Source organism: Streptococcus ratti FA-1 = DSM 20564 (genome assembly GCF_000286075.1).
Lineage (GTDB): Bacteria > Bacillota > Bacilli > Lactobacillales > Streptococcaceae > Streptococcus > Streptococcus ratti.
In genome coordinates, this window is record NZ_AJTZ01000006.1 from 1 (window position 1) to 115343 (window position 115343).

104 protein-coding genes, 2 tRNA genes and 5 pseudogenes (1 of these 111 running past the window's edge) are annotated in these 115343 nt (G+C 40.7%); 21 read left to right on the forward strand and 90 right to left on the reverse strand.

The window, feature by feature from the left end; all coding sequences use genetic code 11:
• Positions 1 to 190 precede the first annotated feature (190 nt).
• The 6 genes from SRA_RS09220 to SRA_RS09245 all read right to left on the reverse strand — a co-directional run bounded on the left by SRA_RS09220 (position 191) and on the right by SRA_RS09245 (position 6293).
• The gene (locus SRA_RS09220) at positions 191 to 592 is read right to left on the reverse strand and encodes a bifunctional 4-hydroxy-2-oxoglutarate aldolase/2-dehydro-3-deoxy-phosphogluconate aldolase (RefSeq protein WP_003090174.1); all 402 of its coding nucleotides are present in this window, start codon (positions 590 to 592) and stop codon (positions 191 to 193) included.
• 2 nt (positions 593 to 594) lie between these two features.
• On the reverse strand, positions 595 to 1530 hold the full coding sequence (locus SRA_RS09225) for an ABC transporter ATP-binding protein (protein ID WP_003090175.1): 936 nt from the start codon (positions 1528 to 1530) through the stop codon (positions 595 to 597).
• Positions 1523 to 2575: an ABC transporter ATP-binding protein gene (locus tag SRA_RS09230; protein ID WP_003090176.1), complete on the reverse strand. Its 1053-nt coding sequence runs from the start codon at positions 2573 to 2575 to the stop codon at positions 1523 to 1525. The genes SRA_RS09225 and SRA_RS09230 overlap by 8 nt, the downstream gene beginning before the upstream one ends.
• Before the next feature lie 10 nt (positions 2576 to 2585).
• Positions 2586 to 3617: an ABC transporter permease gene (locus tag SRA_RS09235; protein WP_003090177.1), complete on the reverse strand. Its 1032-nt coding sequence runs from the start codon at positions 3615 to 3617 to the stop codon at positions 2586 to 2588.
• Positions 3618 to 3627: 10 nt separating this feature from the next.
• Positions 3628 to 4542, reverse strand: a complete 915-nt coding sequence (locus SRA_RS09240; RefSeq protein ID WP_003090178.1) for an ABC transporter permease — start codon at positions 4540 to 4542, stop codon at positions 3628 to 3630.
• 101 nt (positions 4543 to 4643) lie between these two features.
• A complete protein-coding gene (locus SRA_RS09245) occupies positions 4644 to 6293 on the reverse strand; it encodes a peptide ABC transporter substrate-binding protein (protein ID WP_003090179.1) in 1650 nt (549 codons plus the stop codon).
• 322 nt (positions 6294 to 6615) lie between these two features.
• Between SRA_RS09245 and pbp3 the strand changes: the two genes are divergently transcribed.
• On the forward strand, positions 6616 to 7854 hold the full coding sequence (gene pbp3, locus SRA_RS09250) for a D-alanyl-D-alanine carboxypeptidase PBP3 (RefSeq protein WP_003090180.1): 1239 nt from the start codon (positions 6616 to 6618) through the stop codon (positions 7852 to 7854).
• A gap of 103 nt (positions 7855 to 7957) precedes the next feature.
• Here the strand turns inward: pbp3 and SRA_RS09255 are convergent, their stop codons facing one another.
• Positions 7958 to 8761: a DUF6612 family protein gene (locus SRA_RS09255; RefSeq protein WP_037611240.1), complete on the reverse strand. Its 804-nt coding sequence runs from the start codon at positions 8759 to 8761 to the stop codon at positions 7958 to 7960.
• A 170-nt stretch (positions 8762 to 8931) separates the two neighbouring features.
• On the opposite strand from SRA_RS09255, the gene SRA_RS09260 reads away from it, so the two are divergent.
• Positions 8932 to 9837: a LysR family transcriptional regulator gene (locus SRA_RS09260; RefSeq protein ID WP_003090184.1), complete on the forward strand. Its 906-nt coding sequence runs from the start codon at positions 8932 to 8934 to the stop codon at positions 9835 to 9837.
• On the opposite strand, the gene SRA_RS09265 is transcribed toward SRA_RS09260, so the two are convergent.
• From SRA_RS09265 to SRA_RS09320, 12 genes are all read right to left on the reverse strand, one after another.
• Positions 9834 to 11192, reverse strand: coding sequence for a CitMHS family transporter (locus tag SRA_RS09265; protein WP_003090185.1), 1359 nt, complete (start codon positions 11190 to 11192; stop codon positions 9834 to 9836). The genes SRA_RS09260 and SRA_RS09265 overlap by 4 nt on opposite strands.
• Positions 11186 to 12334 (reverse strand): 2-methylaconitate cis-trans isomerase PrpF family protein, encoded by a 1149-nt coding sequence (locus SRA_RS09270; protein WP_003090186.1) that lies wholly within the window; start codon positions 12332 to 12334, stop codon positions 11186 to 11188. Before SRA_RS09270 ends, SRA_RS09265 begins: the two co-directional genes overlap by 7 nt.
• Positions 12335 to 12380: 46 nt before the next feature.
• Positions 12381 to 13745: an MmgE/PrpD family protein gene (locus tag SRA_RS09275; protein WP_003090188.1), complete on the reverse strand. Its 1365-nt coding sequence runs from the start codon at positions 13743 to 13745 to the stop codon at positions 12381 to 12383.
• 211 nt (positions 13746 to 13956) lie between these two features.
• Entirely contained in the window at positions 13957 to 15372 is a 1416-nt protein-coding gene (gene sufB / locus SRA_RS09280; protein ID WP_003090189.1) for a Fe-S cluster assembly protein SufB, read from the reverse strand.
• 14 nt (positions 15373 to 15386) lie between these two features.
• Positions 15387 to 15830, reverse strand: a complete 444-nt coding sequence (gene sufU, locus SRA_RS09285) for a Fe-S cluster assembly sulfur transfer protein SufU (RefSeq protein WP_003090190.1) — start codon at positions 15828 to 15830, stop codon at positions 15387 to 15389.
• Positions 15817 to 17049, reverse strand: a complete 1233-nt coding sequence (locus SRA_RS09290) for a cysteine desulfurase (protein WP_003090191.1) — start codon at positions 17047 to 17049, stop codon at positions 15817 to 15819. Before SRA_RS09290 ends, sufU begins: the two co-directional genes overlap by 14 nt.
• A gap of 1 nt (position 17050) precedes the next feature.
• Positions 17051 to 18313 carry a Fe-S cluster assembly protein SufD gene (sufD, locus tag SRA_RS09295; protein ID WP_003090192.1) on the reverse strand — a complete coding sequence of 421 codons (1263 nt, stop codon included), beginning with the start codon at positions 18311 to 18313 and terminating at the stop codon, positions 17051 to 17053.
• Between the two features lie 36 nt (positions 18314 to 18349).
• The gene (gene sufC / locus SRA_RS09300) at positions 18350 to 19120 is read right to left on the reverse strand and encodes a Fe-S cluster assembly ATPase SufC (protein ID WP_003090193.1); all 771 of its coding nucleotides are present in this window, start codon (positions 19118 to 19120) and stop codon (positions 18350 to 18352) included.
• 74 nt (positions 19121 to 19194) lie between these two features.
• Entirely contained in the window at positions 19195 to 20355 is a 1161-nt protein-coding gene (locus SRA_RS09305; RefSeq protein WP_003090195.1) for a glycosyltransferase family 4 protein, read from the reverse strand.
• 5 nt (positions 20356 to 20360) lie between these two features.
• Positions 20361 to 21077, reverse strand: a complete 717-nt coding sequence (gene mecA, locus SRA_RS09310; RefSeq protein ID WP_003090200.1) for an adaptor protein MecA — start codon at positions 21075 to 21077, stop codon at positions 20361 to 20363.
• A 91-nt stretch (positions 21078 to 21168) separates the two neighbouring features.
• Complete coding sequence (locus SRA_RS09315) at positions 21169 to 22014, reverse strand: undecaprenyl-diphosphate phosphatase (RefSeq protein WP_003090201.1); 846 nt, start codon at positions 22012 to 22014, stop codon at positions 21169 to 21171.
• A 50-nt stretch (positions 22015 to 22064) separates the two neighbouring features.
• Entirely contained in the window at positions 22065 to 23957 is a 1893-nt protein-coding gene (locus SRA_RS09320; RefSeq protein WP_003090205.1) for a DUF2207 domain-containing protein, read from the reverse strand.
• Between the two features lie 325 nt (positions 23958 to 24282).
• Between SRA_RS09320 and SRA_RS09325 the strand changes: the two genes are divergently transcribed.
• Positions 24283 to 25185 (forward strand): helix-turn-helix transcriptional regulator, encoded by a 903-nt coding sequence (locus SRA_RS09325; protein ID WP_003090206.1) that lies wholly within the window; start codon positions 24283 to 24285, stop codon positions 25183 to 25185.
• 969 nt (positions 25186 to 26154) lie between these two features.
• Here SRA_RS09325 and SRA_RS10370 read toward each other — a convergent pair.
• From SRA_RS10370 to SRA_RS09365, 11 genes are all read right to left on the reverse strand, one after another.
• Positions 26155 to 26301: a hypothetical protein gene (locus SRA_RS10370; RefSeq protein ID WP_003090209.1), complete on the reverse strand. Its 147-nt coding sequence runs from the start codon at positions 26299 to 26301 to the stop codon at positions 26155 to 26157.
• The gene (locus SRA_RS09330) at positions 26298 to 26489 is read right to left on the reverse strand and encodes a hypothetical protein (protein ID WP_003090211.1); all 192 of its coding nucleotides are present in this window, start codon (positions 26487 to 26489) and stop codon (positions 26298 to 26300) included. Before SRA_RS09330 ends, SRA_RS10370 begins: the two co-directional genes overlap by 4 nt.
• A gap of 10 nt (positions 26490 to 26499) precedes the next feature.
• Complete coding sequence (locus SRA_RS10375; protein ID WP_003090213.1) at positions 26500 to 26640, reverse strand: hypothetical protein; 141 nt, start codon at positions 26638 to 26640, stop codon at positions 26500 to 26502.
• Positions 26641 to 26671: 31 nt separating this feature from the next.
• Complete coding sequence (locus SRA_RS10255) at positions 26672 to 26824, reverse strand: hypothetical protein (RefSeq protein ID WP_155960967.1); 153 nt, start codon at positions 26822 to 26824, stop codon at positions 26672 to 26674.
• 165 nt (positions 26825 to 26989) lie between these two features.
• Entirely contained in the window at positions 26990 to 28228 is a 1239-nt protein-coding gene (locus SRA_RS09335; RefSeq protein WP_003090218.1) for an aminotransferase class III-fold pyridoxal phosphate-dependent enzyme, read from the reverse strand.
• Between the two features lie 22 nt (positions 28229 to 28250).
• Positions 28251 to 29159 (reverse strand): hypothetical protein, encoded by a 909-nt coding sequence (locus SRA_RS09340; RefSeq protein WP_003090220.1) that lies wholly within the window; start codon positions 29157 to 29159, stop codon positions 28251 to 28253.
• Between the two features lie 10 nt (positions 29160 to 29169).
• Positions 29170 to 29877, reverse strand: a complete 708-nt coding sequence (locus SRA_RS09345; protein ID WP_003090222.1) for an SDR family NAD(P)-dependent oxidoreductase — start codon at positions 29875 to 29877, stop codon at positions 29170 to 29172.
• Entirely contained in the window at positions 29867 to 30607 is a 741-nt protein-coding gene (locus SRA_RS09350; protein WP_003090224.1) for a methyltransferase domain-containing protein, read from the reverse strand. Before SRA_RS09350 ends, SRA_RS09345 begins: the two co-directional genes overlap by 11 nt.
• Positions 30600 to 31754 carry a hypothetical protein gene (locus SRA_RS09355; RefSeq protein ID WP_003090226.1) on the reverse strand — a complete coding sequence of 385 codons (1155 nt, stop codon included), beginning with the start codon at positions 31752 to 31754 and terminating at the stop codon, positions 30600 to 30602. The genes SRA_RS09350 and SRA_RS09355 overlap by 8 nt, the downstream gene beginning before the upstream one ends.
• 235 nt (positions 31755 to 31989) lie before the next feature.
• Entirely contained in the window at positions 31990 to 32703 is a 714-nt protein-coding gene (locus SRA_RS09360) for an ABC transporter permease (RefSeq protein ID WP_003090228.1), read from the reverse strand.
• A complete protein-coding gene (locus tag SRA_RS09365; RefSeq protein WP_003090229.1) occupies positions 32696 to 33541 on the reverse strand; it encodes an ABC transporter ATP-binding protein in 846 nt (281 codons plus the stop codon). The genes SRA_RS09360 and SRA_RS09365 overlap by 8 nt, the downstream gene beginning before the upstream one ends.
• Positions 33542 to 33910: 369 nt before the next feature.
• Here SRA_RS09365 and SRA_RS09370 point away from each other — a divergent pair, with 369 nt between their 5' ends.
• From SRA_RS09370 to SRA_RS09395, 6 genes are all read left to right on the forward strand, one after another.
• A complete protein-coding gene (locus tag SRA_RS09370) occupies positions 33911 to 35464 on the forward strand; it encodes an ABC transporter substrate-binding protein/permease (protein ID WP_003090231.1) in 1554 nt (517 codons plus the stop codon).
• Positions 35464 to 36204, forward strand: coding sequence for an amino acid ABC transporter ATP-binding protein (locus SRA_RS09375; RefSeq protein WP_003090232.1), 741 nt, complete (start codon positions 35464 to 35466; stop codon positions 36202 to 36204). Before SRA_RS09370 ends, SRA_RS09375 begins: the two co-directional genes overlap by 1 nt.
• 404 nt (positions 36205 to 36608) lie before the next feature.
• On the forward strand, positions 36609 to 37220 hold the full coding sequence (locus SRA_RS09380; RefSeq protein ID WP_003090988.1) for a VanZ family protein: 612 nt from the start codon (positions 36609 to 36611) through the stop codon (positions 37218 to 37220).
• Positions 37221 to 37412: 192 nt separating this feature from the next.
• Complete coding sequence (locus tag SRA_RS09385; protein WP_003090240.1) at positions 37413 to 38132, forward strand: ABC transporter ATP-binding protein; 720 nt, start codon at positions 37413 to 37415, stop codon at positions 38130 to 38132.
• The gene (locus SRA_RS09390; protein ID WP_003090241.1) at positions 38132 to 39280 is read left to right on the forward strand and encodes an ABC transporter permease; all 1149 of its coding nucleotides are present in this window, start codon (positions 38132 to 38134) and stop codon (positions 39278 to 39280) included. Before SRA_RS09385 ends, SRA_RS09390 begins: the two co-directional genes overlap by 1 nt.
• A 22-nt stretch (positions 39281 to 39302) precedes the next feature.
• Positions 39303 to 39938 (forward strand): TetR/AcrR family transcriptional regulator, encoded by a 636-nt coding sequence (locus tag SRA_RS09395; protein ID WP_003090244.1) that lies wholly within the window; start codon positions 39303 to 39305, stop codon positions 39936 to 39938.
• Positions 39939 to 40173: 235 nt separating this feature from the next.
• On the opposite strand, the gene SRA_RS09400 is transcribed toward SRA_RS09395, so the two are convergent.
• The 11 genes from SRA_RS09400 to SRA_RS09450 form a co-directional block, all read right to left on the reverse strand.
• The gene (locus SRA_RS09400) at positions 40174 to 41061 is read right to left on the reverse strand and encodes an SPFH domain-containing protein (RefSeq protein WP_003090246.1); all 888 of its coding nucleotides are present in this window, start codon (positions 41059 to 41061) and stop codon (positions 40174 to 40176) included.
• A 62-nt stretch (positions 41062 to 41123) separates the two neighbouring features.
• Positions 41124 to 42374 carry a threonine ammonia-lyase IlvA gene (gene ilvA / locus SRA_RS09405; RefSeq protein WP_003090247.1) on the reverse strand — a complete coding sequence of 417 codons (1251 nt, stop codon included), beginning with the start codon at positions 42372 to 42374 and terminating at the stop codon, positions 41124 to 41126.
• Positions 42375 to 42586: 212 nt separating this feature from the next.
• Positions 42587 to 43609 carry a ketol-acid reductoisomerase gene (gene ilvC / locus SRA_RS09410; RefSeq protein WP_003090249.1) on the reverse strand — a complete coding sequence of 341 codons (1023 nt, stop codon included), beginning with the start codon at positions 43607 to 43609 and terminating at the stop codon, positions 42587 to 42589.
• A 61-nt stretch (positions 43610 to 43670) separates the two neighbouring features.
• Positions 43671 to 44153, reverse strand: coding sequence for an acetolactate synthase small subunit (gene ilvN, locus SRA_RS09415; RefSeq protein ID WP_003090251.1), 483 nt, complete (start codon positions 44151 to 44153; stop codon positions 43671 to 43673).
• The gene (locus SRA_RS09420; protein WP_003090254.1) at positions 44146 to 45849 is read right to left on the reverse strand and encodes an acetolactate synthase large subunit; all 1704 of its coding nucleotides are present in this window, start codon (positions 45847 to 45849) and stop codon (positions 44146 to 44148) included. The genes ilvN and SRA_RS09420 overlap by 8 nt, the downstream gene beginning before the upstream one ends.
• A 345-nt stretch (positions 45850 to 46194) precedes the next feature.
• Positions 46195 to 47856 (reverse strand): DAK2 domain-containing protein, encoded by a 1662-nt coding sequence (locus SRA_RS09425; RefSeq protein WP_003090256.1) that lies wholly within the window; start codon positions 47854 to 47856, stop codon positions 46195 to 46197.
• Positions 47856 to 48221, reverse strand: coding sequence for an Asp23/Gls24 family envelope stress response protein (locus tag SRA_RS09430; protein WP_003090259.1), 366 nt, complete (start codon positions 48219 to 48221; stop codon positions 47856 to 47858). The genes SRA_RS09425 and SRA_RS09430 overlap by 1 nt, the downstream gene beginning before the upstream one ends.
• 98 nt (positions 48222 to 48319) lie before the next feature.
• Positions 48320 to 48508, reverse strand: a complete 189-nt coding sequence (gene rpmB / locus SRA_RS09435; RefSeq protein ID WP_003090262.1) for a 50S ribosomal protein L28 — start codon at positions 48506 to 48508, stop codon at positions 48320 to 48322.
• Positions 48509 to 48614: 106 nt separating this feature from the next.
• A tRNA-Thr gene (locus SRA_RS09440) sits at positions 48615 to 48687 on the reverse strand.
• Positions 48688 to 49153: 466 nt separating this feature from the next.
• A complete protein-coding gene (locus SRA_RS09445) occupies positions 49154 to 50035 on the reverse strand; it encodes a class II fructose-bisphosphate aldolase (protein WP_003090265.1) in 882 nt (293 codons plus the stop codon).
• Positions 50036 to 50173: 138 nt separating this feature from the next.
• Positions 50174 to 50259, reverse strand: a tRNA-Leu gene (locus tag SRA_RS09450).
• A 637-nt stretch (positions 50260 to 50896) separates the two neighbouring features.
• On the opposite strand from SRA_RS09450, the gene SRA_RS09455 reads away from it, so the two are divergent.
• On the forward strand, positions 50897 to 51079 hold the full coding sequence (locus SRA_RS09455) for a hypothetical protein (RefSeq protein WP_003090268.1): 183 nt from the start codon (positions 50897 to 50899) through the stop codon (positions 51077 to 51079).
• Between the two features lie 595 nt (positions 51080 to 51674).
• Here SRA_RS09455 and pyrG read toward each other — a convergent pair.
• The 4 genes from pyrG to tig all read right to left on the reverse strand — a co-directional run bounded on the left by pyrG (position 51675) and on the right by tig (position 56317).
• Positions 51675 to 53279, reverse strand: a complete 1605-nt coding sequence (gene pyrG / locus SRA_RS09460) for a CTP synthase (protein ID WP_003090286.1) — start codon at positions 53277 to 53279, stop codon at positions 51675 to 51677.
• A 144-nt stretch (positions 53280 to 53423) separates the two neighbouring features.
• Positions 53424 to 54014, reverse strand: a complete 591-nt coding sequence (gene rpoE / locus SRA_RS09465; protein WP_003090289.1) for a DNA-directed RNA polymerase subunit delta — start codon at positions 54012 to 54014, stop codon at positions 53424 to 53426.
• A gap of 119 nt (positions 54015 to 54133) precedes the next feature.
• The gene (locus SRA_RS09470) at positions 54134 to 54793 is read right to left on the reverse strand and encodes an HAD family hydrolase (protein WP_003090292.1); all 660 of its coding nucleotides are present in this window, start codon (positions 54791 to 54793) and stop codon (positions 54134 to 54136) included.
• 240 nt (positions 54794 to 55033) lie between these two features.
• Positions 55034 to 56317, reverse strand: coding sequence for a trigger factor (gene tig, locus SRA_RS09475; protein ID WP_003090293.1), 1284 nt, complete (start codon positions 56315 to 56317; stop codon positions 55034 to 55036).
• A gap of 236 nt (positions 56318 to 56553) precedes the next feature.
• Here tig and SRA_RS09480 point away from each other — a divergent pair, with 236 nt between their 5' ends.
• Positions 56554 to 57369: a formate/nitrite transporter family protein gene (locus SRA_RS09480; protein WP_003090294.1), complete on the forward strand. Its 816-nt coding sequence runs from the start codon at positions 56554 to 56556 to the stop codon at positions 57367 to 57369.
• Positions 57370 to 57474: 105 nt separating this feature from the next.
• Positions 57475 to 58338, forward strand: a complete 864-nt coding sequence (locus tag SRA_RS09485; protein ID WP_003090295.1) for a mechanosensitive ion channel family protein — start codon at positions 57475 to 57477, stop codon at positions 58336 to 58338.
• 29 nt (positions 58339 to 58367) lie between these two features.
• On the opposite strand, the gene SRA_RS09490 is transcribed toward SRA_RS09485, so the two are convergent.
• The 15 genes from SRA_RS09490 to SRA_RS09560 form a co-directional block, all read right to left on the reverse strand.
• Complete coding sequence (locus SRA_RS09490) at positions 58368 to 58931, reverse strand: TIGR01440 family protein (RefSeq protein WP_003090296.1); 564 nt, start codon at positions 58929 to 58931, stop codon at positions 58368 to 58370.
• 1 nt (position 58932) lies between these two features.
• Complete coding sequence (locus SRA_RS09495; RefSeq protein ID WP_003090297.1) at positions 58933 to 59400, reverse strand: ECF transporter S component; 468 nt, start codon at positions 59398 to 59400, stop codon at positions 58933 to 58935.
• On the reverse strand, positions 59390 to 60154 hold the full coding sequence (locus SRA_RS09500; RefSeq protein WP_003090298.1) for a bifunctional hydroxymethylpyrimidine kinase/phosphomethylpyrimidine kinase: 765 nt from the start codon (positions 60152 to 60154) through the stop codon (positions 59390 to 59392). Before SRA_RS09500 ends, SRA_RS09495 begins: the two co-directional genes overlap by 11 nt.
• Positions 60144 to 60893 carry a tRNA pseudouridine(38-40) synthase TruA gene (truA, locus tag SRA_RS09505; RefSeq protein WP_003090299.1) on the reverse strand — a complete coding sequence of 250 codons (750 nt, stop codon included), beginning with the start codon at positions 60891 to 60893 and terminating at the stop codon, positions 60144 to 60146. The genes SRA_RS09500 and truA overlap by 11 nt, the downstream gene beginning before the upstream one ends.
• 519 nt (positions 60894 to 61412) lie before the next feature.
• A complete protein-coding gene (gene dnaJ / locus SRA_RS09510) occupies positions 61413 to 62528 on the reverse strand; it encodes a molecular chaperone DnaJ (RefSeq protein ID WP_003090305.1) in 1116 nt (371 codons plus the stop codon).
• A gap of 614 nt (positions 62529 to 63142) precedes the next feature.
• Positions 63143 to 64975: a molecular chaperone DnaK gene (gene dnaK / locus SRA_RS09515; RefSeq protein ID WP_003090306.1), complete on the reverse strand. Its 1833-nt coding sequence runs from the start codon at positions 64973 to 64975 to the stop codon at positions 63143 to 63145.
• A gap of 401 nt (positions 64976 to 65376) precedes the next feature.
• The gene (gene grpE / locus SRA_RS09520; protein WP_003090308.1) at positions 65377 to 65919 is read right to left on the reverse strand and encodes a nucleotide exchange factor GrpE; all 543 of its coding nucleotides are present in this window, start codon (positions 65917 to 65919) and stop codon (positions 65377 to 65379) included.
• Between the two features lie 75 nt (positions 65920 to 65994).
• Complete coding sequence (gene hrcA / locus SRA_RS09525) at positions 65995 to 67029, reverse strand: heat-inducible transcriptional repressor HrcA (protein ID WP_003090309.1); 1035 nt, start codon at positions 67027 to 67029, stop codon at positions 65995 to 65997.
• 761 nt (positions 67030 to 67790) lie between these two features.
• The gene (locus tag SRA_RS10575; protein ID WP_225310763.1) at positions 67791 to 68021 is read right to left on the reverse strand and encodes a fructan hydrolase; all 231 of its coding nucleotides are present in this window, start codon (positions 68019 to 68021) and stop codon (positions 67791 to 67793) included.
• A gap of 107 nt (positions 68022 to 68128) precedes the next feature.
• The gene (locus SRA_RS09535) at positions 68129 to 71740 is read right to left on the reverse strand and encodes a GH32 C-terminal domain-containing protein (RefSeq protein WP_003090311.1); all 3612 of its coding nucleotides are present in this window, start codon (positions 71738 to 71740) and stop codon (positions 68129 to 68131) included.
• Between the two features lie 302 nt (positions 71741 to 72042).
• Positions 72043 to 72630 carry a glycoside hydrolase family 73 protein gene (locus SRA_RS09540; RefSeq protein ID WP_003090312.1) on the reverse strand — a complete coding sequence of 196 codons (588 nt, stop codon included), beginning with the start codon at positions 72628 to 72630 and terminating at the stop codon, positions 72043 to 72045.
• A 3-nt stretch (positions 72631 to 72633) separates the two neighbouring features.
• Positions 72634 to 73386: a M15 family metallopeptidase gene (locus tag SRA_RS09545; RefSeq protein ID WP_003090313.1), complete on the reverse strand. Its 753-nt coding sequence runs from the start codon at positions 73384 to 73386 to the stop codon at positions 72634 to 72636.
• Positions 73370 to 74080 (reverse strand): histidine phosphatase family protein, encoded by a 711-nt coding sequence (locus tag SRA_RS09550; RefSeq protein WP_003090315.1) that lies wholly within the window; start codon positions 74078 to 74080, stop codon positions 73370 to 73372. The genes SRA_RS09545 and SRA_RS09550 overlap by 17 nt, the downstream gene beginning before the upstream one ends.
• 71 nt (positions 74081 to 74151) lie before the next feature.
• A complete protein-coding gene (locus SRA_RS09555; protein WP_003090316.1) occupies positions 74152 to 75489 on the reverse strand; it encodes a PFL family protein in 1338 nt (445 codons plus the stop codon).
• 17 nt (positions 75490 to 75506) lie between these two features.
• On the reverse strand, positions 75507 to 75773 hold the full coding sequence (locus SRA_RS09560) for an ACT domain-containing protein (RefSeq protein WP_003090317.1): 267 nt from the start codon (positions 75771 to 75773) through the stop codon (positions 75507 to 75509).
• Between the two features lie 244 nt (positions 75774 to 76017).
• Here SRA_RS09560 and SRA_RS09565 point away from each other — a divergent pair, with 244 nt between their 5' ends.
• Positions 76018 to 76704, forward strand: coding sequence for a LexA family transcriptional regulator (locus SRA_RS09565; protein WP_003090318.1), 687 nt, complete (start codon positions 76018 to 76020; stop codon positions 76702 to 76704).
• A gap of 124 nt (positions 76705 to 76828) precedes the next feature.
• On the opposite strand, the gene SRA_RS09570 is transcribed toward SRA_RS09565, so the two are convergent.
• Both SRA_RS09570 and SRA_RS10310 read right to left on the reverse strand, forming a co-directional pair.
• Positions 76829 to 77479: a metal-dependent transcriptional regulator gene (locus tag SRA_RS09570; RefSeq protein ID WP_003090320.1), complete on the reverse strand. Its 651-nt coding sequence runs from the start codon at positions 77477 to 77479 to the stop codon at positions 76829 to 76831.
• A 451-nt stretch (positions 77480 to 77930) separates the two neighbouring features.
• A pseudogene (locus SRA_RS10310) lies at positions 77931 to 78121 on the reverse strand (metal ABC transporter solute-binding protein, Zn/Mn family); the annotation flags it as partial.
• A gap of 119 nt (positions 78122 to 78240) precedes the next feature.
• Between SRA_RS10310 and SRA_RS10380 the strand changes: the two are divergent.
• On the forward strand, positions 78241 to 78393 hold the full coding sequence (locus SRA_RS10380; protein WP_003090323.1) for a hypothetical protein: 153 nt from the start codon (positions 78241 to 78243) through the stop codon (positions 78391 to 78393).
• Between the two features lie 126 nt (positions 78394 to 78519).
• On the opposite strand, the gene mvk is transcribed toward SRA_RS10380, so the two are convergent.
• The 5 genes from mvk to SRA_RS09605 form a co-directional block, all read right to left on the reverse strand.
• Positions 78520 to 79530: a mevalonate kinase gene (gene mvk, locus SRA_RS09585; protein WP_003090324.1), complete on the reverse strand. Its 1011-nt coding sequence runs from the start codon at positions 79528 to 79530 to the stop codon at positions 78520 to 78522.
• 179 nt (positions 79531 to 79709) lie between these two features.
• Positions 79710 to 82124 carry a flavocytochrome c gene (locus SRA_RS09590; protein ID WP_003090325.1) on the reverse strand — a complete coding sequence of 805 codons (2415 nt, stop codon included), beginning with the start codon at positions 82122 to 82124 and terminating at the stop codon, positions 79710 to 79712.
• Between the two features lies 1 nt (position 82125).
• Complete coding sequence (locus SRA_RS09595; protein WP_003090326.1) at positions 82126 to 82728, reverse strand: NADPH-dependent FMN reductase; 603 nt, start codon at positions 82726 to 82728, stop codon at positions 82126 to 82128.
• A 225-nt stretch (positions 82729 to 82953) separates the two neighbouring features.
• Entirely contained in the window at positions 82954 to 84417 is a 1464-nt protein-coding gene (locus SRA_RS09600) for a glycoside hydrolase family 1 protein (RefSeq protein WP_003090327.1), read from the reverse strand.
• 10 nt (positions 84418 to 84427) lie between these two features.
• Complete coding sequence (locus tag SRA_RS09605; protein WP_003090328.1) at positions 84428 to 86275, reverse strand: glucose PTS transporter subunit IIA; 1848 nt, start codon at positions 86273 to 86275, stop codon at positions 84428 to 84430.
• Positions 86276 to 86434: 159 nt separating this feature from the next.
• Here SRA_RS09605 and SRA_RS09610 point away from each other — a divergent pair, with 159 nt between their 5' ends.
• Positions 86435 to 87187: a MurR/RpiR family transcriptional regulator gene (locus SRA_RS09610; protein WP_003090329.1), complete on the forward strand. Its 753-nt coding sequence runs from the start codon at positions 86435 to 86437 to the stop codon at positions 87185 to 87187.
• A gap of 138 nt (positions 87188 to 87325) precedes the next feature.
• On the opposite strand, the gene mngB is transcribed toward SRA_RS09610, so the two are convergent.
• The 4 genes from mngB to SRA_RS09630 all read right to left on the reverse strand — a co-directional run bounded on the left by mngB (position 87326) and on the right by SRA_RS09630 (position 92088).
• Positions 87326 to 90001 (reverse strand): mannosylglycerate hydrolase, encoded by a 2676-nt coding sequence (gene mngB / locus SRA_RS09615; RefSeq protein ID WP_003090330.1) that lies wholly within the window; start codon positions 89999 to 90001, stop codon positions 87326 to 87328.
• An 81-nt stretch (positions 90002 to 90082) separates the two neighbouring features.
• Positions 90083 to 91177 (reverse strand): PTS fructose transporter subunit IIC, encoded by a 1095-nt coding sequence (locus SRA_RS09620; protein WP_003090331.1) that lies wholly within the window; start codon positions 91175 to 91177, stop codon positions 90083 to 90085.
• A 19-nt stretch (positions 91178 to 91196) separates the two neighbouring features.
• Complete coding sequence (locus SRA_RS09625) at positions 91197 to 91514, reverse strand: PTS fructose transporter subunit IIB (protein ID WP_003090332.1); 318 nt, start codon at positions 91512 to 91514, stop codon at positions 91197 to 91199.
• Position 91515: 1 nt separating this feature from the next.
• Entirely contained in the window at positions 91516 to 92088 is a 573-nt protein-coding gene (locus tag SRA_RS09630; RefSeq protein ID WP_225310762.1) for a PTS sugar transporter subunit IIA, read from the reverse strand.
• Positions 92089 to 92169: 81 nt separating this feature from the next.
• Between SRA_RS09630 and SRA_RS09635 the strand changes: the two genes are divergently transcribed.
• On the forward strand, positions 92170 to 94119 hold the full coding sequence (locus SRA_RS09635) for a BglG family transcription antiterminator (RefSeq protein WP_003090334.1): 1950 nt from the start codon (positions 92170 to 92172) through the stop codon (positions 94117 to 94119).
• Positions 94120 to 94251: 132 nt separating this feature from the next.
• Here the strand turns inward: SRA_RS09635 and SRA_RS09640 are convergent.
• The 9 genes and pseudogenes from SRA_RS09640 to rlmB form a co-directional block, all read right to left on the reverse strand.
• Positions 94252 to 94863: pseudogene (locus SRA_RS09640) on the reverse strand (sensor histidine kinase); the annotation flags it as partial.
• 149 nt (positions 94864 to 95012) lie between these two features.
• Positions 95013 to 95564: an SdpI family protein gene (locus SRA_RS10540; RefSeq protein WP_367291949.1), complete on the reverse strand. Its 552-nt coding sequence runs from the start codon at positions 95562 to 95564 to the stop codon at positions 95013 to 95015.
• 243 nt (positions 95565 to 95807) lie between these two features.
• A complete protein-coding gene (gene rpsI, locus SRA_RS09650) occupies positions 95808 to 96200 on the reverse strand; it encodes a 30S ribosomal protein S9 (protein WP_003090339.1) in 393 nt (130 codons plus the stop codon).
• A gap of 22 nt (positions 96201 to 96222) precedes the next feature.
• On the reverse strand, positions 96223 to 96669 hold the full coding sequence (gene rplM, locus SRA_RS09655; RefSeq protein WP_003090341.1) for a 50S ribosomal protein L13: 447 nt from the start codon (positions 96667 to 96669) through the stop codon (positions 96223 to 96225).
• Positions 96670 to 96975: 306 nt separating this feature from the next.
• Entirely contained in the window at positions 96976 to 97170 is a 195-nt protein-coding gene (locus SRA_RS09660; protein ID WP_003090343.1) for a helix-turn-helix transcriptional regulator, read from the reverse strand.
• Positions 97167 to 97613: a hypothetical protein gene (locus SRA_RS09665; protein ID WP_003090345.1), complete on the reverse strand. Its 447-nt coding sequence runs from the start codon at positions 97611 to 97613 to the stop codon at positions 97167 to 97169. The genes SRA_RS09660 and SRA_RS09665 overlap by 4 nt, the downstream gene beginning before the upstream one ends.
• Positions 97603 to 98127, reverse strand: coding sequence for a hypothetical protein (locus tag SRA_RS09670; RefSeq protein ID WP_003090352.1), 525 nt, complete (start codon positions 98125 to 98127; stop codon positions 97603 to 97605). Before SRA_RS09670 ends, SRA_RS09665 begins: the two co-directional genes overlap by 11 nt.
• 420 nt (positions 98128 to 98547) lie before the next feature.
• Complete coding sequence (locus SRA_RS09675; protein ID WP_003090353.1) at positions 98548 to 99408, reverse strand: DegV family protein; 861 nt, start codon at positions 99406 to 99408, stop codon at positions 98548 to 98550.
• 23 nt (positions 99409 to 99431) lie between these two features.
• On the reverse strand, positions 99432 to 100169 hold the full coding sequence (gene rlmB / locus SRA_RS09680) for a 23S rRNA (guanosine(2251)-2'-O)-methyltransferase RlmB (protein WP_003090356.1): 738 nt from the start codon (positions 100167 to 100169) through the stop codon (positions 99432 to 99434).
• A 132-nt stretch (positions 100170 to 100301) separates the two neighbouring features.
• Between rlmB and SRA_RS09685 the strand changes: the two genes are divergently transcribed.
• Positions 100302 to 100820 (forward strand): PadR family transcriptional regulator, encoded by a 519-nt coding sequence (locus SRA_RS09685; protein WP_003090358.1) that lies wholly within the window; start codon positions 100302 to 100304, stop codon positions 100818 to 100820.
• Between the two features lies 1 nt (position 100821).
• The gene (locus SRA_RS09690) at positions 100822 to 101457 is read left to right on the forward strand and encodes a GyrI-like domain-containing protein (protein WP_003090360.1); all 636 of its coding nucleotides are present in this window, start codon (positions 100822 to 100824) and stop codon (positions 101455 to 101457) included.
• A gap of 46 nt (positions 101458 to 101503) precedes the next feature.
• Here the strand turns inward: SRA_RS09690 and SRA_RS09695 are convergent.
• The 7 genes and pseudogenes from SRA_RS09695 to SRA_RS10265 all read right to left on the reverse strand — a co-directional run.
• Positions 101504 to 101695 (reverse strand): annotated as a pseudogene (locus SRA_RS09695) (metallopeptidase); the annotation flags it as partial.
• Positions 101696 to 101783: 88 nt separating this feature from the next.
• The gene (locus SRA_RS09700) at positions 101784 to 102182 is read right to left on the reverse strand and encodes a Mini-ribonuclease 3 (RefSeq protein WP_003090364.1); all 399 of its coding nucleotides are present in this window, start codon (positions 102180 to 102182) and stop codon (positions 101784 to 101786) included.
• A complete protein-coding gene (gene cysS / locus SRA_RS09705; protein WP_003090365.1) occupies positions 102175 to 103518 on the reverse strand; it encodes a cysteine--tRNA ligase in 1344 nt (447 codons plus the stop codon). The genes SRA_RS09700 and cysS overlap by 8 nt, the downstream gene beginning before the upstream one ends.
• A 200-nt stretch (positions 103519 to 103718) precedes the next feature.
• Positions 103719 to 104336, reverse strand: coding sequence for a serine O-acetyltransferase (cysE, locus tag SRA_RS09710; protein ID WP_003090366.1), 618 nt, complete (start codon positions 104334 to 104336; stop codon positions 103719 to 103721).
• A gap of 18 nt (positions 104337 to 104354) precedes the next feature.
• The gene (locus SRA_RS09715; RefSeq protein ID WP_003090367.1) at positions 104355 to 105095 is read right to left on the reverse strand and encodes an SseB family protein; all 741 of its coding nucleotides are present in this window, start codon (positions 105093 to 105095) and stop codon (positions 104355 to 104357) included.
• Positions 105085 to 107277, reverse strand: coding sequence for a polyribonucleotide nucleotidyltransferase (gene pnp / locus SRA_RS09720; RefSeq protein ID WP_003090370.1), 2193 nt, complete (start codon positions 107275 to 107277; stop codon positions 105085 to 105087). Before pnp ends, SRA_RS09715 begins: the two co-directional genes overlap by 11 nt.
• Positions 107278 to 107697: 420 nt before the next feature.
• Positions 107698 to 107833, reverse strand: a pseudogene (locus SRA_RS10265) (site-specific integrase); the annotation flags it as partial.
• Between the two features lie 637 nt (positions 107834 to 108470).
• On the opposite strand from SRA_RS10265, the gene SRA_RS09725 reads away from it, so the two are divergent.
• The 3 genes and pseudogenes from SRA_RS09725 to SRA_RS10275 form a co-directional block, all read left to right on the forward strand.
• On the forward strand, positions 108471 to 108755 hold the full coding sequence (locus tag SRA_RS09725; RefSeq protein ID WP_003090374.1) for an ArsR/SmtB family transcription factor: 285 nt from the start codon (positions 108471 to 108473) through the stop codon (positions 108753 to 108755).
• Positions 108756 to 108870: 115 nt separating this feature from the next.
• Positions 108871 to 110043: an MFS transporter gene (locus tag SRA_RS09730; protein ID WP_003090376.1), complete on the forward strand. Its 1173-nt coding sequence runs from the start codon at positions 108871 to 108873 to the stop codon at positions 110041 to 110043.
• Between the two features lie 359 nt (positions 110044 to 110402).
• Positions 110403 to 110594 (forward strand): annotated as a pseudogene (locus SRA_RS10275) (transposase); the annotation flags it as partial.
• 263 nt (positions 110595 to 110857) lie between these two features.
• Here the strand turns inward: SRA_RS10275 and rpsO are convergent.
• The 3 genes from rpsO to SRA_RS09745 form a co-directional block, all read right to left on the reverse strand.
• Complete coding sequence (rpsO, locus tag SRA_RS09735; protein ID WP_003090378.1) at positions 110858 to 111127, reverse strand: 30S ribosomal protein S15; 270 nt, start codon at positions 111125 to 111127, stop codon at positions 110858 to 110860.
• Between the two features lie 245 nt (positions 111128 to 111372).
• Complete coding sequence (gene adhE, locus SRA_RS09740; RefSeq protein WP_003090381.1) at positions 111373 to 114042, reverse strand: bifunctional acetaldehyde-CoA/alcohol dehydrogenase; 2670 nt, start codon at positions 114040 to 114042, stop codon at positions 111373 to 111375.
• 350 nt (positions 114043 to 114392) lie between these two features.
• A protein-coding gene (locus SRA_RS09745; protein ID WP_003090388.1) for an MFS transporter crosses the window boundary here: on the reverse strand, positions 114393 to 115343 show its 3' portion. It continues 222 nt past the right edge of the window; 951 of the gene's 1173 nt are visible here — the last part of the coding sequence; its start codon lies beyond the right edge, outside the window — the gene reads right to left on this strand; it ends in the stop codon at positions 114393 to 114395.

Sequence of the window (115343 nt, forward strand, 5' to 3'; positions counted from 1 at the left end):
GGTTCTGAGCCCTCCAGATAAGTTGTGACTAACGATAGCAAAAAAGCATGGACAATAGCTGAACCAGCTCCCAATGGTTAAACTAAAAATCTAACAGTTGGGCACAGTTCCTATCAGTCCATGCTTTTTCTTTCTACCAAGTAATATGATAGTGTAAAAATCAATTTATTTAATTTGACAAAGAGACAGTTTAATTTGCCGCCTCAACAAAGACACGGGCTAGCCGTGATATACTTTGATAGCCTTCTTCAGAAACCTTTTCCGTGAGTGCACCTCCAATGCCTATCGCACAGGCTCCTGCTTTTTCCCACTCTCTAACGTTATCAATTGATACTCCTCCTGAAGGCATAAGATTAACGTTAGGCAATGGATCATGAACAGCTTTAATAAAATTCTTGCCTATAGCCTCACTGGGAAATAATTTTATTATCATTGCTCCCATTTTTGTCGCCTTAACAACCTCTGTTACTGTAGCACATCCTGGAGCATAGGCAGCTATTTCTTCTGAGCAATGCAGACTGACCAGAAATTTTGCTCCTGCTTTGTCAGTCTGACCTGCAGTACAGCTGCAAGCCAGGTCTTTTACTACCATTTTTATAGTTTTAATTCTTTTTGATAAGCTTTTGCTTCTTCTTCCGTAGATAAAACAAAATGTCCCGGGGTGATTTCACGCATCTCACGCGCCTGTCCGTCTAATTCACCGGCAGGATCATAAAGCCTGTGAACGCGCTTGCGCTCCAATTCGGGATCGGGTTCAGGAACCGCTGATAACAGGCTCTTTGTGTATGGATGAATGGGGTGGTGGTAAACTTCGTCTGATGTACCAATCTCCACTATTTTCCCCCAATGCATAACACCGATACGATTGGAAATGTACTTAACCATAGATAAGTCGTGAGCAATGAATAGGTAAGTCAGCCCTTGTTCATGCTGCAGTTTCTGCATCAGATTAACGACCTGAGCCTGAATGGAAACATCCAAAGCAGAGATTGGCTCATCTGCAATAATAAATTTAGGCTCTACAGCCAAAGCACGGGCTATTCCGATGCGCTGCCGCTGACCGCCTGAAAACTCATGCGGATAGCGTGTCAGATGATCCTTATTTAAGCCAACCAAGTCAAGCAGTTCTTGAACTTTAGCATCACGTTCTTCTTTGTTTTTAACTAATTTATGAGTATCAAGACCTTCAGCGATGATGTCTCTAACTTTCATACGTCCATTCAGACTGGCTTGAGGATCTTGAAAAATCATCTGCGCTTTTTTGCGAAACTCAAAAAGCTCCTTACCTTTCAAGTTTGAAATGGTCTGCCCCTCAAAGTCAATCTCACCCTCATCAATATTATAGAGTTTAAGAATAGCACGGCCAATAGTCGTCTTACCTGAGCCGGATTCTCCGACAAGGCCAAAGACCTCGCCTTCATAAATATCAAAACTGACATTGTCAATAGCCTTGACTTCATTGGATCTGCCTTTATTAAATATCAAAGAAACATTTTTGACTTCCACCAATTTTTTACGATTTTCAGTCATTAGGCTCTTCTCCTTTCAAGCTCCTCCATTTTTCCCAGCGCTTCAAAATCCTTTCTGGGGGCACGATTTGAGGAGCACGTTCATCCAGCAGCCAAGTAGCTGCATAATGCGAGTCACTGACTTTGAAAAACGGCGGTTCTTCCTCAAGATCAATGTCAAGTGCAAATTCATTTCTCGGAGCAAAGGCATCTCCTTTGGGTGGATGCAGCAAATCAGGCGGTGTTCCCGGAATTGATTGCAGACTCCCTGCTGCCGTACTGGTTGTCGGCATAGAATTCAAAAGTCCCCAAGTATAGGGATGCTGTGGATTGTAGAAAACCTCATCTACTGTTCCGTACTCAACAATTTTACCGGCATACATGACAGCAACCCGATCAGCCATCCCGGCTACAACGCCTAAATCATGCGTAATGAAAATAATAGAAGACTCTGTATTCTTTTGGATTTCCTTCATCAAATGAAGAATCTGTGCCTGAATCGTCACATCAAGAGCTGTTGTCGGTTCATCAGCAATCAGAATTTCCGGATTAGTTGCAAGAGCAATGGCAATAACAGCCCGCTGGCGCATACCGCCTGACCATTGATGAGGGTAATCATTGATGTGTTCTTCAGCATTAGGAATACCGACCTTTTTCATGATATCTAAAGCACGCGCTAAAGCTTCTTTTTTAGCAAGCTTTTCATGCTTGATGATAGGCTCAGCAATTTGCAGACCGATTCTCATTGTCGGATCCAAGCTGGTCATCGGATCCTGGAAAATCATGGAAATATCGTTGCCGCGGATATTGACCCAGTCTTCTTCTTTTAAATCAATGAGATTGCGGCCTTTAAATTCAATGTCTCCTGAAATCTCAGCGTTTTTAGCAGACAGCCCCATCAAAGTGCGGGTTGTTACAGATTTCCCAGAGCCAGATTCACCTACAATAGCAAGGGTTTCACCCTTTTCCAGATCAAAACTGACGTCGCGGATCGCTTTAACCTCACCAGCATAAGTATGGAAATTGACACGGAGGTTATTGACCTGTAAAATTTTTTCTTTACTCATATCTTCCTCCTTAGTCCTGATCTGATTTTGGATCAAATGCATCACGCAAGCCATCGCCCAGCAAAATAAAGGCTAAGGAAATTAGCACCAAAGCAAGAGCCGGCAGAATAATCTGATAAGGGTAGTATTGCAGGTTCTCCTGAGCATCCGAAATCAGAGACCCCAGAGAAGAAGTCGGCGGTTTCACACCTAAGTTAATAGCTGAAAGGATGGCTTCATACATGATGGCCGAAGGAATGGTCATCATAATCTGAACGATAATAACTCCGGAAATATTAGGGAGGATATGTTTAAAAGCTATCTTAGGCCCACTTTCACCAAGGGTTCTCGCAGCTAAAACAAAATCTCTTTCCTTATAAGATAAGGTCATATTTCTGACCTGTCTGGCCATTGACGTCCAGCCGGTCAGAGCGATGGAAAGAATGATGGCCAGTATACCATTTCCCAGCAAGAGCCCAAGCATTGTCACAATAATCAAGTTAGGAACAGAAGAAATGATTTCAATAATACGCTGCATGACCGTATCGACCATCCCGCCGATATAACCAGAAGTAAGGCCATAAATGACACCGATGATAAGGTCAATGCAGGTCGCTGCAATTGCCACTAAGAGCGAAATACGAATACCAACGATAATCCGTTTGCCAAGGCTCCTTCCTAGGCTGTCAGTCCCTAATAAGAAATATTTTCCTTCAGGAACTGACTGATCCTCATAAACGTTAGAAGCAGAACTAGATCCAGGCATCTGAAACACACCATTCCAGCCGGGAATACCCAAACCACTGTTGGGCGGCAAATTCCCATAGGTAGATACCTTATCCGAATCGAAACTATTGGCATCCTTTTGTGTTACAAACAAAGGAGACAGCAGCGAAAATGCCATAAGGAGGGTTAAAAACCAGAGTGAAACAACTGCTAATTTATTTTTCTTTAAACGCCGCCAAGCATCCTGCAGGAAAGACAGGGCTGGCTTTTCAATTTTTTCTTGTGCACTGGCACTTCCCGCACCAACAAGCACAAATTTTCTATTTTTATCTGCCATCTTAGTCTCCTTACTGCAAACGAACGCGCGGGTCAACAATGCTGGTAACAATATCTGTCAGCAAAATCATACTCATCAGCATCACCGCATAGACAATGGTTGTTCCCATAATAACAGGATAGTCATTGGACGGAATGGAGTTAACAAACTGCTCACCAATTCCTGGAATAGAAAATATCCTCTCAATTAAGACAGAACCTGTTAACAAATTAGCCGCCATGGGACCTACCAAAGTTAGGACAGGAATCATGGAATTGCGGTAGGCATGGCGATTAGCTACCTGACGGTCTGTCAGCCCCTTAGCCCTTGCCAGCTGAATATAATCAGAATTCAACGCTTCAATCATTTCACTTCTGACAAAACGCGTAGTCACAGCAAAAGGATTAAAGGACAGAGCTAATGTCGGAAGGATGGTTTGCGAAAAGCTCCCCCAGCCTGAAACCGGCAGAAACTGCAGCCGGTAACCCAATACATTAAGCAGAAAAACTGCCAAAATGAAAGACGGAACAGAATATCCAAGCGTTGAAATCACACTTAAAAGACCATCAATTTTATCATTTTGGTGGCGTGCCGAAACAGCCCCAACAATCAAGCCCATACCGACACCTAAAATCAAAGCCTGTATCCCAAGCTGAGCAGAAATACCCAAGCGTTGAACAATCAGGGTTGTTACCGGCTGATTAACATACTGAAAACTCGTTCCTAAGTCGCCGGTAAAAACATTTTTCAAGTAAATCAAATACTGCTGCCACTCAGGTTTATCCAGTCCATACTGCGCATTCAAAACAGCGACTGCTTCCGGAGTTAATTTAGGATTATTAAAAGGAGTTCCTTTCATCGCCTTCATGAGAAAGAAAGTAATGGTGACAACTATAAATAAGGTCAGCAAAAGAATTCCTATACGTTTAAGAATATATTTAAGCATAATGTTCCTTTTCTTAGCTTTTATTGGAGCTTTTTCCAATAAAAACAAGAACTGGCCTCAGCCAATCCTTGCCATGTGTGAAATTGTTCTTATCTTAAGCCTTATTTCTTATAAGCATAAGTGAAGTCTACGTTTAAGCCTGTAGAGCTGCGGACTAAGCCCTTGATGCTAGGATTTTGCAAGCCCTTCATACTGCGGAAGTAAATTGGATTGATATTGGCTTCGTCAAATAAAGCTTTTTCGGCTGCTTTGTAATCTTCAGCTGCTTTAGCCGGTTCTAAGGCATCCGTTGTCACAGCTTTTTCATAAGCTTGGTCATAAGCAGGGTTTGAGAACCTACCATTATTTTGGGAAGACTTGCTGGTGAAAAGGCTGTAGAAAGATGAACCTTCTGGATAGTCACCACCCCAAAGCGTCATCACAATATCAAAGTTTTGTGCTTTTGAATCTTGCAGACGCTGTTTGAAAGGAACAAACTTTTCTTCAATGGTTAAGCCTGGCAGAGCCTTCTCCCAAGCACCCTTAATATAATCAAGACCTGCTTTAGCAGTTGGTGAATCAGCATCAGACGTAATCGTAAACTTCACTGATGTCTGACCGATTTCCTGCAAACCTTCTTTGAAAAGCTCTTTTGCCTTGTCTACATCATAGCTATAACCAGGTGCTACTTCTTTTGATAAATCCTTGCCGTTAACTTTGGCAAGTTTATAAGGAGCTATACCGGTTGCCGCACGGGAACCAGTCGGAATAACTGTATCAACATAAGCCTTGCGGTTAGTCGCATAATTAAGAGCCTGACGGATTTTCTTGTTTGACAGGGCCTTATTGGTACCGGTTTGGTTGTATTCAAAATAGGTTGTTACAGCTTCATAAATATTGACAACATCTTTGTTGTTTTTATTAGCTTTATAAAGGGCTGGTGTATTGGAAATTTCTGCCATATCCAATTCCCCGCGCTTGTACATTTGCACGGCAGTTTCTGGTTTTTTAACAGTCTGGATGTTGATAACCTTTGTTTTTACCTTATCAGCATTCCAGTAGTATTTATTCTTTTTGAGCTTATAGCTGCCATTCGTCCCATTCCAGCCGGTTGCAATGTACGGTCCTGAATAGAGCTGACTGTCAGAATTGGTTCCGTATTTCTTGCCGACCTTATTGACGAATGCTTCTTTTTGCGGCATAAAGCTCGTGAAGGCAAGGAGATATTCCATTTGCGGAGTTGGTGTTTCCAAAGTGAAGATAACTTTATTTCCTTCAGCCTTTACGCCCAGAGCATTGAGGTCTTTTATTTCTCCTTTGTTAATAGCTTTAGCATTTTTAACGTGGGAATCAAGTGCCAGATTTGAGTACTCAGAAGCTGTCTTAGGGTTAACGATACGCTGCCATGAGTAAACAAAGTCCTTAGCCGTAATCGCACTGCCATCCGACCACTTGATACCTTTACGAAGCGTTGCCGTATAAGTCAGACCGTCTTTTGACACTTCAACTTTTTTAGCCAAGTCAGGAACAGTTTTTCCTTTAGCATTAACACGAAGCAGATTGCTGCCTGAATTTCCAATAACTGTCCCAGAATAGGTATCTGTGCTCTTAGAAATATCTAAGGAGTTAATCTCTGTACGGAAATACCAATTGATTTCATCTTTTGATGACTGTTTGCTGCCATTCCCGCAGGCTGCCAAAGCAGCAGCTGAAGCTAAAGCAACCACTCCTAGACCGACATGCTTCCATGTACTTTTCTTTTTTTCTAACATAATAGTCTCCTTTGTATCCTTCAATAACTGGGAATTTAAAACTAATGTTACAGATATTTTATCTTATTTTAATCTTTTTAGCAAGCTTTCAAGACGCTCCTGGAGCTCCTCCAAAAAGTTCAGAAAACGCTTTAATTAAAAGGCTTTGACAGCCATTTTTGACGTTTTTTTAAATTATTTTTTACATATTTCTCTCAAAGGTCCCGCCAAGCAGTTTGTCAGCAGCCGCTTATTTTCCCTCGCTGACAGCTTCATATCAAAACTCCATAAGTTTTAAAGAAAAGTTTTTTCTCTATTAAAATATGCTATAATTAAACTTATGATGAAAAAGATTTTATGCCTAGCACTGCTCTGCCTTGCTCTCTTTAGCTTTCAAGCTAAGGCTGAAGAGCACTTTGATGCAGCCGCTAAACATGCCATCGCTGTTGAAGCCAATACCGGTAAAATTCTTTATGAAAAAGATGCCACAAGTCCTGCCGGCATTGCCTCCATTACCAAGATTTTAACAATCTATCTTGTTTATAAGGAAATCAAGGCCGGAGATTTGACTTGGAATACCAAGGTTAAAATTTCTAATTATCCCTATGGGCTGACAACCGATTACAGCGCCAGCAATGTCCCTATGGAAGCCAGAGAATATACCGTTAAACAGTTAGTGGATGCTTCCATGATTGCCAGCGCCAACAGCGCAGCCATTGCTTTAGCTGAAAAAATCGGTGGAACAGAACCCAAATTTGTTGATATGATGAAAAAGCAGCTGCAAGACTGGGGAATTACAGATGCCAAGCTAGTCAATGCTTCCGGACTCAATAACAAACTTTTAGGCGACCATATCTATCCCGGATCTGAGACTGATGAAGAAAACATGATGAGCGCCAAAGATGTCGCCATTATTGCACGACACTTGATCAAAGACTTTCCTCAGATTCTAAAAATCACTAAAAAAACGAGTGAAGACTTTGCCGGAACCAAGATGGACACTTACAACTACATGCTGCCTAACATGCCTTATGCCCGCGAAGGAGTTGACGGTCTCAAAACAGGAACAACTGAGTTTGCAGGAGCTTCTTTTGTCGCTACTGCCAAAGAAAACGGCATGCGCATCATTTCTGTTGTTTTAAATGCCAATAACTCTGATACCGACGATTCCGCCCGCTTCAAAGCAACCAATGATCTTCTCAATTATGTCAGCAACACTTATGAACGGACAACATTGATTCGAAAGGGCCAGGCCTACAAAAACAGTACTGCAAAAGTCATCGATGGCAAAAAAAGCAGCGTTTCTGCTGTCGCCAAAGAAAATCTTGTTGTCATCCAGACTAAAACCAGCAGCCAAAAGAAGGCTGTGATTATTAATTCGAAAAAAGAAGGCTATACTGCAGCTGTTCAAAAAGGGCAGTCTGTCGGAGAGGCCCGTTTCAAGGACAGCAACCTTGTGGGACAAGGTTATCTCGATTCCCCGCCAACCGTCAAATTGGTTGCTAAAACTGAAGTAAAGCGCAGCTTCTTCCTAAAGGTTTGGTGGAATCACTTTGTTCGATATGTCAACGAAAAACTCTAGCAGAATCAAAAGATCTTGCTGTGAATACAACATTAACTAAAAAAGCAGGCAAACAGGCGTTTAAACCTTCTGTCTGCTTTTTTGTTAATGATAGCTAGGCTGTTTAAATAGAATCAGAATCAGAATCGTCAGAATCATCAGAAGTTGAGTCACTGACTGAAAATTGTGAGTCTTTCACCTTATTCCATTTTGAAAATGTTCCGTCTGCTTCTAAATCAAGCTGGCCTCTTTGCCCATCATAAGACAGCTGCAAGTTGAAGTCTTTTAGGTAGAACGTTTTCTTATCAAAGGTCACCTCAAAGTCTTTTTTTAATTCAGACTGATTGATTCCTCTAATATAAAGATTCAGCTCTTCCTTGAATAAAGAAACGAGGTCTACATTTTGGCTGCGTAAGGTCAGCTTGTATTCGCTGCCGCTCTGTTTAAGGACTAGGTCATCCTCCATAGAATAAAGAACTTTTAAGAAATTGAAGTAACTCGGACGAACAGTATATCTGCCTTGAGGGTCAGCTGTCTTCCAGCTGCCATTTTTTGAGGTACGCACTCGAGCAGTATTTTGATCTCCAACAATCTCTTGGTACTGATTAGCCCCATTGACTGTCTCATCAATAACAACATTGGCCTTTTTGATAGTTTCACCGGAACTGTCATATCCTAAATCAGCCACCATGTGCTGGCTTTTACGCCCATTTGAGCTAACATCTGTATTCATTTCAAAATGTACTGTTTCAATCTCGTCATTGGCTTCTTTAACCTTATCCAAGAAATCTTCAATAGACATCTTTTTATTGGTCTTCCGAGCTGTCTGCTGCCTTTGCCGTGAATTCATTAGACGCTGAGGAACACAGCCCGTCACTAACAACAAGGCTGCCAAGACAGTTACTAAAATAGCATGTTTTTTCTTCATCATTTCTCCCTTTCTCCCTTCCAAAGAGGTACTGCCTCTATGTTCTTCATTTTATCATTTTTTGAAAGCCGTTTCAATACGCTCATCATTCCTTTGACAAATGTGGAAAAGGCAGCTATCATGTATTATAATAAAGGCAAAGCCAGATTAGATCACTCGGGAGGCTGTTTATGGAAATCAGAGATATTGAATACGTCAAGGCAATTGTTGATACAGGCAGCATTACCAAGGCCGCTCAGGCACTCTACATCACCCAGCCTTCACTGAGTACTTATATTAAAAATATGCAGCAGCGGCTGGGATTTGAAATTTTTGTACAGCACGGCAAAAAATTAGAGCTGACTTATTTGGGTGAGGAGTTTTTAAAATACGGACTGCAAATTCTGCATATCCAAGAAAATTTCAATGACACCATGCAAAATTTCCTTGACAATAAATTTGGCCGTCTGAGACTGGCTATCCCTCTGCTGAGAAGCTCTTACTTAGTGCCTGTCTTACTGCCAAAATTCCACGAACAGTTTCCAAACGTTGAGGTTGAGCTAAACGAATCCTCTTCCAAGACTTTTTCCCGTTTGATCGAGAACGGCGATGTTGACCTCGCCTTGATGAACCGTACAAAAGAGGGGTATCAGCAGGAAACCGAGAAAATAAAATCTGAAGAGATTCTATTAGCCCTTCCTGTTGAGCACCCCTTGAGTAAATTTGGCATGTATAACGATAAGGAATCCTATCCTTCTTTGGATATGCATCTGCTGGCTGATGAGCTATTTATCCTACACTATCCTGATCAATTTTCAAGACAGGTGGCAGATGATATTTTTGTCAAGAATCATTTTCAGCCTCAGCGAGTGCTGGCAACCAGAAACATCGAAACAGCTCTTAGCCTAGTCGCCAATAATTTCGGCGTCTGTTTTGTCAACGCTTCTCACACCAAGCATCTCAGAATTGACAATAAGATTCGCTTTTTCTCTTTGAAAGATAAGGTTTACGTTGATTTAATCGTTGCTTATCGAAAAAATCGCAGCCTGCCTTTCTTTGCCAAATCCTTTATTGATATTTGTAAAAAATCAATTTAAATCGGAATAGCTCCGGTCAAGATGGCAGTTAGTGTCTGCAAGACAAAACTCATCAAACCCCACTTTAGGTATTCTTTTTGATAGTCGATAAAGCTGACCTCGGTTCTATCAACCAATACGTAAAGGAAGGCTACCAAAGGACTGGCAAATCTGACAGCCTGTCCCATAAGTGAAGCTACCCCGACTTCAACAGGTGTTGCTCCGTAAGAATAAGCTATAGGAGCAATAACCGGCAGAAGACCAAAATAGAAAGCGTCATTTGGTAAGAAGAAGAGACCTGGCAGAGAAATCAGAGCCAAAATCAGCGGAATGTAACTTCCGAGATTTTCTGGAATCATTGATACCAACTGATGAGCAATAGCGTTACTCATACCGCTTCCATTGAGAACCCCCATAATAACTCCGGCACCAAAGACCAAGGAAACAGGACCCAAAGCTTCTGCACCATTGGCTAACAAGCGAGAGTTTTGGAGAGATAAATCCTGATAGTTAACAAATAAAGCAATGGCTGTCCCCAGCAAGAATAAGATACCGCCATTAATCAAATCCATAATCAGCAAGACCATAATCGCAAGGGTCAATAAGAGATTAAAATAGATTAACTTAGGTCTTTTATATTCAACATTGGTCAGAGTTACATCATTAATAATACCTGTCGTTTCGCTTTCTGTCAGGATTCCTTTACCAGGAACATAACCCAGTCTTTTTCTTTCCCTTTTCCCATACGTGTAAGCTTGAAAAAGACCTAAAAGCGCAGCGACAAACATCCCTGGTAAAACGGGCAGCAAAAATTCTTTAGGGCCGATATTTAACACAGGCATTGCCCGCGCCATAGGGCCGCTCCAAGGAACCAAGTTCATAACAGAATTACCAAAACCAATGATAGCGGCCAGATAAATCTGCTTCATCTTCATTTTCTTAAACAGCATCAGCATGGCAGCTGTTACAATCAGAACGGTTGTTGTTCCGTCACCGTCTAAAGAAACGGCTAGGGTGATAACAGCTGAGGCAATGGTGATTTTCATAGGGTCACCCTTTGCCCATTTAATCATCATAACTGCCAACGGATCAAACAGACCCACATCCAGCATTATAGAGAAATACAAAATGGCAAAGAGCAATAGAGTTATGGTTGGCGCTACCCCAGCAGTAATCTTACCCGAGCCTGCAACGGCATAGTAGAGCCCTTCGTAAATCCACTCAAAAGCTTTCAATATGGATGCTCCCTTAAAAAGAGCTGCAATGATTCCAAAAATAGCTGGAACCAGTATCAAACCGACAAAGGGACTGATTTTCTTTGTCAGGAGCAATACCATAAAGATAATAATCATTAAATATCCAAGCAGTGCTAACATGGTCTATCCTCCTCAATAAACGCTGTTCCTACCATAATTTTTCTAGCTGTTCGATAACTTGAAACAGATTTTATCAGAGTTTTATCATTGGTAGTTTCATAATCAATCGAAACTGAAATTTTACCGCTGCTATGGGCAATTTCTAATTGATTGCCTAAATTCTTATCGCTGACTAATTCATAAGGAATCGTTCCTTTAATTTTACTAGCTGCGCCGGTGCACAAAGCTCCTGTCAGCGCAATAGATTTATGAGCTTTCTGCATGCTCATCATTCTGACAGCAATATCAAAATCCGCTCCGTCAATTTTTTCATTTTCCGTAGTGATATAGGTTTGAGGGGTCGAAACAATCGTCAGTTTCGGTACTCCGGGAGCGATAATTGCGCTGTCTTCCAGTTTTTCAATAAGTCCCATCAGCTGCGCTGCTCTCCCTCTGATTTCTTCCAGCTGAGCCAATAGTTCAGAATCACTGTCAATCATCTCAGGACTTTCTGTCCCTTCCAATCCTAAGTCTTCTGCCCGCACATAAACCAAGGGGTTAGCTGCATCGACAAGCGAAACAGTTAGTTCCTGACCATTGCTCAAAATAAGGGCATCTTTTGTATTACCGGTTGGCAGCAGCTTGCCGCTGAAAGCACCGGAAGGCTCAACAAACTGCAGTTCTATCTTGATTCCTTTACCGGGAACACCTGAAATAGCAAAGTCTCCTTCATAAGTTAGTTTTCCATCAGGTGTAGGAATATACTCGTTGATGACCTTTTTGGTGTTGGTATTGTAGACACGAACGACCGTTTCAGGTGAGCTTGTCTCTACCAGCTGATTTTCAATGGCATAAATTCCTACAGCAGAAGAAATATTACCGCAATTGCCTGAATAAGAAACCACAGGTTTATCAACGGCTACTTGGGCAAAGGTGTAGTTAACATCCCAATCTTCTTTTTCTTCTTTAGAAATAATTGCGGCTTTGCTGGTTGTTGATACTGCTCCGCCTAAACCATTAATTTGTCTTATGTCCGGACTTCCCATTAATTTCAGGAGAATCTTATCTCTGGCATCTTTATCGGCCGGCAGTACTTTTTCATCAATGAAGACACCTTTACTGGTACCGCCGCGATAAATACTTACTGGCATTTCTTCTAACATATTCACCACTCTTTCTTTTGTAAGATGATTAGGTTAATTGATCAGTTTAGATTTTTGCAAGAAGCTCCGTCAGTTCACTGATATCAATGTCTTCCAGTTTTTCAATTGTTTTAGCAATTTTTTCTGCCAATTCTCTGTCAATATTTGCTGTTAATGAATAGTATTTTTCCAACAGAATATCCCAGCTGGCTGGTCTTGATGTAAAGCCTTGGTAGTCATCTTTTTCGACAACATAAACCTGACCGTCATTGGTTTCAATTTCTAATTTAATAGCCATTTCTGCCGGGAAGCGTTCGCTAAAGGCAGGATTTTCCCTAACGGTAACTTTTTGCAGCAAATCCTGAACATCTTGCTTCAGAATTCTTTCTTGCTCATATTGGGCAGGAAGCACTTGACCATCCAAATAAGCAGCTGCAAGCATGTAAGGAAGAGAATGGTCGGCTTCTTCCTTAAGTCTAATTTGTTTTTTATCTCCTTCTTCACCGCCGCCGATAATATGAAAGGCAACATCAAAGGTATCCAAGCGAATTTCTTTAATATCTTCAGGAGCAATATGCTCTTTATTTCTAAATTCAATCAAACCTTCAATAGAAGACTGAGAGTGGATTTCAGCATTGTAGCGCTTGATAATCGTCTTTAAAACATGTCCCAAGCCTTCTTTTTCCCAGTCAATATCAAATTTACCTGCGATAGTTTCGTAAAAACCTTTATTGCCTTCAAAGACTTCACGAGGTCCGGTAATATTGTATTTAGCCAACAGAGCAGATGACACTGCACCTCTGGCAGTATTGGGAGCTGCTAAGCCCTTCCAGTTAGATAAGGCTCCTGTCCTTGTCACACGCAGAGAATTATAACTGGTTCCTGAGATAGCCACAGCATTTGCAATTTGTTCTTTGCTCAAGCCAAGTGCCTTAGCTGCACCTGCTGCTGCACCGTAAGCTTCTTGAACAGTATGGTCAAAACCATGTTTTCTAACAGGTGCTTCATCGGACAAACGGCACTGAATTTGGTAAGCAATAGCAAGACCAAGTAAGAAATCCTTACCCGTTCCTTTATTATGTTCCGTTGCTGCCAAGACAGCCGAAATATTGTCAGATGGGTGGCAGGTTTCTCCTTTTGCCAAGTAAGAGTCATTGTAGTCCAAATAACGAATAGTTGCTCCATTGAATAAAGCAGCATAATCAGGAGTTGTTTTCCCACCGCCAATCAGAGTCACCGAGCCATCCTTAGTCAGGTCATGTGTCATTTGCTGGATGTTTTTTATGGTTTGGCTTTCCAGAGCGCCTACAGCACAGCCAACTGCATCCAATACTCTTCCTTTAAGAGCTTCCACTTCTTCTTTACTGAGATCCTCGAAGGTTTTGTCTGCGACCCATTGGCCCATTTGTTCAACAACTGTTAGATTTTCCATAATCTTTCTCCTTTGTTTATGATTAAGTTTAAATTAATTATAATGTAACCGTATTCATTGTTCAAATTAATATTTTATATTAATTACATAGCTCAAACCTATGATTCTGCTGATTTTACCATTATTAAAGGATTTAAAGGGTTTTTAGGGCAAAATAAAAAAGTTTTAGAAACATAATTGATTTAATGTTTCTAAAACTTAATTTTTCTGATTAACCGACAGAACCTTCCATCTCATAAGAAATGAGGCGGTTGAGCTCTACCGCATACTCCATAGGAAGTTCCTTGGTGAAAGGCTCAACAAAGCCCATGACAATCATTTCAGTAGCTTCTGATTCTGTCAGGCCGCGGCTCATGAGATAGTAAAGCTGTTCTTCTGAAATCTTGGAAACCTTGGCCTCATGCTCCAGTGCAACCTGAGAATTATGAATTTCATTGAACGGAATTGTATCAGATGCTGAAATATCGTCCATGATAATGGTATCACATTCAATATGGCTGACAGATTTCTTGGAAGCTTTATTAAAAGTAACTTGTCCGCGGTAGTCCACCTTGCCGCCGCCCTTGGCAATGGATTTTGACACAATAGACGACGAGGTGTGCGGAGCATTGTGAATCATTTTAGCTCCTGTATCCTGATGCTGTCCGTGATTGGCAAAAGCAATTGACAGCATGGTCCCGCGCGCTCCTTCTCCATCAAGATAAACCGAAGGATACTTCATGGTTGTATGAGCGCCGAGATTTCCGTCAATCCATTCAACTGTCGCATTCGTATCTGCTTTGGCCCGCTTAGTAACCAGATTGTAAACATTATCCGACCAGTTCTGAATCGTTGAATAACGCATATAGCTGCCTTCTAAGGCAAAAATTTCAACAATGGCAGCATGAAGGCTGGCTGTTGAATAAGTCGGTGCCGTACATCCCTCAACATAGTGAACACTGGCCCCCTCATCAACAATAATCAAAGTCCTCTCAAACTGACCCGTTCCCTCATTATTGATACGGAAGTAGGTTTGCAAAGGAATATCAACCTTAACGCCCTTTGGCACGTAGATAAAAGTACCGCCTGACCAAAAGGCTGAATTTAAGGCTGCCAATTTATTATCAGTCGGCGGCACCAATTTAGCAAAATATTTTTTAAAGAGCTCTGGATATTCCTTAAGCGCTGAGTCGGTATCTGTAAAGATAATGCCGAGTTTATCGTACTCATCTTTCATATTATGATAAACAACTTCTGATTCATACTGGGCAGAAGCACCAGCTAAAAAGGCACGCTCTGCCTCAGGAATGCCGATTTTCTCAAAAGTATCCTTGATCTTTTCGGGCACATCATCCCAAGAACGGGCGGGTTTATCTGTTGGCTTTTGATAATAAATAATATCATCAAAATCAATCCTTGATAAATCCGGACCCCATTCCTGCATAGGCATTTTATGAAAGGCTTCCAGAGATTTCAAGCGGAAATCCAGCATCCATTGCGGTTCGCCTTTGATACGAGACATTTCGCGAACTGCTTCTTGCGTTGGTCCCTTACCAGTTGATGCAATCGGTTTAACATCATCATGAAAGCCAAACTGATAATCTCCTAAATCAATGGGTTTTGGTTTTACTTGTTCGTTTTCGGGCATAATGTCCTTTCTTCTTATTCCTCTAATGTTTTCTGTCTTTCAATGGCTTTTTTCAAGGCATTCCATGCCAAGGTTGAGCATTTGATCCGCTGAGGAAATTTGGAAACACCGGCAAGAAATTCTGCGTCTCCCAGCTCTTTTTGTCTTTCGTCTTTTTCTCCCTGAACCATTTTAGAAAAAATATCCGCAAGCTCAAGGGCTTCTTCTTTGGTCTTTCCGATAACAGCATCCGTCATCATACTGGATGAGGCTGTTGAGATGGTACAGCCTTCCCCTGCAAAAGCGATGTCTGCAATTCGGTCGCCGTCAAATTTGACAGATAAGCTAATCACATCGCCGCAAGTCGGATTATTAAGATTGACCTGCTCTGCTCCTTCTAAAAAACCATGGTGATGGGGATTTTTGGAATGATCTCCAATAACTGCCATATAAAGACTGTCTAATCTAGAGAGTGCCATTAAAGAACTCCTTTGTTTTGATGATTGCTTCTATTAATTTATCGCAATCTTCTTTCGTATTATAAATATAAAAACTTGCACGTGCTGCTGAATGAATGCCTAAAGCATTAATCAAGGGCTGGGCACAATGATGCCCAGCACGAACGGCGACCCCTTCATAATCGAGCGCAGTAGCTACATCATGCGGATGGAGCCCGTCAAGATTAAAAGCAATGACTCCAACATGCTTTGTAGGATCTTCAGGACCATAGACCGTTAAGCCTTCAATAGCCTGTAACTTAGGTAAGACATAGTCAACTAATTCCTGCTCATGGGCATGTACCTGATCCATCCCTAATTCTGTCAGATAATCAAGAGCTGCGCCAAAGGCAATAGCTCCAGCAATATTGGGTGTCCCCGCTTCAAATTTCCAAGGCAGTTCCTTCCAAGTCGCTTCCTGTTCATAAACAAAATCAATCATCTCACCGCCAAATTCGATGGGGCTCATTTGATTAAAAATGTCTTCCTTACCATAGAGAACACCGATACCAGTAGGTCCCAGCATCTTATGCCCCGAAAAGGCAAAGAAATCACAGTCTAAATCCTGAACATCAATAGGCATGTGAGGCGCTGACTGCGCACCGTCAACGACCATATAGGCATTGTGCTGATGAGTTAGCTGAGCTATTTCTTTGATAGGATTGATGCAGCCTAATACATTAGAGACATGTGCCAGACTTACAAATTTGGTTCTGGCAGATATTTTATTTTTAAAATCCGCTAAATCAAGCTGCCCATCTTTTAAATAGACATAAATCAATTTGGCCCCAGTTTTGCGACAGGCTTCCTGCCAAGGAATCAGGTTGGAATGATGCTCCATAATTGAAATGAGCACTTCATCTTCTGGCTGCAAAACTTCCTCTGCAAAATGAGCAACCCAATTTAAACCAGTCGTTGTTCCTCTGGTAAAAAGGACTTCCTTAGTCGATTTTGCATTGATGAAGCGACGAGCTTTTTCACGAGCCGCTTCATAGTCTGCTGTTGCTCGTTCAGCCAAGGTATGAACACCGCGGTGCACATTTGCATTGTCCTGATGATAATAATTGTTCAAACAAGCCAAAACCTGATCAGGCTTTTGAGTTGTTGCGGCATTATCCAAATAGACTAGAGGCTCATCGTTGACATACTGGTTTAAAATGGGAAAATCTTGTCTGATTTTTTGAATATCTAAAGTCGTCATTTTATCTCTTATCTAATTTTTCATCTAAAACAGCAATCATTTCATCCCGGACGGCCTTAATTGGAATTTCGGTAATAACCGTTCCAAGGAAGCCGCGAATAACTAGGCGTTCTGCTGTTTCTTTATCAATACCGCGGCTCATCAGATAGTACATATCTTCTGGATCAACCTGTCCAATGGAAGCTGCGTGACCTGCTGTCACTTCATTTTCATCAATCAGCAAGATTGGATTGGCATCGCTTCTGGCCTTGTCAGACAGCATGAGAACACGGCTTTCCTGCTGGGCATCTGCTCCCTTGGCTCCTTTGATAATATGGCCGATACCGTTAAAGGTGAGAGTTCCGCGCTCCAGAATAACTCCATGCTGGAGAATATGACCGACCGAATTATTACCGTAGTTAGTTACCCGCGTATCAATTCCTTGAACCTGACGGCCGCTTGAAGCGGCAACTACTTTGAGTTCAGCATGGCTGCCGTTTCCAATAAGATCACTGTCAAAATCAGCAATGACATTGCCTTCGTTCATGACACCAAGCGCCCAGTCAATGCTGGCATCATTATCAAGACGGCCGCGGCGGCTGATATAAGCTGTCAGATTTTCACCCAAACGATCAATAGCAGCGAATTTCACTTGGCTGCCTGCCTGTGCGATAACTTCAACCGCAATATTGGCGGTTGCCTTAACCTCGCCATCGCCAATCGTTTCAAGGCGCTCCAAGTAACTAACCTTAGCATTGCAGCCGGCGATAAGTAAAATATGCTTATTGAAAGGAACAGTGCTTGTGCTGTCCTGCAGAAAAATACCTTCAATCGGCAAATCCACTTCAACATTATCAGGCACATAGAGAACAGCTCCGCTGTTAAAATAAGCTGTTTGATAGGCTGCCAGTTTATCCTCATCAAATCTGAGAGCCGTTGCAAAATATTTCTCAACAACCTGCGGAATTTCTTCTAAGGCTGAATAAAAGTCTGTGAAAACCACGCCCTGTTCAGCAAGCTCTGCGGGCAGGCTTTCTAAGACTGTCTGAGTGCCAACCTGAACAAGTTTAGGATTGTCTCCTAAAGCAGTAAAATCAGGGACATCTGCAGAAACTGGACTTTCTGAAATAGTGCCATCCCCCAGATTCCAGCGCTGAAACTTAACACGTTCAATCTTTGGCAGCTCTAAGCTATCCATTTTATCAAAGGCCGCCTGACGTTTTTCTTGCAGCCATTGGGGCTCTGCCTTTGACTGTGAAAAATTTAAAATCGATTCTTTGGTCATTTGTTACTCCCTTTCTTTCTTATCAGAAGTTACAAATTAGACTTCTTCGCTGTATTCAAGACCAAGCTCTTCGGCTATTTTGGCATAACCTTCTTTTTCCAAGCGAACTGCAAGCTCTGCTCCGCCTGATAGTACAACACGTCCGTCCATCATAACATGAACAACATCAGGTGTGATGTAGTTCAGCAGACGCTGATAGTGAGTGATAATCATAGCGCCAAAATTTTCACCGCGCATGGCATTAACACCCTTAGACACAACTTTAAGTGCATCAATATCAAGACCAGAGTCAATTTCATCAAGAAGGGCAAACTTAGGTTCCAGCATAAGCAGCTGCAAAATTTCATTCCGCTTTTTTTCACCGCCTGAGAAGCCTTCATTAAGGTAACGTTCAGCCATTTCCTCTTTCATACCGAGGAGTTCCATTTTTTCGTCTAATTTTGTAATGAAGTCACGGACAGAGACCTTATCATCATCTTCTCTGCCAGCGTTCATGGCTGCGCGGATAAACTCAGCATTGGTGATTCCTGGAATTTCAGATGGGTACTGCATGGCAAGAAAAAGACCTAAACGCGCACGTTCATCAACGTCCATCTCTAAAATATTTTCACCATCCAAAAGCACCTCTCCTTGGGTTACTTCAAAAACAGGATTTCCCATGATGGCTGCTGAAAGGGTTGATTTCCCTGTCCCATTGGGTCCCATGACAGCCGCAATCTCACCGGTTTTAAGCGTCAGATTAACTCCCTTCAAAATTTCTTTATCTTCAATAGACACATGAAGATCTTTTATCTCTAGTACAGACATAGTACACTCCTTTCATCTTATCAGTACTCATTATAACAAAAAAAGTCCGATTGGACTTTTCTCGCGTTCACAAATTATTTTTTCTTTTTTTGACGGTGCTTGGCAACCACTGCCTGACGGTAATCGCTGTTTCCGATAAAAGCTAGAAGCTTAAACAGAGGCGTTCTTTTGGGTCCCCAAATCTCTAAGCCTTCAATGAAGACCTCTAAAGCAAAGCCGACTCCCAGCATGAGCAGGATCCCCCCTAAGCGGCTGGAGATATTTAAGAGCAGAGAAACAAAGGAAAAGAACATGGCAATGCCATAAACAACTAAGACAGCCCCGCGGTGCGTAAAGCCCATAGCCAGCAGCCTATGATGCAGGTGCATATTATCTGCCTCATAAAACTTTTTACCTGACAAAGTTCGTCTAATAATAGCAACCGCCGTATCAACAATTGGCACTCCCAGAACAATAATCGGCGTCACCACAGCAACCGCAGTGGCATTTTTTAGTCCTTGGAGTGACAACACTGAAATCATAAAGCCAATAAAGAGAGCACCCGTATCCCCCAGATAAATGATTGCGGGGTGATAATTGTAAGGGAAAAAACCAGCAATAGCAAAAATCAAAACAAAAATGGTAAGAGTTAAAAAGATATCGGAATCGTAAAGGAAAAAATACGATACCAAGCCCATAGTTGTCAGACTGATAATGGAAACCCCGCTGACTAAACCATCTAAACCATCAATTAGGTTAACAGCATTGGTGATAGCCACTATCCATAAAATAGTCAGAAAGAAGCTTAAAAAAGGATTGAAGTGCAGCATGGGGCCGCCAAAAGGAATCTTAAAACTGTCAAAACGGAAGTCCGTAAAACTCCATATAACAACTGCCCCAATCAGAATCCCCAGAAATTTCGCCTTGGGAGACAGCTCATAGACGTCATCCAGAAAGCCAGTCAGCATGACCACCAAACCACCAATAACAACTGGCAGGATGTATTCAAAATAAGACTGACCCCAAATCTGCGTTTTTAAAATCATGGGCATCAGCACCAGCGCAGAGATGGTAAAGGAAATGACAATAGCCAGCCCGCCGGCGCTGGGCATGGGAACCTTGTTAATCCGTCTGGCATTAGGATTGTCAACCGCACCGACTCTGAAAACGAAAAATCTGACCAAGGGTGTCAAAATGAGAGACATCAAAAGAGTTGCAATCAAAACAAGAACAAATTTCAATGTAATTGGTATCATCTATATCATCCAATCATTTGCAATTCTTGCAGAGCATCTGACATGATCAGCTGAACGCCGTGCTCTAAAAGGTAAGCCCGTGTCTTAGTCCCTTTGCCAGCGTGTTCTAACATTCTGGCAAACATAAGATCAGCATAATAATCCGGCTTATTTTCAAGGCTGAGAAGAATCGTCATATGATAGGCATCAGCTTCCTTAAAAAGTTCTGATGCTTCCACCTCATAATCAACCGTCTTAGCAAAGCTGACCGCTTCTTTTAGGCTTGGAAAATCAAGAACAAAGTGAATATAGTCTGGCTGCTCGCTCTCTTCATTTTGTTTTTGGGCTTCCTCTTCCTTTTTCTCTGCTTCAGCCAGTTTATCTAAAGCTGCCGTATCGCCTTTTTCTCTCATAGTCTCTTCCAAAGTTTTGAAGAAATCCTCAGGAGACATTTTTGAGATATCATCAAAGTCAGACAAGTCCTCCAGATTAAGGTTCTTGTTGATTTCTGATTTGGTCACAAAAACATCGATCCGATCATTTCTCGGTGTGACGCGAAAGCTCAGCATGCCGCTGTCTTTAAAATTCTCAGGCAGATCTAATTCATCCATAACAGTATAGAAAAATTCTTCTGTTTTTTCCTGTGGAATTAAGAAATCCTTTAATTCCATGCCTCTTTCTTCTAAATCTTCCATACTGATGGTGATTTTTAGTGTTGTTTCGCTGATTTGTTTCATTTCCATAGTCTTTACCTCATGCGAGTAGTTATTTCATTATACAAGAAAAGCCTATTTTTTTCAATTTTGGAGAAGAAAAACAGCAAAAGCAGCTAGCTTAACCAAAAACGGCTGTAATCAGACCATACATGATCAAGAGAGTCCCCAGACCAATACGGTATTTTCCAAAGAAAGTGAAGTCATGATTCTTCACATAATCTGTCAGGAAGCGGATGACATACAGGCTGACCACAAAAGCAACCAGCATGGCAACCAGCAGAATAAGAAGCTGGCTGCCCATTAAAACAGTGCCTGATTTAATGAATTTGAAAATCTTGTACAGACTGGCACCAAACATGATGGGAATTCCCAGGAAAAAAGTAAATTCTGTTGCAACTTCACGGCTAGTTCCTACCAAGATGCCGCCCAAAATAGTTGCTCCTGAACGGCTAGTTCCCGGAATGAGTGACAGAACCTGAAACAATCCGATATAGATAGCTGTCTTATAGGGCATATCAGCCAAGCGCGTAATGACCGGCTCAATATTTTCATGGCGCTTTTCCACATAAATAAAAGCCACACCGTAGATAATCAGCATCAGAGCTACAGTGAAAAAGTTTTGAAAATGTGCATCCAGCCAATCATTTATTTTCAGACCGATAATAGCAGCCGGTAATGCAGCAATGATAACCTTAAGCCAAAGCTGCCAAGTCAGCTGCACCTCCCGCACTGTCTTCCCTTTTTTAAAGGGATTCAGCCGATCAAAATAAATAACGACAACGGCCAAAATGGCTCCAAGCTGGATGACCACATTAAACATGTTGGTAAAAGGAGCATTGGCATCCTTAAATTTAATAAATTCTTCTACCAGAATCAAATGCCCGGTACTTGAAATAGGCAGCCATTCCGTGATTCCTTCCACTATTCCGAAAATAATGGCCTTAATGATTTCAATTAATAACATATAGTCTCCTTTTATTTACTTTGAGCAGCTTAACGGCGACATTCTGCGAGTTAAAAGGCACCGCCCCCGCCACCTCCGCCTCCGCCGGAGAAGCCGCCGCCTGAACCGCCAGATGATACCGAAAAGTTAGAAGCACTCTGGGCGGTTGAAGTATAGGATGATAAGTGGGTAGTTGACATTCCCACATAATAATTGGTATTGGTTTCTAAATAGTCATTCATTTGTGCGTTGTCTAGGCTGATATTCTTGAGCTTTAAATAATCTTGAACCCGTTCTGCATAGCCGTATAAAGTAGCGTAAACCAAAATCCGGTTCCAAACGACAACACCTGCTAAGTCAACATCATTGAATGTCTTCACATCGCGAATCATATTTTTAAAAGCATCCCAGCCCTGTCTGACCATAAGACCTTCCTGTGTCAGCAGACCGGATACTTTATAATAATCAGCTTTGAGATAATAAAAAATGAGAAAAACAGCTGACAAGACAAGTATAAGAGCATTTGTCCCTAAGCCAAACCAGTAGCCCTTAAACAGGCTAAAGATGCCTACAGCTAAAGACAGCAATAAGGCAAGGGCCGCAAACAAATAAACTGCGCTCAGGAAAAACTTCTCTTGTGCCCTTTGCTTACGGTGAATTATTTCTAATCCTAATTTTTCAACTGCCTCTGCGATCCGATTGTCTAAGTTTTGAACACGCTTCTCAAACAAATCAAGGATTTTTTTACCCTTTTGACGGATTACTGTTTCGCTACTCTTTTTGAACATTTTTTTATCTATTTTATAGTCCGCAAAGGCATCGTCAATTGACATTTCGCCTTTTCCATAGACAAAGGTCAGAAATGCCTGCTCATATGGCTCCAGCTTATTGACATTAGAAACCGTAAAACGCTTATGATTATCGGAAATTTTAAGCTTTTTTTGATCAATTAAATCCAAAAGACCAGCCTGAACCAGCTCCTTAAAGCCCAGATCATAACGGCGTCTCTTACCTTTTAAGGGTGAGACTTCCCTAATTTCTAAATCATAAACATAGCGGGCTAAGAGCAAGGGCGAAAGGTCTGTCGGCGGACTGAACAGGTGCATATGTCTGGAAACCTTTTTTTGTCCTAGCATACCTTTCCAGACCAAATAACAAAGACCAGACAGCACCAGCAAAAAAGCAGCTACTAGCGGCAATAATTTGCCAACAAGGAAGGGATAAAATTTCTGATTACGGGCAATGTCCTTTTCGACAGCCTGAAACTGTGCTAACCTTTTGTCCGAGTTGGCAGTTTCAAGAGAAAAGTCAGAACTTGGCCAGTAAGCGTGCAGTTCCAGCTGTTTACCCTGGCCTAAATGATCGAGAGTTATTTTATAAAGATTATTTTTACGGCTGATTTTTGGCTGAGCCTTAAAATAACCAGTATGAGCATAAAGCTTGCTGCCCTTTAGCTCAGCTCCCGGTCCCTTAACTGTCAGAATAACCTTATCCAAAGCAGCATCCCAATCACTGATTGGAACCCAGTTGAGCTCTGCAATATCTGAATAGACACTTGTTATCTTTTGAAGTTTCCAATTCAAAGATAAAACAATCCGATCGCCGCTGTTCCCGCCGTTATAAACTTTCACACGGTAGCCATCCGATAACTTTTCAATCGCTGTACTTACTGAGCGCTTATGGAGCCTTCCTTTTTTATCCATTTTATAAGCAATGACAGCAGGGTGACGGTCTATTTTAAAGCCTTTAGGAACATTGCCTGCCATACCTAGAGTAACATACTGCCCCCTATAGTCGGAATCAAAATCGTAAACAATGTTCTGCTGGAATTCCGCCGTATTATTTCTGTTGATAGTCAGATTCCCTATATAAAGGCGGATGCTGTAATCGACATCGTCAGCTGACACAAAGCTTGTTGTCATTAAACTACAGCAGATCATCAAAAAGAACAGTATTTTTTTCATTACTAATCTCCAAAAAATCCTTTTCCCTATTTTATCATAAAAACCGTCTAAAGATAAACCTTGTATCTATTCATTATATTATCCAGCATGACAGAAGCAAGGCTATCGTGAACAGATTTACTTTCAAAAAAGAATAGCACCTTCTCCATTAGGCGCTAGTAACTGTATTTCAGAAGCTGTACTAGGGTGGGGCAAAGTGAAGGCAAGAACCTATAGTTTTGATTTTTGAAGAGTAGAATCGTCATCAAATTGTCCCTTTCATAATATTGCACAATCTAGGGGAGAACGGTATAATGAACATACAAAAAGACTAGGGGAGACCATCATGACAATAAAAGAAGATTTGGGACAGCGGATTAAAGACAAAAGAAATCAACAGCAACTGACACAAAGCCTTTTGTGCGGAGACGAAACAAAGCTGACCATTCGACAGCTTCAGCGGATTGAGGGCGGGCAGTCTTTGCCGACTCTGGAAAAATTAGAGTTCATTGCTGATCGCTTAGGAACTAAAATAGCTGATCTACTGGAAGGCAGCGATATCCAACTGCCTGACGATTACTGGAAACTAAAGGGGCAGATTATTAAGTTTCCCACTTACGGAGATAAAGAAAGACTCCGGCAAAAGCAGGAGCTAATCGAAGAAATTTATGACAAGTACTTTGATATCCTGCCTGAGGATGAGCTACTCTTTTTGGATCTTTCAGAAAATATCCTAGAGAGTTCCCACGAGAAAGATATTCCTAACATCGAGGAGATTTACGACGATGCCTTTGAGCAAGTACTCAAGAAAGAGACATTTACTCTTAATGATTATCTTTATATGAGTTATTTTTTACAGAAGTGCGGAAAAACAGCAGATTATGATCGGGTAACCTTCAAACTGCTTGAGCAAAAATTGCTCAAACAGGAGTTGGCAGCAGATGAACTTTATAATATTAAATTTTTGATTGCTGTTATGGAGGCAACTGGCGTTTATGCCCTTCATGATGATTATCAGGATCTTCTTCCCTTGCTGGAGAAGGCTCAACGGATTATTGATAAGGCTCAGCTTCTCACTTATAAACCAGCCCTTTTAGAACTTGAAGCCAAATACTACATCAAAGTCGTCAAGGATAAGAAAAGAGCCAAGGAACTCTACCAGCAAGCCTTGGTGATGGGAGAAATCTTAGGCGACTCTATTATCATTGCAGATGTCAAGATGGAGATGGCAAATGATGGGATAGACTAGCAGGAGACACTATTAAGCTTTTAGTTACAACAAATATCTTTAGCTTCTGTATTCTCAAAGCAGTGGGGTAAAATTACTAGTCTAAAAAGATGATTCATTTTTAGTAGTTTAGGTATCATCACTTTTTTACAAGAGGTGACACCAATGTCGTTGCTGCTTTGAGGAATATGGAGTAGAATAGACTTATCAAATGAAAGGAAGTCTTTATCAAATGAACTTGAAAAAAATCTTTGAAGTTTTAACAACTCTTACTCTTTTAGTAATGGCAATATACTAATAATTAATATTGATTAGGAACAACTTATATGGGTTTTATTCAGCTTGATAATTCCCAATAATTATGCTAATTAGCTCTGTAATATCTGCAGTAGGTGAGTGCACCTGTTGCGGATATTATGGAGTTTTTTGATTATGAAAAAACATAGGATTTATCATAATAAGCAATTAGGCACTCATTAGAGAGTCTTGTAAAACAGTTTAGAAACCGTAAATTTAAACGAATTGAAAGATAGACTGACTCATCATTATTTATCCGCTTTTAAACACAGGCTTATCTAAACTCTATCCTGTTTTATCTTTCTTTTCTCCTCAAAAAACTTTAATTCCAATATAAAGCTTTCAAGCAGAGTATCATCACTTAGATAAGCCTTGTCTAAATGTTGCTAGCTCTCTGAATTTCTAATGCAAAAAAAGAATCAACTCCCTTACTTCTCAAGGATTAAGAATAAAGATAAATGAGCTTCACTGTTATATAAAATAAAAATAAAAGAGAATTAGCAATACCACCAACAAGAAAAAGAGTTTTGAATAAGATGTCGGCATAAGAAAAAAGATAAATGAAGTTAACCATATCTTTAATTATTTCTTCATTTATCTTTTGTTTTATATTAATAATCAAGGTGATAGTTTAGGATTAAAATTCTTTTATCTAAAAATCTATCATCTACTAAGTAGCTATATAACCAATAACTAGGTTATGATTGCACCAGCAATTGTTGCTCCTGCTGCTGCTCCCAAAATAAAATCTCTAGCAGCGCCATTGAGTTCTACAGAGTTAAGTTCTTCAAACATTGTCTCTGCTTGAAATTCTGTTGTTGAGATATCTAAATTATTCATTGTTTCTCCTTATTATTTGTTCTTGAGCTTTTTGATACTACTTTTTTTCTTCCTAAAATTGATAGTAGTAGGGTTAATACTAGCATTACAGCGGCTACAAGTAAATGTTTGGTTTCTATCATTAAGATTGTTGCCGCAGTTAATAATAAAATTGATTCAAAATAATTTTTGGGTTCGCTATTAATCATACAGACTCCTTTAGGTGAGAATAGCCACACCTACAACAGCACCAGCACCTGTAACAGCACCAGCAATAAACCAGCCATCTCCATTTAATTCTTCTGAATTAATTTCCTCAAACTGTACGGCAGTCATTTTCGTTTCATTATGTTCCTTCATTTTCGTTTTCCTTTCATTTTACATCATTTAATCAGGTAATAACCAAAGCGCCTACGGCAACACCGGCACCAAAAGCAGCAACTTGGCCTACACTGATACCATTGAACTCCTCAGAACTAATTTCCTCAAATTCTACATATTGAAAAGCTTTTTCTTCCATTCTATCACCCCCTTTCAAAATCATATTGAGCATTTCACCAGCTTATAGAATAACCGGTTGCAGCAATGCTTTCCAAATTAATTTCCCAAAGTTAGTGTTTAATTCCTCCACAGTAACTTCTTCAAAAATCTGTAATTCTGTATCATTTTCTTTTTGCACAATCTCACCTCCTTTCAATAAAAACCGAACTTAAAAAGAAGTTTGACTTTCAATTTTTTTAGAAATCAGTTTAAGAGCTTTTTCTAAAACACTCAGATTAATATTAATCTGCGGCATAATAGACAGTCCCTCTTCTGCTTCGTTAATGTAAAGATAGGTTAATATACCAAGCTTTTCTAATGACTTCATAATCGGGAGTGATTGGTTGCTTTCCGTCCTAACCGCAGTCATAATTCCTTTATTGCGATAGGACAAATTTCGTGAATCCAAAATGTTTGAAATTTCATCAGAAATATCTTTTATCTTTCTTTCTATGACCTGCCTAGACTTAATATAATAATCCAGAACAATGTTAGCTGACTCTAATCCTAGAAGATTTCCATTTTGAGTTGAGAAATGCTCCATAACTCTCGGATTTTGCTGCAACTTTCCATCAACCTCTTTATTAACACAGACACAGCCAAAAGGAACAATACCATTATTAATAGCTTTACTGAGACATAAAACATCAGGGCTTTCAGATAACTGTTGGAAATAGAATGGTGTCCCTGTTTTAAAGAATCCAGTAGCAACTTCATCAAAGACTATCAGGACTTGATTTTCTCTCAGCAGTTTTAAAAGTGCATTGAAAAACTCTGTACTAGCAAAGTAGACACCTGCCGAAGCCAAAATCGGTTCAATCATCATGACATCATAAGAGGAGGCCACTTTTGCAATATAGTCTAGAGTATCCTTTTCTTCTGTTACAGATTTGGGATAGTCTATAAAAGTCACTTCTCCATATTTCGGATAGAAGGAACTATTGATACCTTGATCGATACCACTCACTGATATACCTCCAAAAAAAGTGCCATGATAGGAATCTTTGAAAGCTAGGATGCGGTTTTGTTGTCCTTTCTTATTGGTATAATCAGCAATTTTTAAAGCCAGTTCTGTATTTTCTGAACCAGAATTCGTATAAAGAACTCGCTTAAAATCCTGTCCTGTTAGTTCTAAGATTTTTTGAGCCACCTCATCATAAATATTATGCTGAAAAGAATGGATATCAAGATAGGGGAGCTTTTCACTTAACACTTGATCAAATCGCTTGGAAACCCGTTGATACAGAGAATCAATATAGCCGAGCGAAGTATTCCATAAACCGCTTCTTAAATCAAGATACTTCCTGTTTTGACTATCATATAAATAGGTGCTATCCGCTTTGACTGGCTTAAAATCATACATAGTTTCATTGCCATAAGCACCATTTAGCAGAGCATAATGTTTCATTTTTCTCCTCACTTCCAATCTTCTAAATAAAATAACCAAGCAAATTATAAATAAAACTACTAATGGAAAGAATTATCATCAAAAAATTTACGATACCTAATAAAAATATATCTAATCTAAATTTTTTATTCTGTGAAAACATACCCTTGAAATAAGACATGTAATCATCTACTCCGAGTAAATTGCTAAGATACCAATAGCCATCTAATTTTAAAAACGGTAATAAGTTGGTGATAATAAGTCCTAGATTAACAATGATTAATCCAAATAGGAAGCTGGATGGGTACAGCAGATCTATCAAGGTTAAGAAAAACCAAATGGCAACTTGAAACTTCACACCAGCTAAAACCAACTCATTCCTTTTTCCGCCTTTCAAGATTTTATAAAAGGGAACTTTAATAAAAAAGACAGGCATGGAAAAATATCTCAAAGAGAATCCAAAAGTAACTTTAGATGGTTTCAAATACTTATAATAAACCGAGAAATGAGCATACTCGTGTAAGGGGAGAATTACCACAGTGGTCACAAAATAAATTGCTGCCATATCCCAAACCGAAAAGTGCTCTAGCGAAAAATCCCTTAAATCAACAGAAGCAGCCGTTGCTGTAATGGGGAGCAAGGTAAAGCTGCTTACTAACATCAAGAGCGTTAAATACCATTTATTTAAAAATAAAGAAATTTTATAGAAGGCATTAATCTTAGAGCTATCTAAAATTAGTCTAATCAAGTGAAAATTAGTCAATTTCCCTCTCTTATAAGGAGAGGTATAAAAATTATATAGAGGGTTATCAGGCTCTTCAACATCTTTCAAATAATTTTCCAAATGATGGTTAGATGTAATCATACGATCATTTCGAACATTATATAGCCATCTTCTATTATCGTTGATTTGATACTGAATATCTTTGTATTCTTTAATTGTTAGATTCATTATCTACCTCCTAAACAATAGTATAGCCATAGTCCAAAATGAGATTTTGTCCACGCATAGCTCTGCTATTTTCGCTTAGAAGAAAAAATATTGTCCGGCTAACATCTTCAGCAGTCACAAATTTCTTATAAGGGATTTTTGTTAACAAGCGTTTCCCAAAATTTGAAGACAAGAGTTCTCTATTGCTGTCATTGATGATATAAGAGGGCGAGATGGTATTTACCCTGATGTCCTTATCTTCTATTTTGGCGTAATCAACTGACAGATTTTTGGCCAATTGAATTAAAGCGCTTTTAGCAGGGCCATAATCTATTCTTTGTTCGTGAGCAACAACTCCATTTTGAGAAGCCATAAAAACAATAGAAGTTTCATCAGACAGATGACTGTAAATGGCTTTCATAGAGAAGAGAGCCGCCTTTACATTAACATCAAATGTACTATTCCAATCCTGAAGCGTCACTCCAAAAGTATCGTTCATGTAGTTAATACCAGAAGTAAACACAACATTGGGGAAGATTAGGTCTAATTCCTTTAAAAAGGCTTCTATTTTTCCGAAAGAACTATCTTGTCGAAAATCAATAGAAAGGTAAGTTGTTAAATGACTGGATTTTTCAGGAAAATCAATTCCAACAATCCGATCGAAATTCTTGGAATAATTTTTCAAAAAATCCTGACAAATATGACTTTCTGAACCAATTAAAAGCAAATTATTCTTCATGAAAAACTCCTTCTATCATGGCATAACCATCTAAATCTTTAATCAGTTTCATACTAAGACCTAATTCTCTAAACATTTTTTCTAATACTTCATACGAATAGGAATACTTGACAGAAACACCTAACTTCTTGGGACTTACTAAATTATAGATAATCCGTTCTTTGGCCGAATCAAAAAAGTTTACATTGTAAAACTTTTCACCATTTACTTGACTCGATTGTATAAGGCCGGCTGTAGATTCAAAGAAACTTTCTTTCAAGAAGTCGAATACAATTCTCTTGATATGAGGCTGGGTCTCTTTAATTTTCTTCAAAAAATCATAGAAATCTCTGTGGCTAAAAAGTGAGACTGTAGTCGCTGGAATAATAATGACTTCGATATTTTTTTGTGGAAGAGTTTCAATCTCTTGCAAGGTAAGGGAGTAAATCCTACCGCGCCCCTTTGGCGTAATATACTCTGACATTTCTTTTGCAGGTTCTAAGCCAAAAATATTATAGCCTTCTTCAAATAAAGGGTTAAAAATTCTGCCTGTCCCACTGCCAATCTCTAAAACGGGCGTCGACTTATTAAAAAATTGTTTATAAGTATCAATATCATCTTCTAACAGTTCATCTTGATTGATAATTGATTGGTAGTAGTTTGCAAAGATATTATCCTCATAAAGATTTTCAATGATGTCTAGTTCTTCTGCTCTTTTTTGCAGTTTATTAAAAATTAATGAGTTATCCATAAACTTGCAGCATCTCCTTCACTTGACTCATTGCTTCATTGTCAATATGACTGTCTTTACTCTTAATGATATATTCCAAATATTGCGTAACTAGAGCATTAATTTTGAATAAACGCCCGGTTTTAACATTAAAGGCAAAGTGTGAGTTATCATTCTTAAAAGCAATCCACTTCAACTGGTTAAATGGTAAATCAACTGCTTTAATTTGATAGTTATTGTATGGAGTAATAAAATCCATTTCTCCATACACATAGGTAATGTCTAACAAGACTGTCAATAAATATTTCACATTCTCTTGTATTACTAAATTATTATTCTCTGATAATTGCAAACTAGCTTGATTATGCAGTTGCTGGTAATTATCTCCTGAATTTCCAAGCCTAATTTTTTCTTGAGAATCTAAATAAAATTGTCCCTTCACGAAATATAGAGAATTTAGCTTAGCGGTTCCTGTCAATACACCATAATCGGTGATATAATCTGTCAGACTTATCCGTCCAGAATTTACAAATTGATTAAAGAGTTCTCCTAAAGATTTCCGATCCAAAATCTTAAAGTTCAAATTCGCAAAATCTGACACAGATTTAATAATAATCGGTGACTGCTCTTTAACAGCTTTGTCATTATCATTTGTGTAGACAGCACTGTTAATTGCAAAATGATTTAATAAATTACGATTTTCTAAAATGAATGTCCCCAAATCGTCTACAAAAGCATGTTTTAATAACCCTTTAGCCAAGTTCGGATAGGTAGCAGTTTTAAAAGCTTGAAATCCATTTTGAAAGACTTGTTCTGTCTTAAGAGAGCTTAGTTTGTGATACAAATCATGGTTTTTTAATTCGGCTTTAATTTCCTGTATTTTTGAATCTTCAAGTAAACTATCAAGATTCTCAACATCAATTACTGCAATTTCCATATCAAGCTGGTCTTTCAAATAGTTGACAAGACGCTTTAAACGGCTATTTCCATCAAGCGTGACAAAGACATATTTATCAAATTCTAAGAATTCTAAGTAATCAATAAAATCTTCAAAATTTTGATTATCAAAATCAAAATAATCTAAGCTATATTTTTTATCCATTTGGGTTGATAATTTTAGTGAATATAATAACTCATCTTTTTCAAAGACAAAATTTAATCCAATCATATTTTCCTCCGCTTTATCTTCCTCATAATAAGAAAGAGTCACAATAAAATTCGAACAAATTTTATTGTGAATTTCCCTTACTAAGCAGGACTTGTAATCTAAAGTAATCCTCTTTAGCGTTATAAGATAAATACTAATTTATTTATGAGCCAGTAGCTTAACAAACCATGCTGCAAAGGCCACACTTGATCCAGCAATCATTATGCTCGTCACCTCCTTTCAATATCTTACTTCCCTAACTTTTCTTTTGCTGTCTGGCTGCTAGGACAATTAATACTAAAAGTACCAGAATCCAGACAATCAAACTTGATGTTTGTAAGATGGCACTGTGCCAGGAAAAATCTTCCCATTTGGTGAAAAACTTGGTAAAAAGGCCCATAAAGCTGTAGTCTGTTACCTTGGCAACCGTTTTATCCATACTAGAGAGCATCGGTAAGAAAGCTGTAATTAGCATCGTTGGAACTGTAACGACCTGAGCCATAACCTGTGATTTTACAAGCAACCCTAATAATAAATAGAGCAGTACGATTGCTAAAGCCGTAGCGCTGCCAATAATACAATAGTTCGGTAAATGATCAATCGGCACGTCCAAAATAAGCGGAGCGATTATCAGGTAGATTGCTGATAAAACTGCTGGAGCAGCCAGTGTTGATAAGAGGTACTCACTAGTATTAACACCACTGAGCAGCAGCGTTTTGAGGTTGTTCTTTTCTTTTTCCTCTGCCAAAATAGTCAAAATCGGACTGCCTACAGCCAAAACTATGGCAAAGGGAAGGCAGATCATCAAATAAACAAGAGCCATCTGGTCTTTTGGCCCAGACTGACTGTCTATCATAAAACGATAAAGGTAAATCAAGGCCGCAGGCATAAGCACTTGTAAGAGAACGCTCTTATTAGATAGAATAATCTGACAGCGCAGCCAAAGAAGGGCCATAAATTGTCTAAACATTGAGTTTGCCTCCTGTTAATTGAATAAAAATATCTTCTAATGTCGGTTCGCAAGAATGCACAGCGATTATTTTTTCACTGTCATCAATCATCACTTGACCTAGTTCAGCAAAAGTTAAAGTTCTTTCAGAGCCGTCTTGATAGCCCAGTTTCACCCGTTTGTCTTGATTGTATTTCTGGATTAAATCTTTGGGACTGCCCTGTTCAACCAGCCGACCATCATTAAGCAAAGCTAGTTTATCGCAAAGCAGGGTCGCTTCGTTCATATCATGGGTGGTCAAAAAGATCGTTGTTCCAGATTTTTTCAGTTCTAAAATCAATTCATGAATAGCCTGAGAAGTGGCTGGGTCAAGACCTGAGGTTGGCTCATCAAGAAATAAAACTTGGGGGCTGTTAATGAGTGCACGAGCTAAAAGCATGCGCTGTTTCATACCTGTTGAGAGTTTTTCGGCCACTGTCTTGCGGCTGTCATAGAGACCGACCCGCTTGAGAAGGTTGTCAATAGCAGCTCTATCTATCCCATAATATTTAGCATAAAAAAGCAGGTTGTTATAAAGGGACATTTTTTCATAAAAACCACTAGTATCGCTGACTAAACCAATTTTCTGCAATTCTTGGTTCGTTAGTTCATGGGAATCTTCTCCCAAAATAGAGGATCTGCCACTGTCTGCTGTTAGCTGTCCGGTTAAAATATTAATGGTTGTGGTTTTTCCCGAACCCGAAGGTCCAAGAAATCCAAAAATCTGACCCTTATCAATCGAAAAACTAATAGCATCAAGGGCAACGGTTTTGTTAAAAGTTTTTCTAATATCTTGGGCGACAATCACTGGAGTATTCATATATTTTCCTTTCTTATCAGTATGGTGCTATTATAAGGGATAAAAAACAAAAAGAAAACGACATCAGTGTCAGGTGACTTTGATATCGCTGTAAAAATTTAGTGATTCGCTTTAGAGGCTCCCTGATGAAATTTTATCCCAGCACCGCCAACATGCCTTGCCGATAAATATATTGAGGCTTACTGTGTTTGCTCCCACAGCGGTACGGAAAGCTTTTAGGCTGATGAATTCATTTGTTTTATCATCAGATCAACCATTGTAACTAAAACTTTTTGATTGGAATGTATGGGATATTCAGATACTGATATTGAAATGCTGCTCTTTTTCCTGTAAAATGATAGAGGAAAAATTTTATACAGGAGTCTTCTAATGAAAAAGACATTTTTAAGCTGCCTTGCTGCTCTTTTCATGCTGTTTGCAGGCATGACAAGAGCCCAGGCAGATGAGTATTTACGTGTTGGGATGGAGGCTGCTTATGCCCCTTTCAACTGGACCCAGGACACCAGCCGCAACGGTGCTGTTCAAATTGAAGGCACAAAGCAGTATGCCAACGGTTATGATGTGCAGACAGCTAAAAAAATTGCCAAGGCTTTAGGCAAAAAGCCCTTAATCGTAAAAACAAAATGGGAAGGGCTGGTGCCGGCCCTTACATCCGGTAAAATTGACATGATCATAGCCGGAATGAGCCCAACAGAAGAACGCAAAAAGCAAATTGCCTTCTCTGACAGCTACTATACCAGCGAGCCGGTTCTTGTAGTCCGCAAAGACGGAAAATACGCTAAGGCTGAAAGTCTTGATGACTTCTCAGGCGCCAAGGTAACCTCCCAGCAAGGCGTTTACCTTTACAATCTTATCAGTCAGATCCCAGACGTTTCGCAGGAAACAGCTATGGGTGATTTTTCTCAGATGAGACAGGCTCTGGCCTCTAATGTTATTGATGCCTACGTCTCCGAGCGTCCGGAAGCTATTTCATCCATCAAGGCCAATAAAGATTTTAAAATGGTTTCTCTGAAAAAGGGTTTTAAGGTCAGCTCATCCGATGTTGCTATCGCTATTGGTATGCGTAAAGGGGATCCGCGTTTAGAACAGGTTAATGCTGCGCTGGCTCAATTTCCTTTAAAAGAGCAGATTGCTTTGATGGATAAAATCATTCCCCTGCAGCCCAGTCACGACAACAGCAGCCAAGGAAAGACCAAATCCAGCTTTTTCGGTCAGGTCAGCAAGATTCTTAAAAGCAACTGGAAAGCGCTGCTGCGCGGAACCGGTGTAACCCTGCTAATCTCAATTATCGGTACGATTGCGGGGCTCCTTATCGGACTTTTAATCGGTGTCTACCGTACAGCACCTAAGGCCTCTAATCTCATTTTAGCTTGGCTGCAAAAACTTTTCGGCTGGCTGCTTAATGTCTATATCGAAGTCTTCCGCGGAACACCAATGATTGTACAGGCCATGGTTATTTATTACGGCACTGCTCAAGCTTTTGGCGTCTCCCTTGATCGTACGCTAGCCGCTATTTTCATCGTTTCCATCAATACCGGAGCCTACATGAGTGAAATCGTCCGCGGCGGTATCTTTGCTGTTGACAGGGGACAGTTTGAAGCTGCAACAGCCCTTGGTTTCACCCATGGACAAACCATGAGAAAAATTGTGCTCCCTCAGGTTATCCGCAACATCCTGCCGGCTACAGGCAACGAATTTGTCATTAACATCAAAGATACATCAGTATTGAATGTTATCTCCGTTGTTGAGCTTTATTTCTCAGGGAATACCGTAGCCACACAGACTTATCAATATTTCCAAACGTTCTTCATTATCGCTGTTATCTATTTCATTTTAACCTTTACTGTGACGCGCATTCTCCGCCTGATTGAAAGAAAGATGGACCAAGATAACTATACCCAAATTGAAGGAGAGACGCATTAATGACCGATACTATTTTAGAAATTAAACATTTAAAAAAATCTTTCGGCAAAAACGAAGTTCTCAAGGACATTTCTTTGACTGTCAAAAAAGGAGAAGTCATCTCAATCATCGGCTCCTCCGGCTCCGGCAAATCCACCTTACTGCGCTCTATCAACCTGCTTGAAGAGCCCAGCGGCGGTGAGATTCTCTACCGCGGCCAAAATGTCCTTGAAAAAGGCTACGATCTGACAAAATACCGTGAAAATCTGGGTATGGTATTTCAATCTTTCAATTTATTCAATAACCTCAATGTTTTGGAAAATGCCATTGTCGCTCAGACCACCGTTCTCAAACGGCAGCATGCCGAAGCAGAAAAAATTGCCAAGGAAAATCTCAACAAGGTCGGAATGACTGAGCAGTACTGGAAGGCAAAACCCAGTCAGCTCTCAGGAGGGCAAAAACAGCGTGTCGCTATTGCCCGTGCCTTGTCTGTCAACCCTGAAGCCATTCTTTTTGATGAGCCGACCTCTGCTCTTGACCCTGAGATGGTCGGAGAAGTCTTAAAAACCATCAAAGACTTGGCTCAGTCAGGTCTTACCATGCTGATTGTTACTCATGAAATGGACTTCGCCCGTGACGTATCAGACCGTGTCATCTTCATGGATCAAGGAGTCATTGCTGAAAGCGGTAGGCCACAGCAAATCTTTGAAAATCCTAAAGAAGAGAGAACCAAGATTTTCTTACAGCGTTTTTTGAAATAAAGTAAGAGACTGAGAGTGAGACAAAAATCGTGATTTCGCAGATATCGATTTTGCTGTCTCGCTCTCTTTAGTTTGGCTCTTTGTCAGCTGTAGTGGGTGATGAAAAGCTAAGATTTAGATAGAGCTAGGCCGGTTCTGTCTTTTTTAATGTTAGGGCCTTTAATTTTAAGTTATTCTGTAGTATTCTTAAGCTGTTTCATCAGTCATTTTTTAATCAATTGTTGATGTTTTTCATTATAAGTCCTCTGGGGCTTTTTCTATACCCAACTCTTAGCGAGATTTACCACTGCAGAAATGATAGATCCTTTATTTTTCAGACATGATTTATCCTTTTACCTTTTGACTTAAAGAAATTATAAGTTTTCTCGGTTATAATTAGTCAAAACATAAAGGAGGACAAGACTATGGTAACTAAACAAAATCATTCTACTGCTAATATCCTGCTCTTTTTGGCCTCTTTTATTGGGGCAAAATGGTTCTATGACACCTTCTTGATAGTCTATGCTCATTATATTTCAAATTACGGCATGGACTTTGCCTTATTCTTAAATGTCATCATCACTCTTATCTTATCCTACTTCACCTTTGTCCTGCTCAAATTTTGCTGCACGCAGCAGATTAAAAGGACCAGTATCATCATTTCCTACCTCATTTACAGCCTCCTGCTTATCTATGTTATCTTCCTGAAAAATATAGGACACCAAGGACTCGTACTCAATCCTCTCTCCTTTATCCAAGACATCGCCAATGGCAGCAGATTCGTTCCTGCAATGAACCTACTGATGTTTATTCCTTTAGGATTTTTGTACCCACCGTCAAAAGCTAATCTCAGTTTATCTTTGCTGGGACTCATTCTTTTAGAATGCTGCCAGTATGTCTTTCATCTCGGTGTTTTGGATTTAGGAGATATCAGTTTAAATTTTATTAGTTTGCTTATTGGTAATTTCTTCCATATGAGCCGCCTGCCTAGATGGATCAATGAACACATGATTGGCAAAGGCTGCACAGACTTTTAAAAGCTCAGTGATATTCATATTAAGGGAACAGAGAAAATCGTTCGGTCGACAAAACTGATTTTCTCTGTTCCCATTTTACGTGCTGTCAATTCTATAAAGAAGAATTTTTTCTTGACAAGTGAGCATTTACTCACTATAATAGTCGTTGTATAGGTTAGTGATTAATCACTATCTTACTTTATGGAGGATCCTATGGAAAAATTACTAAATTTGCAGGCCCTAAGAAAAAACTTTGGTAAGCAGGTTGTTCTCAACGAGGTCAGTTTTGAATTAGACCCAGGTGAAATTATCGGTTTAATCGGTCCGTCTGGAGCGGGAAAATCGACCATGATTAAAACCATGCTGGGCATGGAAAAAGCTGACAGTGGAGATGCTCTCGTCCTCAGCCACCGCATGCCCAACCGCCATGTACTTGGGGAGATTGGCTATATGGCCCAGTCCGATGCCCTCTATGAATCCCTATCTGGCTTAGAAAACATGGAATTCTTCGCCCAGATGAAGGGGTTATCCAGACGTGATATCCCAGAAGCCATCAGCCATGCTTGTCAGGTTGTTGACTTATCCGAGCATCTAAACAAAGCGGTCTCAGGCTATTCCGGAGGTATGAAACGCCGCTTGTCTTTAGCCATTGCTCTGCTGGGCAATCCTCGGCTTTTGATTCTGGACGAACCCACTGTGGGCATTGACCCTGCCCTGCGCCGCAAAGTTTGGCAGGAACTGCATCAATTAAAAAAAGACGGTGTCGGTATTTTACTGACGACACACGTGATGGACGAAGCCGAACTGACCGATAAGGTTGGTTTGCTGCTTAACGGCCGAATGATAGCTTTTGACAGCCCAGAAAACCTAAAATCAGCTTATGCCGTTGATTCTATTGAAGACGTTTTCTTAAAAGCCGAAGGAGAGTTATGATGAGAATTTTAGCCATTTCAAAAAAAGTTTTAATTGAGCTGCTGCGTGATAAACGCTCGCTGGCACTGCTCTTTCTAGCACCTGTCATCATTATGTGGCTTATGAATATCGCATTTACAGTCAGCACTGAAACCAAGGTGACCTTCGCTGCGGTTGATCTTCCGCAGACACTTTCTGCTTCACTGGATAAGCTCGATAACATCAGCCTGAAAACTTATGACAATAAAAGCACTGCCATCAAGGCATTGAAGGATGAAAAGGCAGATACAGTCCTTGTTTATAAAGGTAAGGAACATTACGAGATTGCTTACGCCAATACCGATCCCAGCAAAACCAGCCTAAGCCGGCAAATCCTAAAGAGCACTCTCAAGCAAAATCAGATTCAGGATTTAATCAACCAGCTGCAAAAAGCACAAAAAACAACTGCAAGACTGCCGCAAGCAGGCAACAGCAGACAAGATCCTCAAACCCAGCAAATACAGCCTGCAGACAGCCTGAAAAGCAAGGTAAAACTGTCTGAAAAATATATTTACGGAGATAAAGATACAACGTTCTTTACCAAAATGACACCAATCCTTATGGGCTTTTTCGTCTTCTTCTTTGTATTTCTCATCTCTGGTATGGCTCTTCTTAAAGAAAGAACCTCAGGAACCCTCGATAGGCTTCTGGCAACTCCTGTTAAACGTTCTGACATTGTTTTTGGCTATATGCTGTCGTACGGTCTTATCGCTGCCATCCAAACAACCGTTATTGTCCTATCAACCATCTGGCTTTTAGACCTTCAGGTAGCCGGCAGTATCGCCCATGTCATCCTGATTAACATTCTCTTTGCCCTTGTTGCTCTTTCCTTTGGTATCTTGCTGTCAACACTTGCCAGCTCAGAGTTTCAAATGATGCAGTTCATCCCTTTAGTGATTGTCCCGCAGCTTTTCTTTTCAGGGATCATTCCTTTGGATACGATGGCAGATTGGGTGCAGGCAGCCGGAAAAATTCTTCCTCTTTATTATGCCGGACACGCTCTGTCTAAAGTCGTGCTGCACGGCACCAGTATTTTGAGCCTCACAGGCGATCTTTTTTCCCTCCTGATTTTCCTTCTCATTCTTACAATTCTTAATATTATTGGACTTAAACGTTACCGCAAGGTATAATGAAGATAAGAATGAGGTAACTATGGACAAAAATAATATTTTAGGCAACTACCGTGACTGGTTAGAACATCATAAAATGCCGGCCGGAAAAAAGAAAACTCTGACTGCTGCCATTGAGCTTTTCTCTCAAAAAGGCTACAGCGGTACTTCTACCGCCCAAATCGCTGACAAAGCCGGTGTCAGTCAGGCAACCATTTTCAAATATTTTAAAACCAAAAGCGACCTGCTGGCAGAAATCATGCAGCCCATGATTCCTGAGCTGAAAAAAGCTTTTCTGCCTCAATTAAAAACTCATACCAACTTAGAAGAGGCTGTCCACTTTATCGTTCAGGATCGCTTTCACTTTTTAGTGCAAAACGCAGAGCTGATTAAAATTCTTATCCAAGAGTGTCTGGTCAATGCTGAATTGCGGCAAACACTGATGGCAAATATTGAAACAGCAGTAACTGCGGACTTTACAAATTATTGGCAGGTTTTAAAAGAAAACAATTCTCAGATCAGCAATCTCAGTGCTTTAGAGGTTGTTCGAATTAATGTCGGTCTGCTCTTTGCCTACTTTGCTCAGCGCTTTATTTTTAACCTTCCCAGTTCAGCCGAAAAAGAGGATCTGGCTCTCATTGAAAAACAAATCCTGGCACTGCTGACTCTGCCGGATTAAGAACCTAAAAACTAACAAGCAACCAACCCTTTCAAAACCTTTTTACATAAACCAAAAAAGAGCAAAAGTCAAACTGTTCTCCCTAAGGAATTGAGTTGACTTCTGCTCTTTTTAACTCTTTATCACACGTCAGTACTTATGTTGGTTACTTTAAGACGTGCAGCTTCAGCGATTTTCTCGTTTTTATATTAATTTCAGAGACGGGCCTACGCCCTATCAGTCATATTTTATGTCCTTACTGTGCTTTTAAAGCTGATAAAATCTGCGTCCGCATATCCTCGACACCCTCTGGATTATTTGGCAGGAAAACGGTTTGATTGCCGCCTGCGGCAAACTGATTCAGAGTATCAAGATATTGGTTAGTTAACAAAATAGACATAATCTGTTCCTCTGTCATACCAACATTAGCTTGTTTGAGCTCAGCGATAGACTCAGCCAAGCCATCAACAATAGCCTTACGCTGCTGGGCGATACCAACACCGTGTAAACGATCTTTTTCTGCTTCCGCAGAGGCTGCTGTAACAATCTTAATCTTATCAGCTTCTGCTAATTCTTGAGCAGCTACCCGTTTACGCTGAGCCGCATTGATTTCATTCATGGACTGCTTGACCTCAGCATCTGGTTCAACCTTGGTAATCAAAGTCTTCACAATGATATAACCATAAGTTGACATTTCTTCTGCCACCTGATGCTGAACTTCAAGGGCAATCTCATCTTTTTTCTCAAACAGTTCATCCAAGGTCAGCTTAGGAACAGATGAACGCAGAGCATCTTCAATATAAGATTTGATTTGTGCTTCTGGGCGCATCAGTTTATAGTAAGCATCTGTTACATTTTGTTCATTGACACGGTACTGCGTCGCAATATTGAGAGTAACAAAGACATTGTCCTTGGTCTTGGTCTCAACAATAATTTCTGACTGCAATAAACGCAGCTGAACACGCGCTGCAATTTTATCAATACCAAACGGAAGACGCAAATGAATTCCACTGCTGGACGTTACCTGATATCTCCCAAAACGTTCAATAATGGCGACTGTCTGCTGACGGACAACGTACAGACCGCTGGCAATTAAAATAATGCAAAATAACAATACGATACACAGAAAGATAAAAATTCCCATAATAATCTCCTTATTTATGTTTCACTTATTATAAACTATTCCTTAGGTCTTGACAAGGAAACTTAGACAAGCATATTATACAGGCTTTCATTTCCATGCAAATTGATATAGCTCGGATCAAAAGCACTCAGGCGATCAATCAGAGCCTGATAGTCATTCTTGTCAGCCAGAGTGATTCCGATGAGAACCGGTCCTGTCCCTTTATTAGCTCGTTTGATGTACTCAAAACGCGTGATATCATCATTAGGCCCTAAGATATTATTAACAAATTCACGCAAGGCTCCCGGACGCTGTGGAAAATTGACCACGAAATAATGCTTGACCCCGTCATAAATCAGCGCGCGCTCTTCCATTTCCTGCATCCGATTAATATCATTATTGCCGCCGGAAATCACACAGACAACCGTCTTACCCTTGATGTCTTCTTTCATAACTTCCAGCGCTGCAATAGAGGCTGCACCTGCAGGTTCTGCAATGATGCCTTGCTTAGAATACATATCAATCAAAGTTTCAGAAATCAAGCCCTCATCAACACCTATGAGTCTATCAACATATTTTCTTGCCGCCTCATAGGTTGAACGGCCGACTTTTTGCACTGCAATTCCATCGGCAAATTTATCAATATGTTCCAATTTGACCGGATGCCCCTTATCAAAGGCAGCCCTCATGCTGCGTGCCCCCATAGCTTCAACACCGACCACTTCAATCTCTGGTGCAACATCCTTGATGTAAGCAGCAATTCCTGAAATTAAGCCGCCGCCGCCAACTGGAACTAAAATCGCATCAAAGCTCAGACCGTCTTCCTGGGCCTGTTCGTAAATCTCATAAGCCACTGTTCCTTGACCAGCTTGAACGTTTTCATCATCAAAAGGATCGATGAAAGTCATCCCTTCAGCCTTAGTATAATCCTGAGCAGCCTGAGCTGAGGCATCAAAAGTATCCCCTACCAGTTTAATATCAACGAAAGAACCACCGAAAAACCGCACTTGATTGATCTTTTGGTGAGGAGTCGTTACGGGCATGAAAATAGTTGCAGGAATTTTCATTTCGTTACAAGTATAGGCAACCCCCTGAGCATGATTGCCCGCAGAAGCACAGACAACACCTCTAGACTTTTCCTCATCAGATAACTGCGAAATGGCATAGTAGGCACCGCGCAGTTTAAAAGAACGCACTTTTTGCATATTTTCACGCTTTAAATAAACAGTCGCTTGGTACTTTTCAGACAAATAACGGTCAAATTCAAGCGGTGTACGGACAACGACATTTTTTAGCACATCATTAGCCGCAACCACATCTCTAGCTGAAATCATAGTTTTCCTCTTTTTCAAAATATTCAGTCTATTTATTATAACAAAAAAACTTATAAAATGATAGACAGAGCTTACAAAGACGGACAAAACTCAGCATATTGCCGGTTATTTGTCAGCATTTATAGGAACTGCCAAACTCTATAGCTTACAAAGCCAGAAACGTTCAAACAACTAAAAATACCGGATATTCTCCGGTATTTTTAACCGTTTTATTAGTTGTAAATCTTGAAAGCATCGTCGTCGTTTTGGTTAACGAATGGCATTGCTTTACGAAGCTCAGCTCCAACCTTTTCGATTTCAAGATTGGCAGCTTCTTTGCGATAAGCTTCAAGGCGCGGACGTCCATTTTGATAATCATCAACAAATGATTGAGCAAATTTACCATTTTGAATATCAGTAAGAACAGCCTTCATGTTTTCTTTTACTTGCTCAGTAATTACACGCGGACCTGATACGTAATCGCCAAATTCAGCAGTATTTGAGATAGACTGACGCATTTTCTTAAAGCCGCCTTCGTAAATAAGGTCAACGATCAATTTCATTTCATGCAGAACTTCAAAGTAGGCTAATTCTGGAGCATAGCCAGCTTCAGTCAGCACTTCAAAACCAGCTTCGATAAGAGCCGTTAAACCACCGCAAAGAACAGCTTGTTCACCAAAGAGGTCTTCTTCAGTTTCTTCTTTAAAGGTTGTTGCCAAAAGCCCAACACGCGCAGCACCAATACCTTTAGCCCAATCCATTGCAATGTCCTGTGCATTGCCAGTTGGATTTTGATAAACAGCAAAGAGAGCAGGAACACCAAAACCGTCTTGGTAAGTACGGCGGACTAAGTGTCCAGGTCCTTTTGGCGCGACCATGAAGACATCAACATCTTCCGGTGCTTTGATGTATTCAAAGCGAATGTTAAAGCCATGAGCAAAGCCAAGGGCTTTACCAGCACTTAAATTAGGAGCAATTTCATCAGCATACAGTTTTGCCTGAATTTCATCCGGCGCTAAAATCATGATGATATCAGCTAATTTAGTAGCTTCTGCTACTTCATACACATCAAAACCGTCTTCTTTGGCCTTGTCAAATGATTTACCATGACGAACACCGATAATCACATCGTGGCCTGAATCACGTAAGTTTTGCGCATGCGCATGGCCTTGCGAACCATAGCCGACAACGGCAATTTTTTTACCGTTAAGTGCTGCTGTTTTTACATCTGCTTCATATAACATTTCTACTGCCATAAATAAAAAATCTCTTTTCTAAAATATTTTTTTATTGCCAATTAGGCAAGGGTTAACAAAATTAGGATAGGTCTCTGGTGAAACCTGTCGCTCCGGTACGAGCAATATTTTTAACGCCATAAGGCTGGATTACCCGAATAAGCGCTTCGATCTTATCTGCATCTCCAGTCATTTGGATGGTGATAGACTTTGGTGCCACATCAATAACACTGGCACGAAAAGGCTGGATAATCGCTAAAATTTCTGCACGCTTGCTGGTCGGAGCTGCCACTTTTATCAGGATTACCTCACGTTCCAAATGAGGCTGATCCGTAATATCGCGGACACGGACAACGTCAATCAGACGATTGAGCTGCTTAATGATTTGTTCGACTTCCTCCAAAGAATCAACATCAATAATAATGGTAATTCTGGAAATATTGGGAACCTCAGTATGACCGACTGAGATAGACTCAATATTCACCTGCCGTCGGGACAGAACTCCGGTAAAACGGTTGAGAACCCCGGTGGAATTTTGAAGTTTGGCTGTTAACATTCTACGCATTAAAAGTCACCCCCAACATTTCCGCATTGCTCTTACCTGACGGTACCATTGGATAAACATGTTCACGATTGGAAATATTAATTTCTATTAACATCGGTTTGTTTTCCAAAATAACTTCCAGATCTTTTTCCAAAGTCAGCGGATTGGAAAACTTATAATGAGTGATCCCATACGACTCAGCCAAAAGCTGGAAGTTTGGTTCGTCATCAAAGGTTGACTCGCTCCGGCGTTCATCATAGAAGGACTCCTGCCACTGGCGAACCATGCCCAGCGAATGATTGTTAATCAAAACAACCTTGATTGGAACACCATAGCCATTCAAAATAGCCAATTCCTGATTGGTCATTTGAAAGCCACCATCTCCGACAAACAATACAACTTCTTTATTGGGATTTGCCAGCTTGGCACCAACGGCTGCAGGAATACCAAAGCCCATCGTTCCCAATCCACCTGATGTGATAATCTGACGTTCATTTTTATAAGGATAAAACTGAGCAGCCCACATCTGATGCTGGCCGACGTCTGTAATAACAACCGCCTCTCCTTTAGTCAGCTTGCCAATTGTCTCAATCGCATGCTGTGGTTTGATAATGTTTTCATCAAACTTATAACTGAAAGGAGCTTTGGCCTTGTTTTGCAGAACTTTGTCTGTCCATTCCCGATGCCTTGTAGAAACCTTATCAGCCTCCAGCAGCTGCTTTAAAGTCTGCTTGGCATCTCCCACAACTGGAATAGCCGTTTTGACAACCTTACCGATTTCAGCCGGATCAATATCCACATGAGCAACCACGGCTTTTTGGGCAAAAGTCTTAGGATTGCCTGTCAGCCGATCGGCGAACCGAGACCCAAAATTAATGAGGAAATCGCACTCTGTCAGCGCCATATTAGAGGCGTAAGAACCATGCATTCCTCCCATGCCCAGAGACAGAGGATGCTCAATCGGCATCACTCCCAAACTCAAAAGTGTAGACACAACAGGAATATTATAACGTTCGGCAAAGGCAACCAATTCTGCAGAAGCCTCCGAATAATTAACGCCGCCTCCCGCTAAAATCAAGGGCTTCTTTGCCTTTTTAAGCTGGGACAAAATTTTTCTGACCTGTAAGTTATTTGGCTCAATGGTCGGCTGATAACCAGGGACATTAAGGTCGGTCTTGTAATAAAAACTGACCATTTTCTCAGAAACATCCTTAGGCAGGTCAACAACAACCGGACCGGGACGCCCTGTTGTTGCAATGTGAACAGCCTCAGTTACAATGCGCGGAATATCTGCTGTATCACGAACTTGGTAATTATATTTGGTGATAGGCATAGTAACACCAATAATATCCGCCTCCTGAAAGGCGTCCTTACCAATACCAGGTGTGGCAACCTGACCGGTGAAAACTAATATAGGCACACTGTCACTCATGGCATCCGCAATTCCGGTGATGGCATTTGTGGCACCAGGACCGCTTGTCACCACAGCTACACCAAGTTCCCCTGTAGATTTGGCAAAGCCTTCCGCTTCATGCAGCGCTCCCTGCTCATGACGGGCTAAAATATGACGGATAGCATCATTTTTATAGATCGCATCATAGAGTGGCAAAACAGCACCGCCGGGATAACCAAAAATGGTTGTTATTCCTAAATTTTCCAAGGTATCAAGCAGTAATTCTGATCCTGATCTCGGACTTTCAAGCTGTATTTTTTCCACGGGAACCTCCTTTGCAATTATTGTTCAAATTTTCAAAAAATTCAAATCACTTAGTTAATATCATAACACTTTTGAAAAATTTTGCAAGTGCATTTGACAATTATCTGCCCTAATTTTCACTGATTTGTCTAAGCTAAATTTCAAGTCCAGATTAATCATCCAGTAAAACTGCTCTAAGAGATTTTTCCTTAGGGTCTTATTAATATAGTAAAAAACTTAACACCTAATCAAAATGAAATAAGCAACGACAACAAAAAAGCTTAGCCTCAAGTTTTTTTGACAGCTTGATGCTAAGCTTTTCTAATATTTTGAGGGTTTTCCCCAACTTTTTATATGATTGTATTTTTATTCCACACTCATCAAATAAGGGTAGACAGGCTGGTCTCCTTGATGAATTTCGACTTCTATTTCTTCATATCGCTTTTCAAGATCCGCAGCTAATTTCTGTGCTTGTTCTTGAGTGCCTTCTTCACCAACATAAATGGTAACAATTTCACTGTCATCGTCAATCATTTGTTCAAATGTTTGACGCAGTGCCTGATCCATATCTGAATTGGACACTAAGATTTTACCATCAACCATGCCCAAAACATCATCTTTATGAATCGTCAGACCGTCAATAGTTGTATCGCGGACAGCCATAGTTACACTTCCGCTGACAACATCTGCCAGACTGTCTGTCATAGCCGCAACATTATCGTCCAAAGAATTGGCAGGATTAAAGGCCAAAAGGCTGGTAAACCCTTGAGGAATCGTTCGTGTTTCTACAACTGCAGCCGGAACATCAACAACATCCGCAGCACTTTGGGCAGCCATAAAGATATTTTTATTATTCGGTAAAATAATAATATTCTTAGCATTAACAGAATCAATAGCCTTAACAATATCTTCTGTAGACGGATTCATGGTCTGACCGCCAGAAATAATATAATCTACGCCTTGTGATTTAAAGATTTCCGCCAAGCCTTCACCAGCCGCAACAGCTATCAAAGCATATTCCTTTAACTCTTTGGCTTTTGGTTCTATCTCTTTTTCCTGAAGAGCCTCATGCTGATTGCGCATATTATCAACTTTTACTTTAACAAGAGCTCCGTATTTGAGTCCTTCTTGTATGACCAGTCCCGGATCTTCACTATGAACATGGACTTTAACAATCTCGTCATCGTTAATGACTAAGAGGGAATCTCCCAAATTACTCAAGTAATTCCGAAAGGCTTCGTAATCAAAATCCTTAACGTAGGTTGGACCCTGCTTGAGCGCCACCATAATTTCTGTACAGTAGCCAAAAGTAATATCTTCTGTTGCCACATGGCTGGCAACAGACTTATGATGTTCAGCATTGATCATTTCTGTCATGTTGGCAGGAGTAGCCTGAAAGTCCTCTGACATAATATAATCTCCTGTTAAGGCCGACAGAAAACCTTCATAGATGAAAACTAATCCTTGGCCGCCCGAGTCAACAACACCCACTTCTTTTAAAACAGGGAGCAGATCCGGTGTCTTAGCCAACGCCGCTTTAGCCCCATTGACTGCAGCTCGCATGACCTCAACAGCGTCATCTGTATTTTCAGACTTTTTAATGGCAGCTGTCGCAGCTCCGCGCGATACTGTCAAAATAGTCCCTTCAACCGGCTTCATAACAGCCTTATAAGCTACCTCAACCCCAGCTTGAAGTGCTTGAGCCAAGTCCTTGCCTGTAAGTTCTTTTCTATTTTTGATGCTTTGAGCAAAACCGCGGAAAAGCTGAGAAGTAATGACACCTGAGTTGCCGCGTGCTCCCATTAACAATCCCTTGGAAAGAATTTGACCGACTTCTCCAACTGTTGAAGCCGGTTTATCAGAAACTTCCTTAGCACCATTATCCATGGTCATGCTCATATTAGTACCTGTATCACCATCCGGGACAGGAAAGACATTCAGTGAATTGACATATTCTGCTTGTTTACCAAGGCGTGTTGCAGCCGCCTGAACCATCCCTTGGAATAAACTTGTTGTAATATTAGCCACTAATCTTCTCCCACAACTTTAATATTTTGCACATAGACATTAACCATATCAGCAGAAATGCCCAGTTGATTTTCAAGATTAAACTTGACGCGCTCTTGAATATTTTTAGATACTTCGCTGATTTTAACGCCGTAACTCATCACAGTGTAAACATCAACTGAAATACCTGCATCGGTTGATTTGATAACAACACCCTTAGAATAATTCTCCTTGCGCAGCAGTGCCTGAAAATTATCTTTGATAGCACTCTTGCTGGCCATGCCGACAACTCCGAAGATTTCATTGGCTGAACCGCCAACAACTGTTGCAATCACATCATCTGACAATTCAATTTGACCGTCTTTTGTATTAATTTTTACTGTCATTTTGCTACCTCAAAAAGTTTTTATCAGCTTATTTTACCATAATATAGATATCTTGTAAAAAATTAACAAAAAAAGAGTCCTAAGACTCTCCTCGCTTTTTAAACGCGTTCTACCTTACCAGATTTAAGCGCACGTGCTGAAGCCCAAACTTTTTTAGGTTTTCCGTTAATAAGAACAGTCACTTTTTGAAGGTTTGGTTTTGCTGTGCGTTTTGTCTTGTTCATCGCATGTGAACGGTTATTTGCTGATACAGTCCTGCGTCCTGTAAAATAACATACTTTAGCCATTTATCTGTTTTCCTCCTGCTTAGTCTAGGGGTGTTTTCACCACATACCGTAATATTATAGCAAAATACCAACTGTTTGACAATAGTCTTGCAAAAAATATCTAAAATGCCGATTGCAGGGCTCGAACCTGTGACCTACGCGTTACGAGTGCGTTGCTCTACCAACTGAGCTAAATCGGCTAACAGTAGTATTTTACTATTTCTACAAATTTTGTCAACAGAAACAGGCAATGGTCACTAAGTTTTTTCTGAAAACGACAGACGCTTAGCTGATCGCTTAATTCCTTATTTTTTGCTTCCATAGCTGATACAGGCTTTTCAACATCATAACAAGGCAAATAATTACGGCAAACAGCACAAGAATCAGAAATATGGCTAGTGGCTTGAACAATGCCCAAAGAATCATAATAAGCACATAAAGACCTATCATTAAGCTAATCACAAAGGCTAATACAAGATAAAAAGTCAGTCAAATCATTAAAGAACCCAACTTTTTATCTTTGGGAACTTCAAACAGAATATGAAAAATTATTTCAACAATCGCTTCTAACATACACTCTTCACACCAAGACTCTATTTTAGTTCATGATAACAAAAGCTCCCGTCTGGATAGATGGGAGCTTCTTGATTGATCGGTTCAGCAAAATTAAGCTTTACCTTCTGAACCAAAGACATCAATACGTTCTTCAACAGCTGCTTGGATAGCTTTAACGCCATCTGCCAAGAATTTACGCGGGTCAAAGAGTTTTTTCTTATCGTATTCAGCTTCATTTGCATCATAAGCACGCGCAAAGGCACGAGTTGCATTAGAGAATGCAATTTGACACTCAGTATTCACGTTAACCTTAGCGACACCGAGTTTGATTGCAGCACGGATTTGATCATCAGGAATACCTGATCCGCCGTGAAGCACGATTGGGAAACCTGGAACAGCTTCTGTCAATTTCTTCAGGTGATCAAGGTCAAGGCCTTCCCAGTTTTCTGGATATGGACCGTGGATATTTCCGATACCTGCTGCCAAGAAGTCAATGCCTGTTTCAACCATTGCTTTAGCATCTTCGATTGGTGCCAATTCACCGCGGCCGATGATTCCATCTTCTTCACCGCCGATAGTACCAACTTCAGCTTCAACTGAAATACCTTTAGCGTGTGCTTTTTCAACAACTTCTTTAGCTTTTTCAAGGTTTTCTTCAACTGGAAGATGTGAACCGTCAAACATGATTGAAGTATAACCGACTTCGATACATTCAAGTGCATCTTCATAGTGACCGTGGTCAAGATGAATTGCCACTGGTACAGTAATGCCCATTGATTCTACAAGAGTTTCAATCAACACTTTACAAAGTTTGTAACCGCCCATGTATTTAGCAGCACCCATTGATGTTTGGATAAGAACTGGAGCTTGTTTAGCTTCTGCTGCACGCAGGATAGCTTGTGTCCACTCAAGGTTGTTTGTGTTAAATCCACCAACTGCATAACCGTTGTCACGAGCTGCTTGGATAAATTTTTCTGCTGAAACGATTGCCATTTTTTAAAGGCCTCCTAAATATTTTTTGGGGCAACCCCATTACATTGTTTATTTTATCACTTTTACAGTAAAATTTCCAGCCTTTTCTTGAAAACTCACCAAAACAAAAAAGCTGGCTAAAAGCCAGCTAATATGCTATGCGGAGAGAGGGACTTGAACCCTCACGACCAAAAGCGGTCACAAGATCCTTAGTCTTGCGCGTCTGCCAATTCCGCCATCCCCGCAGCAACAAAATAAATTATATCAACTAACTAAGGCAGTGTCAAGAGTTTTTTAAGCTTTTTTCATTCGAGTTGCAAAAACTGAGGAAAGTAATTGAAGCTATCGTTATAAAGTATAAATCAAAACACTTGACACTGAGAAATACGTTTGCAAAAGCCGCGATCCTCTCCTAAGATGTCACCACTGTAGTATGTTTAGCCATTTTAACTTCAGATGAGTAGCAGCAGCAAAATCTCTAGGAAATAAAAATAGCAACATTCTACTTATTAAATTCATATTTTAAGGCCAGTATAATACTTTTTCCTGAAAAAACAGTGATATTTTCCAATTACAGCGATGGTAAGTTTGGATTAAAACAATTTAAAAACTAAAGTAAAAAAATCCAGAAAAATAAATAAAAAATTTCTATAAAATGAATAACTGATAACAACACTAAAAATCCCCTTGAATTCTTTCTAAAAAAGAACTAAGCTATACGCGTGTTCGTTTTGTTGACTAATTTTCTTTAGTGTAACAAATATCGAAATTACGTTTATTTTTATTCATTTAATAACGAGATTTAGTATGAATACTTTAGCTTTCGAAGCGTTTGAAACTTTAGATACTGACTACCTTGAATAAGTACAAGGTGAAGGTTGGGTGGGAGCCATTGCTGGTGGTGTCTCAGGATTTATCGGAGGCGCTGCATTAGGCGCAGAAGCTGCTGCTCCACTTGCACTTATTCCTGGCTTTGGTTGGGTTACCGATGTTGGATGTGCTGCTGTTGGTGCAATTAGCGGGGCTGCTGCACTTCCAGTTATGTGTATCCCTGGTTTTGGTTAGGCTACTGAAGCCGGAATTGTTGCTACTAGTGCCATTGCTTGGGCTGTTCTTGGTGCCGGCGTCGGTTATAATACCCCATTATAAAGAGATTGAGTTGAATATTATGATATATATTGTTTACTCGTTAATATTATTAAGTTTCGCAGCATTAGTCTTAATTTCTAAACGTAGCCCAAGTGGTACTGTCAAGCTTATCTGTTTTGGAATTTTTATGCTAGAATGTATCTTAGTAATAGCTAATATGATTTTTTCATTTTTGAAATGAGCAATTATTGACAAGGCACACTTCAACTATAGGTTGACTTATCTTAATGGAGCAAACTAAATTGTTCTTTCCTTTTCTACTATTTGTCAATTATATCAAAGATCCAAATAACAAAATTTTGTTATTTGGATCTTTAAGCTTTATTCCGATTCATGTTATGAATGCCTAAGTGTCCCGTATAATCTATAATGAAAAGCCACAAAATATTCATTATAAATTATATGAGACTTTTTTGATACATTCAAAAAGCTCCATAATACCAACAGTGGAGTTACCCACTACAGACATTATAGAGCTTAATAAACTGAGATTTTCATTCAATCTCTTTTTTTAACGACTGTTTTCAACTGCCGCGGTTACGAAAGCTGTATAGAGCTCCTCAGGACGGTTAGGACGTGACTGCAGTTCTGGATGATACTGAGCAGCTACAAAAAATTTCTTGTCTGAAAGTTCTACAACTTCTACCAAGCGATTGTCCGGAGATACGCCTGAGAAAACAAAGCCGGCATCTTCAAACTGCTGACGATAAGCATTGTTAAATTCATAACGGTGGCGATGGCGGCGCTGAACCACATCTTGATTGTTATAAGCTGCCGCTGCCTTGCTGCCCGGCTTTAATTTACATGGATAGAGTCCCAGACGCAGCGTTCCTCCCATATCTTCAATATCAATCTGGTCACGCATAATATCGATAACGGGATATTTTGTATTTGGATCCAGCTCAGCAGAATTAGCCCCTTCAAGATTGAGAACATGACGGGCATACTCCACACAGGTCAGCTGCATACCAAGGCAGATGCCAAGCATGGGAACATCATTTTCACGCGCATAGCGAATGGCTTCAATTTTACCCTCAGTACCGCGCTGGCCAAAACCACCCGGCACAATGATACCATCTGCATTTTCCAGCAATTCAGCAACATTTTCAGCAGTCACATCATTGGCATTGATCCAGTCAAAATCAATGGCCGTATCGTTGACATAACCCGAATGTTTCAGAGCTTCAACCACAGACAGATATGCATCCGGAAGCTCCACGTATTTCCCGACAAGGGCAATCTTAGTAGTTTTCTTAAGGTTCATCACCTTATCAACCATGGCAGACCACTCTGTCATATCGGCAGCCGGCACGTCCAGTTTTAAATGATCGCAAACGATTTGATCCATGTTTTGCTCCTGCAGATTCAGCGGAATCTGATAGAGATGGTTAACATCAAGCGATTCAATGACGGCTTCTGGAGCCACATCGCAGAATTGCGCCAATTTATTCTTAATGCCTTGTTCGGCAGGCTTTTCCGTCCGAATAACAAGCATATTTGGCTGAATTCCCAAACCGCGCAATTCCTTAACCGAGTGTTGAGTCGGCTTGGTTTTCATCTCACCGGCTGCCTTAAGATAAGGAAGAAGGGTGGTGTGAATATACATAACATTATCAGAACCCACGTCAGCTTTCATCTGGCGCAGAGCTTCCAGAAAAGGAAGGCTTTCAATATCACCGACAGTTCCCCCGACTTCAGTGATAATGACGTCTGAATCAGTAGTGGTAGCAGCGCGCTTAATCTTTTCTTTCAGAGCATCTGTAATATGAGGAATAACCTGAACAGTAGCTCCGAGGTACTCTCCTTTGCGCTCTTTACGGAGGACTTCACTGTATATTTTTCCTGTTGTTACATTCGAATATTTATTGAGATTAATATCAATAAAACGTTCGTAATGCCCAAGGTCAAGGTCCGTCTCAGCACCATCATCGGTCACATAAACTTCACCGTGCTGATAAGGGCTCATCGTTCCCGGATCAATATTGATATAAGGGTCAAATTTTTGAATGGTCACCTTGAGACCACGATTTTTCAAAAGACGGCCGAGACTTGCAGCTACAATCCCTTTGCCAATTGAAGAAACAACACCGCCGGTTACAAAAATATACTTTGTCATTAAATGCTCCTTTGTTTAATTTGGGAAGAAAAAAGAAAAATGCTCCCTAAGATTAGAGAGCTTACACCGACCTCAAAAGAGGTGCCCAGTAAATAATATAAACTATCTGACTTCATTTGTCAATGCAGAAACAGACAGGAAAATTTACTCTTCGTCGTCATCATCTTCTTCGTCATCGTCAGAGTAGTCGTCATCTTCTTCATCTAAATCAACATTTTCATCCAAGTCTTCATCCGGAATAATTTCATTGATTTCAGAATCATAAGACTCCACTTCAGACTTTTCATCATCTGGATTATCATCATCGTAGTCAGTGTCTTCTTCAGGTGTATCAAAGCTTTCATCTTCAGGATCGTCATCACTGTAGTCGATAGCGTCCTCGTCGCCGTCCATAAAGGCATTGACACGTTTTCTTTTACGTTTTGGCGCACCGTCTTCATCGTCTTCGAGAGTGACAATTTCTTCATCAATTTCATCAATGCCATACCAAGAGCGCAGACCCCATTTGTTGTCACCAAGCGGAATAAAACTGCCGTCAGTATTCAAATCTGAATAGAAGTAAGGCAGCGCGTGACGAATATCTGAATCCGATTTTTCCAAATAAACTTGAATAGCATTAACAAGATCACTAAAGTACATCTCATTGTCCCGGCCGCGTTCTTCTAAAATGGCACGGGCAACTTCAATCATTGAGAGTTCGCTTTTTTCTTGTCCAGCAAATACTTCTAATTCCAAGGTGGTTCTCCTTATTTTGTCGTTAACTTATATTTTACGATATTTTTAGCAGTAAGTCAAAAGAGATCTATGTACGATTCCCTCCTTATCTGACCTTTATACAGCAGGTCTGCCCTTAGTTAAAGAGACTTGATATACTCCAAAATATCTAACATGTCTTTAGCCACATAATCAGCCTGCGACTGATCAATGTTCATGCGTTTTTCTTCATAGGCGACCGTCTGCATGCCTGCTTTCTTAGCTGCCGCAATTCCTGAGGGCGAATCTTCAACAGCAAGCGCCTGTTCGCTGGGAATGCCTAAGCGCTTAAGAACCGACAGATAAATGGCCGGATCAGGCTTACTGGCTTCAAAATCTTCACCGCTGACAATGGCAGCAAAATAGTCCTTGATTCCGCAGTTAGTCACAATTTCTAAAATGTACTTCTTTTGCGTTGACGAAGCAAGTCCCAAGGTAATGTGATTAGCCTTAGCATATTCCAACACAGCAAAGATGTCTTTTCGAAACAGCGGCAGATAACTTTCCTTGCGATATTTTTGCGCTTCAATCCTTTGCAGCCCCTGTTCAATTACTTCATCAGCAAGATCCAGCTGACTGAGTTTTTTAATTCTCGTTAACAAATCTTTGCCGGATCGGCCAACCAGCTGGGAAAAATCCTCATGCGTTAGCTTAGACGGTTCTTTGGCAATTTCTTTTATATAGGCCTGCTGCAATTGAAAATCCAGATACTCGGTATCAACGATGACACCATCCATATCAAAAACAATTAGTTTTATCATAGTAACTCCTCATTTGCATTAAAGACTAGATGCAATTGCGTTTTTCTTCTATCTTATTATAACAGGCTATTAAACGCCTTACTAGAAAAAGGTGAAGAAATCTGCCCCAAGGCTGCTTATTTCATTTTTCTGCAGTTACAGACTTTGATTAAACCTCGCTCATGTTGTAAATTCCTGAAAAAAATTAAGGACCTGGAGCAAATTCCCCAAGTCCTGTTTAAGAAAAACAATGAAGCAGGCTTATTTAACGCTTACTGTGCTTGTAATAGTATCAACAGCCTTTTTCATGGCAATGTCGTGCTTGAGCATATCAGGCGAAAGAAGTGAGCGTACTTGCTCCGCATCCATGCTGTATTCAGCTGCAAGGTCAGTGATTTCTTTTTCAATTTCTTCGTCTGAAGCTTCAAATCCTTCAGCTTTAGCGATAGCTTCAATAACGAGGTTAGTTTTAACACGTTTGTCAGCGTCAGCTTCGTATTGTTTGTGAAGGTCTTCTTCAGTTGTACCAGTCAATTGGAAGTACATTTCTGACGAGATCCCTTGGCGCTGCATATTGCCCATAAATTCCTGCATAGCACGATGAACTTCATCATGAATCATTTCTTCCGGCAATTCAACAATTTCAGCATTAGCAACAGCTAAGTCAATCGCTGCACTTTCAACTGCATCATCATAGGCAGTTTCCTTAGCCGCTTCAAGTTCCTTACGGTACTTAGCTTTTAATTCATCCAAAGTTTCCACTTCTTCGTCAATATCTTTAGCTAATTCGTCGTCCAATTCTGGAACTTCCTTAGCTTTGACTTCATGGATGGTCGTTACAAATTTAGCATCCTTGCCAGCAAGGTCAGCTGCTTGGTAATCTTCTGGGAAGGTAACGTTAACGTCAACGGTTTCACCAGCTTTTTTGCCAATCAATTGATCTTCAAAACCAGGAATAAACTGGCCGCTGCCCAGTTCCAGGGAGAAGTTGTCACCTTTGCCGCCGTCGAATTCAACACCGTCAACTGAACCGACAAAGTCAATAACGACAGTATCACCTTCAGCTGCTGCGTCCTCTTTCAGAACGAGCTCAGCTAAGTTGCTGCGTTCGCGCTCAACTTTTTCATCCACTTCTGCATCAGTAACTTCTTTAGACTCTTCTACTGATACTTCAAGGTTTTTATAATCACCAAGTTTTACTTCCGGTTTCGTTACCACTTCTGCAGTAATTTCCCAGTCTTGGCCTTTTTCCATTGATTTAACATCAATTTTTGGCTGAGCTACGACGTCCAGTTCCAATTCCGCAACAGCTCCTTCGTAGGCTGATGGCAAAATACTGTTCAAAGCTTCTTCATAAAGAGCTTCTTCACCGAACTTTTGATTAAAAACAGTACGTGGAATATGTCCTTTGCGGAATCCTGGGACTGAAATATTTTTCTTCACTTTATTGAAGGCTTGGTCAAGAGCCGGCTGAATCTTGTCTTGGCCAATCGTGAACGTAACAACCCCACGATTTGTAGCTTTGTTTTCAAATGATGTAGACATGAAGTCATTTCTCCTTAAAATTTATTTGCACTTTCCAGTTTATCACATTTATTGTCAATTTGGAAGTTTTTTCTTCTATTTAAAGGCGGCTAAATTTCAGAGAAAGAAACAAAATGTATTTTCACTTGAGAAAACTCATCTTTTTTCTGAAACCCTTTTCATTTTTCTTAAAAAAAGATATAATGTAAGGGAAAATGACCAAAATTTTCAAAATCGTTTTTTAGAAAGGTACTCTTATGGTTCATACCACAACTGCTACACCTAGTCCTTTTCAGGAAAAAATAGCTGCAGCCTGCCGTAAAAAAGAGGCTCTTTTTGATGAAAGCCTCGGGCGCTACGCCTTGCGTTCCATGTTTGCAGGAGCCTATTTAACAATGAGTACTGCTGTCGGTGCCATCGCGGCTGATGTCATCTCCCAGTTTTCTCCTGCCTTTGGACGTTTCGCTTTCGCCTTTATTTTTAGTTTTGGTTTGGTTTATGTCTTACTTTTCAACGGCGAATTAGCGACATCGAATATGATGTTTCTGTCTTCGGGAGCTTACTACAAACACATTTCTTTCAAAAAGGCCACAGTCATTTTAGTAACCTGTACCTTTTTCAATCTCATCGGCGCCATTATTTTGGCTTGGCTTTTTAATCAGTCATTCTCCTTTGATCAGCTGACCAACAAAAGTTTTTTAGTCAATGCCGTTCAGACAAAGCTGGCTAAAACGGACTGGCAAAACTTTTTCGAAGGCATTACAGCCAACATGTTCGTTAATATTGCTATTCTGGGCTACATGCTTCTCAAAGAAGAAAGCGCCAAAATTACCATTGCCCTATCAGCGATTTTCATGTTTGTCTTTTTAATCAATGAGCATTTGATTGCCAATTTTGCTTCCTTCATGCTGGCTGCTTTCAGCTCTGTTGAACACATTAAAGGATTAGAGCTCATCAATGTCCTGCGCCAGTGGATTGTCGTGTTCTTTGGCAACTGGATCGGCGGCGGTGTTTTCATCGGTTTAGCCTATGCTTGGCTCAATCAAACGCAGACCTCTCATAAGGAACACTAAATAAAATTAACAGAATTAGAAAAGCTGATTGGTTTTGTATCCTGATTGGATAGCACTTTCTGTCAGCCTCTTTTTAATTTTCGGTTTTTTTGATACACTAAAACCATGAAATTTATAACTTCTTATCTGGGTAATTTTAATTTTGAAAAGATGGTGCTTGAGTTTTCTTCCAAAATCCTGTCCATCGTCCTTTTACTTGTCGTTTTTGCAATCGCCAAAAAGGTCATCAACTACCTTTTTAAAAAAACCATTGCCAAGTCTATGTTTCTGGCTAAATACAGTCAGGCTCGGCAAAAAACCTTGGTTAAACTCTTTCACAACCTGATGGATTACAGCCTCTATTTTCTGCTGATTTACTGGATGCTGGCGATTATCGGACTGCCAGTTTCAAGTCTTTTAGCCGGAGCAGGAATTGCAGGTGTTGCTATAGGACTCGGTGCCCAAGGATTCCTTTCTGATTTGGTTAACGGCTTTTTCATTTTGCTTGAGCGTCAGTTTGATGTTGGTGATTCTGTCAAGTTAAATGCGGTGACCGGAACTATTGCTGGAACGGTTGTCAGTGTCGGGATAAGAACCACACAAATCCGTGATTTTGACGGAACCCTGCACTTCATTCCCAACCGCAGCATTACTATTGTCAGCAATCTGTCCCGCGGTGATATGCGGGCGCAGATTGATATTCCCATTTACGCAGATACAAATCTTGAAACAGTGACTGCTGTTATCAACAAAGTCAATGAAGAAAATGTTCCCAATTATCCTGAAATCGTTGGTATCCCCAATCTCTTAGGCGCAACACCATCCGCAGCAACAGGACAGATGGTCTTTCGGGTAGACATCTTTGTCCAAAACGGCAGACAAAATCATATCTACTATACGTTTTACCGTATCTATCAAGAAGCACTTACAGCTGCCGGTATTGCCTTGCCTACAGCTAATACCATGACTAGGCCTCAGTTTCAAAAATAAAACCAGCCCCTTTGTCAGAGGGCTGGTTTTTAAAATTTGCGAATAGGATCCGGCTGATAATCTGCCCGGCTGCCGCCGATAAGTTTGGGACGGCTGGCCAAGGCAGTTACATGGGCACCGCCCAGCTCTCGCAGAACAGGGCGCAAGGGAACCTGTACACGCTTAACATGCATACCGATAGCGGTATCGCCAATGTCAAGACCTGCATGGGCTGTGATTTCTTCAACCTCAACAGGATCTTTCATGTATTTAAAGGCTGCTAGCTGAGCGCTCCCGCCAGCATGAAGAGTCGGCAGAACATTGACGATTTCTAAATCTTTTTTCTCAGCCAGTTCACGCTCAACCACCAGAGCACGATTGAGATGCTCACAACCCTGAACTGCCAGATAAATGTCCCTGTCATTAAGATAAGACAAAATTGTCTTAACAATCGTTTCGCCAATATCAAGACTGGAATTCTGCCCAATCACACCGCCAGCAACTTCACTGCTGGATAGGCCGAGCACAAAAACCTGACCTTTTTTAATAGCCGAGCGCTCAATGATGTCAGCAATAATGGTGTGCGTTTGTTTTTGTATTTCTTGTAAATCCATCTTATCTCCTTCTTAAACGTTTAAAGGTTAGACAGGTAAGGTAACCAATCAGCATGCCAAAAAAATTTTGCAGCACATTGCCCCAAATACCGGCCAGCGAAGCTCCCAGACCGTAAAAAAGAATAGAAAACAAAAAGTAAAGTCCAACCATGGTCAAAGAGGCTAAAACGAGTCCTAAACAGCGTTTTCTACCAGTCCAGCCGGCAAAATATCCCTGTCCTCCGTGCGCCAAAAGACTGATGAGCATCCAGTTAGGATAGCCAGCAGTCAAATCAAGCAAAAATGCGGATAGACCGCCAACAGCAGCTCCTTCTTTGCTTCCTAAATAAAAGGCTGTGAAATAAATACCAACATCTAAAAAAGTTAAAAAGCCTGTCGGTGTCGGAATCTTTAAAAACAGACCAAAGACAAGACTCAGAGCTGTTAAAACCGCAAGCAGACTTAGACGCTGCACCTTCTTATCTTTCATAATTTTGTTTTACTCCATAGTCATCTGAATGTTCAATCGCATGATAGACAAAGGCTTTAGCTTCCCTAACAGCCTCTTGGACAGTCTTGCCAAGCACCAATTGACTGGCAATGCTCGACGCAAAAGTACAGCCTGCCCCCGTGTTATTTTTTTCTAGGACAGGATAGTCCAGCATTTGAAAATGCTGCCCATCATAAAAGACATCCAGAGCTTGATCTTTGCGGAAACGATTGCCGCCCTTGATAACCACATTTTGAGCGCCCATCCTATGCAGCATCTGAGCCGCTTCCTTCATATCCTCTAAAGTTTTTATGGTTTTTTGGGTCAATAGCTGCGCTTCTGTCAAATTGGGAGTAATAATAGTGACATAAGGGAAAAACCGAATCAGCTCATCTCGCAGTGCACTGACTTCCAGATCGTGATTTTCCTTGCAAACAAGAACCGGATCTAAAACTACGGGAATCCCTTTTTGCTTTTTAATGAAAGTTAAGGCTTCTTCAGCTATTTCCACATTGGGAAGAAGCCCCAGTTTTATGGCAGAAAAATCAATATCTACCAAACTGTCTAACTGATGGCTAAAAATATCGCCGTCTACAGGGAATACTTCAAATCCTTTTTCTGTCACAGCAGTAAGACAGGTAACTGCTACAAAACCCTTAAGGCCATTAACTGTATAGGTTGCCAGATCGGCAGACAAACCGCCGCCGCTAAAAATATCATTACCTGAAATCGCTAAAATATATTTACTTGTCATAAATAATCTCCTTAAGATAAAGCCCATTGCCTGCAGCTGTCGGACCTGCTAAATGGCGGTCTTTTAACTCCAAAATGCGGTCAATCTGTTCAACCGGCATTCGGCCATTGCCAATTTTCAACAGGGTTCCGACCATATTTCGGACCTGCTTATACAAAAAACCATTTCCTGTAAAGGTAAAAATCAGCAATTGATTCTCCCCATCAAAAGCAACATCTGCACGGCTGATGGTTCTGATTTTGTTGTCAACACTTGTCCCAGAAGCCGTAAACCCTGTAAAGTCATGGGTTCCCCGCAGTTTTTTTATCGCTGCTTCAATGGCAGTGACATCAACCACATAGGGAAAATGCGTCGCATAATGGCGCATGAGAGGATTTTTAGGTCGCCCCAAATCAACTAGAAACTCGTAAGTTTTACTATGCTTGCAATACCTTGCATGAAAATTTTCAGAAACTTTATCAACCCTGATAACATCAATATCGTCCGGTGTCTGCGTATCCAAACCAAAACGCAGTCTTTCTAAATCACGCTCTTCATCTAGGTCAAAGTGAATAACCTGACCATAAGCATGAACTCCTGCATCTGTCCGGCCTGCACCGTGAATCTTAACAAATGTACCGCTGTTCAATCTAAAAAGCGTCTTCTCAATTTCTTCCTGAACAGTTCTTGCGTTTGTCTGCCGCTGAAAGCCGGAAAAATCTGTGCCATCATAGGAAATAATTGCTTTATATCGTACCATAAATGCATTATAGCATGCTAACAGCCGGGGAACAAGATAAGAACCTCCCATCTGTATGGGGACAGTTTAAAACTCTTAAAGATTGCCAAAAATCCCAGCTTAACCACAGCAATTACAAATTAGTCTTGACCACCGTTGTTAAAACAGCGTCAAGCATTTAAAAAAACTAAATAACAAAAAGTTTACGGCTACGAAAAAAGAGGTTGGGCCAAAAGTCCAACCTCATCAATTAGAGTTCGTTTTAACATCATAAGGCAGTGGTTGGGAGAAACTCTGTCAGCTTTAGCTAACCTAGAGTTTCCCCTGCACAGTCCATTAGGCACTTTAGTGCCGATGAACCACTGTTGAATGGCAGTTTCGTTCGCGTTTTACGCCCTTGAGCTGACCGATTCAATTGTGCGGGGGTGGGAGTGAAACGGTCTGGAGAGAGACCGTTTCAGGTCACCGCTCAGAAATTAGGGAGCGGTGAGAACCAAAATTTTCAATTTTTTGGGTTGATCCCACTCCCTTTTAGCTGTTTCACATCTCATCAAAAGCATCTTTTACCTTATTAAAGAAGCCTTTTTTCTTAGGATGAACGGGATCAATGCCGCTGGCCTTAGCAAAAGCCTGCAGGGCCTCTTTTTGGGCATCGTTTAGTTTTGTCGGTGTAACAACCTTGACTGTCACATGCTGATCTCCCTGTCCATTGCCGCGCAAACGCGGTGCTCCTTTACCCTTAAGACGGAAGGTCTTGCCTGTCTGGGTTCCGGCAGGAATGGCCAGTTCAACATTGCCATGAACAGTCGGTACCTCAACGGTATCTCCAAGAGCTGCCTGAACAAAGTTGATGTTCAGGCTGTAGTAGATGGTCGATCCATCACGTTCAAATTTGTCGCTCTTAAGAACATTGATGATAACAAATAGATCCCCATAAGGCCCGCCGTTAAAGCCGGCTTCCCCTTGTCCTGCCAAACGGATTTGCTGACCGGTTTCTACACCGGCAGGGATTTTAACAGAAACCTTATGGCTTTGCTTTTCATGGCCTGTTCCATGACAAGTTTGACAAGGCTCCTTGATTTCCTTACCACTGCCGTGACAGACATCACAAGTCACTTGGCGGCGCATCATGCCAAGCGGCGTCTGAGTATCTACATTGATCACACCTGAACCATGGCACTTACCGCAGGTAATAGGACTGGTACCAGGTTTGGCTCCTGAGCCCTTACATGTGTGACAAGTTGCTTCACGGTTATAATGAACCTCTTTTTCCGTACCAAAAACAGCTTCTTCAAATTGAAGATTGACACGATACTGAAGATCATCACCCTGACGGGGAGCATTGGGATTTCTGGAAGCTCCGCCGCCGAAGAAACTTGAGAAGATATCCTCAAAACCGCCAAAACCTGAGCTGTCAAAACCGCCAAAGCCACCATCGGTTCCTGCCGAACCGTATTGATCATAAGCAGCACGTTTTTGCTCATCACCCAGTGTTTCATAGGCTTCTTGAATCTCTTTGTATTTTTCTTCGGCCCCAGGATCTTTATTAATATCGGGATGGTATTTTTTTGACATCTTACGATATGCTTTTTTAATTTCATCTTGGGAGGCATCTTTAGTTACCCCCAGACGATCATAATATTCTGTATTGTTCATAATTTATGATACAAAAGGCGTTAAGAAAACCGTATGAAAATAGGAAACCGATACAGTGTGTAAACACACTAGAGGTGCTTTCTCTTTTTCACTAGGTTTTTAGCCTGCGTTCGAATAACCGAACTTGTATTCCTTTCCTTGAAATGCAGAAAGTAGCCCGTGTTCAGTTACGAACACTGTCCTTTCTGTAAAAATATTCTTTTTCTTTGGACAAGTTCCTTAAGCGGCATGGGTATCAGCAGCCGCTTATAGTGTCTCATGACTTAACATTGAGCCTAAAGTCACACTGTTCCCCTGCCAGATAACTTACAGTTATCTGACTTTCGCCACAGCGGACTTGTCCTTGTTCGCGATCTTCGGTCGCTATTGCCGTCGCTTTTTAGCCAAAAACAGAGGCTGGGATTCAACCTCTGTGATTGGTCTGATATTTGTTGTTTCTGTAAAACAGCACGATTGAGACTTCCCCAGCCTCTCCCAAATTTCTGGGTTCTGGGCTCGGGAAGGCGAAAACTGAGTTCAAGCTAAGAACTTCGGAAAAAAGATAACTTTCCTTGAATGCAAGCATTCAGTGTCAAGTTCCTATTTTTCTGTCGTTCTTTTAACGCTCTCACATCTTATTTTTCCGTAAACTCTCCATCTACAACATCGTCGCCGCCCTTATCTGATGAGTCAGATGATTGAGCACCTTCTTGACCGGCTTGAGCTTGCTGCTGAGCTGCTGCTTGTTCATAAAGTTTCATAGCAAGAGCTTGTGCTTTTTCATTAAGTGCTTCAAGCTTAGCCTTCATATCATCAATATTATCTGATTCTTGTGCTTTCTTCAAATCATCAAGAGCTGCCTGAGCCGCATCACGTTCAGTATCGAAGCCTTTACCTTCAGTTTCTTTGATAGTCTTTTCGGTTGCAAAGATAGCTTGATCCACTTCGTTCTTAAGGTCAACTTCTTCTTTACGTTTTGCATCAGCTTCGGCATTTGCTTCAGCATCTTTCATCATACGGTCGATTTCTTCTTCGGAAAGGCCGTCATTAGATTTAATCACAATATGCTGTTCTTTTTGAGTACCCAAATCTTTGGCTTTTACAGAAACAATACCGTTCTTGTCGATATCGAAAGTAACTTCAATTTGTGGTACACCACGAGGTGCAGCTGGAATGTCAGTCAATTGGAAACGGCCAAGAGTTTTATTGTCCGCTGCCATTGGGCGTTCACCTTGGAGCACATGGATATCAACGGCTGGTTGATTGTCTGCAGCTGTTGAGAAGACTTGTGATTTAGAAGTTGGGATAGTTGTGTTGCGATCGATGAGTTTGGTGAAGACCCCACCCATGGTTTCAATACCCAGTGACAATGGTGTCACATCAAGCAGAACAACGTCTTTGACATCACCAGTGATGACACCGCCTTGGATAGCCGCACCCATGGCAACAACTTCATCAGGGTTTACTGATTTATTTGGTTCTTTACCAGTTTCAGCCTTAACAGCTTCTACGACAGCTGGAATACGGGTTGAACCGCCGACAAGGATAACTTCGTCAATTTCTGACAAGCTCAAACCAGCATCAGAAAGAGCTTGACGAACAGGAGTCTTAGTACGCTCAACGAGATCGCGTGTCAAATCATCAAACTTAGCACGGGAAAGACTTGTTTCCAAGTGAAGAGGGCCAGCTTCACCAGCAGTAATGAAAGGCAAGCTGATTTGTGTTGATGTCACACCTGAAAGGTCTTTCTTAGCTTTTTCAGCAGCATCTTTCAAACGCTGCAGAGCCATCTTATCAGTTGACAAGTCAATGCCGTTTTCTTTTTTGAAGTCTTCTACCAGCCAGTCAATGACTTTTTGGTCAAAGTTATCACCGCCGAGTTTGTTGTCACCAGCAGTTGCCAGAACATCAAAGACCCCGTCACCTAATTCAAGGATGGATACGTCAAAGGTTCCGCCGCCAAGGTCAAAGACCAAGATTTTTTCATCTTTTTCAGTTTTATCAAGACCGTAAGCAAGGGCTGCCGCTGTTGGTTCGTTGACGATACGTTCTACTTCAAGACCGGCAATTTTACCAGCGTCTTTAGTTGCCTGACGTTGGGCATCGTTGAAGTAAGCAGGAACAGTAATAACTGCCTTTTCAACTTTTTCACCCAGGTAATCTTCCGCATAACCTTTAAGATATTGAAGAATCATTGCTGAAATTTCTTGCGGTGTATACTCTTTACCATTAGCTGCAACTTTTTCAGAAGTTCCCATTTTTGATTTGATGGAAAGAATTGTTTCTGGATTAGTTACCGCCTGACGTTTAGCAGCATCACCAACAACAATTTCACCATTTTTGAATGATACTACTGAAGGTGTTGTACGGTTGCCTTCTGGGTTTGCAATAATTTTGCTTTCAGTTCCCTCAAGAACTGCGACTGCTGAATTAGTTGTACCTAAGTCAATACCAATAATTTTAGACATGTGTTATACCTCTTTTTTATAATTCTTTTTTGTTTTTTGATATTTCCCTTAGGTGGCGAGGACGGAAGCGACTTCTTTTCGGAGTTCCATTCCTGACTTTTGAACCCAAGGTTTCAAAAGCTCCATCGTAACAGTAGCACAAGCTACCGTTACTCTTACCACAGCGGAAAATATCGTTTTGGGCAAGCTTTCAGCTTGCATGCTATAGCCATTTTCTAGTTTACCGTCGTTTCGGACCCACCAATTCCTGTTGTTACTTGGTTTGTTCTGTGCTTTGTTACGACGTGAGTTAGCAAAATCGATATTATTTTGCTAACGAGCCCGTAACGTAAGGAGTCTAGGCAATCCGCCATAGCGGTTGCCGTATAATGATGAGACATTTTAATGTCCATCATTATTGACTAGTTATACACCACCACCATAGCCGGTCTTAGCAAACGTTCATGGAGTTTGTAACCCTTTTGCAAGACCTGTGCAATCGAATCTGCAGGGTGTTCTTCGTCTGCTTCAAGAGTTTGTACTGCCATGTGAAGATTGGGATCAAAGTTTTCCAGTTCAACTTCTTCAACTCCCTCTTCTTTAAGAGCCTGGACAAGACTTTCCTGAACCATTTCGATCCCTTTTTTGACATCATCTGTCAAGCCCTCTACAGCCAAGGCTCTTTCTAGGTTATCAAGACTCGGGAGAATTTTCTTTGCCAAGTCCTGTGAGCGATACCTTTGCAAGCTCTGACGCTCTTCATTGGCACGGCGCTGAACATTTTGCATTTCAGCATGAGCACGCAGGTATTTATTTTCAAAATCTTCTGCTCGCTCAAGCGCTTCCTGCAGCTCTTTGTTTGCAGGCGTTTCTTCAGCTGCTGCTTTGGCAGTTTCCGTTTCTTCCTGCTCTTTGACAGCCTCTCCTTCTTCCTTGATTTCTTCTTTAGTCTTTTTTTCCGACAAGGTAGCACCTCTTTCCTTTTTATTTTTATGAAACAATTTCTGCTTAAACTGGTAAGGGCTGACAGTCTTATCAGCTTAATGAACTTCATAGTGATTGCTATTGAGATAGCGGTAAAAATCACCAAGCTTAATAGCTAAAATACGGCTGATAATAGTAATCAGACTGACCGTTCGCCGATAATCCAAATCTACCGGACCAATCACTGTCAAAATGCCAAATCCTCTGTAAGGAATCAGAAATTTCTGACTGATGACCGTCAGCTCTGATAAACTTTTCTCGCGGCTTTCAGCAATTTGCACCCGATAAGTTTCATCTTCTGGGATAGTTTCACGAATCTCCAAAGCAGCAGACTGTGGATTATCCAGAAATTGGTAGGTTTCAAGTCCTGCAAATTCCAGTGTTTTAATTTTACCAGCGACGAAGACTTTCTCTTGAAAAATTTGCTTGAAAATATGATCAAATAAATCCAAAACATTATCTGTCCGCGGAAAATACTTTTGAATAATCTGCGGAAGTTCTGTTCGTAAACGGTAATGGATATCCAGCACCGTTTGATTCAAGAGACGTTCCCGAACAATTGTTACTACAGTAAGTAAGTCACTGTCCAAAAAGTTCTTAGGGATGGCAAACTGCACCGTTATAGGACTGGCCTCATCCAACGTTAACACTGCCAAGGCATCGTGATTGCTGAGCTTAACAATATCAAAGGCGGTCAAACACTGCCTCTTGGGCTCCACATCCATAATAAGTGACGCATAGCCTGTCAGCTCCGCCAGAACATCGCTAGCTTTTTGCAAAAGGTCATCTAAACGAAAGACCTCAAAATCAAAAGCCTTAATAACTTGATAAGCATCCTGTTCATCCAGATTATCCGGATTTAAAGAGTGTTCCACAAAGTAGCGAAAACCTTCTTGGCTGGGCAGACGGCCACTGGAGGTATGCGCTTTTTCCAAAAGCCCCATTTTCTCCAAGGCTGCCATATCATTTCTGATGGTTGCACTGCTTGAAGCAATCGAATTTTGGAGCGTTTTAGAACCGATGGGTTCATGTGTCTTAGTAAAAATCTCAACAATCAAATTGAGAATATCTTTTTGACGTTGGGTAATCATCTAAGCTGACCTCCAATCTCTGCTTAATAAAATTAGCACTCTTAACAACCGACTGCTAACTTCATGATTCCATTATACCCCTTTCATAATTTCTGTCAAGGAAAAAACATCATTTTTTAGCACTCTTTTTACTTGAGTGCTAAAAAATACATCTTAAGATCTAGTTTTATTATTACCAGCTTTCTAAATTAGTTAAATTCGCCTGTAAACAACTATTATCGCTCGTCTTAACATGAATTTGATTATTGGGCAAAGCAAGTTTTAAACTGGTTTTATTAGCTGCAAAATAAGTACTAAGCTCCTTCTCTCCATTCCAATGGATATCAGCAATATAGGAACATTTTTAATTCGTTTTCTGACCACCAATTAATTTCGAACTTGTTCTTTTTACCTCATCATAATCATTATCAACATCGTCATTAAGAGACAAATGAACATCTGCTTGTTTGATGATACTCAGGCTTTCTATGGTAGCGTAAACATTAAAAGAGACAAATGTTTAAACTAATTAATGAATAAAACGACTTTTTCTTTATGCCGAGATACTACGGCTTCTTAAAAAGGAAAACTCTAGATTTTGGTAATCTAGAGTTCCATTGTCTTAAAATGAACGAATTAAGAATTGTGTTTTTTGAAATAGCCTACTGTTTCTACAAGAAAGGCACCAAGCATCGCCAATAATCCTACTTGACTTAAATTTGTCTTATGCTCACCAGTATTTGCTAGCATAGCTACAGGCGAAAAACCTGCTTTTTGAATAGCTATTTCTCAAACGTCTTGACATCCGATACATTTTGATTAGGTTTTTGTGAAATAGACATGTTTTTTAATTCTTGTTTTGAGTTTGGTGAATAAGAAATATCGTTTTCCTCCTTCTCATTTTGAGGATTCATTTGATTGTCTGCTTGATAGACCAAGCTGTATTCACTAAAGTGTTCTGCTGTAAAGCGAACATAGTTTTGTTGCTTGCCATGGTTGTCGGTTAAACTCACAATTGTAAATGGAAGACTTTCTTCTTTGAAGGATGACGTGGACGCCAGTTGCAGGATCAATCAACTCTTTTTCCTTATCTAAGTCTGCTTGTGCATCTGGCTGTGGCTCAGCCTTGCGGTTCTGTTACAAGGAAGTTTTGGAACTCAACAGCTCCATCCCATAAGCCGAGACCTACATAAGCATCATTAAAGTATGGTTCTACCTTATCAAAACTGTGATTCATTACCTCTTGGCCATCTACAAATACGATGATACTATTTTCTGTTTTTGTGACTTTTACATGGTGATACTGACCATCATTGATGCGTTTGCCCATCTTAGCTTCTGCAATAGTGTCACCCGCAAAATGATAAAGTCGAACAGTTTCACTGTCTCCAAATTGTAGGGAATAAGCCTGATTAGGCTCTACATTTTCAGAAGCAACAAAAAGATTAACTAGACCACGTTGATAGTTGAAATCAATATCGTAATCATATTCCTTGAAACCAGGCTTTTGAGTAGCCATATAATAGTCATTGCTGCTAGTATTACTATCATAGAGCGTTTGATCATCAATATACCATTTACCAGCAACAGATTTCAAACCGTTAAGGTTGGTATTGAAATTATTCAAGGTAATACCGATTGTAAATGTCTTACTGAGACTTGGATTTTCCTTAGAGGTGGCTGTGATGGTAAGACTTCCCTTTTTCACAGCTGTTACGTGGAAAACATTGCCCGTTTGACTGGTATTGACAAGGCTTGGATCACTGACAGTCCACTCTACATCTTGATTAACACTTGCTGGTGCTAGGTAGACTTGTAAGTCTTGACTTTGACCAACTTCGAGGGCAATATCCGTTGCAGTGCTAGTATTCATAGCAACTGGTTTCGTAACTTCTTTTCTATCAGTCCAAGTTGTTTGCATTTGATAAACAGAAATATCTGCTTGAGCTTTGCCTCCTTCTACAATGACGCTGGCTCCGACAGCCTCTGGACTAGGGAAAATTTGGTTGGCACCAGTCACTGTATTACCTTTAGCAAAGATTTCAACACTAGCACGATCAACATAGAGATGCAAGTCGATTGACCCATCCGCATTTTTGGTCACATGTTGGCTATTGACCTTCGCAAAGGCATTAGACAAAATAATACCAGATTGGCTACGATCAATGGATAGTGTCTCTGTCTGCAAATCATAAATAACTTTCGTCGCCTGCCCATTACCAACACGAAGATTAAAACCTACTTTTGTGGTGTTTGCATCTGGACGGAAATGAGACACAATTTCATAACTATCTCCCTTGAAGTCCTTTAAAAGGGTGTTATTGGCATCTACTGTTACATCTTTAAAATGCAGAGCAGTATCTGCTTGACGAAGATTTTCATAAGCTTTCACTGGAGTCTGCGTTAAAACATATTGACCGTTTTCTTTAACAAGTCCAAGTTCTAGATTCAGGTTGAAAGTTCCATTGAAATCTTGACCAACTTTATCAGCGACAAGGTTGCAGTAATCTTCCCATGTATTCATCCAATTAATCTCTGTTAATTTAGGAATGGTTGGATGCGTTTCTGTACCAAAATTTTGTATATAGTAGGTCATAGCCGCATAAGAATCTTTACCGAAATTCATGACCTGATCTTTGTCTTTGTAAGCAGCATCTGGCACAAAAGTCCATTTACCATCCACTTGTTTAAAGTCACCAACCTTATAGAAGCGTCCACCGCGAGACAGCACCCATTTTAATACACCATCATTGGCAACAATCGGATACATATCTGGACATTCCGTATGAAGATCAGGATAGGTAGATTCCACTTTCCAGTCTTTTAAATTGGAAGAAGAATAAATACGAAGCGGACCACCTGCCAGCACCATAAACCATTGGTTATTCCAGCGGAAGACTTTTGGATCACGGAAATCTTGACTTTGCAAGGGGTCATTCGACCAATCGGCGACAATCTTATCATATTTTTGCCAAGTTTTACCTTCATCTTCACTATAAGCTAATTTCATGCGTTGGCCATTGCCATTAGCAGTGATGATGGCAACTAAACCGCCCTTATCAGTCTTGAAAAGACCTGAGCTATTGTGTTCATCAATCACTACACAACCAGAGAACATGTACCCATTTGAATCCGGATAAAAGGCAATCGGTTCTTCCTTCCAATGAATCAAATCTGTACTAGTCGCATGAGCCCAATGCATTGGACCCCACTTTGTATCATCATAAAATTGATAGAAAAGATGGTAAACACCTTTATAATAAACCATACCATTAGGGTCATTAGCCCAGCCATCTTTTACAGAATAGTGATATTGATCACGGTAAAGTTCGTTATAATAAACGTCGTCATTTTGTCGGCGATGAATATTAATACGATAAGTCAGAGTTACTGTACGACCAAATGGATCTGTAATTGTGCTCTTGACAGTGAAATAGTTGACACCTACATTGACTGGAAGCTGAGAAAGATCCGTGTAAGTATGACCTGCTGCATCTTCTACTGTAATAGCAGCTGCAGGATTATGTTTAGTAATAGCCAATCCTACTTGAGAAGCAGCGTTGCTGACATACTGGATATGAAGGGGTTCTTCAGAGAAGAATTGACCTTGTTTTTCGACACTGCCTTTATCAGATGTTACCGCTATATTGTCAATCAATGGAAGGCTTGCATTGTCCAGTAAGGCAAATTTTGTATTTTGGAAGACCACATCACCATTCCAATTCAAGAGACCAAAGTGTCCTTCAGGAATAACAGTGTTTTGTCCCTTATCAGCTTTTTGAAGGACGTAGTCTCCTGTGCTAGCCATTAAAACATCATTGACATAATAAGAAATCCAGTTATTAACCGTCACAACCTTAAGAGTATAGCGATTATCAGCTGTCGGTACCACGTCGCGTTCATCAATTAATTGAATATCTTTATTGTCAACCCAACGCCAGAATTTCGCTTTATGTCCACCTATATCCACATTGACTGCATACATATTTTTGTTGTCGCTATCGTTGTTAGCTCTAAAAATAAGGGCAGCTGCACCATTGTTTTGATTAAAAGTAACATCCGTCGCATAGACAAAATTTTTACCACTTGATTGAGAGTAGAAGAAAGAATCACCTTTACTAACAGCATTAGAATAGATGCCATCTTCTCCTACTTCCCAAATTCCATTGGTATCATGTGTCACATCTTTTAAGTTGGTCACAGAATTATTCTCTTCCTTTTTAACAGCTGATGCTGGTTGAGCACCTGCTTCAATTTTATCTCCAGAGTCAGCAGGAGTTGATTGCGAAACCGGTTCCATTTTTGCCTTGAAAGAATCTTTTGGAGCGGCAGAGTTCTCTTCAACTTGATTAGCTGCTACATTATTGTTATCAGCTACCGTACCATTGTTATTAGCTACTGTATCACCCTGCTCAGAAGAAACAACTTCATTATCAGCCGATGACGTTGCTTGAGGTGTTGGTTCTTCCTTAGGTGTTACATCATTAGGAGCAACCGCTTTATCTTGATTAGCTTCTGTTGCAGGAGCTTCTTGAGCTTGAGGCAAGGCCTGATTAACATCTCCTGTAGACACCTCCGTTGTTATAGGAGCTACTGGGGCTGGTGATACTTCATCGGCTGATACAGATACAGCAGTTGAAAGACTAAAAGCACAAAATACCAAGCAACCAAAGACCCATTTTTTACCATTTTTGTGCATAAACCAATTTTTACAAACTGTTTCATTTTTCATTTTTACTCTCCTCTTTAAACCTATGAGACTAGCAAAACAATTTTTACAATCGGCATTGGGTTATTTGCTAATTGATTTTTTAACACCTCATTTCTTTCAAACTTTTAAGTTTACTACACTTTGGTTTTCAAAAGCTCAAAATCTTGTAAGCGCTATCTTAAGTTAAGTATAGCAAATTAACCTCTGTTTTCCATCTTGCAATTGTCATTTTCTTAATATGACAGAAGTCATTGTCATTAAGGCAACAAAAAACCAGGATGTCCCGCACGAGCACTGCGCACATACTTGGACTAATCCTAGTCTTATCGGTCATAATCTGTTAAGTTGTTTTCTTCTATTATAGTAATTAATTTATCAGCATAGTTGGGATCGCTGTTAAAACCAGCAGCCTGCAGAGCTCTGGCAACTGTTTTGTAACCGCTGGAGGTTGTCATTGTGGTATAGAGCGCCTTATCCCATACCTTGTCCTGACGCAGGAGTGCCAGATAATCATACAAAGAATCTTCCCAAGACTTATAAACAAGATAGCGGTTGGTAACCTGATGCCAGCGGCCGTTTTTGTATTCCCGGCTTTTCAGGCGAACACCTCTCTGACCGGATCTGGCTTTAATGCTGAAAAGATTGTGATACTTACTAGCCAGCAAAGTTCGGCCAAAATTGCTATCCAAGGCTGCCTGACCGATGATTACCGAGCTTCTCACCCCATACGTTTTAGATAATTTTTGCGCTGTCGGAGCAATTTCTCTGATAAATTCTTTATGGCTGTAGGTACTGTCAGTCTCCTTTTGAGCACTCGCCAATCCTCCGCTGCCTAAAATCGGAAGGAAAACAGCCAAAAAAAGAAGCGAAATGATTACCACAAAAAACTTAAATTTGAGTCTTGCTCTCACCGCTTATTTCTCCTTTAACTTTTTTAAATATTCTTCTAAGGTTAGATTGTGTTTGGTCATGTATTTAGCAGATTTTACGCCAACGTAGCGATAATGCCAGTCCTCATAGCCAATGCCTGTTGCACTCTTTTTACCCTTGGGAAAGCGCAGCACGAAGCCATACTTAGGCGCAAGTTTAGCAACCTTGGCAACAACATCCGAATCACTTTGATTGAGACTATCAACAGTACTCATGTCAACAGCTAAGCCTGTTTGATGCTCACTGGCTCCTGGGGGCTGCGAATAGGTCTGCACCTGCTTTTCGGCTTCTCCCTGGGTCAGACTGGAATTATTTGCCTTTTCCTGAGCCACGTAGCTATTATAAAGTTCTTCTTGATAAGCAACACTGCGGTAGCCTGATATCAAGTGCTCATTGGCATCAATTTTTTGAGCAGCTGCCAGAAAGCTGCGGGTGTTCTTTGCGATACGAGAATCTACTGAAATACCGTTAATATCGGTTAAATCAGGATTCATCTCAGCCTTTGTATGGTCTCGGTTAACTAAAACCAGTTCCCAATCATCCGGCGAAACATCTGGCAGATCCGCTGCCTGAGAAGATGAGGTCTTTTTTTGAACTGTGTGTTCTGTTTTGCTTTTTGCAGTTTCCTGATGAGTGCCTCGCTGGCCTTTATTCAGGAAAAGATAAATTCCAAAGATAAGGAGCAGAACAACTCCGATTTGTACTAAAACAGTCAGTAAATTAGATTTGGTTCTCATTAGCTTCTTTCAAAATTTGTCTTCCTTGGTGGCGGTAAGCCATGTCTGCAATCGTTTCAATAGAAAATTTCTGATTTTCATAAGAAACAACCGTCACGCTGCCATTATCAATAGCAGTTTTCTCTTGTTCATGATCAACCAGCCACACAAAAGTTCCTATGGTCAAGCCGTGACTGACAACGATAGCATTGCCACCGCCTAATTTTTCAATAGACCGGGCAATGGCTTCAAAGCCGCCGTAAATACGATTCTCAATCACTTCCCAGGGCTCAGCCCAATTAGCTGTATCTACTTCAATAAGACTGGCTGCCAGCTCAGGGTAAGTGACTTCTGTAAAAGTCTTGCCCGTATGAAAAGCTGCTGTCCGTGGCAAAACTCCCTGAAACAAATCCCCGTCATAACCGCCATCAAGACTGCCAAAACACCACTCCCGGATGCGCTTATCACGTGTATAAGGCAGACTTTCATTGCCCGTCTCGCGAAGAATAATTTCCATGGTCTGCATAGTTCTGCCGCTGTCACTGGAGAAAGCTGCTTTAAAAGGTATCTGAGCTTCTCTCAGACCAATACCCAGCTCTCGTATCCCTTCTTCACCGAATTTTGTCAGAGGGGTGTCACTCCAACCTTGGGCACGTCCAATTGTATTAAACATTGTTTTCCCATGTCTAGCTATATAGAGTTTTGTTTTTGCCATTTTACCCTCCTAATCTAGCCTATATTATATCATGAAATGAAAACACTTGCAAAAAACTTGCAAGTGCTCTCCTAATTCTTAAAACTGTGTATTGGCGCAGGAATCTGACCGCCGCGGGCAATAAAATCTGCAGCTGACTTTTTATTAATTGGCATAACCGGAGCGACACCTAGCAGACCGCCAAATTCAATCGTATCGCCTTCTTTTCCTTTAGGAATAATCCGGACAGCCGTTGTTTTTTGATTGATAACACCTATGGCTGCCTCATCAGCAATCATAGCTGCAATCGTTGTATCCGGTGTATCAGCTGGAATGGCAATCATATCAAGGCCGACCGAACAGATAGCAGTCATAGCTTCCAATTTTTCAAGATTGAGCGAACCGTTTTGCACAGCGGCAATCATGCCTTCATCTTCGGAAACCGGAATAAAAGCCCCTGACAGACCGCCAACCTGATTGCAGGCCATGACACCGCCTTTTTTGACCTGGTCATTGAGAAGAGCCAGCGCCGCCGTTGTCCCATGGGTCCCGACCGCTTCCAGTCCCATTTCTTCAAGAACACGGGCAACCGAATCTCCGATGGCCGGAGTCGGAGCCAGTGACAAATCAACAATACCAAATTTAACACCGAGACGCTCGCTAGCCAGCGTTCCTACCAACTGTCCAATACGGGTAATCTTGAAAGCTGTTTTTTTGACCGTCTCAGCGACAACATCAAAACTTTGGCCGCGGACTTTCTCCAGAGCACGCTTAACAACTCCCGGACCTGATACTCCGACATTGATGACAACATCAGCTTCACCCACACCGTGAAAGGCACCTGCCATAAAGGGATTGTCTTCAACAGCATTGGCAAAGACTACCAGTTTAGCAGGGCCCATCTCAGAAGCAGCAGACGTTTCCTTGATAATCCGCCCCATATCACGAACCGCTGTCATATTAATACCAGACTTGGTTGATCCGATATTGACAGATGAGCAGACATAGTCAGTCTCAGCAAGAGCACGAGGGATAGAGTTGATGAGAATCTCATCTCCCTTTTGGTAGCCTTTTTGCACCAGGGCAGAAAAACCGCCAATAAAGTCAATACCGATTTCCTTAGCTGCCTTGTCTAAAGCCTTAGCCAAAGGGACATAGTCGCTGGCATCAGTGGCTGCACCGATGATTGAGATCGGAGTAACAGACACGCGCTTATTGACAATCGGAATCCCCAGCTCAGCAGAGATTTCATTTCCAACTTCCACCAGTTTCCCGGCCTTTTCTATAACCTTATTGTAGATCTTATCAGCTGCTTTATTGATATCCGAATCAATACAATCAAGAAGCGAAATTCCCATGGTAATTGTCCGAACATCAAAATTTTGCTCTTCGATCATAGCAATGGTTTCAGTAACCTGTTTAATATCCATTTGCTCAAGCCCCCATCTTATAAGTTGTGCATAGCATCAAAAATAGCTGAGCTTTGGATATTGATTTTTACATTTAAAGTCTCACCAAAAGTTTCAAACTCTTTTCTAAGCTGAGCAAAATCTTTTTTCTCATCAGCAGAAACCACTGCCATCATGGTAAAATACCCCTCTAAAACGGTCTGTGTGATATCATCAATATTAAGTCCTAGCTCCGCAATTTTCGTTGCCACACCTGCTACAATTCCGGTCCTGTCTTTACCAACTACTGTAATAATCGCTTTCATAAAAGCCTCCAAATGTATAATATTTTATTTATTTTAGCATAAAAAAGATGAAAATTCTATATTTAAAAGGTTATTAACGTTCGGTTTTTCCTTCGTTCTGTGCTTATCTGGCTAAAAAAATTGGCAGCAACAACTAAATTTCTAAACTTTAGCTATAAGTAATAACTGTAATAGCTTTTCCTTGTCTTTCATCTCCAAAAATGATAAACTATAATTAGTTTATAAACTAACAAAGGAGAGGCATATGTTTGCAGGCAAGAGACTGAAAAAAAGAAGAGAAGAGCTTGGGCTTTCACAGGCACAGGTAGCTGAGCAGCTGAAAATTTCCCGCCCGTCTTATTTTAATTGGGAAGCAGGTAAGACCCAGCCCAATCAAAAAAATTTGGCTAAGCTGGCTCGGCTGCTAACAGTGGACCCTGCTTATTTCTCTTCCCATTATGATATTATCCGGATTTACAGTCAGCTAAACAAGGACAATAGGAAGAAAACACTAAACTATTCACAGAATTTACTGAATCAGCAAAACAAGGCGGTGCAAACAATGGAAAACACACTCTATAGCTACAAAGTTTACGAAAAGCTATCTGCAGGTACAGGTTACTCTTATTTTGGGGACGGCAACTTTGATACAGTCTTTTACGATGAGGAAATTGACCACGATTTTGCTGCTTGGATTTTCGGAGACTCTATGGAACCTACTTTTCTTAACGGTGAGGTGGCTCTTATTAAGCAGACAGGATTTGATTACGATGGGGCTATTTATGCAGTCGATTGGAACGGTCAAACCTATATTAAGAAAGTCTACCGTGAGGAAAAGGGGTTGCGCTTAGTTTCTCTCAATAAAAAATACGCCGATAAATTCGCACCTTACGAGGACAATCCGCGAATTATCGGGCTGATTGTCGGCAACTTTATGCCTCTTGAAGCCTAGAGGCTTACTGAAAACTAAAGGCAGCTTTAACTGCCGCTCTCAGATGATAATGCGGACAGAGTGAAATCACACATACAGCGCTGAAGCTGCTCTTTTACTTATTTTAAACACCCTAACAACTAGCTTACGCTTTCTTTTCAACATAAATCTGGGCAGCGACAGCTGAGGTAATCAGCAGCTGCCTGCCATTCTTTTCAACCGTATAGGCACCGGCAAAATCATCATACTCCAAAAGCCTTAGTTCATCACCAATCTTTAAAGAATGCTGCTCCATATATTTCAGCAGCTGAAAATTATCCTGAACACGTTTTAAAATGTAAGATCCTTTTTTGACCGTTCCCTTCAAGGTCCTATGGTATTTTTCAACCAGAAGCTCTCCGTACTGAGGAATAGTACCTCCATGCGGACAGACTTTTGGATAATCAAGGAGTTTGTCCAAGCGTTCAATAAAAATATCAGACACCGTATGCTCCAGCACCTCAGCTTCTTCATGAATTTCATCTGCTGTATAGCCCAGATGATTCATCAAGAAAACCTCAATTAAGCGATGCTTGCGGTAGAGGGCTGATGTCAAAGCCATCCCTTCTTTAGTTAAAAGATAGCCTGTTTGCTTATCCTTAAGAATCAGGCCTGCCTGCAGAAGTTTTTTGACCATTTCTGAAACTGCCGGAGCAGAGACTGACATTTTGGCGGCAATATGTTTATTGCTGATTTTTTCTCCGTGCTCACCGAGTTCATAGATAATTTTAAGATAGTCTTCTTTGTTGGGTGTCATAGTTTATCCTCTTCTTTGTCAAACTCATTATATCAAAATGTTAATAAAAAGGGGATAAAAGTTTTTATTATGAGGATCAGGAATAAACAGCTCTGATGGTTTTGCCATCAGCCACAAAAGAATGTCGGCGGGAAAAGGCAACAGCTGGAATACATCTGACTGGCTCTGCCAGCTTTAGTCTTCCCAGCACAGTTTTAGGTTCTTAAGTAGCAGCAACCGTTGTCGACTGAAACTCTCGTCTCTTGATTTTTTAAGATGGCAAACAATCCTCAATGAAAATCAAAATCAGACTAGGCGACGCAGATGCAGATAGAACGGTCTTCATCAAATCAAGGCAGCAAGCTCTGAGTTTGATCTTCGAAGAGTATAAGCTTTGTACAGTTAGGCTCAGCTGGAGGACAAAGTTTTTTTGAGACCTTTCTTAGACGATGGCAGACGGCAGCAGCTTAGTCTACCGAGACAGGCCTGCAGTAATTTTATCTAAATTCCACTCCATCATAGCATAGTAGCTGTCTCTGGCCTGTTCTTTTTAACAATTGAATCTGTAAACAGCTTAGCTGTGATAGGAATGCCTGTATTCTGAGAGACAACCTTCATTGGCCGTTCATCAACACTGCTTTTCACAAAAAGTGCCAGAACTTGCTTTTTACTTTGCGGATGCCTATTTTTTCTGGCAAAGAGAAAGCAACGAGAATCAATAGCTTACTGTGAACTATTTCCCCAAGAAAACGAATTTAGCGATAACTAGCAATATGGAGTTAATGGCAGCTAATGCTGCCATTAATCATCGTTCATGCAAATGTTTAGCTTACAAAGCAGCTTTTGAGGTATTTATGAATGAGTTTTTACAAATCTTGCACTTATTCTTGCAATTCGTCAAAATAAAAAAACAAGACAGCGCAGTAATTTCCTAACCACTTTTACTGTCTTATTCTTAGCAAGCGATATCAGGTTAAACTGCTGATAGCTGTGCCTATTGTGTTTGTTTTAATATTTTCTTTAAAAGTTTTAACAGAGACTTCTAACTGCTGCCGACCGCCTTAAGCTTTATTGCCCTGTCGACGCGACACGCTGCCTAAATATTGACACCAAGTTTGTCTGGCTCCATTTTCCAAAAGACTAATGGCAATAGTTTCGGCACTTTTTTTACTTTCCGCTAAGGCAATCAGACAACCCCCGCGGCCGCCGCCGGTTAATTTCGCACCTAAGGCACCTGCCTGCCGCGCCACCTGACTCAAGCGATCCAAAGCAGCATTGGAAACTGTCAGAGAAGCCAAAAGCTGATGAGCCTCATTCATAATCTCCCCTAATTCTTGCCTTTGATTGTTCAAAAGGGCCTCTTTGGCCAATCTAGACAGCTCACCTAATTCTTTGATTGACAGTTGAGCATTAAAACGATTTTTTTCTTGTTTTAAAAGTTCCTTGACAGACTGGATGGCTTTTAAGGTTTGTCCCGTCTGGCCCGTGTCAGCGACGACCAAATAAGCATCCATATCAATTGTCAGCTGTTCAATCGGCTGATCCTTGACAAAAAAAACAGGGGCTGTACCGCTGGTCGTGACCGTGTCAATTCCAGAGGGATTGCCGTGCGCAATTTTTTCCGATGACTGAACAATCTCCCAGAGCTCCTTATCACTCAGATCCTTTCCATAAAAATTAAAAAGACTTCTAGCGATAGCAACTGCCACTGCAGCGCTTGAACCCATGCCGCGCTCTGCAGGAATTGTAGAGCGAATCTCTATATGGATAGGCGGATCTTGCGGTGCTCCGATTCGGTAGAGGGAAAAACGAATGGCATGCTTAAGGCTTTCGAGGATCTCGGGCATCTTATGTACCAGACCGTCATAAAAATCACAGGTGACCGTCAGCGCCTCGCCTTCTGCTTTAACTTCTGCTATCGTTTCCACAGCCGAAAAAGGCAGGGCAATTGCCGGTTCTCCGTAAACGACGGCATGTTCTCCCATTAAAATAATTTTCCCGGAGGCTTTCCCTAAAGCAATTTTTTTCTCAATGATAATATTTCTTTTTTCTTTTAATTGAGGGTTAATCATATTCTTATTATATCACTTTTCCTAAACTCACCCAATGTAAAATATTTTTTGATGTGAATAAAGCTGTGCTTGATGCTACAGCATGGAAAAACTCCTCTTAGAAAGAGATGGCAGCGCACATCTTATCATCAAGGAGTTTTTCTGTTAATGGTAATCTTGATCTTCTTGCTGAACTTCCTTTATTGACAGCATTCCTTAACAGCAGTTTCAGCTGCAATACGGCCAAAAGTAAAGATATCAGCCAAGGCATTACCGCCTAATCGATTGCCTGCGTGAATCCCTCCCGAAACTTCTCCTGCTGCATAAAGTGCGGGAATCTTACTGCCATCTTCTTTTATAACATGCGTCTGCGTATCAATCTTCAGACCGCCCATAGTGTGATGAGTGGCCGGTTTACGCGGAGTTGCATAGAACGGTGCTTTTTCAACCTTGAGATCAAATGCTCCCTTGTCAAATTCAGGATCATACCCATCATCGACATAGGAATTGTACTTATTAATTGTTTCCACAAAAGTTGCGGGATCCACACCAATTTGCTCTGCCAATTCTTCCAAAGTATCAGCCCGGTAAAGCGTTCCTGCTGCCACCTGCTCTTCGATTTTTTCATTACTGGTATTCATAGCGGTTGCTTTGATATTTTCATCGGCAATCAGGTAGAAGAGACCGCCGTTATCAATCGCAGCCTTGGAAAGTGTATCACGGCTGCCATACTCATCTACAAAACGTTTACCTTCTTGATTGACCATCACAAAGTTTGCCGGCGGAACTTGTAAACCGGAGAAAATAGCGCCTGTATTAGGATCAGACACCGGCATCATTTGTGTGAAGCCCATATCAACAAGAGCAGCACCAACACTTTGTCCCAAACGAATCCCATCACCTGTTATGGCTGGCGAATTGGTCGTTTGAATATCATCATCAATTTCTGTCCAATAGGTGTTGTACTTCTGCAGCATCTTGGTATTGGCTCCAAAACCGCCAGAAGCTAGAATTACGGCTTGAGCATTGACAGTAATAGCTTGCCCATTGCGCCCCTTAGCAAGCACACCCTTAATAAGACCATTTTCCAAAATAAAATCTGTCACCGCAGTATCGGTTAAAATGCTGGCTCCGTTTTTATGAATATAAGCTTCCAAAGCTGCGATAAAGGCATAGCCCATTGGCTGTTTAGGCTTATGAGAACGGCGCCATAATGCCCCTACTGGCATGCTGACTTCAGAACGGTCAAAGTCGACACCAATATCTGCTAACCAATGTACGGAATCAAGATCATTCTCTGTTAACACTTTGACAAGGTCATAATTTCCATAAGCTTCATAACCATTGAGATCTGTCCGTTTACCGCCAAGATAGGTTTGAATGCGATGGAGAATATTAGAATCAAATAAATAAGTCGGATCTTTCAAGTAGTCGGTTATCTGCCGCTTTAATTCTCGAAAATCTGCCAAATATTCTGGTGCAATGCTTGCTTCATCTGTTTTAATTAACTCAGAAAGATTATGAGCTTCTCCAGGATTGGCAGGGAAAGTCTTTTGCCATTCAGGGTCTGCTGCATTTAACAGTCCTCCCGAACGTACCGTATTGCCGCCAACAGCAGGAAACTTTTCAAGCACTATCACCTTCTTGCCCTCTTGCAAGACCCGAGCAGCAGCAGCCAATCCTGCTCCGCCTCCGCCTACGACAACAACATCTGTGTGATAGGTCTTATCTTCATGATCCAGAGATGATGGAGCCTTGGGACGCTTACGCAAGACATCTGGGTTAGCACCAGCCATTTTCACCGCACGAGCAACTCCGTCCAAAACGCCCTTGCTGGTCACCGAAGCACCCGAAACAGCATCAACGTTGAGCGTCTGTCCTTCAATGATTTCATTAGGAATGCGGGTGAAGACGATATCGGAAATACCAGACGTTTCACCTGATGAGTCAATATCAATTTTCTCAATTTTTTCTTCAGATAAGGTAACCGCCATTGGCAGTTTGCCATTATGGCCTTCTGTTGTTACTTGGTAGGTTCCCGGTTCAAAATGAACTTCCTCCGGCAGATTCAGCTGATTAGCTACATCCACAAAGCGCAGGAAGCGTGAAAAACAGCTGTCCAAAAAGTCCACCGTTTCCTCATCTTTTAGATCCCCATTTTCATCAAAGGCTTGATGGGCACGGCCAAGCAAGAATTCACTGCCCGGCATAACAGTAGCATTGACACCGGGAGCATCCAGAATCTGGCGCAGATGGAGCTGCGCTCTAGATGACCCTTGCACATCATAGGACGCTCCTACAACCATCACAGGCTTGCCATCCAGCGGGTGAATAGCGAAAGACAGCCATTCCAAGAGACTGTTTAGACTGGATGGAATGGTATGATTATGCTCAGGTGTTGCAATGATGACCCCATCGGCTTCACTAATTTTGGTATTAAAGCTTTGGATAATAGCTGAGCTGGTTTGATCGTCTGTTTCATTGAACATGGGGACGTCAACGATTTCCACGATGTCTATGTCAGCCTTTTTGGCAAAATGCTTCTGCATGAATTGCAGCAGCAGGCGGTTGTACGATTTTTTGGCATTGGTTCCGACAATAGCAACTAATTTCATTCTATTCACCTACTTCCCAAGCGAATGCTCTCTTGCGGTCTGTGTCAGCTTGTTTGACGATTTGCTGCGTGATGGCCACAAAGTCTTGAAATTCTGCAAAATGGTCTTCCAGCTCTGTCACTTTTTCAGGATTATTGAGGTTGCAGTTATCGTCCAATACTTGTTCAGAGTGACCGAGGAAGAATTCGGTTCCCGGCATGACACGCGCCTTCAGCTCAGGTGCATCCAAGATTTGACGTAAATGAGCCTGAGCACGGGATGTTCCAAGAGCACCCAGCGAACAGCCCACAATCATAGTTGGTTTGTTAACAAGGGCCCGACTGGTATAGGCAAGCCATTCTAAAGCGCTGGCCAGCGGTGCCGGAATAGTGTGGTTATACTCGGGTGTTGCGATAATAACGCCATCAGCACCGGCAATTTTTTCAGAAAAAGCAGCCACTACAGCTGGAGCAGTCTTGTCCTCAGGTTCATTGAAGGCTGGTAAATCTTTGATTTCTAAAACTTCAATATGAGCCTTGTCCGCAAAGTGCTTGGCCATGAATTTCAATAATTTTCGATTGGTTGAACGATCAGAATTGGTTCCGACAATACCAACTAAATTCATATGTGTCACCTCTTTCTCATTTTTATTTTATTCAAATTAAATATAGCACTCCTGATTTTCAAAAGCAAGCGTTTACATGAAAATCACAAACCTTTTCTCAGCCACCAAAAACCATAACTTTTGTTGCTTTGAACATCAAAAATGGACCCTTGATTTTTCAAGGGTCAAATCTAAAATCAGGCAATTCGCTACAGTTGATAATGAGCCCTTTCAGATAGCATCCGTCTAAAGAGCACCGCCGTTGCTTGCAATAATTTCTTTCATCCACTGATAAGACTTTTTGGGGATGCGCTTGAAACTGCCTCGTCCTTTATCATCCATATCAACATAGATAAAGCCATAACGTTTTTTCATCTCACCTGTCGAAAGAGAAATAAGATCAATCGGACCCCACATCGTATAACCCAGACAGACAACACCATCAATATTAACGGCATCTGCCATAGCACGCAGATGATTTTTCAGATACTCAATCCGGTAATCATCTGCTACATAGCCCTCTTCGTTTGCCTGATCAACAGCTCCTATCCCATTTTCAACGATAAAGAGCGGTTTTTGAATACGATCATAAATCTCATTCATGACATGGCGAAGCCCCAAAGGATCAATTGCCCAGCCCCAAGGCGTCTCCTTTAAATAGGGATTAGATGATCCTCCCACATTGAACCAGTCGTCACCTGCTTGAGTCGTGTTGGAACGATAGTAGCTAAAGGAAATAAAATCTAGCTGACCTTCCCGCAAAAAAACCTCATCCCCTTTAGCCATCTGAACAGATTTGACGCCGTGTCTTCGCCAAATATCCCTGGCATAAGAAGGATAATATCCGCGACCCATGGTATCAATGAAATACCAGTTTTCACGCCGTTCTTGCAGACGCTGGAAGACATCCTCTGGTTTGCAGCTAACAGCGTAGAGTTCGCTCATGGCATACATAGCTCCGAATTGGCTGTCCGGCATCATTTCATGTCCTAGCTTAACAGCTTTGGCACTAGCTACAAACATATGGTGCGCTGCCTGATAACGATCCTGGCCTGTTGAATTTCTGGTACCGCAGGGACCAAAGCCTCGCACAGCATTGATTTCATTAAAAGTTAGCCAATAGCGGCAGCGGTCCCCATAACGCTCAAAAAGCACTCGGCAGTATTTAACATAAGCATCAATTAAGTATCGGGAAGACCAGCCATCATATTTCAAAGCTAAATTCATAGGCATCTCATCGTGGCAAATCGTGATCAAAGGCTCCATCTGATACTTGGCCATTTCATCAATGACCCGGTCATAAAACTGCAGACCTTCCTCATTGGGAAATTCTTCTTCTCCAGTAGGAAAAATACGGCTCCAGCAAATAGAAAACCGAAAAACATTGAATCCCATGCCAGCCATTAAGGCGATGTCTTCTTTGTAATGATGGTAAAAATCTACAGCCTTGTGGCTTGGATAGTATTCACCGTCCAAGAAAACCGGTCTGGCTGTTGGAGGTACCGGATCAGCATAGAAGAAAGAACTTCTCGGTCTGACGATAGAGCCATCAGGCATCTCCATGGTATGATGGCGAGGATGCTCTGCTGAACCAGCTGTTTCATAGTCGTGAGACAAGAGCCCGCGGCCGCCTTCGCCAAAACCGCCTTCAAACTGAAAGTCCGCCGTAGCACCGCCCCATAAGAACTCTTCTGGTAATTGATAAGTCATAAACTTTCTCCTAAAGTATCGTTCCTGATTTTATTTTTCCTTCATGTCTGAGGGAAATGTGTTTACCCTTGCTATCCGTAACGACCATTATTGTGGTTATATCATAGCCTTTTCGCACCAAGGCCTCACGGTCAATTTTAACAATTGGCTGCCCAGCTCTGACCAAATCCCCCTGTTTAGCAAGGACATCAAATCCCTGACCTTTTAACTCAACCGTATTGATTCCAACATGAACAAGAATTTCCACTCCGTCTGCTCGTGTCAAACCAAAAGCGTGACCGGTTGGAAAAACGGTTGTTAGCTTTCCGTTTGCAGGAGCAACGATAAAATCACTTTCCGGGCTGAGAGCTACACCGTCTCCCATCATTTTTGATGAAAAGACCTCATCAGCAACAGCTTCAAGCGCCAGCAGCTGACCGTCAGCAACAGCTACAATAGCATCGTCTGCTACTTCAACCTTGACAGGCTCTGTCGTTTTTTCTGAGTCCTCGTTGTCGATATTTAAAACAAAGGCAACAACTGCCGCGACAGCAATGGATACTAAGATACCAACCGCAGCAGCCATGGCTGTTTCCTTAAAAATCGGCAGGGACAGAATATTCGAATAGCCCATGACATAGGCTCGAACACCAAGGAGACTGGCTACAAGGCTGCCAGCAAAACCGCCGGCCATAACGGCATACATTGGCTTTTTATATTTTAGATTAACTCCGTAAATAGCCGGTTCTGTAACACCAGCAACGATGCAGCCGATGGCAATAGAGAGGTACTCGCTGCGTTTCATTTTATCTTTGGTCCGCGCTGTCACGCCCAAAACTGCTCCACCCTCAGCCATATTGTGCATCAAGAAGGCCGGACGCAACATAGAATCATAACCCGGATCAGAAATCAGCTGAGGCATAAAAGGTGTGATGGCAGTATGCATGCCAGCCATAACCATCCATGGAAGAGCCGCTGCTAATAAGCCGACTGCCAAAGCACCGATAGTTCCATCCAGCCACATAAAGAGGGCGGCAATTCCTCGGCCAATATAATTTCCCAAAGGTCCTAAAATGAGAAAACCTAAACTGCCAGCAATAAAAATAGTGCCCATCCCGACAAAAATGGCCTTAAAAATATTAGGAATAATTTTATTCAGCAACTTTTCTGCATAATAAGCCACGATTGCAATCAGTACAGCAGGCAGCAGAGTTGTTCCATAAGAGAGCAGATTGACTGGCAGACCAAACAAACTAATGGGCTTTGCAGCTGTTACCAAAGCTGTAAAATTCCCATGCAGTAAGGATGCCGCTGCAGCCATAGCGTAAATCTGAGTGCCCCCAAGTTTAGTCGCTGCCCCATAAGCTACAAAAATAGGCATAAAATAAAAGGGAGCATCTGCAATAGCCGAAATCAGTTGATAACTAGAGGTATTCACATAATTCGCACTGATGAAGGTAACCACTAGCAAGAGCGCTACTTTCAGCATGCCGCCGGCAATCAGCCCTGGAATCATAGGCGTTACTGTACTGGAAATAAAGCCGATTGTTTTGTTCAGAGCATTTCCCCAAGTCAAGGGCTCCTTTTGTTTTAAATCACCGTCCAAATTTTCATTAATCACTCCGCCAGTCTTAATATCAAAGTCATGAAGAATAGCATCATAGACAGGAAGAAGATTTTCTCCCAAAATGACCATATACTGACCGCCGGCGTAGACCACTCCGATAACGCCATCCAGCGCTTCTAAAGCTTTTTTGTCCGCTTTCGTAGCATCTTTAAGGCTGAATCTCAAGCGTGTCATGCAGTGTGACAGTATCTCAACATTGGCCGCACCGCCTACGTTTAAAACGATACCTTGGGCTAGTTTGTTATAATCCATAGCACCCTCCTTTTGATAAAATTATCAAAAAAAATTGTTATTTTTTACAGAAATTATACAACCTTTTGAAAGCGGTGTCAATATCTTTTTAGCAATTTTTTTATTATATTTTGACAATTTTACCGTTTTCAATTACAATATTATATTAGGTGGAAAGCTATGAATTTTTTAGAAAATATTGAACTGCATGAAGCAGATTATTCCAAGACCGAATGGAAAGTCTATCAGTATGTCACCAAAAATATTGAAACTTTAGAGACCTTTACAATTACTAAAATTGCTGAATTGTCACACACTTCGACTTCTGCTGTCCTGAGATTCTGTCAGACCTTGGGCTATAAAGGCTTTAAAGATTTCCGCTATGCGGCTATTGATTACCTTCATCATTACTACAAGCGGGACTCTGCCGATATTTTGGATCAGATGACCGATAATTACACCAGTCTTATCAACCAGATACGCAATCTCAATCGCGATGATATTAATCGTCTGTCTCAGGCAATTTTGACACCTGAAAAGCTGCATATCTTTGGTATTTATTTGTCCTCTCTGCCGGCTAAATACCTTCATATGGGCCTGCAAAACATCGGTATTGCCAGCCATTTTGCAGGCGATTTAAACAGCGGCTCCCATCTGACCAACATCATCAGCGAAGAGGACACACTAATTATGTTTTCTGTGGCAGGCAGCATTTCCAATTATAAAAGATCCCTGTCGGCTCTGCAGAACAATATGCCCAAGAATTCCTATTTGATTACTCTCAATGAAAAAGCCACATCCGCTAAATATTTCGGGCACACCATCGTTCTTCCCGGAAGCGTGTTCAGCCAGCAGTCTATTGTCGATATCCAGTCTGTGACCATTATTTTTGTGGAAATCCTTCTCAATTTAATTCATGAGAAACTAGGATGATTGAAATAAAGCTGCCAAGGAGCTGTTGAACTCAGCTTCCCCTGCGTAAAATACAGATAAAACCTAAACTGAACTTTACTAGAATAAAAAAAGAGATTAGCAGCTGCAAATCAGCAAATTTACAGTTGCCAGTCTCTTTTACTTTTCAAATTCAAAATATAAGGTCACAAATTTTGCATGCTTTAATGCGGGCAGAGTGACAGTATTGTTTGATATAGGCAAATTAGTTTTTTCATCTTCTTTTAAATCAACCAGCTGTGCTAGCTTTAATGGTTTGTTGAAGTGAACAGCTATTTCTTCATTCTGATGATAACTTCCATTATAGAAACGGCTGATGATTCCTTCCTTGTCTTCAGCACCTTTCACAGTACTTAAAACAGCCTTCCCACTAGCATTAAATAAGGAATAGGACATGGGAAGTGTTTTTTCAACATCAAACTGAGTAAACCGAAGTCTCGTATTCAAATACTCCGCGCATTGGTACAGTTCAGCTCCCTTTAAGTAGTCTGTGACTTTTTGTGCCAGCCCATACTGAGAAAGCCTTCCTTGATAATAGATAAGCGAAAAATCAAAGGTCATTATCTTGTGGAGCTGAGCAGCTGGTGTTGCTACTGTTGTTTCGCCTGATGCCCTTCCAGGCCGATAAAGAAGATTTTCCTTTCCCATAAAACCGTAAGTTCTAAACAGAGTCAAGCGAACAGTATTAAAGTCATCACCAATAATTTCATATTCTCTGACAGCCTTGGGAATAACAGCTAGGCCGCGTTCTTCATTCTCCAAAGCGACAAAATTTTGACAGGTTTCAATAGCAATCGGAAGCTCATTCCATAGCTCTGGTTCTTTTTTCCACAGTTCCATCTCCTTTTTACGGACAACCGGCCGCCTCAAAACTCCAAACTGCTGATCGGTATAAGAAAAATTAGAAGCTATAGCCGCATCAAATAGAACACACAGTCTGTGACTATCCACTCCTCGATTGTCCACCTCGCATTGCCAGTCAATAAAAGGACTTCCTTTTTTTAATTGAATCCGCAAGGTCACTGGAAAAAGCTGACTTTGCTGTCCTTGAGCCCTTTCTTGCAAATTTTTAGGAATCCGCATAGAATACTGAAGCTCAATAGAACTAATGAGTTCTGATTTCTTAACAGTAACAGTTGGTCTAAAATCGCAAGAACGTACGAGAAGATCCTCTCTCGGTGGAGAATAGTTGAAAGAATCGCCATCATCCCCATTTTCTTCCAAAATCCCTTGATTTTTGTACCAACGGTTTAACTTTTTATCCAAAATATCAACTGTATTTTGAGTGTTTACTTGAATGCGGTAAAAATCATTTTCGATTATTCTGTCAGAAGAAAGCTCTTGGTGCTGATGAGTACAGCCCTGTAAATTGATATGAAACTGTTGATATCCCATAGCTTCCAAATCATGCAATTCAACAGCAACCCTTACCTTATAGACTTTTTTAGGTTTAAACTGCTTTTTGGAAGGATCCAAAATATTTCCCTGCCCTAAGATATAATCAGTCTGATCCTGAGCTTCTAAAATAGTATAAGAACAAGGCTTGCCCCTGCAATCTTCAATTGAAAAATCTAACTGCGGTACATATAAGATCGTTTCAAAAACTCCCGATTTTTTAGAGGCAGCTGTGTTAAAAGCCGTAATCGTTATTGCCTTGTCATTATTAACGTGAGCAGCAATCTCTCTCATTTTTAATTCTGCCAGATTTTCAGCCAGTTCCTGTGCCTGTTTATATCGAAAGTAAACATCTTCGTTAGTTTTATCAGAAACGCAGGAGCCGATGGAATCATGGGCCGCATTTTCAAACATTAATTTCCAAAGGTTCTTAACGACTTCTGTCGGATAATCAAACCCCAGACTGTAAGCAATTGTCAAAATAGGCTCCAGTGTGTTAACCAGATAATGCTGAACTTGAGTATTTAACTGCTTTAAGTCTGACCTGGAAGAAAAAATAGACTTATGCACTCGCATTAATTTGCCGTTTAATAATTCTCCTGCAATCTCTTCTAATTTAGGATGCTGAGCTTTGATACTTTTGATATAGCGCTCAAAGGTAGAAATTTCTAGTTCAAATTCATCATAATCTTGGTTGATTCTCTCAATAAGTTCTGCTAGATTTTCTCTTGGCGGTGCCTGATCAAAACCATTTGGAAATAAAAGCTGATCAGTCGTGCTGCGCTTCCAAACCTTTTTGAAAGGATCTTCCTTTAAAAATTTAGAAAGAACTGCCTCATCTTCAGGAATTTCCCCGCCAATATAATAGCCAGCAGGTATTTGATAGACATTGACAACACTGCCATCTTCACCTCGCCACCTGTATTCTGTATGCTCAACAGCATCATCACTGACACCACGCCAAAAAAGCGTGTCTTCCATTCCAAATTCCCGATAAATTTGCGGCATGGCTGCTGATTGCCCAAAAGAATCCGGCACATAAGCCACTTTCATACAGCCTCCAAACTCATTACTTAAAGCCATTCCGTATTGGAGATTTCGAACAATGCTTTCGCCGGAGATAACCATTTGGTCTGTTTGCGTATACCAAGGACCAATAATTAACTTCCCTTCTTTAACTAATTTTTCAATTCTCTTTTTATCTTTTGGTTTAAAGGAGAGATAATCATCTAACAAGGAAGCCTGTCCGTCCAAAACAAAATAAGGATAACCCTCATCTTTCTCCAAAAGCTCCAAAACTTTTTGAAGATTATGCATTAAATATATTTTTGAGCGGCTGCTTGTAAAATACCACTCTCGATCCCAATGTGTATGGGGAACAACGTGTACTTTTTTGACCATGATATTCTCCTTTCTTTAAAAAAATGAGGTCAGACCTATCTTTAACACTCAACCTCATTTTTATCTAGCTATAGTATTTAATTATGATTCAAAACTGATTTCAACATCATCAAGACTAATATCGTCAGACTTAGCAGCTGCTTTAAAGTTTACAATAAGCGGGGCGACCAAACCAATAAAGGCGGCTCCTGCAAACATGCCGATGAGATAAGCCCAGCCATTGCCTACAGTAATAAAACCATAAATTCCGCCAACTGGAGGCATTTTTGCATGCATGCCCAGAGCGATACCAAGACCTGATGCAATAGCTCCGCCCAGCATATTAACAGGAACCAATTTCAAGCTGACCATGGTAAAAGGAATAGCTCCTTCTGTAATTCCTATAAAGCCCATCACCCAGTTGTTGCGTGAGGCATCCAGCAATTCTTCACTCAGCTTATCTTTATGAAACACAGATACAAAAGCATAGCCCAAAGGTACGGCACAAATAGCTGCATTGACAATAACTGCCGGCAAGTAGATCTTTTCAGCAAGAAGGACATTACCTGCCATCCAAGCTGCTTTATTAATCGGTCCCCCTAGATCTGTCCCAATCATAGCTCCCATAATCATAGCAAGAAGCACCTTGTTAACATCATTTTTAATCATTCCCTGAATCCAGGCCACCAAACTGGTATTAATCCAGCCTAAAGGCCCAGCTAGAACAACTCCCATTACAATGGCCACAGCAAAAGTTGCAAAGAAAGGGAAAACAATTAAGGGGAGAACGCTGCTGTATTTCTCAGGAACCTTAACAGTTTTTTTGCACCAAATTACGACATAACCAGCAATAAATCCAGCAATCATAGCACCAAGAAAACCGGCATTAGAGTTGGTAGCCAAGGCACCACCAATCAAACCGGCACCGATAGCCGCCTTATCCCCAATAGAATAAGCAATAAATCCAGCCAGCACGGTATTTAACAAACCGATACCTGTCCAGCCTACCTGTTCTGTCAAATAAAGATAGTGCTCAAAACCAGCCGTTTTAGCAAAGGCATCTAAACTGGTCTGCCCCATCATCAAACCAATCAATTTAGGTACTGCAATAACAAGCGAAGCACCAATAATCAAAGGTAAAGCATAACTAATGCCTGTCATTAGATGGCCTTTGGCACTGTTTAAAAATTTCTTCATTGAAAAACTCCTTTCTACATTATGACTGCTGCTTTATAGCCTGCACACATTTTTCCAAAACAGCTTCTGGAGCCTTGATGCAAGTGGCAATGTTAACTCTAATCTGTTTTTTGCCGGCAAATCGTTCCTGATCCATAATTTTTTGATCAGTAGCTAAAAGAACAAATGCTGCCTCCTTGATTTCTTGATCTGTCAGCTTATGAACCTGCCCGAGGGAACCCTGCTGCTCAATTCTAACGTCGTGCCCCATCTGAACTCCAGCTTTTTCTAAGGCCTTAGCAGCCATAGGAGTATGAGCAAGCCCAGCAGGACAGGATGTAATGCCTACAATTTTCATGTTAATATTCTCCTTTCATTGCTTTTGTAATGATTTCTTTTAATTGCTTAATATCTTTGGTATTTTTAATTGCATCTGTAAAATCACCTTCCATTAAAGAAGTCGCAATTTTACTAATCATCTCTAAATGATTCCTTCCTTCAAATTCAGAAGGAACCAATAGAGCAAACACATTAGCTACTGGCTGCTCATCAAAAGTTTCCCAACTGATTGGATGACGCAGTTTCAAAAAGATAACCGCAGGCTGGTAGATAAAATCACCCTTAGCATGTGGAATGGCGAATGAGTCCTGAAGACCAGTAGACACCTCCTCTTCACGTTTCAAAAAAGCCTCCACCAGCTGTTCGCTTTTATTGACCAACTTATTAACCTTTGCATAATGAGCAATGTATTGAAACAAGGATAATTTATCAGAAACATCTACATCGAGCAAAATATTTTTTGTGTCAAAGTCCATCGTAAGCCCCTTTCTTCTTGCTTGCAATAATACTATAGCATTAGAAACTAGCGGTGTCACTAACACTAATTTCCACTTTAAAAATGAAATATTAGGAGAATTTTTCCCAACTTTCAATCAGCAGCTATGGAAAATTTTTAAAATTTTTGAAGGACTGTTCTGTGTTAAAATAAAAGTACTGAACAATAGGAGGCAGGTATGGCTCAGCTTGATTTTCAACGGTTAGACGACTTACTCAATTATATGATAATACAAACCAGCCCTGTGACACTTGAGAACCTCAGTCAATCTTTTAAGGTATCTGGCCGAACCTTGAGAACAGATATCAAGGCAATAAATAGTTCTATTGTCCCAAACGGAGCTGAAATTATCCTCATCAGAAAAAAGGGCTATATTCTTACATACAGCAACAAAGAAAAATTTAATGATTTTTGGGAAAATGCTCATTCCGGAACCTTCTTATTCACTTCTGCCAAATCCAGAATTCAATACCTGCTGCGGCTATTTTTAACTACCGATCGCTTTATCAGCCAAAAATACCTGATGACAGTCTTATTTGTCAGTCAAAATACCCTCTATAACGATTTTCGAACCTTGAAAACAATACTTGGTGCCTATCATTTAAAAATCGTCAACAAGAGTAATCTAGGCTACATCTTATCAGGAGATGAGCAGTCTATTCGTTTGGCCATTAATAATCTTATTTTTCAAGAGCCCTTAACGGACTTTATCACCGCTGCCAACATGGTAGAAAAAGATATCTGCCTCAATATCAATTACAAACAATTTTCAGAACTTTTTCATAACTCTTTCACCAAACTGGTTCAGCTTGATTCAGATTATTTTCACCGAAACGCCTTTGTCAGTACCTTGCTGGCTCTTAGCCGAATTAAAGACGGTCTCCTTATTTCTGACTTTCAACAGACTGTATCGCTCATCCCTCAGGCACAAAAGGAAATCCAAAACTTCATCAAGAGTGCTGAACAAATATTTCACATTAAAGTGCCTAAAGATGAGCAACAATATTTAATCTATATTTTATCGGAGAATTTTCCCCATATTATTGACTCTGCCATCACTTTATCTGATGCCAGTCTTGTTAACAGCATTGTCCAAGCCCTGCTTTCTGATTTATATACAACTACAGGGGCTTCCTGGGTATTAGATGAAAATCTTAAAAGAAATTTAAAAGATCATATAAAACGGTTGCTCAGTATCCATACTATCAACAGCAGCCGGACAAATCCCATCCTTGAAGCCGTTAAAAACAACTTTCCTTATCCTTTTGAACTTGCTGTTTCAGCCATGCAGAAAATTGAAAAGAAGTTTCAAATCTCATTCACAGAAGATGAAATTTCTTATATCGCTCTCTATTTAGCCAGCGCCATTGAAAACAGCTGCAATAGTTACAATATCTCTCTGGCAATTATCTGCGGAACCGGCAAAATCCTAAGTTCTATTATTGAAAGCAAAATCAAAAAACGCTTCCCCAATACCTTTTCAGAAATTAAAAAGCTGTCTTATCGCGAGTTTGAACATTTAAGCAATAAAAAGGCTTTTCATGTCATTGTTTCTACCGTTCCCATCAAACATCAGCAGCAAAAGCCTATCATTTTCATTGATATGAATCACCTTGACGACGCTCTTTTGCAGATAGAAAACAAACTGAGCACAATGAAAAGAGACAACAGTACAATGAATCTTTTTCGCCCCTCTCATTTCATGCTGGTTAAAGAAAAAATATCAAGAGAAGCTCTTCTTAAAAGGATAGCCGAAATTTTACAGAGTCAAGGATTTGTGACAGAAAACTTTCTGGCAGATGTATTGGCACGTGAAAACATTTCAAGCACTGTTATTAATGAAATCATTGCCTTGCCTCACCCAATCGGAGACAGCGTCAATCAAAGCGCTATATTTTCTATCATTGCTCCTAAAGGCATTAAATGGAGCCACTCCACCAAAGTAAAATTTATCTTTTTGTTGGCTATCAAAGCCAAAGACCTTGAAAATATCCAACACATCTATGACAGCCTTTTAGACTTTGTTTCTTCAGAAAAAAAGCAGGATTGCCTGTTAAAGAATCCCAGTTATAAAACATTAATCAAAATTATCTCAGGACAGCAGACTGATCTAAAAAATGAATACTAAAAAAAGAGGATGAGAAGACTTTTATGATGAGTTTAACGATCATAAAAGTCTTTTCTTTTTCCTCTTAATTAAGTTTGTTTTATTATTTTTTATAAAATGACTGTTATTATTTACTTTCTTCCTGACTCCCCTTTAAAGGTAACTGTCATGGTTGTGGATGCTTTGGACGGTGATGGCAGCACCGTGGATTTGTAGGGCATGCTTGACAATGGAAAGTCCCAGGCCGGTGCCGCCGACTTTTTTCGAACGGCTCTTGTCTACTCTGTAAAAACGCTCAAAAATACGCTCTTGTTCATTGTCATCAATACCAATACCCGTGTCTTTGACCTCCAAGATAACTGTATCCTGCTGCGGCCTCACACTAACAAAGACTTCACCATGTTCCCGATTGTACTTAATAGCATTGTCGCAAAGATTGTAAATAACCGAATGAAGCAGGGCCGGATTGCCTGTTACTAAGGCTGTCTGCCCCGATAAGTTTAAAGAGACTTTCTTTTGGATCGCTTTGGATGAGAGGGTGTCCAGTACATTTTTTGCCACCTGATAGAGATCAACGCTTTCCATCCTTACTTGAGAAGACTCATCCAAATGCGATAAATTAATAATGTCTTCAACCAGCTGAATCATGCGCTGTGACTCAATGTAATTTTTTTCCGAAAACTGCTGTACATCTTGACTGGAGACCAAATCATTAGTCAGCATTTCAGAATAGCCGGCAATCAGGTGCAAAGGAGTCTTCAGCTCAGATACGAATAGAGCAAGATGATGAGATTTATAACCTTCATATGGATAAGGGCAGTCTATGATGACTAAAGTACGCAATAATATTTTTTGATAAATAAAGACTCTTGCTATTGACAGTAAATAGCTTTACGTTAACAAGCAACAAATTATCACTCCCCCTTTTTAGGATAGAACCATACAGAATAAATAATGGGTAAAATGAGCCATATAGTGAATGAAATCGTGATTACGATAGTCATATTTAAAAAATTCGAAAGAAGCAAAATCAAGCAGCAGACCGGTATGTTTAACTTAGCTAAAACATTATGGGTCGCCTTCCAATTTTCCTCATCATTTCTTGTTGAAAAAGTTCTTATACCAATGAATGGGTTGTAAGGAATGAAAGAGCATAGATTACCGATAAAGATAATCACACTGCATAAAAGGAATAACGATAGCTTTGTATCTATAATCATGTTGGAATTGACAATACTCAAAATCATAATTACTACAAACACTAGCATCAATAGCCAACGTAAATTATTCTTAATACCATCACTAAAAAATACTAGAACCTGAATCGTTATTAATAAAGTATAAGTCAATCCAACAAAATTAGAATATTGATGGCTGGTTAAATAATAAGCAGCAAGAAAAGTTAAAAAGCTTATTAGCATAAATAACCTATTGGAACTCTTCTTTTGCATAACTTTTTCCCTCATTTTATTGAAATTATTTTCTTGCTATTATACTCTTCATTTTAGATTTTTCAATAAAAAATGAAGTTATACTCAATGAAAATCAAAATCAGACTAGGTGACGCAAATACAGATTGAACTGTCTTCATCAAATCAAGGCAACAAGGTCTGAGTTTGGTTTTCGAAGAGTATTAGGCCCTTAAAAACCAAAAACACCCCATGGTGTGAACCATGAAGTGTTGATAAATGCTGTATTGTAGCCGTTTCTTAACGTTTTGAGAACTGGCTAGCTTTACGTGCTTTCTTAAGACCTGGTTTTTTACGTTCAACCATACGTGCATCACGTGTAAGAAGACCAGCGCGTTTGAGTGAGTCGCGGAAGTCTGGGTCAACTTCAAGAAGTGCGCGTGCGATTCCGTGGCGGATTGCTCCTGATTGACCGGCATAGCCGCCGCCGATAACATTAACGAAAACGTCGTATGAGCCTTCAGTAGATGTTACTGCAAAAGGTTGGTTGATAACAAGGCGAAGGTCAGCATGCGGAATGTATTCTTCAACATCTTTTTTGTTTACTGTAATTTTACCAGTACCTGGTACCAAGCGAACGCGTGCTACAGCGTTTTTACGGCGTCCAGTTCCTGCATATTGTGCTTGTGCCATTATATTTTACGCTCCTTTCCTCTTAGATAAGTCCTGTAATATCAAGTACTTCTGGTTGTTGTGCTGCATGAGTGTGCTCAGAACCAACGAAGACTTTCAATTTCATACCTTGTGCACGTCCAAGAGTGTTATGTGGAAGCATACCTTTAACAGATTTTTCAATCAAACGCACAGCATTTTTAGAACGCAATTCACCAGCAGAGATTTGCTTTAATCCACCTGGATACATTGAGTGAGTGTAGTAGATTTTATCAGTTGCTTTTTTACCAGTTAATTTAACTTTTTCAGCATTGATAACGATAACAAAGTCACCTGTGTCAGTGTGCGGTGTAAATGTTGGTTTGTTTTTACCGCGAAGAACGCTGGCAACGACTGCTGAAAGACGTCCAAGAGGCACATCCGTTGCATCAACAACGTACCATTTACGTTCAACTTGGCCTGGTTTAGCCATAAATGTTGTTTTATTCATGATTTCTCCTATACGAATCTTATGTTTACAAGTAGTGGATGTTCCGGTCCACTGGTTATTTGAAGGGTTCCGGGGCCTTTCAAATGGGGTAAACAATACCGTCTTATATAATATCAAAAAATCAGTTCCAAAGTCAAGAGGTTTTTATTGGGAAATAAAACTTTTTCTTTGGGACAGTCCTAGCAACTCCATCAAGTCTTTAACATTTCAAAAACAGCCTTCGCAGGCAGTCACAAAGCTAGCTCACTTTGATTCAAAAAACGGTCAGTTTAGCTGAACCGTTTTAATTTTTTAAAAGGCTCTTAGCTAATCTGACCAGAATAAATCATCTAAAGTCTTATCTAAAGCTTTGCAAATCTTAAGGCAAAGGTTAATTGTTGGATTGTAGTCCCCCTTTTCAATAGCTGAAATAGTCTGACGCGAGACACCGACCAAATCAGCTAGAGCTTGTTGAGACAGATCCTTACCAGCCCGCGCAGATTTTAATCGTAAATTTTTCATTCATCGGCCTCTTTCTTATTCCTATAATTTCGATAGAATATGCTGGCTCCCATACAGATTAAAGAAAGAGCTGACACCCACAAAAAAGAGCCCATATCTAAAAACTCCTTAAGAGTTGTATGTTTCACGAAGCCTACTATAACAGTGATAATAAGCACTCCTGCTCCTAACAGCATCACTGGCAGACCGATCCAGCGACCAATTTTTGCAAATTTTCCAAAACGCTGATCTACAAAAAGACTAGCCCCTTTGAGCGTACTATAGCAAACATTTAAGGTAAGGCCTCCCCAAAAAGCAATGTTGAGCAATAAATTTGGCTTTCCTAAGGTCGCAATATAAAGAATAGCCATAACAAACCAAAAAGACAAGGCATAACTTTTGAGTTGGATTTGCTGCTGACGTTCGTCGTAGATAACTTCTTGTTTTGACTTTTCAATTTTCATCTGCATTCTCCCTTTTATCTTGCATCATTTTATAAGCACTCACAAGCAGAATGACAGCAAAAGTTATGATAAACAACAAGCTCATTGAATTGTCCCCTGTGAGATAGAGATGCCCATCATGACTAAATCTGCCTTGGTTCCAATTCTTATATACAATAAACATTTGAATAGTAATCATAATTACATATAAGTACAGGAACCTCTTGCTTTTTTTCGCTGTAAAATAAGCATCATTTAAAATACTGCTGCAGACAAAAACACCTACAATAAGAAAGAGACTGGCCATACCTGCAAAAGCTAGGGTAATGTATTGCCCCAGCTCATCACCCCACATGGCAAGAATGAAATTGAAAGCCATCACAACCCAAGCCGCATTGGTATAAGCTTTCTTTTGCATGAGCAACTGACGTTCATCGTATTCTCGCCTGCCCTTTTCATCCGCATAGAATCGTAGGAACACGAAAACACCTACAGCAATAGCCAATAAAATCAAATTCATAACAAAGTCAAACATAAGAAACACTTCCTTTCTTTTTCATCTTTATCATACTCTTTTAATAGCGTTTTGTCAAATATATTTTACAATAAACATAAAATATTTTCCTAAAAGTAAAATCAGATAAACAAACTTATCTGATTTCAACTTGAAGATAAAGTCTTTTGTGAGACTTTCCTTAGGTGATGCGGACGGCAGCGACTTCCTTCGGAATTCCATGCCTAAGATTTGAGCCTAAGGTCTCAAATCTTCCGAATGGCAGAAACAATGGGGTTTCTGCCACTTTTATCACGGCGGAAAGTCTCGGATTAAGGCTCGCTTCGCTCGCAAACCAAAGCCATTTAATCGATATTTGAAGAACTTCAAAGCATGTTTGCATTGAAAAATGTGTTTGTCTACACTCTAAAATCAGATAAGCAAACTTATCTGATTTCTTGTTTATCTGGCATCTTTACCAATAGTAAAGACCGCTAAAGTATTGGGGCCGACATGGGCGGAAATAACTGGACCTAATGGCAGTATCAAAACTTCTGTTATTTCTTCGTTTTCTAACAGCTGGGCCCTTAAACTCTCTGCCGCTTCACTGTCATTGGAATAGGCTACGACTGCGGTATCATGATTAAGATCGGCTGTTGCTCGCTTTATCATCTCTTTCATTCCCTTTTTACGGCCACGCAGTTTGGCCAGCGGTACTAATTTCCCACTCGGATCCAGCCATAGTAAAGGTTTGATATTGACCAGACTTCCTACGACTGCCGAAGTTTTTGAGAGTCTGCCTCCCCGCATCAAATGATAAAGATTGTCCACCAAGAAGAAAGTCCGCAAACGCGGTCCTATATCAAGAATCATGTCTTTCGTTTCCTGAAGCGTTTTTCCTTGTTGGCGTGCCTGAGCTGCCAGCATGACTAAGTAACCTTCACCGCCAGCAGCCGCCAAAGTATCAACAATTTCAATGATTGCCTGCGGATATTCTTCCAAAATCATATCACGCGCCATAATCCCTGACTGATAGGTTCCTGACAAAACAGAAGAAAAAGCAACATAAAGTACTGCTTCCCCAGCTTCAGCTGCTTGTCGAAAAAAGGTTTCAAACTGACCGGCATTAATCTGGCTCGTTGTGGGTTTGCTACCTGCAGCCATTCTTTCCAGCAACACTTCACTGGTCAAGCGGTTAGGTCCCACCGTCTCATACGTGACATCATCCAACTGAACAGTCAGTCCCAGTACTTGAACATTATTTTCCTGAGCCCAGCTTTCCGGTAAATCAGCAGTTGAATCGGTCAAAATTTTAAAAGTCATTTTTCTCTCCCTTTTCTAGATGTTTACTTTCGATTTCTAAAAACTTCATACATAAGAATAGCCGCCGCAACACTGGCATTAAGGCTTTGAACATGACCAGCCATAGGAATGGTAATCATCTCATCAACCTGCTTTTTAATATTGGCCGAAATGCCCTTGCCTTCGTTGCCGATAATGAGCGCCAGTTTCCCTGCGGTATTCCACTTGTGAGATGGAGTGCCGTTCATGTCGGTTCCAAAAACCCAAAAGCCAGCTTCTTTTAGCTTATCTAAGGTTTGACTAAGATTGGTCACTCGGGCAACAGGAACATGCTCTACTGCTCCAGTTGAGGTCTTAGCAACAACAGGTGTCACGCCAACAGCACGGTGTTTAGGAATGATGATACCAGTTACATTAGTTGCATCAGCTGTCCGCAAGATGGAGCCAAAATTATGAGGATCATTGAGACCATCTAAAATTAAAATTAGTGGATTCTCTTCCTGCTCTGCCTTTTTCAAAATAGCCTCAAATTCAGCATAGGCAAAGTCGGACACACGCAAGACAAATCCTTGGTGAACAGCAGCATTTGTCATATCGCTAAGTGTTTTTTTAGGTGTCCAAGAGATGGAGACTTTCTTCTCTGCCGCCAAATCCTTTATCTTCTCAACGTTCTTGCCACGCAGGTCATCCTGAATATACAGTTTATTGCCGGTATTAGCTTGAAGCGCCTCAGTTACAGCATGGACACCATAAACCATATCAGCATTCTCAGTTTGATTCATTCGTTTTTCTTTCATGATGTTATTATAGCATGAAAAGCAGAGCTTGCTTAATAAAAAAGATTTCAAGTTGACAAGATGATATTCTAGTAGTAGAATACTTTTATTCTACTACTAGAATAAAAGGAGACTTATATGACCATTTCACTGACCGAACAATTGATTCTTGGCATTTTGCTTGAGGGGCCACAACACGGCTATCATATTGAGCAAGTCATCAAAGAACGCGGCATGCGCACATGGACGGAAGTTGGCTTCTCATCGATTTATTATGTTCTTGATAAATTGGAGAAAAAAGGACTGGCAACCGCTACTTCTGGCAAAGGAAAAGAGAAAAAGGAATTTCAAATCACCAAAGAAGGACTGGAGGCGCTAAAAGCAAACTCTAAGAAACTCATTAGCGAGCGCAGGCCAGCTAACGCTCACCTAATGACGGGACTGGCAACTGCCTATCTTTTAGATGACAAAGAGCTGCGCGCAGCATTTTTCAAGCGCAAAGAAAAGCTAGAGGACGATCTTGCAGATATGCAAAACAAACAAAGTAAGGAGCAGCATAAGGCTCCTATCGCCCAACAACTCTTCAGTCTTGGTCAGACACTGCTAGAAGCTGAACTTGACTGGATCAAGCAAGAATTACAGAAACTGGAGGACTAAAATGGCTTTTGATTTCAAAAAAGAATTTAAAGCATTCTACCAACCTAAGACAAAACCAAGCATTATCACTGTCCCTAAGATGAACTATCTAGCCGTTCGCGGAACGGGAGATCCTAATCAAGAAGACAGCGCCTATAAAGAGTCTATTGAGTTACTGTATGGGGTTGCCTATACCCTAAAGATGAGCCATAAGACTGACTATAAGATAGAGGGATTTTTTGACTATGTTGTCCCGCCTCTTGAAGGTTTTTGGTGGCAGGAAGATAGGGAAGACGTTGATTATGGGCATAAAGAGCAGTTTTCTTTTATCTCAGTCATTCGTCTGCCTGATTTTGTAAGCAAAGATAATGTTGACTGGGCTATTAGCCAGGCAAGCAAAAAGAAAAAACGAGATTTTTCTAAGGTAGAATTTTTTACCTATGATGAAGGCTTGTGTGTCCAATGCATGCATGTTGGCCCTTACAATGATGAACCTAAAACCGTTGAAGCCATGCATCAATTTATGGAAGAAGAAGGTTATGTTCTTGACATCACGCTTGAGCGCATGCACCATGAAATTTACCTAGGGGATGTTCGTAAAACAGCAGCAGAAAAATTAAAAACAGTCCTTCGACACCCGATTAAGAAGAGCGTCTAAATACCGTTATTCCTCTATTTATAGCCAAAGAAAATCAGATTCAGATCATAAGATGCATCCAAGAAAGCAGCATCATGATATCAAACCCACCAACCTGCTTAGCCTCATAAGGAATTCCCTGTTTGTAGAATTTTGGTTTAAAAGGTGCAAGCACCTGTTCTTTAAAATAAGGCCTTCTTTCTGCCACAGGCATTTTCAGCAAATCACGATAGACCTTATCTGAAATATGAATGGTCATTTATTTTCCTCCTATACCTAACAGTATAAAGGGTGACGTAAGGTTATAGTCAAGTAGTTAAAAAACAGTTTTCGATGAAAACTGTTTTTTAACTACTCTCGACTACCTCAATACACCAATCAATCAACTCTTCTAAGCGCTCAACTTGATTAGTCATGTGAAGATAGCCCATGACCGCCTCAAAACCCGTTGACATCTTGTAGGTGACGACATCGGTATTTTTAGCCTTGGTATGGCTGTTGGCATTGCGGCCGCGACGGTAAATATCTTCTTCTTTTTCGGTCAATAGCTGTGCTTCCAATATTTTAGTGATTAACATGGCCTGCGCCTTGGCTGATACATAGCGAGTCGCTTTGCGGTGCAGTTGATTGGGCTTAGTAAGCCCCTGAAAAATCAGGTGTTTACGAATATAAGTGGAATAAATAGCATCACCTTCAAAGGCAAGGGCAAGCCCATTGATTAAATTGACATCAACCGCCTTAGTCACGTGTCCACCTCACACCGTCCTTGGTATCAAGAAGCTTGATGCCTTGGGCTGCCAATTGGTCACGGATAGCATCTGCGGTTTCAAAATCACGCGCTGCCCGCGCTGCCTGACGTTCTTCAATCAGTTTTTCAATGTCAGCATCCAAAACTTCTTCAACAAAAACGATACCAAAAATTTGGAGAATTTCTGCAAATTTATCCTTCACCGCTTGATTGTAATGACCTGAATTAATCCATTTAGCCATTTCAAAAACAACCGTAATACCATTGGCAGTATTAAAATCTTCATCCATAGCTTCTTGGAATCTTTCCAAAAGTTGGGCAAATTCCGCTTCGTCTACCGTATCTGTGAAGGGCTGTTCATAGGTATTTTTCAGATATTTGAGATTAACTTCAGCATCATGAATAGCTTTTTCTGTGAAATTAAAGGGTTTTCGGTAATGCTGAGTTGCAAAGAAAAAGCGCAAAACCTGTCCATCCATTGTCTTGAGGGCATCGTGAACAGTGATAAAATTTCCTAAAGATTTAGACATTTTTTCATTGTCAATATTGACAAAGCCATTGTGCATCCAGTAGTTGGCAAAAGGCTGTCCTGTTTTTGCCTCTGACTGAGCAATCTCATTGGTATGGTGAGGGAATTCCAAGTCAGCGCCGCCGCCGTGAATATCAATAGTGTCCCCTAAAATCTCAGTTGCCATTACAGAGCATTCAATATGCCAGCCGGGACGCCCCTGACCCCAAGGACTGTCCCAGGAAATTTCCCCTGCTTTGGCGGCTTTCCAAAGGGCAAAATCAAGCGGGTCTTCTTTGAGCTCACTTTCGGCATCTACTCGGCCGCTGGCTCCGATTTCTAATTCTTCCAAGGTCTTATTGGCAAGAGCAGCATAATGATCTGATTTACGAACCCTAAAATAAACATCTCCTGCTGTTTCGTAGGCAAAGCCCTTGTCCACCAAAACCTGCACAAAATCAATGATTTCATCCATATAATCAATGACACGCGGGTTGGCAGTCGCCGGCTTAACACCAAGGGCTGCAACATCTTCTTTGAAAGCGGCAATAAATTTATCAGACAATTCCTTGGTGGTCATACCAGCTTTTGCCGCTGCCTTGATAATTTTGTCGTCAACATCTGTGAAGTTGGAAACATAATTAACCCTATAGCCGCGATATTCAAAATAGCGGCGAATGGTGTCAAAAGCTACTGCACTTCTGGCATTGCCGATATGAATGTAATTATAAACTGTCGGACCGCAGACATACATGTTCACTGTATTCTTATGAATAGGCACAAATTCACGCAGACTGCGCGTCATGGTATCGTAAATTTTAATCATCTATCAATTCTCCAATCATTTTTTAGGAGCCTTTGTTTCTCTAATAACAAGCACCTTTTCCCAAGTTAGACTAATAAAGCCAAGCTTTCTTTATAATGTCATCATGCTCTGCTTTCCTTTAATTGTCATTACATAAAGAGCCTTTAACCCCTCTCGTGCTCAAGTCTTTTAAGTCTCTTGTATTTATAATCACCTAGAATTTATAGCCTTGACGAATGCAAGCTGGCTTCCTTGGCTTCTTCCAATTTTTGAAGATAGTATTCACGGCTTTCTTCCATTTCATGGATAGCAATTTCATCTTTTTGACCATGAACGCGGACAACCTTAGCTGGAACACCAACAACTGTCACATCCGCTGGAACATCAGAGACAACAACAGCTCCAGCACCAACTTTTGCTCCGGCACCAACCTCAATGGGGCCAATAACTTGCGCATGTGCTGAAACAAGAGCACCTTTGCGAACAGTGGGATGACGTTTGCCAACATCTTTACCTGTACCGCCAAGTGTTACACCATGATAAAGCATAGCACCTTTTTCCACAATAGCCGTCTCACCAATGACTAAACCTGAGCCATGGTCAATGAAGACACCTTCAGCTATTTCAGCACCTGGATGAATCTCAATCTGTGTCCAAAAGCGCCAAAACTGACTGTGCATCCGTGCCAATAATTTACAATGATGTTTCCACAAGAAATGAGAAATCCGGTGAGCGGCCAGAGCCTTAACACCTGGGTAGGTCAAAAGAACCTCCAGCGACGTCCGTGCTGCGGGATCTTTTTCTTTGACAATATTAATGGTTTCTTTCCACCAACCCATGTTCATCTCCTTCTGCTTTTAATCCATACCAGACCATTCGACAACAATTTGTTTGTCATCAAAGGGATTGATAACCACTCCCAGAGCTGCTTCTTCGGTTTTTGGATCTTGAATATCCGCTATTTTCCAAGTCATGATAACACCCTGAGCTTCTCTAAATGGGAACCCAAATTCCTTGTCATGGTACCATTTGACAAAGCTAGGCAGGTTAGAAAAAATCGGCACATAGCTTTCCCCATCCGGATTTGACATGGTTGGAAAGCCCTTGTCAAAATCTCCGTTTTCTTTAGGATGAATAAAAGCCGGCACCAGATAGTATTTATCTAAAATATCTGCCGCTTGGTTTTCTTCACTAAAAACGGTATTTAGGATAGCAGTATAATTGTTGATAAACTGTACCATCTCATTGCTTTTAAAAATGGTAGAGTTGCCAAAATCTCCTGTGCGCTTAATGTTATAGACAATGCCGTTCAAACCGTTGACAATGACTTCTTCCAAAACTTCAAGACTCGGACGCTCTACCCAATTTTGCTTTCTGGCACTGGTTTGCTGCGCCCTGAACAGCTTCAAATCTTCCATATCTGTAAAGACAGGCGTCACCTTTTGCCCTTCAAGCGAAATGGCATAGGGCTGATCGCTTGCCAAGACAGGGAAAGAATGCAGACTGTTGACAAGGGTTAAACTATTTAAAAAATTATCAGGTTCCTTGATAAAACTCCGCAGAGCCATGTCAAGTTCTTTGTTAAATTTATGCATCATGTTTTTCTTCTTTATCCTTATGCTTTTTTTCAGGACGATGATGTTTTTCAGATTTATGATGGCTGGAAGTTTTTTCCGCTTTCGGCGGCCGCGGAAGAAGAGCCTTCATAGAAGCATCAACACGTCCCTTGTCATCTATTTTGATAACCTTAACGGTAATCGTATCCCCTATTGCCAGTACATCTTCGACTTTATTGATTCGGCTCCAGGAAATCTCAGAAATATGAACCAAAGCATCTGTCTGGTCAAACAGGTTGACAAAGGCTCCAAATTTTTCAATGCGGACAACCTTAGCCTCATAAACCTCACCGACCTTTGCTTCACGCACCAAGTTCTTGATAATTTCCTTAGCACGGTTGATAGCATCTTGATCGCTGGAGTAAATGGCAACATTGCCTTCGTCATCGATGTCAATTTTAACACCGGTTTCTTCAATGATTTTATCAATGGTCTCACCGCCTTTACCAATGATAATCTTGATCTTATCAACATCAATCTTAATGGTATCAATTTTTGGCGCAGTCGGAGCCAATTCCGAACGGGGCTCAGAAATAGTCGCCTCAATTAAATCAAGAATTTCAAAGCGAGCTTTTTTCGCCTGAGCAAGAGCTTCCTGCAGAATCTGCGGTGTGATTCCAGCAATCTTAATGTCCATCTGCAGAGCTGTAATTCCTTCGCGGGTTCCGGCAACCTTAAAGTCCATGTCCCCAAAGTGATCTTCAAGCCCTTGAATATCTGTCAACACAGTATAATTGGTACCGTCTGAAATGAGCCCCATAGCAATTCCGGCAACCGGTGCCTTAATAGGCACACCGCCAGCCATGAGGGCAAGAGTCCCCGCACAGATAGAAGCCTGCGAAGATGAACCATTTGATTCCAAAACTTCTGCTACCAGACGAATAGCATATGGAAATTCTTCTAAGCTAGGAAGAACTTGCGCAAGAGCACGCTCGCCCAGAGCTCCGTGACCGATTTCACGGCGGCCCGGTGCGCCGTAGCGGCCCGTTTCACCGACAGAATACTGTGGAAAATTGTAGTGGTGCATAAAGCGCTTCTTATGCTCTGGATCAAGACCGTCAACAATTTGTGTTTCCCCCATCGGAGCTAAGGTCAACACTGATAAAGCCTGAGTCTGGCCGCGTGTGAAAAGACCAGAACCATGCACCTGCGGCAGAAAATCAATTTCCGCATCCAATGGACGGATTTCATCAACACGACGGCCGTCAGGACGAATCTTATCTTCGGTAATCAAGCGACGTACTTCTGCGTGTTCCATTTGTTCAAGGATTTCAGCAACGTCACGCATAATTGTTTCGTAATTTTCATCATCAGCGTAGCGTTCTTCGTAAACAGCAATGACTTGCTCTTTAACAGCTTCAGTCGCTGCTTCACGCGCTTTTTTCTCTTCAACTTGAACCGCTTTTTGAAGATCAGCATTGTAAGCTGTGATAATTTCAGCTTGCAATTCTGGATCAACCTGAAGCAACTCAACCTCAGCTTTTTCTTTGCCAACTGCTGCTACGATTTCTTCTTGGAAAGCGATCAGCTCACGGACAGCCTCATGTCCCTTAAGAAGCGCTTCAAGCATAATTTCTTCTGGCAATTCTTTGGCGCCGGATTCCACCATGTTGATGGCATCTTTGGTACCAGCAACAGTTAATTCAAGAAGTGACGCTTCTTTTTGCGCAGCTGATGGATTGATGATAAACTGACCATCAATGTAAGCCACCTGCACTCCGGCAATGGGCCCATTAAAGGGAATATCAGAAATTGAAAGAGCAAGCGAACTGCCAAACATGGCTGCCATTGGAGCGCTGGCATCTTCATCATAGGAAAGGACAGTATTGATAACCTGAATTTCATTGCGGAAGCCTTCCGCAAACATCGGACGGATGGGGCGATCAATAAGGCGGGCTGTTAAGGTTGCATCTGTTGACGGGCGTCCTTCGCGCTTGTTGAAGCCACCTGGGAATTTTCCGGCAGCATACATTTTTTCTTCATAGTTGACTTGCAGCGGGAAAAAGTCACCTGTTGACATTTTCTTAGACATAACAGCAGCTGTAAGGACAGTTGAATTTCCATAGCGAATAACAGCAGCTCCATTGGCTTGTTTAGCAACCTGACCGATTTCAACCACTAACTTTTTACCAGCAAAGACTGTTTCAAACACTTGTTTCGACATTATTTTCTCCTGAAAAATTGTTCTACGTGTTTTCCACAAAATTGAAGAAGTAAGCATCAACAACCCTAGGACCGCGGTTTATTCCGACGGCTGATAAAATTTACTTTGTAAATCATTCATTCAGCTGCGTCTTATGATTAGCTTTAAAATCAGGCTGAACTTACTTCTTCAACTTTGCACAAAACCACGTATCCCGTTTATTTTAACATATTTTAGAGGAAAAGAAAAAGAGAAGAAAGGGCTTTTTACGGGTTTGGTCCGGAAATCCGTTTGCTCTATTCCATTTGTATACAGTCATTGCCTCTTTTTACTTGCAAAGGAATGTCTGCAAGATTAATAAGAGCTGTATTTACCATACGGCCACTTTATCCACCGGCAAGCTGTTTTTTGATGATTTTTTAGCAAAATTCACATCATTACTTTTTTAGCTTCACTCCTTAGTTTAAAACGCTTTTCAATCACTTTCTTATTAATTTTAAGGGAAGACTTAACTTCTTCTGAAATGTAAATATACAAGCAAGCGATAAGTTCCATTTTTAGTTTTTGTAATTGACATAGTATTCTCCTTTTGAATTGAGCTAGAAAAATACAGTCATTTTTTTAAACGTGTACAGAAATTGCTTTGAACATACTCTCTCAAGGCTTTTCGGCAATCAGCAAAGTTAATTATCCGTATCCCCAAACGTATCAAGGGATTAGCATGTATTTCATGTGTGTTCGTCCCCCATTAGATTTAAAATGTGCAGAACATTTGGCAAATAATTTCCAGTATGCCCGTATAACAGAAGAAGGACTATTGTTACAAAGCCTTTTTGACTAGTCAAAATTTCAGCGAGAGGGGAACAAAAAACTTATACGAAAGAGCAACTCACTCAAGCGTTGAAATCAGAAACCAGCAATACCATGTCTGATGAGGATAAAATAGACCTCATCAAACTTAAATATGAAAAAGATATTCAGAAGAAAACCGACAATCTTATCTCGTTGTATAAAGACCAATCAGATAAAGAACTTGATGTAATTCGATTTGCAAAGATAAGTTTATAAAGAATTAATGAAGAAAAACGCTATAGCACCAATTATTTATAGTGTTTCCAATTTTGATCGTTTCGATATTTCAATAAAAATCAAAATAACTCTGGTAAAATTGATTTAATAGTGATATAATCTAGTGCAAGAAAGTGAGGTGTAATATGTTTGACAACGAGTTAAGAGTGAAAATCTTAAAAGCTCTAGCAGACCAAGCGCGATTAGAAATAGTCCGTACATTATATGTAGAAGATAAAGAAATGGGGTGTGGCCAGATAAGTGAAGGAATGGGAATTGGGAATTCAACTATTTCGTACCACTTAAAAACATTAAGAGAAGCTGGATTAACATACACGAGGCGAGAAGGACAAAATAGGTATATCACTCTAAGAAAAGAAACTTTTGAAAAGTATTTACCTGGTTTTCTGGAAACTCTTGTAAAAGAATAGTGATAAAAAGCATTAAAATAGTACTTTTAATGCTAAAATTTAATAATTATATTTCGATATTCATTGTAATATAAAAATATCGAAATAAACTAATATTTATTGTGAGGTAAAAGTAATGTCTAATTTAAGTTTGTCAAAAAGATTGACCGTTGTTGGTTTTTTTATTGCAGTATTTATTGTAGGGCTAGATTCATTTATTATTTCGTCCCTTCTGCCTACAATTGCGACTGCTTTTTCTACTAAGGTGGCTAATGTTGGTTTTGGAGTCACTGTGTATGCTATCTTTTATGCTGTCGGTGCACCTATTATTGCACCTTTTTCAGAAAGATTGCCCCGAAAGATGATGATTGTGACAGGGCTCCTTTTGTTTACAATTGCAACTTTCCTTTGCGGAACAGCTACCAATTTAACTTCTTTTTATATTTTTAGAGCATTGGCTGGACTTGGTGCTGCTATGTTCACTCCAAATGTATATGCTTATATTGGGAACAATTTTGATAAAGAAGATATTGGAAAAATCATGGGAATAGTGATGTCAGCCTTGTCCCTTTCAATTGCAGTCGGTGTTCCAGCAGGTTCTTTTATTGCTAATTTGTGGAACTGGAATTGGACATTTTTTGGCTCCTCAATTTTTGCAGCAATTTCATGGATTTTAATTATTTTATTTGTTGAAAAAGATGTTAAAAATCAAAATGCTATCATAAGTAATCCTTTAAGCCACTACATCAATGTTATCAAAAATCCAAGAGCTTCTCTGGGATTACTAACAATGCTATTTTGGATGTATGGTTTCTATGCCATTTATACCTATTTAGGAACTTATATCGGTCAAAGTTTTCATTTGTCAGTTGGGGCTATTGGATTAGTTTTCATGGTTTATGGTCTTAGCAATTTTGTTAGCAGTTTTAGTGGTGGTTGGATTGGTAGTAGCTTTGGAATGAAAAAGGTTATTCTTTTTTCTGGAATTATTAGTTGTGTTGCTTACCTTATTTTAGGAGTAAAAGGTATTAACTTAGTTCTATTCATTATTATTTTAGCAATTCTAGCCTTTGCTCAAGGTGTTGGCGCACCGCAGTTAACAACATTTAACGCAACAATTCTTCCAGAAAGTCGAGCAACTATGACATCACTAAACAGCTCATTCCTATACTTGGGGTTGACACTAGGTTCAGCTTTAGGAGGTGTGCTGATAGAAAATCTATCATTTACTGCTATAGGCATTAGCGCAGTTGTATCGACAGTTATTGCAATCCTTATTTCACAAAATATTATCAAAGAAGGAGTATAGTATAAAATGACAAAAGATATACTAAGTAATAATGAAATTTTAGAAAGCTCGTAAAGCTAGTCAATTTAGTAAGCGTTAATCTGTTTGTTCAGATTATCTTACGGCTTAGACACTTCTCGATTTAGGAAAGTGTTTTTTTATCTAAATTGACCGAACAGTTGACGTAGCTGTTGCGGATTTAGTTGCTTACAGATACGGCTGCACAGAAAACAAAGTTTTCGTGCCTCAAAACGCTAAGAACCAGCTACAACACAGCACATTCAAGCACTTCATGGTTCATACCATGGGGTGTTTTTTTCGGCTCTATGATATCTGTAATGGGTGAAATCCCCATCAGGAGTTTATAGCCTCTTTGAGTACACAAAAAACCTCAGACGAACGCTTTAGAACTAGACAACTCAAACGCTAGATTTGAGGCGACTAACAAACTCATCAAAGACATTAAGCATCAAGGCTTCAGCTATCGCAATTTCCCTAACTTCAAGAAACGAATCTTATTGTCACCGAATATCAAAAAGGAGAGAACACATGTCATTCTCCCCAAAACCTAGCTTTTCACCAGCCACTGCAGTTGACAAGGAAGCCACAAAAAAAAGAGTTTGGACAAAAGTCCCAAACTCTCTCAATCTATGCAGCATCAACTGCTTGACACAGTGGTTTATTGGAAGTCTTCATCCCTTGCTAAACAAGTAATAACGGCCATCCTAATAAACTGTGCGGAGGCGGGATAACAAAATCGGAATCCCATTTTAATAACGATTTACCGATTTTTGTCCCACTCTCGTCTTTTTAATTTCTTTCGGACACCTTTAAATTAACGGCGAAGTCCGAGTGAGCTGATAAGATCACGGTAACGGTTAACGTCTGTACGGCGAAGATAAGCCAAGAGGTTACGGCGATGACCGATTTTTTTCATCAAGCCACGGTAAGTTGCGTGGTCTTTTTTATGCTGTTTAATGTGTTCGTTGAGGTGGTTGATTTCCCAAGTCAGGACAGCAACTTGCACTTCTACTGAACCCGTGTCGCCCTCGTGACGGGCATACTGTGCGATGATTTCATTTTTTTTCTCTTTTGAGATTGCCATAATATATTCTCCTTCTGAATCCTTAATCCGAGTTCTGGGTTTTGGCGAATCCCGGAACCAAGAAAAGGTTACTTGTCTTAAAGACAATTCTTATTCTAGCAAATTAGCACCCCAACGTCAACTGATTTTCTTTGGTGAGCAAAATGCAAGCCTTAGCTAACAGCATCGGTAATATGGTAATATTTTATACTAATTGAAAAAGGCCCGCCGAAGCGGACCCTGACTGCAAACTATATCAATAGAGCTTAGAACATATCAATCAAAAGCTGTTTCAATTCTTCAATGTATGGCTGACGCGGATTAGCTGGCGTACATTGGTCATCGTAAGCCAAGCTTGCCAAACGGTCAACTGCTGCATCAAAGGCTTTCTTAGTAACCCCATTAGCTGACAGTTTTGGTTCGACACCGACAGCGTGCATCAATTTGTCAATGCGTGCGCAAAGCGCTTCAACTAATTCAGCATCGTCCTTGCCTTTAAGACCGAGGTGACGAGCGATATCTGCATAATCACGCTGTGCACGGTATTCTTCGTAACGTGGATAAACAGAACGTTTCACATTGCCAGAAACCCCATTGTAGCGAATAACATGCTGCATAGCGATAGAAATTGCTAGACCATGCGGAAGTCCAAACTCACCACCTGTTTTGTGAGCCAGTGAGTGGTTGATGCCAAGGAAGGCATTACCGAAGGCCATACCTGCAATAGTTGATGCATAGTGCATGTTTTCTTTAGCTTGTTCACCGCGAAGAGTTGGGTTCTTAGGATCATAGTTATATGCATCTTCCAAGTTTTCAATGATCAATTTAATCGCTTCAAGTGACCATGGACGTGTAAAGTCAGATGCCATTACTGATACGTAAGATTCAAGAGCGTGTGACAAAGCGTCAAGACCTGACCAAGCTGCTGTACGTTTTGGTACAGTCATAACAAATTCTGGGTCAACGATAGCAACTTGTGGCACCAATTCATAGTCAGCAAGAGGGTATTTCACGTGTGTGAAGTCGTCTGTGATAACCGCAAATGGTGTCACCTCAGCACCTGTACCAGATGTGGTTGGGATACAGAAGAGACGTGTTGTTGTTTGATGTTTAAATTTCACGATCCGTTTGCGGATATCAATGAATTTTTGTTGCAATTCAAGGAAGAATTCGCTGACGTTTTCGTAAGAATCAAGCCAAGTATCTTCTTTATCAAGAGATACTTCATAAATGAGACGAGCAATCTTAGACGCGTCAATGGCAGAACCACCACCGATAGCAATGACTGTATCAGGTTTGAAGTCGCGCATTTGTTTAGCAATTTCAATGGTTTGACCAAGTGTTGGGTCAGGTTTGATGGTACCGTAAAGTGATGTCACAACTTTTTCATCACGAAGAGCCAATTGTGCGTAAACAGTATCAACGAAGCCGAATTGAACCATACCTGGGTCAGCAACGATGAGAGCACGTTTCATTGGTTCATACTCATCTTGCAAGTAAGAAATAGCATTTTTTTCGTAGTAAGTTTTTTCTGGCAAACGCACCCATTGAGGACGGTTACGGCGTTTCGCAACAGTTTTCACGTTCAAGAGGTCGCCAGTAGATAAATTGTGTGACAATGAATTTTTCCCCCATGATCCTGTTCCAAGTGTTAAGCTGGCTTGCAATGCATCTGTATAAACATCACCAATACCGCCGACTGAGTCTGGTTGGTTAACCAAGATACGAGATGACTTAAGTGCATCACCGTATTCAGCAACGAATGGATCAGCTTGTGAACCGATTTGGATAGCACAGTTGTGACCGGCACCTTGGTAATCAAGCAAAGCAGCCACAATTTCGATACCCTCTTTGCGGTCTTTAGCTTTGTAAACTGAAAGGAGTGGAGAAAGTTTTTCTGAAGATAATTTTTCGCCGATATTTTTCTTATCAAGTTCAAACAAGAGAACATCTTTTCCTTCTGGCAGTTTTACCCCAGCTTGTTCGCAGATCCACTGTGCGGACATACCAGCAACTGGTCCGTTCACTCCATGGTTATCATTGAAAACAAAATTTTCTAACTTTTTGTAATCTTTCTTAGGCACTAGGTAAGCACCTTTTTCCTGCATTTTGGCAAGCCATTCCTTGTAGATTGGTGCTTCAACAATCGCTGAATTTTCAGTCGCACAAATCATACCATTGTCAAAACGCTTAGAAAGAAGGAGGTCTTCAACTGCACGGTCAAGGTGGGCAGTCGCATCCACATAAACCGCACCGTTACCAGCACCAACACCCATTGATGGGTTACCAGATTTAAGAGCTGCATTTACCATACCAGGTCCGCCGGTTGCCAGAATGGAAGCAATCTTTTTATTTGAAATCAAAGCGCTTGTATTTTCAAGAGATGGGGTGTCAATCCATTGAACAATATTTTCAGGAGCGCCGGCTTTAACTGCTGCATCATACAAGATTTGAGCGGCATGAGCAGAACATTTTTGTGCTGCTGGGTGGAAGGCGAACACGATAGCGTTACGTGTTTTCAAGGCCACCAAGATCTTAAACATGGTTGTTGATGTTGGATTGGTTGTTGGCACGATACCAGCTAAAACACCAAGCGGTGCTGCGATTTGGATACTGCCGGCAACTTTGTCTTCACCAATAATACCAACAGTTTTTTCATTTTTAATGCGTTCATACACATATTCTGTCGCAAAGTGGTTCTTAGTATCTTTATCTTCGACAACTCCGCGGCCAGTTTCTTCATGGGCTTCTTTAGCCAATTCTAAGGATGCTTCAGAACCAGCAAGTGCCATAGCAGCTACGATTTTATCAACTTGTTCTTGGGAATAAGTTGCGTAAAGACGCTCAGCTTCCAGTGCCTTATCTACAAGTTTACCCGTGTACTGCTGCGCCAATTCTTCAGCACTGAGTTCTGCAGTTTTAGTTGCTTTAGCCATTAAAAAATCCTCCTACATAAGTACTTTACAAAGTTGTTTCCAGAAGAATTGCAGTAGATTAAATCACTTTTAAGCTTTAGCTGACTGATATGCTGATTAGACTTGCAGTTTAGCGCTTTCATTTAAAACCGCACAAGCAGGCGTGCTTTAGTTTAAAAGAAAGATTCCCTAAATTGAGATTGCCCAAATAAGCAGCCAAGCATTAAATTGGTTTAATCCGCTATGCTGTTTGTGATATTCTTCACCAACTATAATAAACTTATTTTTTAAAAAGGTCAAGTATTTTTGTGATTTTTTTCTCAAATTTTTTGCTTAGCTATTTTATCATTAACTAAAAAGCCCCAAAATTGCTATTTGGAGCTTTTAGACCAAGCTTTTGTACGGGCCAGCAGGATGAAGCCCAAAACAAAACTTACAAGAGCAAATATTAAAAAGGCAGCATTCAAGTGCGAACTGATTTGTGCTAACAGCTGCAGAACAACAGAAGCGCAGCCACCGCCAAGATTACAGCCTATGAGTACCAGCGTTGTGGCTGTTGTCAGCTGCTGGCGGGGAATGTGCTCTGAAATTTTATGAAACACCAAGGTCACGCCTAAACTATATACAAAACCGGTAATCAAGGCTCCCAATCCCAAAAGCCATAACTGTTGAGCCTGCCAAAGCAGCAAGAGCCCCACTCCTAAAACTAAAAGAACCAGAGACATCAAATAATCTTTCAGCCAGCTAAGCAAAACACTAAACAGTGTTCCTGCCAGAATACCCATCAGCATCATCAAGCTTAAAATCAGACTGGCTTGACCGGCTGTCCCCAGATGCAGCTTATCAACTAAAATCGGAATGCGCAAGGTATTGGCTGAATTTACCAGAATGACAAAGCTGGCATACAGAGCCATTCCTAAAATATAGAGCAGCTGATGCGGGGTAAAGTTTTCCCTGCGTTCTTGCCTGCTAACTGTTCGTTCTTTGCTTTCCTCCTTCTGCGGAACAAATAAAAGATACAAAGCCAAAATAGGCAGCCCAAAACCATAAATCAAAAAAGCAGCTGACCAAGAATACCCCAGTAGCTGACCGGCTAAAAAGGTTAAAACCGCTGATCCCAACACTTCCATGGAGCCTCTAAGACCCAGCATTCGCACACGTGTTTTTCCCGAAAACCGTTCACTGATAATATTAATAGCACGGGCATTGATTAAGCCAATCCCAAATCCCAAAAGCAAGCGGGACAAAAAAACGACCTCATAAATCTGAACAGCAATTGGTAGCATGCCTCCAAGAGAAAGAAGCGACAACCCTAAAACAAC

Coding starts and splice junctions, on each gene's coding strand:
- SRA_RS09220 (WP_003090174.1), bottom strand. CDS start 592: ATGGTAGTAAAAGACCTGGCTTGCAGCTGTACTGCAGGTCAGACTGAC.
- SRA_RS09225 (WP_003090175.1), bottom strand. CDS start 1,530: ATGACTGAAAATCGTAAAAAATTGGTGGAAGTCAAAAATGTTTCTTTG.
- SRA_RS09230 (WP_003090176.1), bottom strand. CDS start 2,575: ATGAGTAAAGAAAAAATTTTACAGGTCAATAACCTCCGTGTCAATTTC.
- SRA_RS09235 (WP_003090177.1), bottom strand. CDS start 3,617: ATGGCAGATAAAAATAGAAAATTTGTGCTTGTTGGTGCGGGAAGTGCC.
- SRA_RS09240 (WP_003090178.1), bottom strand. CDS start 4,542: ATGCTTAAATATATTCTTAAACGTATAGGAATTCTTTTGCTGACCTTA.
- SRA_RS09245 (WP_003090179.1), bottom strand. CDS start 6,293: ATGTTAGAAAAAAAGAAAAGTACATGGAAGCATGTCGGTCTAGGAGTG.
- pbp3 (WP_003090180.1), top strand. CDS start 6,616: ATGAAAAAGATTTTATGCCTAGCACTGCTCTGCCTTGCTCTCTTTAGC.
- SRA_RS09255 (WP_037611240.1), bottom strand. CDS start 8,761: ATGAAGAAAAAACATGCTATTTTAGTAACTGTCTTGGCAGCCTTGTTG.
- SRA_RS09260 (WP_003090184.1), top strand. CDS start 8,932: ATGGAAATCAGAGATATTGAATACGTCAAGGCAATTGTTGATACAGGC.
- SRA_RS09265 (WP_003090185.1), bottom strand. CDS start 11,192: ATGTTAGCACTGCTTGGATATTTAATGATTATTATCTTTATGGTATTG.
- SRA_RS09270 (WP_003090186.1), bottom strand. CDS start 12,334: ATGTTAGAAGAAATGCCAGTAAGTATTTATCGCGGCGGTACCAGTAAA.
- SRA_RS09275 (WP_003090188.1), bottom strand. CDS start 13,745: ATGGAAAATCTAACAGTTGTTGAACAAATGGGCCAATGGGTCGCAGAC.
- sufB (WP_003090189.1), bottom strand. CDS start 15,372: ATGCCCGAAAACGAACAAGTAAAACCAAAACCCATTGATTTAGGAGAT.
- sufU (WP_003090190.1), bottom strand. CDS start 15,830: ATGGCACTCTCTAGATTAGACAGTCTTTATATGGCAGTTATTGGAGAT.
- SRA_RS09290 (WP_003090191.1), bottom strand. CDS start 17,049: ATGACGACTTTAGATATTCAAAAAATCAGACAAGATTTTCCCATTTTA.
- sufD (WP_003090192.1), bottom strand. CDS start 18,313: ATGACCAAAGAATCGATTTTAAATTTTTCACAGTCAAAGGCAGAGCCC.
- sufC (WP_003090193.1), bottom strand. CDS start 19,120: ATGTCTGTACTAGAGATAAAAGATCTTCATGTGTCTATTGAAGATAAA.
- SRA_RS09305 (WP_003090195.1), bottom strand. CDS start 20,355: ATGATACCAATTACATTGAAATTTGTTCTTGTTTTGATTGCAACTCTT.
- mecA (WP_003090200.1), bottom strand. CDS start 21,077: ATGGAAATGAAACAAATCAGCGAAACAACACTAAAAATCACCATCAGT.
- SRA_RS09315 (WP_003090201.1), bottom strand. CDS start 22,014: ATGTTATTAATTGAAATCATTAAGGCCATTATTTTCGGAATAGTGGAA.
- SRA_RS09320 (WP_003090205.1), bottom strand. CDS start 23,957: ATGAAAAAAATACTGTTCTTTTTGATGATCTGCTGTAGTTTAATGACA.
- SRA_RS09325 (WP_003090206.1), top strand. CDS start 24,283: ATGACAATAAAAGAAGATTTGGGACAGCGGATTAAAGACAAAAGAAAT.
- SRA_RS10370 (WP_003090209.1), bottom strand. CDS start 26,301: ATGAATAATTTAGATATCTCAACAACAGAATTTCAAGCAGAGACAATG.
- SRA_RS09330 (WP_003090211.1), bottom strand. CDS start 26,489: ATGATTAATAGCGAACCCAAAAATTATTTTGAATCAATTTTATTATTA.
- SRA_RS10375 (WP_003090213.1), bottom strand. CDS start 26,640: ATGAAGGAACATAATGAAACGAAAATGACTGCCGTACAGTTTGAGGAA.
- SRA_RS10255 (WP_155960967.1), bottom strand. CDS start 26,824: ATGATTTTGAAAGGGGGTGATAGAATGGAAGAAAAAGCTTTTCAATAT.
- SRA_RS09335 (WP_003090218.1), bottom strand. CDS start 28,228: ATGAAACATTATGCTCTGCTAAATGGTGCTTATGGCAATGAAACTATG.
- SRA_RS09340 (WP_003090220.1), bottom strand. CDS start 29,159: ATGAATCTAACAATTAAAGAATACAAAGATATTCAGTATCAAATCAAC.
- SRA_RS09345 (WP_003090222.1), bottom strand. CDS start 29,877: ATGAAGAATAATTTGCTTTTAATTGGTTCAGAAAGTCATATTTGTCAG.
- SRA_RS09350 (WP_003090224.1), bottom strand. CDS start 30,607: ATGGATAACTCATTAATTTTTAATAAACTGCAAAAAAGAGCAGAAGAA.
- SRA_RS09355 (WP_003090226.1), bottom strand. CDS start 31,754: ATGATTGGATTAAATTTTGTCTTTGAAAAAGATGAGTTATTATATTCA.
- SRA_RS09360 (WP_003090228.1), bottom strand. CDS start 32,703: ATGTTTAGACAATTTATGGCCCTTCTTTGGCTGCGCTGTCAGATTATT.
- SRA_RS09365 (WP_003090229.1), bottom strand. CDS start 33,541: ATGAATACTCCAGTGATTGTCGCCCAAGATATTAGAAAAACTTTTAAC.
- SRA_RS09370 (WP_003090231.1), top strand. CDS start 33,911: ATGAAAAAGACATTTTTAAGCTGCCTTGCTGCTCTTTTCATGCTGTTT.
- SRA_RS09375 (WP_003090232.1), top strand. CDS start 35,464: ATGACCGATACTATTTTAGAAATTAAACATTTAAAAAAATCTTTCGGC.
- SRA_RS09380 (WP_003090988.1), top strand. CDS start 36,609: ATGGTAACTAAACAAAATCATTCTACTGCTAATATCCTGCTCTTTTTG.
- SRA_RS09385 (WP_003090240.1), top strand. CDS start 37,413: ATGGAAAAATTACTAAATTTGCAGGCCCTAAGAAAAAACTTTGGTAAG.
- SRA_RS09390 (WP_003090241.1), top strand. CDS start 38,132: ATGAGAATTTTAGCCATTTCAAAAAAAGTTTTAATTGAGCTGCTGCGT.
- SRA_RS09395 (WP_003090244.1), top strand. CDS start 39,303: ATGGACAAAAATAATATTTTAGGCAACTACCGTGACTGGTTAGAACAT.
- SRA_RS09400 (WP_003090246.1), bottom strand. CDS start 41,061: ATGGGAATTTTTATCTTTCTGTGTATCGTATTGTTATTTTGCATTATT.
- ilvA (WP_003090247.1), bottom strand. CDS start 42,374: ATGATTTCAGCTAGAGATGTGGTTGCGGCTAATGATGTGCTAAAAAAT.
- ilvC (WP_003090249.1), bottom strand. CDS start 43,609: ATGGCAGTAGAAATGTTATATGAAGCAGATGTAAAAACAGCAGCACTT.
- ilvN (WP_003090251.1), bottom strand. CDS start 44,153: ATGCGTAGAATGTTAACAGCCAAACTTCAAAATTCCACCGGGGTTCTC.
- SRA_RS09430 (WP_003090259.1), bottom strand. CDS start 48,221: ATGACAGTAAAAATTAATACAAAAGACGGTCAAATTGAATTGTCAGAT.
- rpmB (WP_003090262.1), bottom strand. CDS start 48,508: ATGGCTAAAGTATGTTATTTTACAGGACGCAGGACTGTATCAGCAAAT.
- SRA_RS09445 (WP_003090265.1), bottom strand. CDS start 50,035: ATGGCAATCGTTTCAGCAGAAAAATTTATCCAAGCAGCTCGTGACAAC.
- pyrG (WP_003090286.1), bottom strand. CDS start 53,279: ATGACAAAGTATATTTTTGTAACCGGCGGTGTTGTTTCTTCAATTGGC.
- SRA_RS09470 (WP_003090292.1), bottom strand. CDS start 54,793: ATGATAAAACTAATTGTTTTTGATATGGATGGTGTCATCGTTGATACC.
- tig (WP_003090293.1), bottom strand. CDS start 56,317: ATGTCTACATCATTTGAAAACAAAGCTACAAATCGTGGGGTTGTTACG.
- SRA_RS09480 (WP_003090294.1), top strand. CDS start 56,554: ATGGTTCATACCACAACTGCTACACCTAGTCCTTTTCAGGAAAAAATA.
- SRA_RS09485 (WP_003090295.1), top strand. CDS start 57,475: ATGAAATTTATAACTTCTTATCTGGGTAATTTTAATTTTGAAAAGATG.
- SRA_RS09490 (WP_003090296.1), bottom strand. CDS start 58,931: ATGGATTTACAAGAAATACAAAAACAAACGCACACCATTATTGCTGAC.
- SRA_RS09495 (WP_003090297.1), bottom strand. CDS start 59,400: ATGAAAGATAAGAAGGTGCAGCGTCTAAGTCTGCTTGCGGTTTTAACA.
- SRA_RS09500 (WP_003090298.1), bottom strand. CDS start 60,154: ATGACAAGTAAATATATTTTAGCGATTTCAGGTAATGATATTTTTAGC.
- truA (WP_003090299.1), bottom strand. CDS start 60,893: ATGGTACGATATAAAGCAATTATTTCCTATGATGGCACAGATTTTTCC.
- dnaJ (WP_003090305.1), bottom strand. CDS start 62,528: ATGAACAATACAGAATATTATGATCGTCTGGGGGTAACTAAAGATGCC.
- dnaK (WP_003090306.1), bottom strand. CDS start 64,975: ATGTCTAAAATTATTGGTATTGACTTAGGTACAACTAATTCAGCAGTC.
- hrcA (WP_003090309.1), bottom strand. CDS start 67,029: ATGATTACCCAACGTCAAAAAGATATTCTCAATTTGATTGTTGAGATT.
- SRA_RS09535 (WP_003090311.1), bottom strand. CDS start 71,740: ATGAAAAATGAAACAGTTTGTAAAAATTGGTTTATGCACAAAAATGGT.
- SRA_RS09545 (WP_003090313.1), bottom strand. CDS start 73,386: ATGAGAACCAAATCTAATTTACTGACTGTTTTAGTACAAATCGGAGTT.
- SRA_RS09550 (WP_003090315.1), bottom strand. CDS start 74,080: ATGGCAAAAACAAAACTCTATATAGCTAGACATGGGAAAACAATGTTT.
- SRA_RS09555 (WP_003090316.1), bottom strand. CDS start 75,489: ATGGATATTAAACAGGTTACTGAAACCATTGCTATGATCGAAGAGCAA.
- SRA_RS09560 (WP_003090317.1), bottom strand. CDS start 75,773: ATGAAAGCGATTATTACAGTAGTTGGTAAAGACAGGACCGGAATTGTA.
- SRA_RS09565 (WP_003090318.1), top strand. CDS start 76,018: ATGTTTGCAGGCAAGAGACTGAAAAAAAGAAGAGAAGAGCTTGGGCTT.
- SRA_RS09570 (WP_003090320.1), bottom strand. CDS start 77,479: ATGACACCCAACAAAGAAGACTATCTTAAAATTATCTATGAACTCGGT.
- SRA_RS10380 (WP_003090323.1), top strand. CDS start 78,241: ATGGCAGCTAATGCTGCCATTAATCATCGTTCATGCAAATGTTTAGCT.
- mvk (WP_003090324.1), bottom strand. CDS start 79,530: ATGATTAACCCTCAATTAAAAGAAAAAAGAAATATTATCATTGAGAAA.
- SRA_RS09590 (WP_003090325.1), bottom strand. CDS start 82,124: ATGAAATTAGTTGCTATTGTCGGAACCAATGCCAAAAAATCGTACAAC.
- SRA_RS09595 (WP_003090326.1), bottom strand. CDS start 82,728: ATGAATTTAGTTGGTATTGTCGGAACCAATTCTGATCGTTCAACCAAT.
- SRA_RS09600 (WP_003090327.1), bottom strand. CDS start 84,417: ATGACTTATCAATTACCAGAAGAGTTCTTATGGGGCGGTGCTACGGCG.
- SRA_RS09605 (WP_003090328.1), bottom strand. CDS start 86,275: ATGGATTATAACAAACTAGCCCAAGGTATCGTTTTAAACGTAGGCGGT.
- SRA_RS09610 (WP_003090329.1), top strand. CDS start 86,435: ATGAATTTTTTAGAAAATATTGAACTGCATGAAGCAGATTATTCCAAG.
- mngB (WP_003090330.1), bottom strand. CDS start 90,001: ATGGTCAAAAAAGTACACGTTGTTCCCCATACACATTGGGATCGAGAG.
- SRA_RS09620 (WP_003090331.1), bottom strand. CDS start 91,177: ATGAAGAAATTTTTAAACAGTGCCAAAGGCCATCTAATGACAGGCATT.
- SRA_RS09625 (WP_003090332.1), bottom strand. CDS start 91,514: ATGAAAATTGTAGGCATTACATCCTGTCCTGCTGGGCTTGCTCATACT.
- SRA_RS09635 (WP_003090334.1), top strand. CDS start 92,170: ATGGCTCAGCTTGATTTTCAACGGTTAGACGACTTACTCAATTATATG.
- SRA_RS10540 (WP_367291949.1), bottom strand. CDS start 95,564: ATGAGGGAAAAAGTTATGCAAAAGAAGAGTTCCAATAGGTTATTTATG.
- rpsI (WP_003090339.1), bottom strand. CDS start 96,200: ATGGCACAAGCACAATATGCAGGAACTGGACGCCGTAAAAACGCTGTA.
- rplM (WP_003090341.1), bottom strand. CDS start 96,669: ATGAATAAAACAACATTTATGGCTAAACCAGGCCAAGTTGAACGTAAA.
- SRA_RS09660 (WP_003090343.1), bottom strand. CDS start 97,170: ATGAAAAATTTACGATTAAAATCTGCGCGGGCTGGTAAGGATCTGTCT.
- SRA_RS09665 (WP_003090345.1), bottom strand. CDS start 97,613: ATGAAAATTGAAAAGTCAAAACAAGAAGTTATCTACGACGAACGTCAG.
- SRA_RS09670 (WP_003090352.1), bottom strand. CDS start 98,127: ATGTTTGACTTTGTTATGAATTTGATTTTATTGGCTATTGCTGTAGGT.
- SRA_RS09675 (WP_003090353.1), bottom strand. CDS start 99,408: ATGACTTTTAAAATTTTGACCGATTCAACTGCTGATTTACCGGAAAGC.
- rlmB (WP_003090356.1), bottom strand. CDS start 100,169: ATGAATCAAACTGAGAATGCTGATATGGTTTATGGTGTCCATGCTGTA.
- SRA_RS09685 (WP_003090358.1), top strand. CDS start 100,302: ATGACCATTTCACTGACCGAACAATTGATTCTTGGCATTTTGCTTGAG.
- SRA_RS09690 (WP_003090360.1), top strand. CDS start 100,822: ATGGCTTTTGATTTCAAAAAAGAATTTAAAGCATTCTACCAACCTAAG.
- cysS (WP_003090365.1), bottom strand. CDS start 103,518: ATGATTAAAATTTACGATACCATGACGCGCAGTCTGCGTGAATTTGTG.
- cysE (WP_003090366.1), bottom strand. CDS start 104,336: ATGGGTTGGTGGAAAGAAACCATTAATATTGTCAAAGAAAAAGATCCC.
- SRA_RS09715 (WP_003090367.1), bottom strand. CDS start 105,095: ATGATGCATAAATTTAACAAAGAACTTGACATGGCTCTGCGGAGTTTT.
- pnp (WP_003090370.1), bottom strand. CDS start 107,277: ATGTCGAAACAAGTGTTTGAAACAGTCTTTGCTGGTAAAAAGTTAGTG.
- SRA_RS09725 (WP_003090374.1), top strand. CDS start 108,471: ATGTTTGACAACGAGTTAAGAGTGAAAATCTTAAAAGCTCTAGCAGAC.
- SRA_RS09730 (WP_003090376.1), top strand. CDS start 108,871: ATGTCTAATTTAAGTTTGTCAAAAAGATTGACCGTTGTTGGTTTTTTT.
- rpsO (WP_003090378.1), bottom strand. CDS start 111,127: ATGGCAATCTCAAAAGAGAAAAAAAATGAAATCATCGCACAGTATGCC.
- adhE (WP_003090381.1), bottom strand. CDS start 114,042: ATGGCTAAAGCAACTAAAACTGCAGAACTCAGTGCTGAAGAATTGGCG.